We start from the raw sequence: 112,878 nt of genomic DNA, 5'->3' as shown, positions 1-112,878 counted from the left end.
AGCATGCGTCCGTCCTCGTCGACCAGGCACACGCTGTGGAGCCCGAACCCGCCCAGCCGGTACACGCCGTCCGGCCGTCCTTCGGCCAGGTCCGCCATCTGGCGGCCCATGCGGCGGATACGTCACAAGAACTCGCAGGCGTCCTCCGGCTGCGGGCAGGGCGAACGCCTGCCGGGCGGTGTCCTGTTGGGCGGCTGTGAGGGCGCTGCGGATGGCGGGGGTCGGGGGCCCGTAGGGTATGTGGGGCGGAGCCGTAGCGCAGTGGTCGTCGCGCGCGGTCTCCAAAACCGCGAGGACGCCGGTTCGAATCCGGCCGGTTCCGTCTCTCCTGTGATGTCCGCGTGCTCGTCTGTGTACAGCCTTGGCCTGGATCCTCGCCTCGGACGAGTCGTTCGCCGAAGGGCACATGGTTCCCGCTGGCTTGCCTCAAGGGCGTGCCCATCAAGGTGGCAGCGGGTGCCCAGCTGCCGTCGATGTCCCCGTACTGGTTCAACGGACCGCTTGGAAGCCCGAGTTCACGCCGAGTTACCTTCGGAAATGCTGAACGCATGGCCCTCCGCCTGGTATCAGTGGACGCGCAGCGGGCGCTGGAGGTGCCGGTCCTGCTGCTCGTGGCCGCGAACAGCAGGACCCTCCCGCAAGCCCTCGGCTTCGCTCGAGCAGGGGACCCCCATCCCGGACGAAGTGGCGGCGAGGGCCGCTGAGACGCTGCCGCGCGTCGAGACCGCCGTACTGCCCGGCGTCTCCCATCACGGGCTCCCACCGTCCAAACCGCCGGACCTCGCCGGTCGCCTCACCGTGTTCCTGTCCGGCGCCTGATGCTCCCGGGCCTCACCCCACCTTCTCGATCAGTGCATGGCGGATGAGGAACTTGCCCGGTTCCCGGACCTGTTCGAAGGCCGCGTTGTCGAGCAGGACGCAACTGCCGGAGACCGAGGTGACCTTCACCGTCGTGGACTTCTTGTTGTCCAGGTTGGTGACCTTCAGGGCCGTCCCCGCCGGGAACTGGTCGCTGGACGCGGCCGGGGCACCGCCCTCGCCGGAGAGCGTAACGGTGGAGCCGTTGCAGACCTGCTGACCGGATGCGGCGGCACCACCGGCGCTACCGCCTCCGCCGGCGGCGGACTGCGAGGGCTGTGCGCTCACCTGGGCGCCACCGGCCTGCTGCTGCCCCGTCTGGGAGCCCTGAGCCGACTCCCCAACGGTGCAACCGGCCACCTTCTGCTGGACCTTGATCTGCGCGACGACCGCCTGCCTGTTGGCGATCCGGGCCGCCGACTGGGCGTCCGGATTCGCCTGCTGCCCGGCGATGAACCGCTCGTTGTTGCCGAGAGCGGTGGCGAGCCCCTGGCAGACGGTCGAGTCCCCGGCCGACAGCGTCTTCGCGTGCTGCACGGGCTGGGCGGCGTTGGACGTGCTGGCGAGCGCGAAGGCCCCGCCACCCGCCACCGCCGCGGCACCGACGAGCAGCGCGATCGTCTTCTTCGGACCGAGAGTTCTCCTGTGCGACATGCGTGCCTCCTGAAGAGGTAGGGGAACGTATGTCGCAACGTACGAGATACCGAACGAGGTCACTCAGCGACTGCTGGAATCGCTGCTCTCTCCGCAAACCCCGGTGGCAGCAGCATCCAGTGTGCTAAGGGATCGCAGAGAATCAACGTGTTGCTTCCGGTCCGGTATGCGCGCCTCTAAGTTGATCCTCGCCCACAGGGCGAACATGAGTGCACATGCGACTGAGGCGCTCACGTCACCGTGATCACGTCCCTGCGGCCATCGAGACTCGCTCCCTTTGCGACCAGACGAAGCCGCCGGTTGACCTTGCCCCTACGAGAACCCACAGCCTCAGTTAGCCAACCGAAGTGTCCGACAGGAGGAGGAGCGAGCATGGGCATCGAGATCCATCGGCTGCGTTATAGGGAGCTGCTTCGCGCAGCCGACCACTACCGCCTCGCGCCCGAAGCCATGAAGAGCAAATCGGCTCCCCAAGCCGCCACGACCAGGATGCGTCGACCGCGTCGATTCCGCCTGCCGGCCCGGACCTAGAGAGCGCCCTCGAATGCGCATGATGGCACCCCCTTCCGCGGGGTGAATCAATGATCCTGGTCGTGGTGGCGCGGTCCGGTGGCCGTGCCCGCTCTGCAACAAGACGTTCGACGTCAGCTTCGCTCTCGTCGCTCCTGGCCGAGGTCGGGAGGGCCGAACGGACCAGCGTGCGTGAGCCGAGTGGGCAACGTTCACGTCTACGCTGTGGACTCTCCGTGGCCGGGGAATCACTCGACGGTGACACATGCTCCCGTGACCTGCGGGAACCGCTAGACGAGCTCGCGGCCATCTCGCGACCGAGGCCCCGAACTCCTACAGCAGCCGCTTGAAGGCACGCCGCAGCCGGAAGACGAGCAAGCGAGGTACGCATACGCCATAGGCATGTGCCATCGCATCACCAACAAGAGACGAACCACGCCTGCCGCTCCTGACCCTGTGCGAGGCACGCGCCACGGTGGAGCTGCGCCAGCTGCTGGCCGCGGGACAGGCGAAGGCGCGTTCGCGGCGCGGCACCTCGCAGGGAATCTGGCACGGCGGCTACCGGCCGACGGCTGAGCGCGACGTAGGCTCGCCAGGAGTCGGGGCGGAGCCTTCCCCGCAGACTGCGTTCCCGTCCGGATCCCCCGGGCGGCGTAACCCGCCCGCTCCGTCGGCGCGTTCCACTTTGACAATTCCCAGGTGCTGATTGCTTGACCTTCATGGGGCAAAGTGGACCGTCCTGGCACCAGAGTGCGGGTAAGCGCCGTCGTTCCCCGGCAACGCGTCAGGTATGGCGATCGTGGGTCCTGGCTGGCGTCACAGCGCTTGTGGGCAGTGTGGTCGCTGCCCTCTTCAGCCTTTTCGGCGCTACGTCGCATCAGCCGTCCGTGCCGCCCCCCGCTACCGCCAGCGCGAACCCTGCGTCTCCCACCGTGCAGCCGTCGGAGAGTTCCTCTGGGTCGAGCCCCGCATCTCCGTCGGCGCTGCCGTCGGCAAGTCCCCCTGCGACGAGTTCACCGGTCCCGACGATGCACCCGTCGGCGAGCGTTCCGGTGAACACTCCCAGCGGGCAACCCATCGCGATTACGGTGAACCTCTCGCAGCCTGGCGGAGGCAGGTCCAACGTGACTACCTGGATCACATCGGTGGGGTCGGTACTGACCCCGATCGGGGTCGCGATCATCACTTTCTTCCTCGGCCACCGGTCCGGCCAAGCTCTCGCAGCAGAGTCGATCGAGCCGTTCAAACAGAGGGTCGTGGGCGTTCCAGTGAGAGTCCGTCGGCCCAGGGGGAAGAGCACTCCGAGGCGTTGACGGCACCTGGCGGGCAACCCGGCCCGGCGACTGCCGGCCGCAGATCGAGCGTGACGAAGGCTCGCAGGCCGAGGCGGCACCTTGAGTCGGGGTTGCCCAAGTGGCACCGGCGCAGCATCGGAGTGACCTGGCCGCCAGCTGGAGGAGGCTCGGGTGGCGGGGGAACGGACGGCGAATGATCCTGCCGACAAGTCGCCTTGACCAGTGGAGGTCCCCCGTGAAGCACCTGACCGTTCTCGCTACAGCAGTAGCCGCCTCAGCACTGATCGTCCTTGGAGCCGGCCCCGCCAACGCCGACGACCACTACAAGCCCACTGTCGTAACTGCCCAGCTCGGAACTGTCCGGATCACCGACGGCCTTCACAGCGTCGGCTCCTGGCTTCTCGGCGACTGAGCTCCTCCCAGCGAGCGTTCATCGGGTCGGGCTGGTCGTCTCCAGATCGAAGCCGGCCACCCGCCTGCAGTGGCTAGACGCTGTACTTGGCCATGTTGGATCGGAAATCGTCGTCGTCGTCGACGCGGGTCTGGAGTGCGGCGTCGAGGACGGCCTTGCGTGCGGTCTCTTCCGGGGTTCCGTCGGTGCCGGTAGCCAGGTAGTCGGGTGCCTGCCGCAGGTGGGTGTCGAGGGCGACGGTGATGGTGGGAGTCTGCTGGCGTGCCATGGTTTTCTCCTTGGTTTCGCTGGGTTGCAGTGGGCGTTGGTCAGTTGGCGTTGTCGTCGCGGGCTTGGGCACGTGCGGCGGCGAGGACTTCGCTCCCGCGGCCGGCCGAGATGGCGCTGAGCGGTTGTCGTCGCCGAGGTGGGGGTTCTTGCCGGCGAGCCACGCGCGGGCGATGTAAGGGCCCTCAGCGGCAGCCAGCAGGGCGAACACCCTCCGGGCGGTGTTCTGTTGAGCGGGGGTGGTGAGTGGCGGGACGTTGTATCGACGCTGGGTGTTGGGACCGAGGTGAGGCCGAAAACAGATCACCGGTTCGAGGGGTTTGACGCAGTGTGTGTCCCATGGGTGACCGGCCCTGATACGTCTTGCCCTATGACATTTGCATCCAGTGCTCGACGCACTGCCGTCATAGCCGCCGCCCTCGTCGCCGTCACCGCTGCCCCCGCCTCCGCGGCCGGTCCCGGCCGCGTCCACGCTGTTCCCAATCCGGCTCCGCACCTCGCTCCGGCGCTGATCGACTGTCTGCGCCACGACCAGGTCGAGCCACGGGAGTACATGCTGGCCTGCGCGGATGGCAACAACGACCTGCGCGGGCTGCGCTGGGCCGACTGGACCGCCCGCACCGCGCACGGCGTGGGCCGCCAAGTGGCCAACGACTGCCTCCCGGACTGCGCCGAGGGCCACTTCCACACTTTCTGGGTGGGCGTGGAGGCGTACCGACCGGTCGCGCGCCCGGATGGCAAGGCGCCGCATTTCTCCCGGCTGAAGGTCGTCTACCTCGACAACCGCCCGCCGGGCTCCGGCCCCTCGCAGACCTACCTGCTCAGTTGACCGGCCGTCGAGCCCTGTCCAGCGGGTGCAGCCGGCGCCGGTGCGCACCAGGTACTCGAAGTCACCGTGCAGGTCCGGGCCCTCAACGGCCACGATGACGCCGGTTCCGCCGGGCAAAGTGCGCGCCCAGATCTTGACACCGTGGAAGACACGGGTACCGGGTTCGAGACGGATGGTCACAGTTCCCTCCAGCTGCCGACGCCGGCCGCAGGTCATAGGGCGGGGTCGGCGCATCGTCCGCGTCGTGGAAGGTGACGGTCATGGCGTCGGGTCCTGCCGCGAACTGGCCGTCTTCTTCCCGCGCCTTGGCGTGCACCGGGTCGCGTCGCCCGGCGACTCCGAAGCCGGTGGCTCTCCCCTCATTGCGCCGGTGCGCCACCAGGCCGGAGGCCGAACGCCGTGGCGACCCGCTCGGCGAGATCGCCCTCGGTCATGGTGGTGTCGACCTCGATGGTGCGCAGTCGAAGCCGCTCGGCCTCCCACTGGAGTCGGTTGGTGAACATGCGATCGCGTTCGTCCAGGTTGCTGTCGGCCTTCTCCGGATCGCTCGTCCTCGCGGTGAACCCTCCCCCGCGCACGGCCCGGCTCCGGATGGCTGCCTGGCGGAACCGGGGCGTGGGCAGGAGCCAGACGGCCTGGCCGGGGACGGTGAGCAGAGGTTCCACGAGATGCGGCAGGAGCCGGAAGCCCTCGACGACGACGCAGGGCTCCTGCGGTAGTCGGAGGAGGTCTTCCAGGATCAGGGCGAAGCCCTCGCCCCGGAACCAATGGAAGGTTTCCAGCATGGTCTCGGGAGATCGGTTCACCCATCGCTCGTCCATGTCCATGGCGATGAACTCGTGCAGGAACGGGGCCTCTTCGGGGGTGGTCCGGCGTGCGTGATCCCCCATCACGTCGTCGGTCGCGTAGAGATGCCAGCCGTACCGATCCGCAAGTCGGCGGGCCGTCGTCGACTTGCCCGCACCGCTGCCGCCACCGATCCAGTAGACATGCCGCAGCCGCTGGGCCGGCCGCCCCGCGCCCCCGTGGCCGCCGTCACTGTCGTTCACCGCGCGACTCCCTCCGCTGTCGACCGCGCCAAAAGAACCACGTTCCGTATCATTCCCGGAACATTGTTTCGTTCTGCCTGGATGCCGGGTCAGGCTCGGCAAGCAGCCGGCCGGCGCCCGGCGGGCCGGACGTGCCGAGCCCGCCGCGGGTGCCGCCTGCCATGTCCACACCGCGATCCTGGCGGAGATCTCCGCGGCCGTCGACCTTGTCTCCGGCGGTCGGCTCGACTTCACGTCGGCCCGGACCGGCGGTGCGGACCCACCCGTGATGCCGTTGTCGCTGTCGTCGTCGCCGGACGCCCCCTGCCGCGCGCTCACGACTGGCAGTCGTGATCCGGCCCGAGGATGCTTGAGGTGTGGTACAGCGCGACAGAGCGGGAGCGGGGACGTGAGGGCGCTGGGCGCGGTGCGCACCACCGTCGGACGATGGTGTCTGCGCCACCTTCAGCTGCTCCCCGTCCTCCTGCTGGCCGGAGGTGCCCTGGTCGACTACGTCACCCCTCCGCATGTCAGTGCGGAAGCCTTCTACACTGCCGCGCCGATGACCGCTGCCGCGCTGCTGTCACTGCGCGCGACCGTCCTGGCGGGCATCGGAGCCTGTGCCACCGACATGGCGCTGCTCGCCCACTTCGGCTTCCTGCGGCAATCCGGTGGGCTGAGCGAGCTGGCGGCGGTCGTGACCGTCTCAAGCCTGGCCGTCGTCGTCAACCGCCTCATGTACTACAGCTACGTACGGCTGCAATCCGCACGCAGGATCGCGCTGGCCGCGCAGCGCGCCGTGTTGCCACAGCCGCCATCCTCGATCGGGCCACTGCGGATCGCGGTGCGCTACCAGGCGGCCGTGAAGGACGCCCAGATCGGTGGGGACTTCTACAGCGCGCAGGACACCCCGTACGGCGTGCGCTGTCTGGTCGGCGACGTACGGGGCAAGGGGCTGGACGCGGTCAAGGTGGTGGCGGTGGCCATGGGGGTGTTCCGGGAGGCCGCCGAGGAGGAACCCACGCTCGTCGGGGTCGCGGCCCGCCTGGAGCGGGCACTGCTGCGGGAGAGAGAGCGGCGGACGGGGCCCGAGCGGACCGAGGGGTTCGTCACCGGCGTGCTGGTCGAGATCCGGCCCTGCGACGACGAACTGCGGCTGGTCAACCGCGGCCACCCCGCGCCACTGCTGCTGCATGCCGGCCGGGTGCACAGCGCGGAACCGTCCGAGCCGGCGCTTCCCCTGGGGCTGGCGGAGCTGGCAGCCGGCCAGGACCGGGCCGACACGGTGCCCTTCCCCTCAGGGGCCACCCTCCTGCTGTACACCGACGGCCTGAACGAGGCGCGCAACCGCGCCGGAGACTTCTACGACCCGGCGACCGGGCTGGCCGGCGGCGAGTTCGCCGGGCCGGATGCGCTGCTCGACGCCCTGCTCTCCGCCGTGAACCACCACACCGGTGGCCGCAGCAGCGACGACATGGCGCTGCTCGCGGTCACCCGTGCACCGGCCGCGCCGGGCGACGAGACTGGTTGATGGACCGTGAACGGTGCGACGTGACGCCGTAAGCCTGCTGCGTCAGCCCTCCTTCGTCAGCCCTGCGCGGGGTGCTCCCTTTGTCTGCCCTCCGCTACAGGCGGAAGGTCTGCGTATGGGACAGTGACGGGTCGCCGGGGCGTACGTGCAGTTCGCCGCGGTCGGGGAACATCACGACGGCCGCCACGGTGCGCTCGGCGCGGATGTCGCCGCGGTCGGGGACGCAGATCGGCGGCTGCGCCATGAGGGCGAAGTGCTCCTCCGCGCCCGCGTCGGACGGCAGTTCGTCCAGTCCGGCGGTGGCCGCCTTCAGCCTGCGTACCGAGGAGTTGCGGGCGAAGACGTTGATCTCGTCGCCCGGCGCGAAGTCGGGGTGCAGGAAGTGGTTGGTGTGGACGGCGTGGGGTCGGGCCGGGTCGTCGGGCTCGATGACCCGGAGGTCGTCGTCGAGGATCTCGACGCACAGCGCTCGCCGCCGGTCGCACAGCACGATGGTCCGGGAGCTGGCGAGCGGGAGGGTACGCAGGATCTCCAGGGCTTCGGTGACGTCCCGTGCGGTGTCCAGCAGGTGGCGGATGGCGAGGTAGGGCGGTACGCCGGGGTGCCAGTCACCGCCCAGGACCAGGTTGAGCCCCACGGCGAGGCCGTCGCTGTTCAGGCCGAGGTAGCCGAGCAGGCCGCCGAAGCTGAGCACCAGCGAGCGGCGGGGTGAGGCGGTGCGGGCGATCTCCAGGACGCCGAGGTAGTCGTCCAGGTTGCCGTTGAGGTCGACGGTTTGGGAGAGGACCGGGACGGTGTGCCCGGTGCGGGCGTAGGTCGTGCAGTCGCCGGCGGTCGGGATCCGGTGGTAGCCCATGATCTCGCGGCGCAGTTGCAGCAGCCATGCCTCGTCCTGGGTGATCCCGGCGCCCGCCGCGAGCCCCGCGATCTCCGCTGCCTGGTCCGGCAGGGCCGCCGCGACCGCCGCCCGGTAGGCGGCGATCGACGGCAGCAGCCCCTCCCAGGTGACCGGCTCCTGCAGGACCTTGTTCAGGCGGCAGAGCGAGTCGTCGAGGAAGGTGCGCAGCGGACCGGCGAGGGCCTCGCCGTGGGCGCGGCCGACGGCGAAGGGGTCGCCGGACGCGCGGACGAGAGGGATGCCCCCGCCCCCGGTCATCCGACGGCGTCCAGCTGGGTGACCTTCGGCTTGGTGGCCAGCTCCTGCTTCACCCGCGGCCATTCGGCGCGCAGGACGCTGTAGAAGATGGCGTCGCGGCGGCGTCCGCCGGGCATGAAGTTGAAGCTGCGCAGGGTGCCTTCCTCGACGGCTCCGATGTTGCGCAGGCCGCGTCGGGCCTGGGTGTTGAGGATGTCGGTCTTGAACTCGACGCGTTCCGCGTGCAGTTCCTCGAAGGCGTGCTGCAGCAGGAGGTACTTCGCCCAGCGGTTGATGCCCTGGCCGCGGAAGTCGCGGCCCAGCCACGACCAGCCGATCTCCAGCCGGGCGTCGGCCTCGGCCATGTTGCCGTAGCTCATGCTGCCCGCGACCCGGCCGCCGGCCTTGTCGATGATGACGAAGACGACGCGCCGGCCGGCCGCCTGGTCGGCGAGGCAGGCGTCGAAGAACTTCTCGAAGTCGGCGTCGGTCTCCACCGCGGAGACGAAGTAGCGCCAGATGTCGGGGTCCATGGCGACCGCCCGGACGGGCTCGCGGTCCGCTTCGGTGACCGGTCGCACCAGGAGGTGTTCGTTCTCCAGGACCGCTGCTGCGTGCTGTGCCCAGGCCATGGTCAAGCCGCCTTGTTGGTGTGTCGGGTCAGGGACTCGGCGACGCTGCGCAGGGTGCGCATCTCGGCGAGGTCGTGCTCGGTGAAGTGCGCGAGATCGGTGTCGGTAGCCTCGCACACCTCGGTCAGGAAGAGGACCTTGTTGAGCGAGGTCAGGCCGTAGATGCCGGCCATGTCGGCGTCGAGGTCGAGTGCGTCGGGGGCGACGGGCGGGTTGAGCACCGCGGAGAGGTGTTCCCTGGTGGCGTTCTCGATGTCAGACCGCATGGATGCCTTCCTTGTTGTCGTGGATCCCGGCCCGGTGGGCGGCGAGGATCTGCTGGCGCCTGGGCTTGTACTGCGAGGTGAGCAGGCCGTTGTCGATGCTGAACGGGGTGGTGGCGACGACGACCCGGCTGATCCGCTGGTCGGCGGTCAACGAGGTGTTGGTGAGGGCGAGTTGGGTGGCGATGGCGTCCCGGTCGGCGGGCACCGAGGACGGTGAGACGACGGCGACCAGCTCGGTCTGCGCGGGGCAGTAGAGCACGCACTCGGCGATGGCCGGGCTGGTGCGCATGCTCTCCTCGATCGGCCGGACGATGATCTTCTTGCCGTTGTCGAGGACGATGACGTCGTCGGCGCGTCCGCGGACGAAGAGGAAGCCGTCCGCGTCGAGATGGCCGAGGTCGCCGGTGCGCACGGTGCCGTCGGGGCCGAAGATCCGCTCGGAGTCGCCGGGGGCCGCGTACGCGTAGTGGTCGTTGACGGGGTGGTCGCTGCGGACGGTGATGACGCCGTCCTTGTCCAGCAGCACCTGCTTGCCGGGCAGGACCTGTCCCACGCTGCCCTCCCGGTTGGCGCCGGGATGGTTCTTGGTGACGATGCAGGTCTCGTTGAGCCCGTAGCCCTCGTAGATCGGCAGGCCGGCCTCGGTGAAGAACCGCAGCATGGTGGTGTCGGCGGGCGCGGATCCGGTCCACAGGTAGCGGATGCGGTCGCCGAACAGGCGGCGTGCCGCCTCCGGGAGGGTCTGGGTGCCGTCCGCGCGGCGTACCCGTGCCTCGATCTGCCGTTTGGCGGTCTCGAAGAAGGCGGGGACGCCCATGACGACGGTCGGCCGGGTGCGGCGCAGTGCGGCGAACGCGGCCTCGTAGGTGCTGATGGTGACGTCGTGGCCGTGGAGGAGCGCCGAGTAGACCCAGTAGCGCTGCTGGAGCAGGGACAGCGGCAGGAAGACGAACAGGTCGTCCCCCGGCCTGTGTTCGAAGATCTCCTGGACCGCGGCGAGCGAGCCGTCGATGCTGCCGACGGTGGCGCCGAGGCCCTTGGGGGTGCCGGTGCTGCCGGAGGTGAACTTGACGGTGGTGACCTCGCGCGGCGCCCAGTGGATGGAGGGCAGCGGCTCGGTGCCGGGGTCCTCCGGCTCTTCGGCGAGGGCGCGGACCTCGCCGATCGGCACGGCCCTGGGGTCGTCGGCGGGCCGGTCGGTGAAGAGGACGGTGACGTCGTAGCGGCTGATGAGCCCGTCGTCGGGATCGAACTTGCCGGGTTCGAAGCCGGCGGTCTCGGCCTTCAGTCGCAGCGCGGCGAGGTCGAGCAGCACCCACTCCAGGCAGTTGGCGGCCAGGATGCCGATCCGGTCGCCGGGGCCGATGCCGCGGGCGCGCAGCCGCCGGGCGAGGCGGCCGGCGCGCTCGTACAGCTCCGGGAGCCCGAGGGTTTCGGTGCCGTCGAGGCGGGCGAAGGAGATCTGCCCACCGGGCGGTGCGGTGGATACGAGGTGGTTGATCGCGGAGTGGTCGCTCACGGTGTCTCCTCGTCCGTGGTCAGGGCCGCGGCCATGGCCCGGACGGTGTCCATGTCCGCGAAGACGTCGAGCGGGATGGTGACCCCGAAGCGCTTGCGGACGGCGGTCAGGATGCGGGCGGCGGCGATGGAGTCGCCGCCGAGGGCGCCCAGGCTGTCGTCGAGGCCGACCCGGGTGCCGCGCAGCACCCCGGACCAGATGTCGACGAGGGCCTTCTCGGTGTCGGTGGTGGGTTCGCCGCCGCTGGGCGCGCCGGTTGCGGGGGCGGCCTCCTCGACGGCGACGTCGGCGAGTTGTGCCCGGTCGACCTTGCCGTTCTTCGTCAGCGGCAGGCGCTCGTGCCAGACCACGGCGGTGGGCACCATGTAGTCGGGCAGGTCCCGGCGAAGGGCGTCGCGCAGTTCGGCCACCGCGGGCCGTGCCTCGCCGGCCGGCACCAGGTGGGCCACCAGCCGGTCGCCGCGGGCCCCGGGGCGACCGGCGACCACGGCCTTGGCGACCGCGTCGAGGGCGACCAGCCGGGTCTCGACCTCGCCGGCCTCGATGCGGTAGCCGTTGACCTTGATCTGGAAGTCGCTGCGGCCGAGGATCGCGATGTCGCCGCTGGGCAGGTAGCGGCCCAGATCGCCGGTGCGGTAGAGGCGTTCACCGCGCCGGACGTCGTGGCCGAAGCGTTCGGCGGTGCGGCGGGTGTCGCCCCAGTAGCCGCGGGCCAGGCCGGTGCCGGCCGCGCAGATCTCGCCGGTGACCCAGTCGGGACAGTCCAGGCCGTCCCGGTCGAGGACATAGGCGCGGTTGTTGGCGTTGGGGCGGCCGTAGGGGATGGATTCGCCGCCGTCCTCCTCGGGCGCCACCGGGTGCAGGATGTTCCAGATCGTCGTCTCGGTGGGGCCGCCCAGCGAGACGACGTCCAGGTCGGGCTTGAGGCGGCGCAGGGCGTCCGGCAGGGCCGGCGGGATGCGGTCGCCGCTCATCATGACCAGGCGCAGCGCCGGCGGGGCGGTGGCGTCGGCGACGGCCTGGTCGTGCATCAGGGACACGATGGCGGGCACCGAGTTCCACACCGTCACCCCGGCGCTGCGGCACAGATCCAGCCAGTGGGCGGGGTCGACGGCCTTGTCGCGGTCGGGCATCACCAGGGCCGCGCCGACCGACAGGGCACCGAAGACGTCCCAGACGGACAGGTCGAAGTTGAAGGCGCTGATGGCGAAGAACCGGTCCCTGGGGGCGATGCCGAACCGTTTGTGACAGTCGGCGACGACGTTGGCGACGCTGCGGTGGCTGACCATGACGCCCTTGGGCTCGCCCGTGGTGCCGGAGGTGTAAAGGACGTAGGCGAGGTCGTCGGGGGCGGAGCCTGGCAGCCGTTGCGGGAGGTCCGCGGCGGTGTCGGCGGGTGCGGTGACGTCCAGGCGCAGCACCTCGCGTGCGCCGTCGGGGTCCTGCCAGTCGGTGTTGGTGAGGACCCGGCGCACCCGGCCGTCGCGCAGCATGTACTTCTGCCGCTCGGCGGGCAGGGACGCGTCGACGGGCAGGTAGGCGCCGCCGGCCAGCACGGTGGCGAGGATGCCGACGATCTGCTCCGGGCCGCGGTGCATCACCAGGCCGACCAGTTCGTCCCGGCCGACGCCGCCCGCGCGCAGCCAGCGGGCGGCCGCGGCGGCGCGGCGCAGGAGTTCGCCGTAGCCGATCCGCCGGTCCGCGGTGATCAGGGCGGGCGCGTCGGGGGTGCACGCGGCCTGCGCGGCGAACGCGTCGCCGAGCATCTCCTCCGGCAGGGGGGTGGCGGTGTCGTTGGCTTCGCGGCGCCGCTCGCGCTGGGCGGCGGGCAGCAGGTCGAAGGTGTTGCGCTGCCAGGCGGCCTCGTCGACGAGGATGCCGAGAAGGGTGCGGTAGCCGTGGGCGAGGTCGTCGAGCAGCCCTTCGGGGAACAGCTCGTCCACGCCGTCGAGTTGGACGACGAGGCCGCCGTGCTGCTCCATCGCGAAGGCGTTGAGCCACACCTGCGGGGTCTGGCTGACGGTGAAGACCTCCGGTCCGAACAGTTCCAGCGCGGAGCCGTCGGCCTCGCCGCCGGCGAGGCCGAGGGCGCTGTTGAACGTGAACGGCATCCGGGCGCCCGCCACTCCCCCGCGCCGCCGGGCCAGTTCCTGCATGACGTCGCTGCCGGAGAAGTGCCGGTGGTCCAGGTCGCGGCGCAGCCGGGTCTGCAGGGCGCGGGCGCGCTCCTCGAAGCTGCGGCTGCGGTCGACCTCGGCCTCGACGAGCAGGGTGTCGGAGAAGTTGCCGATGGCCTGGAAGATCCGCGGGTGGAGGGGCGGGCGGTTGGCGACGGTGGTGTTGATGGTGAACCGCGGCCCGGCCCCCCAGGTGGCGAGCGTCTCGGCGTAGGCGGCGAGCAGCAGCGCGGAGGGGGTGAGCCCGGCGAAGGAGGCGCGTTCCTTGAGGGCGGTCCACTCCTGCTCCCCCAGGCGCACCGCGCGCTGCGAGAAACGGGTGCGGGTGAGCGCCGCCGGGCTGGTGCGCAGCGGCAGGTCGGGGTGCGGGGGGAGGTCGTCGATGCGGGAGAGCCAGTAGTCGCGCGAGCGGCGGGCCGGGGCCCGGTCGCGGCCCGCCGCCAGGGCGGCGACGTACTCCTCGTACGACAGCTCCTCGGGTCCCTCCTCGCCGGCGCCCTCGCGGTAGCGGCGCCACCATTCCCGGAAGAACAGGAACATGCTGATCCCGTCCATGACCAGTCCGTCGTGGCTGACGTGGAGCACCATCCGGTCGTCGGCGAGGAGGGTGACCTCGGCGGCGAGCAGCGGCATGTGGTCGGCGGCGAGCACCCGGTGGGAGCGTTCCGCGCGCAGGTCGCGGCGGATCCGCTGCTGCTCCTCGGGGGTCTCGCCCCGCAGGTCGAGACGGGGGATGCGGGGCCGGTACTGGCGGAGCTCGGTGACCTGGCGGTCGTCGCCGACGAAGCGGGAGCGCAGCGCGCTGTGCGCGTCCACGACGGCTTCCAGCGCGGACTCCAGCCGGTCGACGTCCCATGCGCCTTCGATCTCGTGGTAGACGTGGCTGGCCACGTCACCGATCTCGAAGATGCCGCTGCGGCCCAGCAGATAGGCGCGCTGCAGGGGGGTGAGGGGGAAGCCCGGGCCGTGCCGCTCCTCCTCGGCGAGGTGCGCGATCAGCTCCTGCTTCACGTGCTTGATACGGGCGATGAACTGGGGGTCCATGCGCTCGCGGCCCCCCTGGAGCCGCAGGTCGTTTCCGGACAGCGAGACGGACAGACCGCGGCTCTCTATCTCACGCAGTACTTCGCGGTAGCTCATCGGTCCTCCACTTCGGCGAGGGCGGCCAGCGCGGCGTCCTCGGCGCGCTCCTCGATCGTCGAGGCGAGCGTGGCGACGTCCTGGCTGCCGAGGAGTTCCTCGACGCTGATGTCCACGTCGAGGGCGTCGAGGATCTGGTACTGGAGGGTGACGGCCTGAAGCGAACTGGTGCCCAGCTGGGTGAGGTTGCGGTCGTGGACCGCTTCGTCGTCGGAGAGCTGGAGCACGGCGCGCACCAGGCCGCTCAGCCACGGCACGAGCTGCGGGCCGGCGTGGACGGGGCGCGGCGCGGGCGCCGCGGTCGGCCGGAAGAACACCGCGTCGGCGAGGCCGATCCGGCTGCCGGGGGCGACGAGTTCGACGGTCCGCGGCCAGACGGACGGCTCGGGCAGGCCGAGGGCTTCGGCGAGCCGGGCGGCGAAGCGGGGCATGACGGGGGCGGCGGCGTGCGCGAGGAGGCGCGCCGCGGCCAGTTCCAGGGCGATCGCGGTACGGGCCTCGTTCTGCCAGCCGGGGGTCTCGGCCACCAGGGCTTCCTGGCGGGTGAAGCGGAGGGTGTCGGTGACGATGCCGTCGAGTTCGGCGGCGGCCTGGTTGAGGGAGAAGGCGTCGGAGCTGAGGGCGCCGGTGACCGCGGCGAGCCGGGCGCCGAGCCGGCCCAGGAAGGCGGAGTGCTCCGGGGTCCAGTTCCCGGCGTCGGGGGCGGTGCCGTCGTGGCGCTTGGCGACGCGGGCACCGAGGTCGTTCAGCCAGTCCTGCCACGTTCCGATCAGGGTGTCGTTGAGAGTGGTCTCGTAGACGGCGCGCTGGAAGTTGGTGCGGGTGCCTTCGGGGCGGGTGGCGGCCAGGAAGTAGCGCACCGCGTCGACGGAGTCGGGGCCGAGGATCTCCTTGCCCCAGATGGCGTGGCGCCGGCTGGTGGAGAACTTGCTGCCTTCGAGGAGGTAGAACTCGTTGACGTGGTAGTCGATGTCGGGGGTCCAGTGGGGGAACGCCAGTCGGTACAGGGCCGGGTAGAGCACCGCGTGGTAGAAGCTGTTGTCGTAGCCGAAGAAGTGGACGATCTTCCAGTCCTGGTCGGGTGCGGCGGCCCGCCAGTCCTCGCCCAGGCGGGCGCCGAGTGACTGGATGCCGTGCAGGAAGCCGTAGGACATCTCCGGCCACACCCAGATGACCTGGCCGTCGACGTCCGTCTCGGCCGGCGGGACGCCCCAGTCGGAGGGGTGGCTGACGGGGATGTCCAGGGCCGGGCGGCTGAACAGGCGGTCGGCGAGTTCCCGCAGCCGGGCCGGGACGCGGCCGAGGTGGTGGTGGGCGGCGATGTCGTCGCGGAGGGTGTGCAGGGGCAGTGTCCAGCGGGCCAGGGGGGCGCGGCGGGGCGCGGCCGCCGAGTGGGCGGAGACCGGTTCGGCGAGGTCGGTGACGGTGTTGGGCTCGCCGCACTCCTCGCAGATGTTGCCGCTGGTGCCCGATCCGCAGCCGGGGCAGCCGCCCCTGACGTCCACCTCGTACAGGTACTGGCCGCTCTCCGCGTCGAAGAGGGCGTCCGCCTCGGTGGCCCGTACGGTGCCGGAGGCGACCACGCGGGAGAAGTAGTCCTGTAGGCCGAGGCGGTAGGCCGGGTCGTGGTGGGTGGCGGTGTACTGGTCGGGGGTGATGTCCATCAGCGCGAGCGTCGCGGCGATCTCGGCGCTGTAGTGGGCGGCGGTCTCGGCGGGTTCGCGGCCCTCGGCCGCGGCGGCGGCCGGGACGTAGCTCTGGTAGTCGTCGCTACCGGTCAGGTGCCAGGCGGCGGTGCCGTTCATCCGCTGGTGGCGGACGAAGGCGTCGGCGCCGAGGTAGGGGCCGGAGAGGTGGCCGAGGTGCAGGTCGCCGTTGGGGGTGGGCGGGGTGGAGAAGACGAAGACCGGGCGGTTGCCGAAGGTCTTGCGCCCGGTGTTCCGTGCGGAGACCAGGGCGCGTCCGGCGTCGCGCCAGTACTGGGTGAGGAAGACCAGGTCCTGGTCGCCGGTGTTCTCCAGGACGTGGGACTCGAAGGGCTCGAAGAGCGCCACGGTGCCGGGGGCGGCCGGGTGGCGGTGTCCGTCGACGAGGAACTCGCCGCGGCCGGCGACGATCACGAACATCTCGGTCTCGTCGTGCTGGTGGCTGTCGGAGGCCCGGCCCGGGGCCACCCGGCCCCAGCCGGCGCCGGTGCCCAGGCCCTCGATGCTGCTCATGTCGATGCCGAACGCCTCGGAGAGGGCCGTGCTGTCGTAGCTGTTGATGATCACGCCGCGTCCTTTCGCTGGGACGGAAGGGGGAGGAGATCCGCGGCCGCCGCCGCGATGGCCGGGGCGAGCCGGTAGCCGGAACCGTTGGCGGCACCGGCGAAGACCACCCGCCGGTCCTCGGTGACCGCGCTGACAACGGGTTCGTGGTCGGGTGCGTACGCGTCGCAGAAGACCCGGCCGGAGGCGCAGTGCTCGACCAGTTGGGGCGCGTAGCGGCGGAGGGTGGCGAGCGCCGCGTCCCGGTCGGCGGGGGTGAGAGCGGCGGGAACGGTGTCGGGGTCGACGTCCCACTCCTGGCAGGTGTAGCTGAACAGCCAGTGGCCGCGCTCGTGGTACGGCAGCAGGAAGGCGTCCTCTTCCTGGAAGACGACGGCGCGGTCGTCGGGGCCGGGCGGCACTTCGATGTGCAGGGCCACCACCTTCTTCACCCGGGCACCGAGCGGGGCGAGGAGGTCCCGCCAGGCCGGGGCGGCGAGCCAGGGGCCGGGGGCGAGGACCGTGTGCCCGGCGAGGAGGGTGTCGCCGGTGCCGAGGGCCAGGCGGACGCCGTCCGCCTCGGGGGTCACCGCGGTGACCTCGACCGCTTCGCGGAACTCCGCGGTGCGGCGCAGGTCGCGGGCCAGGAGCTGGGTCAGCGCGTGGACGTCCGCGTACTGGCAGCCGTCGCCTTCCCAGGCACCCATGCCCTCGGGCAACTTCCGGACGGCCGTGGGCAGTTCGGTGACGGGCCGCAGTCTGGCCTCGGGCAGATAGGCGCGCAGCAGCCGTAACCCGTCCGGTTCGGGGGCGATGACCGTCATCGGCAGGCGGTGGATGGGGACTTCGGGGCGGGCCGCCCGGAGGTCGGCGTACCACTGCTGGCTGTACGCCGCCATGCGGCGGACCCGCGGTGAGGCGCCGCGCGGGAAGTGCAGGCCGGCCGAGCGCCGGGTGGCGCCGCTGCCGATCGCGTCCCGCTCGACCAGGACCACGTCGGCCTCCGGGGCGCGGGCCAGGATCTCCCGGGCGATCTGGCAGCCGAGCACGCCGGCCCCGATCACCGCGTAGTCGGTGCGCCGGGTGGCCATCACGCCCCCCACGGAACGTTGACGCGGGTCTTGGTCCCCCACTCGATGAAGGACGCGAGCTGGTCGACGGTGCGGGCGCCGCGGAGCCGGTCGGCGATGCGCTGGCTGCGCCAGGCGTTCAGGCTGAGGTTGGGGTCGGCGAGGCCGCGCTGGGCGCGGGCGGCGTTCTGCACGAAGATGCTGCGGTCGGCCGGGCCGTCCCAGCGCACCGCGAAGTCCTCGTCGATGCGCAGCTCGTCGCCGTCGCGCTCCAGGCGTTCCGCGATCGGGGCGAGGAAGTCCATGGCGGCGGGCCGGAAGCCGGTGGCCCAGACGATGACGTCGGTGTCGAAGTGCTCCTCCGCGTCGGGCTCGTCGTTGTGGCGGACGCTGAGCTCCCAGCCACCGGCCGATCCGGCCTCGACCCCGGTCACCTCGCGGTTGGCGTACAGCTCGACGAGGTCGGGGTTGCCGTCCACGAAGCGGTGGAGGTAGATCCGCTGGTAGATCTCACGCAGGGTGGACTCGGAGATGCCGTCGCTGCTGAGGACGTGGTGGGCGTTGAACGCGGCCCGCGCCTGGGGGCTCAATTGGTAGAAGTAGTCGGAGTGGCAGGGCATGTAGAAGTCGTTGGTGAACGGCGAGTCGTCGATCGGGAAGAAGTTGCGGCGCCGGGATATCCACGAGACGCGGCGCGGCAGTTCGGCTCCCGGGCGTGAGATCAGGTCCGAGAACGCCTCGGCGCCGGACTGTCCGCCGCCCACCACGACGACGCGTTTGCCGCCGAGGTCCTTGGCGGCGTGCACGAAGTCGTTGACGTGGAACTGGGTGGCACCGAGGTGGTCGCGGCCCTGCGGCGGGACCCAGGACTGGTTGCCGACGCCGATGACGACGTTGTCGGCGGTGACGGTGCGTTGGTCGGTGCGGACGGTGAAGACGTCGTCGAAGCCGATCTCCTGGACCGTCTCCCCGAAGACGATGTTCTTGTTGCGGCGGCTGGCCCAGGCAAGGTAGTTGCGGAACTCCAGCCGCGGTACGTCGTCGAACTGGGCGTTGAGGAAGTGGTACACCCGGCCCTGGTCGTGGAGATAGGCCAGGAACGAGAACGGGGACGTGGGGTCGGAGAGACTGACCAGGTCCTTGAACATGGAGACCTGGAGGGTGGTTCCGGGTATCTGCTGGCCGTCGTGCCAGCCGAAGGACTCCTTGCGGTCGATGAAGAGGTTGTCCACCTCCGGGTAGCCGTGCAGCAGTGACGCCAGACTCAGGTTCGCCGGTCCCACGCCGACTCCCACGCAGCGGTAATGCGCGGTGCCGGGACTGGTGTGCTCGTGCCCCATTGTTCGGACCTCTCCTTCGGGCGGGTGCCGGCGGTTGCCGGCTCGGGTCGTGCCGGATAGGGGATGCGCAGGGGAAAGTGCGGAGGTGCGGAGGTGCGGTGGGCCGACCGTTGAACGGGCGGCCGGGCGGGATCGCCGCCGGCCGTCGCACGAGCCGGCCGCCGGTTGCCCGCAGCGGGCGGCCGGCTCGGGGTCGCGGCGGCCGTGCCGGTGGTCACCGGGGAGCCGGCACGGCGTCGTGATCGGTGCGGTGGCCGGGTCCTGTCCGGTGGGTCATGGCCGGGTCCGACCCACCGGAGCGGGGCTAGAGCACCGGGATGCGGGCGTTGGCGAGCGGGCGGTAGGCCGGCTGGGCGGGGAGCTTCGCCAAGTCGGCGCCGGCGGTGAGCAGTTCGGTCAGGACGGCGGCTGCCACGGCGACGGCCAGGGACTCCCCCGGGCAGCGGTGGGCGGCGGCGCCGAACGTGAAGACGGCGGGGGCCTGGCGGCCGGGCCGGAAGGCGTGCGGGTCGGGGTTGACCGCCGGGTCGCGGTTGGCGGCGGCGAGCACCACCAGCACCTGCTCGCCCGGGGCGATCTCGACGCCATCGTGGCAGAAGGGTTCGGCCGCGAAGCGGCGGGTGTTCTGGACCGGCGCGTCGTGCCGTGCGACCTCCCGGACGAGCGCTTCGGCAGCGGCGCGGGTGGCCGGTGGCTCGGCACCGCGGGCCAGCGCCAGCAGGGAGTTGCCGATGAGTCCGGCCGTGGCGTCGAACGTCTGGGACAGGAAGCCGACCGCGTTGGCCAGCAGGGCCGCCGTACGGGGCCAGGAGGCGCGCTGTGCGGCCCGCACCAGCTCGGCGAGGAGCCCGGTGCCGTCCTCGCCCTTCTCGATGCCCGGGCCGAGCAGTTCCCGGAGCCGGGCGGCGGCCCGGGATGCCGTTCGGTACTGTTCGGGGCCGGCCGAGGCGGGGATGCACTGGACGAAGTCGCCCGTCAGCCGGGCGGCTTCGGCACCCAGTCCCCGGTCCAGCCCGCACAGCGCCGCCACGACGCGGGCCGGGACGGCGAACATCAGCTCCTCGTAGGGTGGATGGCCGCCGGCCGCCAGGCACTCACGGGTGCGTTCGGCCGCGAGGCGGGCGGTGTGTGCCGGGTCGACGTGGCCCAGCGCCTCGACGACCACGGACTTCAGGCGCTGTTGGAGCGGGCCGTCGGTCATCCGCACCAGGTCGCCGAAGACGTCGCCTGCAGGGGTGCCGACGATCCCGCCCGGCACCGGTTCCGCCGCCGGGCGCACCCGCAGGCAGTCGGCGGCCAGCACGGCCCGCACCACCGCCGCGTCGCACGCCACCCAGGCGCCCAGGCCGGTGTCGAAGGCCAGGGGACGCTCGGCCACGAGCGTCGCGTAGTAGGGGTACGGGTCCGGCAGCCGGACCGCTTCGATCACTGTGGTCACCCGGGGGCTCCTTGCTCGGTGGAACGGTCGAACGGTGAGACGTGGAACGGTGGTCATATGGGGGGAAGTGCCGTGGCGGTCCCTCAGACGTCGTGGCGGGCGCGGTCCGCGCGCCGCATGTCGAGGGTGCCGGCGATGGTCAGCCGCATGACCTCCGACGTCCCCTCGTAGATGCGCAGCGAGCGGATCTGCCGGTACAGCCGCTCGGTGACGCTGTCCTTGACGATGCCCGACGCGCCGAGGAGTTGGACGGCGGTGTCGACGATGCGCTGGGCCTCTTCGGTGGCGTAGAGCTTGGCGATGTTGGAGTGGCGGGCGAAGCGCGGGGCGCCGCGGTCGGCCTCCCAGGCGGCCCGCGCCACCAGCAGGGCGGCGGCGTTCAGTTGGACGTCCATATCGGCCAGGGTGACCTTCGTCAGCTGCTGGTCGATGAGGGGGCCGCCGCCGATCCGCCGCGTGCGGGCCCGCGCCAGGGCGGTGTCGGCGGCGCGGCGGGCGAATCCGAGTGCCGCGGCGCCGACGGTCATCCGGAAGCGTTCGAGCAGGTCCATGGCGATGACGAAGCCCTTGCCCGGCTTGCCCAATACGGCTTCCCGGGGCACCCGGCAGTCCTCGAAGGCGAGATGGGCGAACGAGCGGGGCGCCACCGCGCCCAGCCGGTCCCGGACCCGCACCCCGGGGGTGTCGGCGGGCACGAGGAAGGCCGTCAGCCCGAGCGGGCCGGGGCCTTCACCGGTGCGGGCGATGACGACGTACACGTCGGCGACGGTGCCGTTGGCGATCCATGCCTTGTGCCCGTTCAGAACGTAGTAGCCGTCGTCGGTGCGGTCGGCCCGAAGTCCGACGGCCGCGATGTCCGACCCCGCCTCCTCCTCGGAGACCGCGAAGGCGCCGACCAGCGAGCCGGTGGCCATCCGCGGCAGGTAGTGCCGCCGCTGTTCGTCGCTGCCGAAGCGGAGGAGCGGGGTCGCCGCCAGCGCCTGGATGGAGAAGGCGAAGTCGGCCAGGTCCTCGGCGTAGGCGAGCGCTTCGCGCATCAGGCACAGGGAGCGGAGGTCGCCGGGGACCGGGCCGGGCTCGGCTGACGGGTCCAGGAAGGAGAGCCAGCCGTCCGCGCCCAACTGCCGTACCAGGCACCGTCCGACCTTGTCCGGGTCGTCGTCGCGGATCTCCGCCCACTGCGCGGTCCGCCGGTCGCACCAGGCGCCGAAGGTGTCGGCGAGGCGGCGGTGCGCGTCGTCGTAGAAGGGGAGGTCGAGGATGTCGCGGTCGAAGCTCGTGAGGGGTTCCAAGGCGGGTCTCCGTGCGGGCGGGAGGGGCGGGTGGCGGCGGGGCGGGGTCAGATGACGAGGTCGACGTCGTCGGACCGGTCGGCCGGGAGCGGCGGGGGCGTGGGCCGCTCGCGGGCCGCCCTCACGAGCTGGTGCTCGACGAAGTAGGCGAAGGAGGCGTAGCCGCGCCAGATGCGGCGCCACTCGCGCTGGACGGCCTCCTCACCGGAGTTGCGGCGTACGTCGTCGAGGTAGGAGACGATGATGTCGGCCGACTGCCGGGCGTGGCCTGCCGAGAAGTTGTCGATCGACAGGTGCGCCTCTTCGTAGGACACGTCGAAGTGGTGCCGGCGCAGCTTCTGGATCTCGTGCAGCCGCATCTCCCCCAGGCCGAACATCTCGATGCCCAGGTTGTAGCCGAGGATCTCGTTGTAGAGGGTGTCGGGGAACAGGGACAGGCACACCTGGTGGATGGAGAAGCCGTAGAGCCCGTCGGGGAGGTCGCCCTGGTCGCGGAATTCGTCCTGGCGGATGTGCGGCAGGAGGATGTCCATGCTGGCGAGTACGTGGTGGATGAGCGTGATGTGGTTCTTGGCGATGTCGCCGCGGCCCATCTCGTCGGCGTAGATGGCGAAGAGCATGGCGTCGCTCTGCCGGTGGTTGCGGCCGAGGTTGCCGATGCGGTGGGCCCAGCTGCCGTCGATGAGGCTTCCGAGCGCGTAGGTGGACTGCTGGAAGACGACCTCGTCGCGGTCGGGGATCTCGGTGAGCGGCTGGTAGGGGTCGACGAGCTTGTCCCAGTAGATCCGGTCGACGCGCTCCCTGAGCGCCTCGGGGGTGTAGTCGAAGTACTCGGCGTCGGTGAGTCTGCCGCCGGCGCCGTGGGTGAAGAGGAGTTCCGCCTCGGCGAGGCCGGCCTCGGCCCGGTCCCTGGCCGCCGCCAGGATGTGCGGGAAGCGCTCGACGTTGACGATGCGGTGGAAGAACTCGCGGTCGTCCAGTGCGCTGTCCGCGGCGCGCAGCACCACGTCGTCCGGTGCGGTGGTCCGCAGTGCGCGGGCCCAGTGCTCGGCGTTCCGGTCACCGGCGGTGTCGGGGGCGAAGTCGAGGTCCGCCGGCTCGCCGGCCGCGATCGCCTCGGCCCACGCCGTGAACGTGGCCGCCTCGCGCTCGTCGAAGATGCCGAACATGGGACCGCCGAATTTGATGGACCGCAGGAATCGGCAGCTGCCGTCCCCGCGCACCTTCAGCTGCCGGGACTCGCGCAGCGCGGCGACGAAGGCGGCCAGGTCGGGGGTGTCCCCGTCGAGCCAGTCCGACAGCCGCCGGTCTCCCATGCGGACGCTGCGGTGCTGCCGGCCGGCGAACGGCGCGTGCCGGGCGACGATCTGCGCGACCTTGGCGTCGAGGGTCAGGCCGTCGTGCCAGGCGGCCAACTCGCCGAGCATGCCGACGTGTTCGGACTCCAGGCGCAGCATCAGCGCGATGGCGGCGAGCAGCCGGCGCCGGTCCTCGGGGCCGGTCGGCGAGTCCTCGGTGAAGGCGAGGTACTCCGCGAGGACGGCACGCGCCTCGGTTTCCGGCAGCAGCGGCTCGGTGCCGAGGAGGAGGTCGTCGACGCCCAGCGCGAACACGGCGTAGTGCACGCCGATCAGCTCCGGCAGGAAGGACGCGGGGAGCCGGGAGAGCGCGAGCGGGAAGGCGGCGTGCAGGGCGGTCAGCGGCCGGGCCCCGGCACGGCCGAGGAAGTCCGCGGCCTCGATCTCGGGCAGGTGGACGCCGAGTTCCACCAGGGCCCGCCGGCGCCTGGCGAGCAGGCCGCGCTGCGGGATGCCCTCGCCCTGAAGCCGGAAGTGCTGCCCGAAGAGGCGGTTGACGATGACGGAGGGCTGGGTGGCGGCCTGCGAGACGGTGTCCAGCCAGCAGCCGGCGAGCAGCGCGAGGGGCGCACGCTGGCGCAGGACGAGGTCGCGGGTCTCGGTGCCGGCGGCGCGCAGCGCGGTGACGGCCGGTTCGAGGGCGCGGCGGGTCTCGCGGACTTGGGCGGCGATCGCCTCGGCGTCCGTGCCCGGCTGCGGCTCGGCGGTGGCGAGGAACGCCGCCAGGACCCGGCGGGCTATGAGGAACGTGGTCTCGCTCTCCTGGTCGGCGAGGAGTCGCCGGAAGAGGTCGGCGGGCTCTCCTTCGAGGACCGCCGTTGCCTCCTCGGCGGCGTACGGGCTGAAGTGGAAGGGGGCGCGGGGCAGGGAGGTGGTCCGGTCCGGCAGGGGGAAGGCGGTGCGGGGGTTCATCAGGGCTCCCGGGTTGCGGTGGCCGCGGGCGCGGCGGGCGGAACGGCGGGCAGCTTGCGCAGCAGGATCCCGACCCGTACTCCCGGGACGCTGGCCGCCAGGAGGTAGTGGCCGCCGTCCCGCAGCCCGCCGGAAGCGGCGCGGTCGGCGAGGTTGATGAGCGGATCGGCGGCGAAGCAGTGGCCGAAGCGCGTGATGTTGTCAAGGAACAACTGTTGTGCGGTGAAGCCGGCCTGACGCTCTTTCAGAACAACGACGGGCCGGTAGAGGTTGAGGTGGAGCACACCGTCGATGTCGCCGATCTTCATGTCCGCGGACCCGAGGATCCGTTCGTTGACCTCGCGGGCGAGGTCCACGCTGATCTCGTGCGTCCACTCCAGGGACCGCGTTTCCTGGGCGGACGCCCCGGCGACGATCTCGTAGGCGTCCGGCCCCTGGGGCGCGGCACTCACCAGGGCGGCGGCGGCCCCGTCGCTGAACAGGGCGAAGCTCTCCATCCGCGTGGCTTCGTCGGTGATCCGGTCGGTGGTGACGACCAGCACCGTGCGGTGGTGTCCGGCGGCCACCAGCGCCTGTGCGGTGCGCAGGCCGACCAGGAGGTTGGTGCAGCGGTTGAGCGAGACGCCGGTGAAGGCGGCGTTCGCCAGGCCGATCCCGTCCAGCACGGTCTGCACGAATCCGCCGTGGGTGCGCGGCCCGCCGGGGAAGCGGGTGGAGCACAGCACCAGGCAGTCCACGGACGACGGGGCGGTCCCGGCGGCGTCGAGCGCCGCCCGGCCGCTGCGCACGGCCAGGGTCTCCAGGCTCTCGGCCGTGCGCCGGACGCTGCCCCAGCCCCACAGGGATGCCTGGGGCGGCATGCCGAACTCGCGGGCTTTGCGGGGCAGGTCCTCGATGGAGGTGTGGTCGGCCTCGGACTCGCCGAGGACATAGCGGGGGGCCGACAGGTATACCGGGGTCGCGTTCACGGTGCGGGTTCACTCTCCGGGTCGGCTGGGTGGGCCGGCGCCAGCAGGGCGTTGGCCTCGGGGTACGGAAGGGCGTCCGCGCCGAAGCCGAAGGTGCCGTGCTCGCGGATCTCCGTCGCCGCGCGGACGACGGCGCCGAGCGCGGCGCGGGACAGTGCCGAGCCGACGCTGATCCGGCGTACGCCCAGGGCGCCGAGTTCGGCCACGGACAGCCGCAGCGCGGGCGAGCCCATCAGGACGTTGACCGGGCGGGTGACGGCGGAGCACACCGCGCGGATCGCGTCGGCGTCGGGGAGGGCGGGCGCGTAGAGCACGTCGGCGCCGGCCGCCTCGTACGCCTGCAGTCGCCGGATGGTGTCCGGCAGGTCGGGCCGCCCCTGGAAGAAGTTCTCGGCGCGGGCGGTGACCGTGAAGGGGAAGTCGAGTTCCCTGGCGGCGGCGACGGCCGCGGCCACCCGCTCCACCGCCTCCTCCAGGGGCCGTACGGGGTCCTCGTCCCGGCCGGTGGAGTCCTCCACCGACCCGCCGACCAGGCCCGCCGCGGCGGCGTGCCGGATGGTCTCGGCGACGTCCTCCGGCGTGTCGCCGAATCCGCTCTCCAGGTCGGCGGTGACCGGCAGCGGGGTCGCGGCGACGATCGTCTCGGCGTTGGCGAGGAGTTCCGCGCGGCTGACGAGGTTCGCCCCGTCGGACCGGCCGAGGGCGTAGGAGAGGCCCGCCCCCGTGGTGGCGAGCGCGCGGAAGCCGTGCTGGGTCAGGATCCGGGCGGTGCCCGCGTCCCAGGGGTTGGCGACGACGAACGGCTCGGGCCCCTCGTGCAGTGTGCGGAAGGTGACGGCGCGTCGGTACTGGTCGGTGGCGGCGGTGCGCATGGTGGTGTTTCCCCTCTGCGGTGCTCTTGAGGTCGGCGTCGGTACTGCTCAGATAACCTCAATGTGGGTGCTCGCAAGAGGATTTGCGCCATGTTCCGCACGGACGAGCGGGCGCAGCAGGCCGGTGACGGCGCCGGGCCTGCCGTCGAAGTAGAAGTGGCCGCCCTCGGCCCAGTGCCGGACCGGTTCGCCGGCGCATTCGCGCGCCCACGGTTCGAGGCCGGCTTCCTTGACGTGGGGGTCGTCGACGCCGTTGACGAGGGTGACGGGGACGTTCAGCGGGGCGGCGGGCCGGTAGGTGTACCCGGCGACCATGCTGAAGTCCGCCTTCAGGTGCGGGAGCAGCAGTTCCTGCAGCGCCTCGTCGGCGACGACTTCGGGCGGCAGCCCGCCGAAGAAGCCGACGGCCTCGGTGAACGCGCGCCCCTCCAGCCGGGCGGCCTCCACCACGCGCCGGGTGGGCAGCAGGGAGGGGGCGGAGCAGCCGGAGGCGACGAGGTGGCGGAAGTCCGGGTGGGCGCCGATGCGGCGGGCGACCTCGAAGGCCAGGACCGCACCGAAGCTGTGCCCGAAGAGGATGAAGGGACGGTCGGCGGTCTCGGCGATCGCCACCGCGGCCCGCTCGGCGAGTTCCGGCACGTCGGCCGCGGCGGTTTCCTTGTAGCGGGGGCCGCGGCCCGGGGGGCAGACCGCGACGATCTCCGCGTCGTCCCCCATGTCGCGCTGCCAGCTCAGGAAGGAACGGGGGTTGCCGCCCGCGTGGGGGAAGCAATAGACGCGGGCCGCACGCTCGGGGCCTGCCGCGTCGCGGAGGAACCAGGGGGAAGAAGTCACTGGGAATTCACCGATCTCTCTGGCCTCCGGCTGATCAGGCAGCTGATCGGGAAGGGGCTGCATTCCAGCCGACATCGGCCAGCGTGACGGTTCCGGACGGCGCCTGGGAGGCGGTGTGCGAGAGTGCACCGACACCCGGCACACTCATCAGAACACTCGCGGCCACGGCGAATCCGATGGGAAGTACGGAGGAGGGACGTCCGGACACCCTGAAGCGTAAGGAATTCTTCCGCATTTTGGCATGCCTCTCGTATCAAGTGTGTGTCTGCGACTGGGGAAACGGGTCCCGTGACGGGGCGGAGTAGCCGCCCCGCACTGCCCGGTAAGGCGAGTGAGGATCGCGTTCTCGCCTGCCCCCTCAATCTCCCTTGCCTCCGGCCCAGATTGAAGATCTAAGATGGTTCAGGTTTCCGCACTGCGAGAAACCGAAGGCACTATGCCGGTATAAATCGCCTTATAGCGGATACTCGGAGGCGGGATCATGGATTCGACCGACCGTGTAAATGGCGAGAAATCAGGACAGAAGCCCGCAGGGGTGGCAGAACGCCTGGAGGGGCTGGAGACCGAACTCCGCGTCATGGCCGAGCAGTTGAATACGCTCTCCCGGCTTGCCGTGGAATGCCTGGTCGACGTCGACCAGGCCGAGGAAGGAACCATTCCGGAAGAACCCCGGCTCTGCTACCTCCACGGGCTGGATGCCATCAACACCGCGATCGAGGAGGCACTCGGCGGCGCACGCAGAGAAATCCTGACGGCGCAACCCGACGGACCGCGCCCCGGACCGGTTCTGGATCAGGCGCTGAATTCCGTTCGCCGGCACATCGAGGCCGGAGTTTCCATGCGCACGCTGTATCAGCACACCACGCGCTTCGATGCGGCCACCAAAAAATACGTGCGGGCGGTCACCGAATACGGAGTTCGGGTGCGCACACTGGCGGAATTCTTCGACCGCCTCATCATCGTCGACGACACCGTGGCATTCATATCCGCCAACGAGAGCCGCACCGATGGCTTGGCCATAAGAGAGCCGGCGATCGTGCAGTTCCTCAAGGACACGTTCGAGCGGTCCTGGGACCGCGCGAAGTCCTTCCCGTTCGTCCCCTTACATGCCGCGAAGGCGGCGGACGACGTCATACCGTCGCTACGCGAATCGATCAGCAGGCTGCTCGTCGCCGGCTACTCGGACAAGCGGATCGCGCGCCGGCTCGGCATCAGCGAACGGTCGCTGCAGGCGCATATCGCCGCGATGAAGCAGGAGTTGGGGGCGAACACCCGGGCCCAGCTCGGCTACCTGCTGGGCCGCAACGAGACCACCCTCGTGCTGTAGCCCTCCCTGCCACGAGCCCCGCCCGGACGGCACGGTCCGCGGGGCCGGAGGCACCCGCGGCGGGGTCGGAGCGGTGCGCCCGGCACTCCCCGGCCCCCGCCGCTGCGACGGCGCCGCGCCTCAGCCGGTGGTCTCCGTCGAGGGCACCGGCGCGTCGCCCGCCGCCGGACGGTCCGCGTCGGACGCCGTCGGCTGCGGAGCGGGCCTGCCGCGCAGTCGGGAGACCGCGACCCCGCCCAGGCAGATCAGACCCCCGAGCAGCGTGACCCACCCGGGCACCTCGTCCAGGGCGGCCCAGGAAATGACGATGACGACCGCGGGCACCGCGTAGGTGGTCGCCCCCATCTTCCCTGCGGTGGTCCGCGAGAGCGCGTAGGCCCAGGTGCTGAAGGCGAGGGCGGTCGGGAACAGGCCGAGGTAGAGGACGTTGAGCGTCGCCGAGAGCGGAGCCTGGGACAGCTGCGAGACCAACTGCCCGCTGAAGGGCAGGCAGGCGACGGCGCCGATGAGGCAACCGAAGGTGGTCACCTGGATCGGCGTCGCATGCCGCAGCGCCGGCTTCTGCGACACGACCCCGGCCCCGTACGTCACGGCCGCCAGCAGGCACAGGAGCACGCCGAGGACCGAGGACGAGCCGCCGCTGGACGTCGAGAGCCCGACCACGCCCGCGCCGACGAACGACACGGCCATGCCCACCAGCAGCAGACGCGGGAATCCCTCCTTGAGCAGCCAGCCACCCAGCAGCGCGATCACGATCGGTCCGATGTTGACGACCATGGCGGCGGTGCCGGCATCGACCTTCTGCTCACCCCAGTTCAACGCCACCATGTAGCACCCGAACCAGAGCACCCCGGAGCAGATGATTCCGGGCCATGCCTGGCGCGGCGGTAAACCGCCCCGCCGCACCACGAGCACGACCAGCAGCGCGACGGCACCGGTCAAAAGCCGGCCCAACGCCAGGGCGCCGGGCCCGAAATGACTCGCCGACGCACGAATGGCGACAAAGGCCGAAGCCCAGAGCAAGACCGTGACCGAGGCGGCAATAAGGGCGGGAAGGTCAATACGGGAATGTTCCGTCGAACGATTCATGCTGCCAATCCAATCACTCGCAAGTGCGCTGCGTCTTCTGGACGTTGTGGCAGGTGCCCCGGTTTGGGCACCATATTTCGGGGCAACCAGGCGACCCGACAACCCGCCTTCCGGGCGAGCAGCGCTCCACTTTCCCGCCCCAGCCCTCCCCAATTCCCTTGCTCGCGGCCCGTCGCACGATCCGACCGGGAATCGGCGCGGGCGACGGCGGGCTTCGGCCTGCACCCCCTTCCCCCGGGGCGCCACCAGCGCAGGCACGCGTCGCCCCGTGTTGCCGCGTCGCGAGGTCGTCTTAGGATTCCTAGCAAAATGAGGTTTTCAGGCGTCGCCAGCAGATGATGCTGCAGCCGAGGATGAGGAAAGCTTCGTGGAGGTCTTCCCTGATCTCCCAGCGGATGCGCAGGCGCCGGAACCAGTGCAGGAGGGCGAAGGCTGCTTCGGCGACCCATCGGTGGATGCCCAGACCGGAGCCGTGCTGGGTGCCGCGGCGGGCGATGAGGGGGCGGATGCCCACCTCGCGCAGTTCGCGGCGGTAGGTGTCGGAGTCGTAGGCGCGGTCGGCGAACAGAGCGCCGGGGCGCTTTCGGGGGCGCCCCCGCTTGCCTTTGACGGCCGGTATGGCGTGGACCAGCGGCATGAGCTGGGTGACGTCGTGGCGGTTTCCGCCTGTGAGCGTGGCCGCCAGCGGGATGCCGTGCGCTTCGGTGATCACGTGGTGCTTGCTGCCTGCCTTTCCCCGATCCACCGGTGAGGGCCCGGTCTTCGCGCCGCCCTTCATCGCCCGCAGATGGGAGCCGTCGACCGCGGCCCGGGAGAAGTCCAGCAGCCCGGCCGCACGTAGCTCGGCCAGCAGCAGCTCATGAAGAGCCTGCCACACCCCGGCCTGATGCCAGTCGCGCAGCCTGCGCCAGCACGTGCTGCCCGAGCCATATCCCAGCTCCTGGGGCAGGAACTCCCAAGGGATGCCGGTGTACAGCACGAACAGGATCCCGCTCAGCACCCGCCGGTCATCGAGCCGTTTGCGACCCGGATACCTCACGCGGCGCTCAATCACCGGCAGCAGCCCGGCAATCCGCTCCCACAACCCGTCCTCGACTTCCCACGGCCTCCGCTGCACCATGCCCAACGCCCCCACCACAACACCAGACAGAGGCACAACACCGGCTGACGGCCTGTCATTCCAAGGCAGTACAGCTCATTTTGCTAGGAGTCCTTAGGACACGGCCCGGCAAGGGTGCGGGGCCGCTCCCCCGCACGCTGCCGTACCGCCCCGCTGCGCTCGCCACGCACGGGACGCCGATACCTTGCCACACCCCGGCAATCCACCGGAAGGGTGATCACGGCCAGTTCCGGCGGACGACGGCGGACGACGGCGAAGTGGGCGGCACGTGAGTCCGTGCCGCCCACCGGCCAGGCCGCAAGTCACCTGCCTCCCGGGGCGGTTCGGCGTCGGTCCGCTGCGGCCGGGCCCGTCCGGCGCGGACGCTCAGCAGCCGTGCCGGTCCTCCGTCAGTTCGCCCTGGGCCGTGGCCAGCGTCCGGTCGTAGCAGGAACCCGGGCCGTGGAGGCGGTAGCGCTCGCGCGAGACGCCGGTGGCGTGCCGCTGTTCGCGGGGCACGTTCTGGTTGTACGCGGCGTCGCCCGTGTAGGTGTCGTCCAGCCGCGACCAGTCGGTGTGCCGTCCGCCCCGCAGCGTGGCGATGTCCGCGCGGTCGCCCATGGCCATGGTCGTCCGCAGCCGGTTGCCGGAGTCCACGGTCGTCGCACCGTCCATGGTGTAGGTGCGCTGGGTGCGGGTCGTGGTCGCGGGTCCCCGGCCGCGAACGGTCACCGCCTCGTCGTCGTTCCAGCGCGCTCGGAGCGCGTCGGTGGATTCGTCCGCGTTCCAGCGGTGCACGGAACCACCGGCGAGCCTGCGGGTGACCGTCGTCGTGACCCGGCCGTGCGAGGTGTCGACGTATCCCGACACCGTGAGGGAGTGCCCGCCCTCGGACGTCAACCGGCGCTCGGCGCCCGGCTGGTACGCCGTCTTGTCGACGAGGTCGCCCGGCTGGCTGGTGACGAGTGCACCGGTCACCTGCGCCGCCCCGGCGTCCTGCCAGACGAGGATGTTGGTGGGGGTGCTCCAGCCGCTCTGCCCTGCGGGCAGCCCGGTGACCGACACCGCGATCCGGTGCGGGCGCCCGTCGTTCAGCTGCCCGGCGAAGGGAGTGAGGTCGTACTGCACCGGCCGAACGTCGAAGGCGCGCGGGCCCGGGATCACGTACCACAGGAAGGGGTTGGACCAGCCGCCCGTCCACACGGTCGGGAACGGGGCCGCGATACCGGCGAGCCTGCCGTCCACCGTCACCTGCACCTCGCGGTACGGGCCGTCCTCGGCCTTGCACGAGTACGGTGCCGCAGCCGGCACCGTCAGGTACCAGAACTCCTCGCAGCCGCCGCCCGATCCGGTGGCGTACACCTCGGCGACGATCCGTTCGCTGTTGCGCGGTGTGGTCAACTGCCCCTCGTAGCTCGGGCCGTTGCTGTGGGCGCCCTGGAGGGTGAGGACCTTGTCAGGGGTGCGGGCCTCCTTCACCGGTCCTCGTGCCGCGTAGAAGGTCAGCGTCGCCCTGACCTTGATGACGCCGGTGTACGTCCCGTCCACGGTGTTGCCGATGAGCATCTCGACGGGCTGCCGCTCGCGGAGCGTGGCGGCGTACCGGGTGACGTCCTTCTCCACCTTCCAGGTGATGCCCTGGGGCGACGGTTCCGGGGTCGACGTGCGCAGGACCTCCACGCCGCCGATGTGGAGATACCCGAGGCGGTCGAACTGCCGCCCGGCCACGGATCCTTGGAGTTTCAGGACGACCTTGTTCCAGCGGTGCCCGCACGGTCCGGTCCTTGCGGGCGGTATGTAGGTGCCCTTGTAGGGCGTGTAGTCGCGGAATGCGGTGTCGGCGACCGTCACTCGGCACGAGGGGGTGTCCGGGACGGACACCGGCGGACCGGCGGTGACCGGGTCGTGCCAGTGGGTACCGAATTCGGTGGGCGGCTCCGCGGCGACGGCCGGGCTCGCGCCCAGTACCAGGCCGGCGACAGCGGCGCACACGGTGAGAAGCACTCGTCTCATGGGTCAGGAGTGAAGCGCTTCGTACTGCCGTGCACCAGTGCCCGGTTGGCCTGATCCACCGCCCGGCGCGGGAATCCGGTCGACTTCGCCGGCCGGTGACGCGGCGCGGCACAACCTTCGCCCCCTCCCCTCCTCCCCCGATGACGGGCGGGGCGGGCGGAGCCTGCGCAGCGGTGCACTCCCGGACAGCCACTGGCACACTCGGATGGATCGTGATCACCAACCGCCGACGGAGGACGAGTTGAGCAGTGACACCCCGCGCGAACGCGACCGTCTGGAAGCCATCCAGCGCAACGTCGACGCGTTCACCACCGGCATCCTTGACGGCCTCCCCCTCCAGACGTCCTGGCACTGCCTGGAACTGGGCGCGGGCGCCGGCTCCATCGCGTACTGGCTCGCCGAACGCTGCCCGGACGGCCGGGTGGTCGCCGTCGACCTCGACACCCGCCACCTCGACGCCGGCCGGGCCCCGAACCTGGAGATCCAGGAAGCCGACATCACGCATGACGACTACGCGCCCGGCGGATTCGACCTCATCCACGCCCGTTACCTCTACTGCCATCTGCCGGCCCGCGACGCGATGGTGGAACGGGCCGCCCGCTGGCTCGCCCCCGGCGGCTGGCTGGTCGTCGAAGAGCCGTACCACCTCCCCGCGGAGACCTCCCCCTTCCCCGCGGTGCAGCGACTCCTGGCCGGGTATCAGCGCAGGTACCGCGATCACGGGGCCGATATGACCTGGGCGCGCGGCCTGCCCGCCCACCTCGCCCGAAGCGGACTGAGCGAGGTGTCCTTCACCGGGAACCTCGGCTGTATGGGAGGACTCGACAAGGACCGCTGGCGGCCCCTCATCGCCCAGGCAGCCCCCGCGCTGCTCGCCGAGGGCCTCGTCACCGAGGCCGACCTGAACGAGTTCGACGATCTGCTGGACGATCCCGCGTTCATCGACATCCCGCAGGTCACCGTCTCCGCGTGGGGGCGCCGCCCGTCACAGCTCGCGGAGGCGAATGCGCCGCGCGATCGGGCATAGCCAACTCCCTTCGTCCTGAGGGCCGGTGGCCACGGCTGGCCACCGGCCGTCAGGGCATGCGGGAGGCCGTCAGTCCTCGCCCTTGCGGTGGGTGTTCAGGCACAGCGCCCAGCCGTCGGTGTAGCTGTTCGGCGCGGGCGATCCCCCGGCGTGGGCGGCGGCTGTCCAGTAGGCCGGCCCGGCGGCACCGTCGCGAACCGGGTTGCCCGCGGAGTCGCTGGGGAAGCTGCCGTTGAGGTGGGGGCCTCCCGAGCCCGTCTTCGTGAAGTCGGTCGTCGTCACCCCGCCTCCGCTGATGGCCGCTCCCCCACTGATCAGGCTGCCGTCTTCGCGGCGGCAGCCGACGGTCACGGTCTGCCCCGTGGCGGCCCCGTCGGGCCCGCCCACCTCGCGGAAGTGGACCGTCGTGACCGCGCGGCGGACGTTGTCGTGCCCGGCGGTGCAGATCGCGTAGGCATAGGTGGTGTTGTCCATGTCGCGGCCGCCGCCGATCCCGCCGACGGCCGTCCAGGAGTCGGGGTTGGTCTCACCATCCGCCGCCGCCTTCTTGCCGAAGTCGTGCGCGGCGTTGTCGAAGGTCGGGAAGCTCGCGATCGGCTTGAGGCTGCCCACGCTCGCCGGGGTGGTGCGGGCGCCGCCGCCGAGCAGGACGGTGCCGTTCGGGCAGGTCGCCGTGACCAGCCGGTCCGACAGGCCGGTCGAGGGACCGGCGATCTTGTTCATGACCACCTGGGTGTGCCTGATCCGGTGGCCCTGGACGCATATCGCGTAAGGGGTGGTGGAGAAGGAGGGGCTGCTGTGGCTCCCGCTGCCGCCGAACGCAAGCCAGTGGGTCACGTCGTGACCGACGACGCCAGGTGTGCCGGTGTACTCGGTCGTGCCGTCGGGACTGGGGGCGATGCCCATCACGTGGTTGCCGTTGGAGTCCGGGCCGGTGCCGATGGCCTGGTCGACGCCACCGCCGGTGATCAGGCCGTGGGCGCAGTCCGCGTGGGACGCGACCCCGGTGAAGGCGGTCGCCGGGCCGACGGTGGCCCCGGGAGTCCGCACGGTGACGCCGGCGGATTCGGCGTCCGCGGTTCCCGGCACCGTGACGACCAGCGCGGCGCCCAGGACCGCCGCCGCCCGCGCGGCGGAGCGCAGCGAGTTGTTGTTCCTCATGGGTTGTTCCTCATGGGTTGTTCCTCTCCGAAGTCAGCTGTGAAGTCAGCTGTCAGACACCGTCGTTGGCGCACAGCGCCCAGGCGTCGGTGTGGGTTCCGGCCGATGCCATGCCGCCGGTGTGCCCGAAGGCGGTCCAGTACGCCGCCGTGGTGGTCCCGTCCGAGACCGCGTTGCCCGCGGAGTCGCTGGGGAAGCTGCCGTTGAGGTGGTCGCCGCCGGAACCCGGTCCGGTGAAGTCGGTGGTCGTCACGTTGCCGCCGCTGATGGCGGCACCGCCGCTGACCATGTTCCCGTCGGTGCCGCAGCCGACGGTCGCCGTCTGGCCGGTGCTTGCCGTGGTCGGGCCGGCCACCTCGGTGTTGTGGACCTTCACCGTGACGCCGCTGACGTTGATGCCCGTACCGCTGCACATGGCGTATGCGTACGTCTCGTTGGAGGTGTTGCCGCTGCCGGCGTCCCACCCGACGGCGGTCCAGGAGTCGGGGTTGGTCTCACCGTCCGCCGCGGCTTTCTTTCCGAAGTCGTGCGCGGCGTTGTTGAAGGTGGGGAAGCTCGCGATCGCCTTGAAGTTCCCGACACTGGCCGGGGTGGTCCGGACACCGCCGCCGAGCAGGACCGTGTTGGCCGGACAGGTCGCCGTGACGAGGCCGACCGTCGAGGCGGTGGTGGGCGCGTTGACCTTGTTCATCACCACCTGGGTGTGATTGATCAGGTTGCTGCTGAAACACATGGCGTAGGGGGTTGTGGAGTACGCGGGGTCGAGCCTGCCCCCTGTTCCCCCGATGCCGAGCCAGTGCGCCGCGTCGGTGCCGACGACGCCGGGTGTGCCGGTGTACTCGGTGGTGCCGTCGGAGCTGGGCGCGCTGCCCATCACGTGGTTGCCGTCCGCGCTGCCGTTTGCCTGGTCGATCCCACCACCGGAGGCGAGGCCGCTGGCGCAGTCCGCGTGCGTCGATATCTCGGAGTCGATGGCGGTGGGTCCGCTGGTGGCTCCGGGCGTCTTCACGGTCACGGCAACGGTGTTGGCGTACGCGGTTCCTGACACCGTCACGGTCAGCAGGGCCCCCAGGACCAGTGCCTTCCCCATGGCGGAGCGCAGCCGGACTCTCGTGCTCATCGGAGTCTCCCTCCTTCGTCGCCGACCTGGCGAACGAGCGCACACTCTGCCGCAGATGTGAGGAGAAAGTCTCCTGTCACATGGCACAAGCGAGGGGGTTGCCGTCTGTGCGAGGGCACATCAGGCAGCGCTCCGCCTCCTGGGGCGCCGTGCGCGCCCGCACAGCGCAACCACCGGCGAAGGAGGCGAAGGGCGATCTTGTTCCCCGCTACCGACGACGATGCGCGGAAGGTGGCCGCGCCCCTCCGCGAGGACACTGGCCCCATGACGACGAACCGAGCCCTGTCCTTCGACACCGCGCCCCGGCGGCGCACTCGCGCTGTGGTGGAACTGCGCCGACCACGCCGTCGGCCGGATCGCCTCCGCCTTCATGGTCCGCGGCACGGTCAGCGCCGGCCCCTTCCTCATCGAGGAGCGCGCCCGCCTCTCCGCCCTCTCCCCCGAGGGCACGGTCGAGGAGAGCCACGTGGTGCGCCTGGCCGTCGCGGTCTTGTGTACACCATTCTGAACACCCTTGGATTGAAAGGCGGTTGAGGGAAACTGCGGCAGACCGTGGCCGTGGTAGACGCGGCGCGTACGCGAACGGGGCCCTGCCGGGCAGGGTCGGTGCGAGGGACGGCTGGGCTGCGAGGTCACGCGCAGGACCACAATGACGGCGTTCTGTCACATCCGGGCAGGGACAACCGCCTTGAACCTCACGTGGCGTCAGGCGGCACCCTTGGCACATGGCCTTCGAACAGACATGGAAGGTCGGGGCGCTCGCCACGGCGAGTGGACTGACCGTTCGTACCTTGCACCACTGGGACCGGATCGGGCTGCTCAACCCGTCGCGCCGTACGGTCTCCGGGCATCGCGAGTACACCGAGCACGATGTGATCCGCCTCTTCCAGGTACTCGCCCTGCGACGCCTGGGGTTGGGACTGGAGTCCATCGCCACCTGCCTGGACGCGGGTGTCGACCCGGTGCGGCTGGTGGGCCAGCACCTGTCCGACGTGGAGGCGGCTATCGCCTCCCTGGATGCCCTGCGGCAGCGGTTGTCCCACATCCACCGTGAACTGAGCCACGCCCGCGAGCCGGGGACTTCCGCACTGATCAACGTGCTCCAGGCCATGCGCGGTACCGGCTCGGCGGCCGACCAGGCACTGCGGCGCCACGTCGACGACGACCAACTCCAGGCGCTTCAGGACCGGGCCGGCGCGCTCGGCCAGGCAGCCCACTACCTCTTGGAGATCGAGTGGCCGGAGCTGTACCGCCGGGCCGAGGCCCTCCGCCTGGCGGGGACGGATCCGGCCGCTCCCGAGGTGCAGAAGATCGTGGCCCGCATGGACGAACTCAGCGCGATGTTCGCCGGGGGCGACGGCACCCTCACAGCGGCGGTGCGCTCCGCCTGGCAGCACGAGCCGGCCGCGATGTCCGGAGACCCGACCGCGCCGGCCGATGCCTGGCAGGACCTGACCGCCTACCTCGACCGCGCCCGCTCGGCCTCATAACCCCATCCCCGCACCGTTCCGTCCCTTCTCCGAGGAGCAGCCATGCCCCGCACCGTCCGCCTCCGCATTTCCCTGTACGCCGCGCTGCCCGCCCTCCTGCCGGCCCTGGTCATCCTCTCCGCCATGGCGGTTGCCGGTCTGGTCCCCTGGACGGTCCCCCCGTCCGTGGCCCTGGCCCTGACCGTCCAGTCACTGATCACGTTCATCCGCCTCGGGCGCATCCCCGACACCACTGCCGGCGCGAGTCGCCGGGCGTGACGCACAACTCCACGGCGGCTCACCGCCGGGCCCACGGGAAGCCGCCGTCCTGATCGGCTCTGCTCAACCCTTTACCCGGCAGCCGATGGTTCCGCTTGAGGCGTCGAACTGGTGGGCCTTGGGGTGCCTGTGTACGGGAAAAAAGGAAGTTCTTGCACACGTTCCAGAGAGAGGAGTGCTGTTCGTGCCTGGCGCGGCGGCCCGGACGCCGGTGTCGCTGATCGAGCCCGCGCGCCCCGGGCCGAGGCGTCGGCCACCCCGAGCCGCCGTTCAGGGCCCCTTCGGGGTGCGTACGGCCGCCAGCCTGCACCACGCTCAACTTCCGGAAGTCCCAACGATGTTGAGGACTACGACACCAACCGCTCGCACACCGCCGGGACGCACACCGAGCGGCACCAAGGCAGCGCGGCGCAGCCCGTCGCGCCGCACGAATTGCCCCACCGGAACGGGCAGGGATTGCACCGCTCACAGGGTCTTTTCGCTCCTAGAGTCGTACTCACGACGACAGCGACATCGGACCGAGAGGACCCACACCATGAGCAGCGACAACATCACGAACGCAGCCAACGCCGGCTTCGACGCCGTTCTCACGCGCGGGGCGGACGCCGAAACCGCCAGCGACCCCAGCAGCGTCATGACGCTGCTGGCGGATTCCGACACCACCGGCGGGCTGCTGACCAGCTACCGCTCCACCTTCGCCAAGGGTGCGGTCGGCGCGCCCGCTCACTTCCACACCCGCGCCGCCGAACTCTTCTACGTCATCGACGGCGCCCTGCGAGTGCTGGTGGACGAGGAGATCACCGTGCTGAACGCCGGGGACTTTCTTCTCGTGCCCCCGAACACCCCGCACGCCTTCGCCGCCGCTCCCGGGCACGAGGCCGACGTCCTGTTCGCCTTCACGCCCGGCCTGGCGCGCTTCGACTACCTCCGGCTGCTGGGCCGGGTCATGCGCGGTGAGGCCAGCCCCCAGGAAATCAAGGACTCCTCCGAGCGGTTCGACAACCACTATGTCGAGAGCCCGGTCTGGCACAACGCACTGAAGGCCGCGCACTGATCCACCGTGCGGAAGCCAAAACCGAAGCCAAAGCCAAAGCCACAAACCGAAGCCAGAACCGAAGCCGCGGCCCCCGGGCGGGATATCCCACAGGCCCTAGTCCAGCGGCTTCCGCCCCCAGGCGGAGATCAACGGCGCCGTCGCGGTGTCGAGGCGCCCGGACCCGATGTTCGCCAGATGCTCCTCGATCTCCTCGCCGGTCGCCAGTCCGCTCTCGATCAGCCGGTCGCGGATCTGCCGCACGGTCGCGGCCTCCAGCACGCTCCCGGCCGGAGACGTGATCGGGAAGTACGCGTCCGCCTCGACATCGGCCAGGCCCGCCGCACGCAGCAGCCTGGGGAGCGTGCGCCCGAAGGCGAGTTGCGCGCCCCGGTCCGCGAGCAGCGTTCGAAAGCCGCGCCGGATCCGGTTGGCGAGCTCCTGCTCGGGGCCGTACTCATCGGGGCAGGCCAGCGGCTGCAGCGCCGGGTCGGCATCCTCCACCAGCAGCCACCCACCGGGCCGCAGAGCCCGCACCATGGCTCGCAGCGCGGCCTCGCGCTGCGGCACGTGCACCAGGACGAGCCGCGCGTGCACGAGGTCGAACGGCCCCTGCGGCGGCTCGTCGGCGGCCACGTCGTGCCGTACCACCTCGTACGGCGCCCCGGCCCGCGGCATCCACGAGGTATCGAGATCGGTGGCCAGCACCCGGCCCTGCTCCCCGACCCGCTCGGCCAGCCACCCGGGGATGCTCGGGCCGCCCGCCCCGACCTCCCAGCAGCTCCACCCGTCCGCGATCCCCAACGCCCGCAGCCGTCGGAACGTCCCCGGATCGAACAACTCCGCCAACGCCGCGAACCGCTCCCCGGCCTCGGCTTGTTGGTTGTCGAGCAGATACCCCTTGCCGTGCACCTCGGCCGCTTCATAGTCCGTCACCGCCCGAACGTAACAGGGCGATCCACGGACCGCGGAGAGGGGACCGGCGCACCGCCCGGCGTCACCCACGGCCCCGGCCCGAGTTGCGGATGCACGAGCCGAAGGGTTTTGCCATTTTTGCCATCTCGGCAATTTTGCCATCTGCGCAATCTTGCCAGCTCGGCAAGATTCGCTCTAGGCTGCGCGCATGGCACCTGAAGACGAGGCCCGCGCGACCGAGCAGCCCGGACTCCGCGAGCGCAAGAAACGGGAGACCCGGGTCGCACTGAGCCAGGCGGCGATCCGGCTCTGCGTCCTGCGCGGCTGGGCCGATGTGACGGTTGATCAGATCGCCGCCGAGGCCAACGTCTCCGTCCGCACGTTCCGCAACTACTTCGGCGGCAAGGCCGAGGCGATCGCCGCCAGTCACCTGGAGCGGATGCTCCGGGTCGCCGACGACCTGCTCACCCGCCCGGCCGGCGAACCGCTCTGGGACGCGCTGCTGCACGCCCTTCTGGGCCAGTTCGCACCCTCGGGCAACTCCATGCCACAGAACGACCGTTGGCGCGAGGGGGTGCGGCTGATGCTGGCCGAACCCGCGCTGGCCGGTGAGATCGTCAAGGCCAACGCCGCCGCCCAGCAGGAGTTGGCCAAGGCCATCGCGCGACGCACCGGCACCGACGCCGAACGCGACGTCTACCCGAAGCTGGTCGCGGCCGTGGTCGCGGCCGGCAGCGGGGTGGCCGTCGAACACAGCCTGCGCGCCGACGAAACCGCGCCGCTCGGCGCGGTCCTGGCCCAGGTCTTCGAGCAGCTCGCCGCCGGACTGCCCGTCCCGTAGCGCCTGTCCGGCAGGTCGGGCCCAGGCGAAGAACGGCGACCGGCTCGCTTCGGTGCCGCCCTTTCCCGTTCGCACCAAGGAGACATGACCGTGACATCCGACGTGATCATCGTGGGCGGCGGCCCGAACGGGCTGATGCTGGCCTGCGAACTGAGCCTGGCCGGCATCCGCCCGATCGTGCTGGAGCAGCTACCGCAGCCCAGTACCGAGCCCAAGGCCAACGGCCTGCTCGGCCAGGTGGTGCGGCTGGCCGACCACCGCGGCCTGCACGAGCCACTCAGCGGCAGCCCGGAGCCGCCGCAGCCGAACTCCGCCTACTTCATGTTCGCGGCCATGGGTCTCAACCTCGGCCTGCTGGATGCCAGTCCGGTCTTCGCCCTGGCCGCCCCGCAGCACCGGATCGTCGAGGTCCTGGAGGAGCGTGCCCGCGCACTCGGCGTCGACCTGCGGCGTGGGCACCGGGTCGGCGCCGTCGCCCAGGACGCGGACGCCGTCACCCTGGACGTCACCGGCCCCGACGGAGCGCGGCGGCTCCGCGCCCGGTACGTGATCGGAGCGGACGGCGCGCACAGCGTGATCCGCAAGCTCTGCGGGATCGGGTTCCCCGGTGTCAGCTACGACCGCCGCACCAACCGCACCGCCCATGCCACCGTCCCGGCCGACTGGGTCGACCCCGCCAGCGGCGCCCTCACCCTTCCCGGCCACGGGCCGGTCCTGCCCTTCCTGCCCCACCGCACCGAGCAGGGCGGCTTCTCCTACGCGCCATTCCCCGGCCGACCGCCGCTGGTCAGCACCACCGAGTGGGACCAGCCCGCGACGGACGAGCCGATGACCCTGGCCGAAATGGAGTCAAGTGTCCGCCGAGTAATGGGTGTTGACCTGCCGCTCGGACCGCCGGACGGAACGGGCCCGCATGTGCTGCGACGGCTGGCCGGCGGCAACACCCGGGTCGCCGACCGGTTCCGCGACCGCCGGGTCTTCCTGGTCGGCGACGCCGCCCACGTCTACGCCTCCGGCGGCGGCCCCGGGCTGAACCTCGGCCTGCAGGACGCCGCCAACCTGGGATGGAAGCTCGCCGCCGCGCTGCACGACACCGCTCCGCCCGGCCTGCTCGACAGCTACGACACCGAGCGCCGCCAGGCCGCCCGCCGCATGGTCCTCAACGCCGAGGCCCAGTCCGCGCTCACCGCACCGGGGACCGACACCACCGCCCTGCGTGAACTCTTCGGTGAGCTGCTGACCCGCAAGGAGGTCGTCCAGCACCTCGCCGACCTCACCGCGGGCACCGATGTGCGCCATGAGATGGGTATCGCCGATCCCCACCCCGCAGTCGGCTATTTCGCACCGGAGTTGGAGCTGGTCACGGAGACGGGGAAGGTCCGGTTGGCTGAACTCTCCCGTAATGCCCGGCCGTTGCTGGTCGATCTGACCGAGGATCAGTCGCTGTCAGAAGCCCTGACGGCACGTCAGGACGCCATCGACCTCGTCACCGCACACGGCGGCCCGGCCGACATCACCGGCCTGCTGATCCGCCCCGACGGCTACGTGGCCTGGGCCTGCGGCTCACCCCGCCCGGACCAGGCCGAGTTGACCGACCTGCGGGCGGCCGTCCAGCGCTGGTTCACGGCCTGAACCGCAACCGCTCCGCGTCGCCGACCCTGGAATCCCGGCGACGCGGGCGCGGACCCGGTCGGCCCGGGCGGCCGGGTCCGGGACGGGCAAGGCCGGCGCGCGAGCCTCCCGCCACCTCGATCCCTTCCCCTCTCCGTACTAGTGCACCTGACTGCCTGACCGCTTGCCTGCCCCGTCTCACGCCGCCACAGCGCGCCACAGGTCCACGGTGCGCCCATCGCACGCTCCCCACACCAGGGCACTAGTGCACCACCTGAGCAAATCCCCTGCACAGCAGCGGATTTGCGCTTGCCTAGTACGCGTTTACGCCGTACATTCTCTGCCCATGGGGAACACCGACATACTCATCTCCGGTGCCGGCATCGCCGGCACCGCGCTGGCGTACTGGCTGCGCAGGGCCGGCTTCACCGTCACGGTCGTAGAGCGCGCACCGGAACCACGGCCGGGTGGCCAGACCGTGGATCTGCGGGGCGCCGGCCGCACCGTGGTCACGCGCATGGGGCTGATGGACCAGGCGCGGGCGCTGAGCGTCGACCAGCGCGGCCTGGCATGCGTCGACGCGTCCGGCCGCATCACCGCCCGGTTGCCGGCGGACAGCTTCGGCGGCGAGGGAATCGTTTCCGAGATCGAGATCCTGCGCGGCGACCTCGGCCGCCTGCTCTATGACGCCACGGTGCCGGAGACCGAGTACGTCTTCGATGACACCATCACCGGTCTCGACCAGGACGACGACGGGGTCACCGTCACCTTCGAGAAGACCGGCCCACGCCGGTTCGGGCTGGTCGTCGGTGCGGACGGGCTGCACTCGGTCGTACGGTCCCTGGCCTTCGGGCCGGAGTCGGACCATGTCCGCCCGTTGGGCGTCTACACGGCGTGGTTCACCGCCGTCGAGGAGCTGGAGCTCGACGGCTGGTACCAGATGTACAACGTGCCCGGTGGGCTCGTCGCCTCGGCGCGGCCCGGCCGTCGAGCCGGCGAGATCAAGGCCGGCCTCAGCTTCCGGTCGGCACCGATCACCTACGACCGCCGCGACATCGCGGCGCAACAGGACATGCTGGCCCGGCGCTTCGCCGGGGCCGGCTGGGAAGTGCCGCGGCTGCTGCGGGCGATGCGCTCCGCGTCGGACTTCTTCTTCGACTCCATGGGCCAGGTGCACCTCGACAGCTGGGCCCGCGGCCGGGTGGTGCTGCTCGGCGACGCCGGCTACTGCCCCACGCCGCTCACCGGCCTCGGTACCAGCCTGGCCCTGGTCGGCGCGTACGTGCTGGCGGGTGAACTGGCCTCGGCCGACGGCGATCACCGCATCGCCTTGCGAAACTACGACGAGACCATGCGCCCCTATGTCGACCAGGCCCAGCAGTTGCCGCCCGGCGGCGCCGCGGGATACGCGCCCTCCAGCGCACTCGCCATCCGGTTGCGGGGCCTGTCGATGCGCTCGATGACGCGCTGGCCGATGCGGAATCTGCTCGCCGCGCAGTTCGCCAAGGCCGGGGACATCGCTCTGCCGGACTACGGCCTTCCTGCAGTCGGCGAACAGCCGGCGTCCTCTACCGGGGCGGGGCGCTGAAACACAACGTTCCGCCTGAGCCGCCTGCTTGACGGTCGGTCCGGTCAGCCACCACCGCGTTCGGCCATGTCGTCCTCCAGGGCGTCCAGCCGGTTGATCACCTCGACCACACCGTCGACGCTCTCGCACAGGCGCACCGCGACGGGGACCAGGCTCCTGCGCTCCAGGGCGCCGCTGAGCGTCACCGTGCCCTCGGCGACGTCGACCGTGACGGCGGAGGGGGCGACGCCCAGTGTGCGGGTCAGTACGTCCTCCAGGATCTCTTCCTGGATCGCGCGGTCCCGCCGCAGGAAGAGCTGGACGAGGTCGCGGCGGCTGATCACGCCGATGAGCCGGCCGGATTCGTCGACCACCGGCAGCCGCTTGACCCGCTTCTCCTCCATCGTCCTGGCTGCCCGCACGGCGCTCCACTCGGGCCGCGCCACCACGGCAGGGCTCGTCATGATCGCACCGGCGGTGGTGCGTCCCCGCTCCTCGGACGGCCGGCGCAGCAGATCGGCCTCGGAGACGACTCCCACCGGCCGCTCGTCCTCGTCGATGACCGGAACCGCGCTGATGTCGTACTCATGGAGCAGACGCGCGATCTCCCGGAACGGGGTGCCCCGCTGGGCGACGACGGCGTTGGGGGTCATCAGATCGGCGACGCTGCGATGCCGCATGCGGTCCAGTCCCTTCTCGACGGTTCAGTGCGTACGAGCCTGTCGCGTCCGGTTGCCCGCAGGTAGGGCCGGGCGGCCCTCGGCGGAGCCGTTGGTGGTCCCGGTATGCCGGCGGTCCCGGTCGGCCGTCGGGTCGTTTCCGGCCCGTCGACTGCTCGGTCGCGGGAAGGACGCACGTCTGCGCTTCGTCCGCACCGTCATGATATGTGCGGTATCGGAAGGGTGGCAGCGGGCCCGGGGGGAGTGCGGAGGGCCGGGGCGATACCGCGGGTCAGCGGGCCTGGGAACCGAACGGGACCCGGGGGAAGGTCACGGTGAATTCGGTGTGCCCGGGGCGGCTGTTCATCGCGACCCGTCCGCCGTGCGCGGTGACCACCGCGTCGACGATGGCCAGCCCCAGACCGGTGCCGCCCGCCGCCCGTGAGCGGCTGTGGTCGACCCGCACGAAGCGGCCGAAGACTTCGTGCTGGACCTCGTCGGGCACGCCGAGGCCGTCGTCGGCCACCGTCAGCCGGGTCCCCTGGTGGTCGGCGTCCAGCCGCACCGTCACGGCGGTCCCCGGCGGGGTGTGCATACGGGCGTTGGCGAGAAGGTTGCCGACGACCTGGTGCAGGCGGTGGTCGTCGCCCTCGACCGTCACCGCCGTCTCGGGGAGGTCGAGCAGCCACCGGTGCCGTGGGCCGGCCGCCCGCGCGTCGTCGGCCGCGTCGATCACCAGCCGCGTCAGATCCACCGGCTTGCGCTCCAGGGCGCGGCCGGCGTCGAGACGGGCGAGCAGCAGCAGATCGTCCACCAGGCGGCTCATCCGCTCCGACTCCGACTGGATCCGCTCCAGGGAACGCCGGACCTCGCCGGGCACCGGCCCCTTGTGACGGAGGGCGAGTTCCGCATGGCCGCGGACGTTGGCCACCGGGGTCCGCAGCTCATGGCTGGCGTCGGCGGCGAAGTGCCGCAGCCGTTCCTCGCTCGCCTGGCGACGTTCCAGGGCGTTCCCCACGTGACCGAGCATGCGATTGAGGGAGGTGCCGACCTGCCCGACCTCGGTGTGCGGTTCGGCCACCGGCACGGGCTCCGGCATCGCGACCTCGCCACTGGCCAGCGGCAGTTCGGCCACGCTCGCGGCCGTGGTCGTCACGCGGCGCAGCGGACGCAGCGACAGCCGTACCCACAGGGCGCCCAGGACTCCGGTCACCACGAGGGCGCCGCCGAAGACCGCCGCCTCGACCGCCTCCAGCTGGTGCACCGTCTCCTCGACGGGGCGCAGGGGCAGGCCCGTGATCAGGACGTCGCCGTCGTCGCCCAGGACCGCGTTGACGCGGTACCGCCCCAGTGCGGACAGCCGGATGCTGTGTCCGGAACCGTCGGCCGGGAGGGCGGCCAGCGCCCGGCGGTCGCCGGCGGCCAGCGGCACCGCGGCATCCGTCCGGTCTCGTACGACGGCCGCCTGGGTCGGGGTGTCGCGCAGCAGCCGGGCGCCGAAAGTGCCCTCGGACTGGCCGCGGGTGTCCGGCTGGTTGTCGGCGTCCGGTTCGGCCTCGTGTTCCAGGCTGGCCGCGAACCGGCCGGCGGAGGCGGAGAGCTGCTGGTCCAGGCGGCTCACCAGGAACCGTTCGAGCGCGACGACCGTGGTGACGCCGACCGCCAGGCAGGCCAGTGCCAGGAGCGTGACCAGGCCGGCGGTGAGCTGGCTGCGCAGGGTGCGGGGGACGAGCCGGATCACGCGGGCTCCGGCTTGAGGACGTATCCGACGCCGCGGACCGTGTGGATCATCGGGGTCCGGCCGGCGTCGATCTTCTTGCGCAGATAGCTGATGTACAGCTCGACGACGTGTGCCCGGCCGCCGAAGTCGTAGGACCAGACCCGGTCGAGGATCTGCGCCTTGGACAGCACCCGCCGGGGGTTGCGCATCAGGAACCGGAGCAGCTCGAACTCGGTGCGGGACAGCTCGATCAGTTCACCGCCCCGGACGACCTCCCTGGCCTCCTCGTCCATGACGAGGTCCCCGACGACCAGCTGGTCGCCGTGCGGCTCGTGTGCCATCCCGGCCCGGCGCAGCAGACCGCGCAGCCGTGCCAGCACTTCCTCCAGGCTGAACGGCTTGGTCACATAGTCGTCGCCGCCCGCGGTGATGCCGGCGATCCGGTCCTCGACGGCGTCACGCGCGGTGAGGAAAAGGACACAGACCGTCTTCAACTCCTTGCGCAGCAGGTGCAGTACCTGGAGGCCGTCGATGTCGGGCAGCATCCAGTCCAGGACGACGGCGTGCGGGTGGAAGGTCCTGGCCACCGTGAGCGCGGAGGCGCCGTCGGCGGCGCTGCGGACCTCCCAGCCCTCGCCCGCCAGGGCGCCGGAGAGCACCTCGGTGACGTCCGGCTCGTCGTCGATCACCAGGACGCGCAGCGGCGAGCCGTCGGCGCTGTGCAGCGGGGCAGGGGTGCGGTGCAAGTGCATGGTGCCTCCAGCATCCCCTGTCCAGGGGGGTGCGCGGGTATGAGCCGGCTCTCAGTTTCCTGTGAATCCCGTGGTGGGGGCGCCGCTCAGAGGATCTTCAGAAGTTGCGCTGCGACGCTGGCGCGGACCACGGAAGGGAGGTCCCATGAGCACCATCTCGCACACCCGCAGCGATGCCCCCGGCAGCGCCCCGCCCCGCCGGCTGCCGCCCCTGGCTCCGCTGCTGGCCCAGGGCGCCGTCTGGGCCGGTGCCGTCGGTGTCCTGGCCCTGTGGTGGACGGGCACGGCGTCCGTGGTGGGTCCGGCGGGCTGGCTCACCGGCGCCGGCCGGATCACCGGACTGCTGGCCGGCTACGCCTGCGCGGTGCTCGTCGCGCTGATGGCCCGCGTTCCGCTGCTCGACCACACCCTGGGCACCGACCGCCTCGCGCGCTGGCACGCCATGGCCGGGCGCTACACCATCTCGCTGGTGCTGGCCCACGCCCTGCTGATCACCTGGGGCTACACCCTCACCGCGCGGGGCGGTGTTCTGCACGAGACGGCCACCCTCGTCTTCGACTACCCGGACATGCTCAAGGCCACCGCGGGCTTCCTGCTGCTGATCGTCACCGGTGTCGTCTCGGCGCGCGCCGCCCGCCGACGGATGAGCTACGAAACCTGGCACTACCTCCACTTCGCCACCTACCTGGCCATCTTCCTCGCCTTCGGCCACCAGCTCTCCAACGGCGCCGACTTCGTGGGCCGGCGGCCCGCCCAGCTCGGCTGGTACGCCCTGTACGGGGCGGTGGCGGCGCTGATCGTCTGGTATCGCTTCGTGGTACCGGTACGACGGGCCCGGCGCCACCGGCTCCGGGTGACCGAGGTCCGCCCGGAGGCTCCGGGCGTGGTGTCGATACTCCTCACCGGGGAGCGACTGGCCGAACTCGGCGCCCGGCCGGGCCAGTTCTTCCGCTGGCGGTTCCTGGCACCGGGCCTGTGGTGGACCGCCAACCCCTACTCGCTCTCCGCACCGCCGCTCCCCCACCAGCTGCGCATCACGGTCAAGGAGGCCGGCGGGCACAGCGCGGCCCTGGCCCGGCTGCGGCCCGGCACCCGGGTGTGGGCCGAAGGCCCCTACGGCGCGTTCACCGAGGCGCGGCGCCGGTCGGCGAAGGTGCTGCTGCTCGGCGGCGGCGTGGGCATCACCCCGCTGCGTACGCTCTTCGAAACCCTCCCCGGCGAGGTCACGCTCATCTACCGGGCACGGCGCCCGGAAGACCTCGCCCTGCGTGCCGAGCTCGATGCGATCGCCGCCGCTCGCGGCACGGCCGTCCACTACTTCGTCGACGAACCGGTCGCGTACTCCGCGCCGCTCACCGCCCGCGCACTCAAGTCCGTGATCCCCGACCTGGCCGCACACGAGGTGTACCTGTGCGGTCCGCCCGGCATGACCAGCGCTGCCCGACGGGCCCTGCGCGGGGCCGGTGTGCCCCAACACCGCATCCACCACGAGTCGTTCGCGTTCTGAAGGAGCCACTGTGCGCCGAGCCGTTCTGACCGCAGCGTCGACCAGCGCACTGGTCGTCCTGCTGCTCTCCCTCAAGCCGCACCAGCCCGCCGGCCTGACCGGCGACCTGGCCCAGGGGGGCAGCGCGCCGTCCCCGGCGCCCACCGGCCGTCCGACACAGAGCAGCCACCCGGCCGGCGGCAAGCACCCGGCCAGCGGCACCTTCACCGGCGCCCCGGTCGACACCCGCTACGGCACCGTGCAGGTCGCCGCCACCGTCAACGTGGGCCGGCTGACCGCCGTCAAGGTGCTGCAGGCCCCGTCCGACAACGGCCGTGACCAGGAGATCGCCGCCTACGCCCTGCCGCGCCTGACGCAGGAGGCGCTGAGCGCACACGGTGCCGCCATCGACGCGGTGTCCGGAGCCAGTTACACCAGCGCCGGCTACATCCGGTCGCTGCAGAGCGCCCTGGACAAGGCCGGTGCCTGAACCCCGGCACGGGCTGCGCCACGTCGAGCAGGCCATGGGCACCGTCTTCTCGTTCGACGTCCGCGACACCCGCACCCCCGCCATCGAGACCGCCCTGGGCGACGCCGTCGCCTGGCTGCACCACGTCGACGAGGTCTTCTCGACCTACCGGGCCGACAGCCCCGTCAGCCGGCTCGCGCGCGGCGAGATCGGACTCGACGAGTGCCCCGCGGAGGTCCGCGAGGTCCTCGACCTCTGTGACCGGGTGGAGCGGACCACCGGCGGCTGGTTCAGCACCACCGCGAACGGCAGCCTCGACCCGACCGGGCTGGTCAAAGGGTGGGCGGTCGATCGCGCCGCGCAGATCCTTCGGGCCGCCGGTGCCCGGCACAGCTGCGTGAACGGCGGCGGCGACCTCCGGCTCAGCGGAGAGGCGGCCCCTGGTGTGCCCTGGCGCATCGGGATCGCCCACCCGCACCGGCCGGGCGAGCTGTGCACCGTCGTCACCGGACGCGACCTGGCCGTCGCCACCTCGGGCACCGCCGAACGCGGGGCCCACATCCTCGATCCGCACACCGGCACCCCCGCGACCCGTCTCGCCTCGGTCACCGTCGTCGGCCCCGACCTCACCACGACCGACGCCTACGCCACGGCGGCCTTCGCCATGGGCCCCGCCGCCCGGGACTGGTTGGAAGGGCTCGACGGTCACGAGGGGTTCGCGGTCGCGCCGGACGGCGGGACCTGGCACACCCGCGGATTCCCCGGCACGCCGGGCGCGGGCCGGTAGCCGCCACCGTCACAGCGAGCACCACCATGGGCTCCCGGATCAGCGCCGCCGCCCGTCCCCGGCCGGACCGGGCCGGTCCCCAGCACAGCCTCGTCTCCCGCCGACGGGCGGCCGGAACGCGTCAAGTGAGGGCGGAGACGGGCGGTTTCGTGCTCGCGGCGATCAGCGCGTCCTGGGGCGGGGGGAGTATCCGGCGCGGTCGGACATGATGGCGAGGACGAGCGGGGAGGTGTGCGGCGGCCGGACGACGGCGATGTCGTCGGCCCTGCCGTAGTCGCCCGTGCCGGTCTTGTCGGCCACCCGCCACCCTCGGGGCAGCCCGGCCCGGACGGGCCCCGGTACCTGCCTTCGAGCGCAGCGGACCGCGCACTGTCCGGTGACGCCGACGGGCGTCGGCCGGGCGCCGGGGACGAGGGACGGCGGGAGGGGCGGGGCCTTACTCGCCCGGGGCGAGGGTGTCCGCGACGATGCGCGCCGCGGCGGCGATCGGCGCGTTGTCCACCGGAGCGTTCCGGGTGGCCTTCGTCGACAGCACGGCCAGCACGATCGGCGTCTTCCGGGTCGTCCAGGCGACGCCGATGTCGTGGGCGCTCGCGTAGTCGCCGGTGCCCGTCTTGTCCGCGACGACCCAGTCCCGCGGCAGCCCGGCGCGAAACCGTTCCTCGCTGGTGGTGTTGCCCTTCATCCAGGTGACCAGGTGCTCGCGATCGGCGTCGGCCAGTGCCCGCCCCACCGTCAGCCGCTCGCAACTGCCGCCGATCGCCTCGGGGGTGGTGGTGTCGCGCAGGTCGCCGGGGAGGGCGGAGTTGAGGTCGGGCTCCCAGCGGTCCAGACGGCTGACCCGGTCGCCGATCGAACGGAAGAAACGCGTGAGACCGGCCGGGCCCCCGATCTGGCGCAGCAGGAGGTTCCCCGCCGCGTTGTCGCTGTACTGGATCGCCGCCGCGCACAGGTCGCCCACCGCCATGCCGGTGTCCACGTGCTGTGCGGTCTTCGGGGAGTTCGGCAGGATGTCCGCGGGCGGGTAGTGGATCACCTTGTCCAGCGGCGCGCAGCGTGCCTGGTCCCGCAGGACCGCGGCGGCGGCGAACGCCTTGAAGGTCGAGCACATCGCGAACCGCTCCCGCGCACGGTAGGCGACGACCTCCCCGGTGCGGACATTGCGGGCGTACACGCCGAGGCGCATCGCGTACCGCCGCTCCAGCTCACGCAACTCCCGCTCAGCACCCCTCTGTTGGGGGGCGGAGGCGGCCGCGGCCGCCGACGACGTCGCGGCGGTGGTGAGCAGGGCGGTGGACACCGCGAGGCCGGTCTTCAGCAGGCCGCGCCGCGGCAGAGGGGTGGCACTGGTCATGTGCGGAGGTCTCCCGTACTCGTCGTCGGTTCCCCGAAGCTCCGGCTCCGCGGAGCTTCGACGGGGACAGCGAAACAGCCGGACTCCACCCATGTCCAAGAGTGAACTTTGAAGGACTCATAACTTCTTGATATGACTGCTGTGTGGACCTGCTCGCGCACCTGGAGGCGTACGTCGCGGCCGTCGACGAGGCGAGCTTCTCGCGCGCGGCCGAGCGGCTCGGGATCGCCCAGCCGCTCCTCAGCCGGCGCATCAAGATGTTGGAGGAGCACTTCGGCGGCCAGCTCTTCGACCGCTCGCGGCGGCAGGTCGAGACCACCGAGCTGGGCCATCTCCTCCTGCCCTACGCCCAGGACGTGCTGGACCGGGCCCAGCGGCTGGGGCACGTCGCCCGGTCGGCGCGGCAGTCGGCGGTGCACGCCGTCGGCGTGCCCGCGGACTGCGGGCCGGCCGCACTGGCGCGGATCATCCGTGCCGGAGCCGAGCGCGACGTCACGTTCGCCGTGCGGGAGCTGCCTCCGGACGAGCGCGTCGCGGGTCTGGCCGACACCTCGCTCGCGTATGCGCTGGTACGCGTCGCCCCGGAGAACGCCGCGCTGCGCGTGCCGCTCGGCCTGGCGTCCGCCCCGCCGCAGTCACCGGACGGTGCCGCTGCCGCCCCGTCCGAGGCTCACCGGCGGACTCGTCGGCGGGCGATCCATCTGGAGGATCTGCGGCCCCGGCGCGGCGTCGGTGCGCCGCGCGAGCGGCGGGCCGCCGTGCCGATCCTCGCCATGGCCGAGGATCAACTTCCGACCGCACAGGACCGGTTGCGTCGCGCGGTCGCGCGGGCCGGGCTGCCGGAAGGCACGGTCCGTCCGGCCGGACCGACGGCGACCGCCCTCGCCGAGACGCTCGCGGGACAGGTGACGCTGCTGTGCACCGAGCCGTTCGCGCGGCGGCACGGCGCGAACTGGGCGCCGTTGGACAATGCCTCGCTGCACCGCGGATACGACGCCGGCGCGGCACGTCGCCCCGGGAACGCGGCGCACGTACCGGACTGGCTGGTCCCCCTGCTCGCCGCCGCGGTCGGCGCCGCCGCAACCGTCCCCACCACGGCATCCGTGGCCGCGGGCGAGGACGCCCCGTCCCGACTGGCGGCGCGCGGATGAGCGCCGCCCCCGCGCACCGCCCCGCCTACGTCGCCGACGACGTGGACCTCCTCGGTGTCGCCGAGACGATCGCCGACGACTGGGCCGCCCTCGGCGTCCGCGGATCGTTCCTCGCCCGCCACATCGACACCGGCGAGCAACTAGGCTTCGCCGTCGACGAACCGGTACCGCTCGCCTCGGTGGTCAAGGTCCCGCTCGCCCTCGTCGTACTGGACCGGATCGCGACCGGGGAGCTGGACGCGGCGCGGCCCGTGACCGTCGACCCGTCCACGAGCAGTGTCGGACCCACCGGGCTGGCGGCGTTCCGCCACCCGGCCACCGTGGCCGTCGGCGACCTCCTCCATCTGATGCTCTCGGTGAGCGACAACGCCGCCGCCGACGCGTTGCTGGACCTCGTCCCGGTGGCGGACGTCGACGCCCACCTGCGCGCCTGGGGGTGCTCCGGCATCCGGATGCGGCACCGGCTCAACCGCATGTACGAATGCGCCGCCGGCGCCGTGGGCAACGACTTCTCGCTCGCCCTGGAGTTGGCCATCCGCGACGACCTCTCGGGGCGGCACACCATCGAGACGCTGGACCCCGCGCACGCCAACCTCGGCACCGCCGCGACCCTGGTCGACCTCCTGCGGCGGGTGTGGCAGGACGGCATCGCCCACCCCGAAGCAACCGCGGAACTACGCCGGTTGATGGGACGTCAGGTCTTCACGCAGCGGCTGGCGAGTGAACTGCGCGCGGACACGCTCCGGTGGCACGGCAAGACGGGCACCTTCCTCCACCTGCGGCACGAGATCGGCGTGGTGGAGGCCGCCGGCGGCGACCGGGTCGCGATGGCGGCGCTCACCCGCTCCGACCGCCGGGCCAACCTGGCACCCGACATCGACCTCGCCATCGGCACGAGCGCACGGCACGCCTTCGAGGCCCTGCGCCACTGACCGCCGCGGCAACCGACCGCCCCTGTAGGGGCATCCGGCCAAGCCGCACAGCGCGCCACCCACACCACCCATCATGGCAAAGTGGCCCGTATGTCCCTGACCACCACTCGCACCCGAAGACACCTCGGCGCCCTGCTCCTCCTCAGCACCGTCATACCCCTGACCGCCTGCGGTCAGCAGCGCGTGGCCGCCCGTACCCCCAACACACCCCACAGCTCCAGCCCCTCCGCTTCCGGCGCTTCCGCTTCAGGCGCCTCCCCCTACGTGGAACCCGGAGCCCACGACGGGGCCCCGCACTACCGCGAGAACAACGCCGGCCGCCAGCCCCGCGACATGTCCCCCGGCAGCAGAACCGACGCCCAGCGGGAAGCGGACCGCATCGCCCCCGTACTCAGAAGTCTCTGGAAACAGGGGAAGTGGGACCCCGACAGCGTCCGCTCGGCGCTCCTTGCACTCGGGTACAAGGAGCAGCGCACCGGCCCCAAGGGCGAGCAGCTCGGCGGGCAGCTGGACGTGCGGAGCATGGAACCGCGCTTCAAGGACGACCACTACGCCACGCCCCCAGGCGCCCGCATCGGCCTCCGCGTCCACCAGGACGCCTGCGTCACCGCATTCGTGCAGAAGACCAACTACCAGGTCCGGGTCAACGGGCCGTACCTGGAATCCGGCTGCTTCGAACCACCCTTCGCGCACTGACGACGACACCCGGCGCGGTAGGCGGCGACAGGCAGGCCGGGGGCCGTCAGCGCCCCGCGCCGAGGCGGGCGATTCCGGTAGTTCCCGGCTGCCGTCGGGGCCCCGGCTACCGCTCGCTCAAGCCGTCGTACGCCAGCGCGCTCGATGCGGCGTCGAGGAAGCGCACGAGGGCGCTGTTCGCGACGAGATGAGCATCGTCCACATCACGCTCGTGCTCTTCAGTGGCGGTGCCACTCGCCAAGAGCCGGATCCATCTGTGCAAGGTCCCCCGGTCTGCGAGAAGTTCCTCCCCCGCCCGAAGCACAGCCTGGGTGACGTCCGGCGGGCCTTCCACGGTCACGGCGGACTGCAAGCGCTGCATGTCTCCGTGGAAGCGGTCGCCCGCCTGCCGGTACGCGCCTTCGGCCTCCCGGAGGTGTTCCTCCCGCTGCGGGCCTTCGGTCTCGGCGGCGGCCGCGGCGAACCGGCTCGCGGTCGCGTGACGGGTGAGTATCCGCTGGAAGCACTCGGCAAAGGCGACATACGCGGCCCTCCGCGGCTCCCGCAACACGCGGACATGCTCGGCCCTGAGCTGCATCCGGGCCTGCGCGCGGCCAAGGATGCCCGTGACGATGGCTCCCCCACCGGTCCCCAGGGCGCCCACTCCGGCACCCAGAACCGCTGCGAGTCCTGCGTCCATACGAAGAAGACTGGCGGATCACACCGCTCGCTGTCAGGTGATCCACACACTCCCGGCCGAGCCCCCAGCCGAACTCCCAGCCGAACTGACCTGTGATCTCATCGAGTTCGCCGACGTCCGGGCCCCACGCACTCTGCGGCACGCCGTCCATCCCGACCGTCCCGGCCATCCCGACCGTCCGGCCGTGGCCCCGCGGTCATCGCCCCGGGCGGCGTTCCAGGGCGACGGCCTTACGGGCGAAACGGCCGGGGGGGATGCCCACATGCCGTTTGAAGTGGCGGGTGAGGTGCGACTGGTCGTGGAAGCCGACGGTGGTCGCCACCTCCGCGGGCGGTCGGCCGTCGAGGAGCAGCCGTCGGGCCCGGTCGATCCGGCGGGCCATCACGTACTGATGGGGAGCGATACCGAACGCGCCGCTGAAAGTCCTTACGAGGTGCGCAGGATGGGCGTGGACCAGCTTCGCCGCCTCCTCCAGCGTGATGCCGTGGAGCAGCCGTTCGTCGAGGAGATCCCGCAGGCTGTGGGCCAGTCCGCGGCCGGTCCCGGGTGGACGGGTGACGAGCCGGGGCCGCAGATGGCCGCGCAGCCGTTCTCCGATCAGGGCCAGGCGGCTCTCCGCTTCCAGCTCGTCGCCCGAGTGCGCCAGGGCCGTGTGCAGCTGTCCGACGCGCCGGCGCAGGAGGGGGTCTGCCAGGTCGGGGCCGTCCACTGCCGGGCCGATGAAGCTCTCGTCCAGCTGGGTCAGGTCCAGGTAGAGCACCCTCTTGCGGAAGCCCTGCGAAGTGGCGGGTGAGCCGTTGTGCGGCACCTGCGGCGGAAGCAGGGAGACCGTGTCGTGCGGGGTGCCGCGCTCGCGGTGGTTCAGGTCGTAGCGCACCGCGCCGTCGTCGACGATCAGCAAGGTCCACACGTCGTGCACGTGCATCGGGTACGCGTGATCGGTGAAGTGGGCGTGGAAGACCTCCACGACACCCGGCACCCGCGGGCGCCACGCGGAGATCTCCTGCCGACTGTCCATGCAAGGAACGTACAAGACGGTCCGGCGGCGCGATCGGCAGGCTCGGGGGTATGACGACAAAGATCAGTCCCGTACGTTTCGACACCAAGATCGCCGTTCTGCTGCGCGAGGACCTGGCGCCCTGGCAACGGCTGAACGTGACCGCGTTCCTGGTCAGCGGGCTCGGCACGGAGCTTCCCGAAGTGCTCGGCGAACCGTATGCCGACGCCGACGGCACCGCGTACCTGCCGATGTTCCGCCAGCCGGTCCTGGCCTTCGAGGGGACGAAGGAGACCCTGACCGCCGCACACGGCCGCGCCCTGTCCCGCGCGCTTCCCCGGTCGGTGTTCACCTCCGACCTCTTCGCCACCGGCAACGACCGTGACAACCGCGCGGCCGTACGGGCCGTGCCGAAGGACCAGTTGGACCTGGTCGGGCTTGCCGTGTACGGATCGCGCAACGCGGTCGACAAGGTGCTCAAGGGCGCCCGTATGCACCCTTGAGCACTATCGGCCCGCGCCGCAGCACGCCCGCCGAACCCGAACCCGAACCGAGCCCGGACCCGATCCCGATCAACCCCCGTGGAGCCAGGGGCGGTCAACCAACGATCCGGACACGCTCGGCGCGCAGATCGTCCTCGTCCTCTCCGACCACTACGTAGGTGACCCTGAGCCCCTCCGTAAGGAAGGTGCCGTCCTCCAGGTCCTCGCTCCTGACCCGCGCTTCCCGGCCGTCGTCACCTGTGGTGTAGCCGTACCCCATGGCCTGGTTGAACCACCTGACCGTACCGCTGACCCGAACGCTCATGCCCGTTGCCTCCTTCGGCGCCATCCACCGCGGGCACGGGGACCTCCGTGAAGCCGCACGTCCCGCACCGCGGTCAAGACAGCTCTACCCCCTACCCGTTCATACGAGCCATGGCGGCACCTGCATCGACCGATCCCGATCCCCCTGGCGCGCACGGCTCCCACCCGCCCCGACGGAATCGTCAGGCACAGGCACAGGCACAGGCACAGGCACAGGCGCAGGCACAGAAACAGCTACAGGCGCAGGTACCGATATGGCTGTTGGGCTGGGAGGAGGATCGGCCGTCGCCCCTCCCAGGATGCGTAGCGCGGACCGTGCCGGTCGCGGGGCTCCCGGCACGGCTCAGCTCCGTATCCGATTGGCGAGCAGCGTGCCCCCCGTGGCCATGACCAACCCGCCGAGCGTGAGCGGGCCCAGCCGCTGGTGGAGCAGAAGGGCCGCGAGAGCCGCGGTGACCATGGGTACCAGATAGAAGAGACTGCTGACCTGACTGGTGCCGTGCCGTTGCAACAATGTGTACAACAGTCCCACTCCGACAATGGAGTTGATGATCGCGGCCCACATCAGCGCCGGCCAGTAGTCGGCCGTGAAGGTCACGCCGAAGCCCTCGGCGAGCAGCGCGGGAAGCAGCGTCGCGACCGCGGCGGCCAGCAGCTGCACGGCATTGCCGGACACCGGCTCCATCCCGCGGCAGAACCGCTTCTGGTAGACGGTGCCGGCGGAGATGCCCGCCAGGGCGAGCACGAGAAGGCCGAGCCCGGCCATATGGCCGCCGTCGAGATGGAGGTTCTCGCTCACCGCGAGTGCCACCCCGCCCAGTCCGAGCACCAGCCCCACATACTGACCGCGGCTGACGCGCTCGTGGAGGACCGGCACGGCCAACAGGGAGGCGGTGAGCGGGTAGAGCGCGATGATCAGGGCCGCCAGCCCGGACGGCACACCGAGGTCCATGCCCACATAGATGCTGGAGAACTGCACGGCCTGGACCAGGACTCCGGCGACCGCGAGGTGGCCCAGTCGGCGCCATCCCGGCCAGGCGCTGCGGCGCACCAGCGCGATGGCCAGCAGCACACCCCCAGCGATCGCGAATCGCAGTGTCGCGAACGTATAGGGCGCGGAATGACGCAGACCGAGCTTCCCGGAGATGAATCCGGAGCTCCACACCATCACCAGCACGGCACGCAGCAGAAGATCGCGAGCCCGGTGGCCGAGCCCTGTGCCGCCTCCCGGATCGTGGCCGGCTCCGCGGGCGGTTCCGGCTCCCCCGGTCTGCACGGTCGCATTCGCCTGCATGGCACTTCCCCGTTCCGTTGAGCGTTCCGTCGAGACTCAGCGCGTGTTCAATAAACAGCACGTGAGTGCAAAATACCGCACACACTGACCGTCGCCAGCCTACTTACACGAAGTCGCAGGACTCCCGGGTCCAGCGACCAGCCCGACCCATCAGCGCGGAAGGCGCGGAAGGCGCGGAAGGCGCGGGAGACGCAGTTCAGGAAAGGCCCGCGGCGGGCGAGCCCCGCAGGTCAGTACAGGCTGTTGAACAGCATCGCGACCATGCGCGCGGGTTCGTCGGTGTCATTGCGGAAGGTGTGCGAATGCCCTGCGGACCACCGGACGCAGTCCCCCCTCCGCAGGGTGTGATCCAGCCCGTTGTACCGGGCTACCAGCGTCCCCTGGGTCACGATGATCAGGTCCGTGCCCTCGTGCCGAAGATCCTCGCCCAGCGCCGAGTGCGGCGCGAAGTCGCCCTGGACCACCTGGTAACCCAGTTCGGGCGCGCGCAGCACGCGGTAGGTGACGCCTGGCGCCCTCTCGATGACCGCCTGGTCCCGGAACGGGAACACCGACGGCGCGGCCCGGCCCTGCGAGAACCCCAGGAACGAGCCGACGTCATGGCCGAAGACCCTCGCCAACCGCGCCAGTCGCTCCAGCGCGATGTCCGTCTCACCCCGCTCCAGCGCCGCCAGGAACGAGACCGAGAGCCCGCACTCGGCCGCCACCTGACGCAGCGACATGCCCCGTTGCGTACGCAGCCTGTGCAGCACTTCGCCCGGGGAGGGAAAGCCCAGTTCCGGATCCCGGCGAGCCGCTGCGGGACGTGTCGAGGGGGCCGGGTCGGTCATGTTCGGCATTCTAGTTCGCCCGGCCTGAGCACCATGGCCGACGAGCGCTGGCCGCGGGGGGGCGGGCCGGCTCCGGACACCCTGACCCGGCACACAGGGAGGGCACCGCGAGTGCGGCTACCCGCACACGCCCTCCACCTCACAACCATCAGAACCATCAGTGGGACGCCACAGGAAGACTGTGTCCACTCCTCGACGTTCACTCCTCGACGAGGGTGGCGAAGGCCGTGCACAGCAGGCGGACGCTTCGCCGGAACTTCTCGTCCTGGCTCAGCCGGGGCATCCGGTCGATGACCAGCGGGAATCGCGCGCGCAGGTCGGCATAGACCTCGGCGGTGACGTCCGGGACCGGGGAGTCGCCGCCTTCCTGGAGTACGAAGCCGGTGACATGGCTGAGCAGGGCGTCGGCCGCGATGCCGCACTGCGCGGTGGGTACACCGGCGTCGAGGAGGGTCTGCAGAAGGCGCTCCATCAGGGACAGCGCGCCCGGACTCAGCGTCCTGGGACTCTCGGCCAACAACAAGGCGCCGCCCGGGTGCTGTTGGATGCTGCGGCGCAGCGCCCCGGCCTGGGCTTCGATTTCGTCCTGCCAGGTCGCCTGGGCCGGCAGCGCGTCCAAGGCACTGCTACCGGCGTCGTATGCCTGCCGGCAGACGCGGTCGGCCATCAACGCCAGCAACTCGTCCTTGCCCCGCACGTGGTAGTAGAGGCTGCCCGCGTGCGTGCCGAGTCGATCGGCCACCTGGCGCATGGACAGGCCGTGGTAGCCGACCTTGACGAAGGTGGCCATGCCGGCATCGACGATCCGCTCCTTGGTCAGCTTCATGCCCACCACCGTACAACGATATTCCAACACCGTTCAAAACCTGTGCTAACCTCGCCTCATCGGTTTTGAACAGTGTTGGAAATGGGGGACGGACATGGGGGAATTGCTGTTCAACGCGACCACGGCCGCGCTGATGGTGATGATGGTCAACAGCGGCCTGGGGGCGGTCGGGCGCGACTCGCTGCGCGGGCGCCCGGTCCCGTGGGTCGCGGTCGCGCTGACCGTGCTGGCGATCGGCGGCGTGGCGCTCCAGCTGACCTGGTCGGGCGCGATGGCCGCACTCGACAACGATCCCGCCAAGTCCGGCTGGTGGCGGGTGTTCACCTCGGTCTTCATGCAGAACGGCGGCGTCGCCGGCGCGGCCTGGAACATCGCCACCCTCGCCGCGGTGGCCGCGCTCGCGCAGTGGCTCTGGGGTGGCCCGCTGACGGCGGCCTTCTTCCTGGCCGGCATCCTCCTGCCGGAGCGAATCGACACGCTGCTCGGCCTGGGTGACGGCCCCAGTACCGACCCCCGGAATTTCGCGGGCAGTTCCGGCGCCACCTACTTCCTCGGCGCCACCCTGGCACTGGCCCTCCTGGGACACACCCGAACCACGAAGGAGCGGATCCTCGCGCTCGGCGTCCCGGCTCTCGGCCTGGTGATGTGGATTCTCCAGGAGAACGGCCACGGGCTGGTTGCCGTGTACGGATTCGCACTCGGCGCTTTGGCCTGGGCCGCACGCCGCCGGGTGTCACGCCCGGCCACCGACACAGCACAGTAATCCGCTGCACGGCGACCAGCGACCAGCGACCGAGTATCGCAGCCCAGTTGGGGCCATCGACGCGATGACCGTCAGCCAGGCGGATGCCACGATACGCGGGCCCCAAGCCCCTCACGGCCCCCGTACCCGAAGGTCCGCCCGCGCACCGGTATCCGTGCGCGCTGTGACTGGGTGCAGTCGGCTCACACATGCACCCAGGAGTCGGGACACCTGAGAGACAGCGTCGGGACGACGACCTTCCTACGACGTCAAGCCTGACGAGGCGGCATCGGTGCGCGTCCGCCCCAGGAAGAGGCTCGTGACCACCCGCACGTGCGCGCATCCGCCGTGTTCGTCCACGATGCGGGTCATCGCGTCGAAGACCTGATTCCGAGGTTGGGACGGCAGCGCCCGGTAGCCGCTGTAGGAGGCGAGCAGGCCGATGAGTGTGGACGTGGACCGTTCGTGCACGGAGGTGTAGAGGCGGTGGTCCGGGTCGACGAAGCCGGTCGCCGTCATCTCGCGCCACTGGCGGGACTCGGGGCCCCGCCGCGCGGGACGCGGGCGGGGATCGAGAAGGGTGTCCTGCGGTATCTCGATACCGAGCCGGGTGTGGGCGGCGGTCAGCCGGTCCGCCAGTTCGCCGCACTGGAGAGTCCAGTGGTTCCAGAAGAGGGCGATCGCTCCCCCGGGAGAGAGCGCGGCCTGTGCTCTGGCCCAGCGCACTGCCGGGTCGACCCAGTGCCATGCCTGTGCGCAGTACAGCAACCCGTAACGTCGCACCGGATGCCACGTTTCGAAGTCGGCGACCTCGATACTCACGCTGCCGTCGGGCAGTTCCGCGCAGCGACGGCTCAGCACCCGGGCCATCCGGGCATCCGGTTCGACGCATGTCACCGGTACGCCGGACCGTGCGAAGGCGAGCGTCGCCTTGCCGGTTCCGGCACCCACCTCCAGCGCCTGCATACGTGCGCTGAGGGCCGCGAAGTCCAGGACATCGCCGACGAGTTGATGGGGATAGCCGGGCCTGGCCGCGTCGTACTGCTCGGCATCGTCGCCGAAAATCTGGCGGCGCGACGACGCCGGCGCCGGGTCGTTACTGGGAGTCCCGTACGGCATGGCCGACACCGTAGGCGATGCGGCCGTTGGCCGGGAGGGCGCCTGCCGCGAGTCGGCCATTCTCCGCCTTCGGCACTGGCCGGCTTTGATGGGTTTTCATCCCGGTATGCGGCATTTCATGGGTCTCCACGTGCGTGGTGACCGATGCCTGTTGCAGCGCGCCACGCTCACGCAAGCGGAACAGCGTTCCACTACGACGCCACGGATCGCCGTTCCGGTCCGCAGAGGGTGCGCACCGCGACCGATAGCCCGACGGACATCCATGGCTCGTCGGACCGCGAACGCACCTGCCAGCGCACCCGCCGGCGCATGCGCGCCGCCGCGCGGCGCGGCATCGACACCCTGCCCAGCGCGGCGGCGGAGGTGTTCACGAAAGGGCGCAAGCGTGGGACCAGCTCAGGGCCAGGCAGCGGTAAATCGTTCCCTCGCCACCCACAAGAAGGACATGTGGCGTATCGGCGAACAAGCGGGGAAAGTTGCCGCCTGGAATGCCAACTGCCTTACCTCAGGGAGTAGTTAGTGCGCCCAAGCCGAATCACCGCCGTCATCCTCGGAACCTTCGCGTTCTTCGGGATCCTCGCTACACCAGCCCAGGCGTCAACCGAACCTGTCGTCGATCGAGCCTTCGGCCTCGTCGGCGCGATCTGGGGCGGCACCATGCCGAAGAGCACCACAGACAGTGCCGTGACCGGCGCTCTTCAAGCCAACGGATCGTCGCAAGGGTCCCAGTCGCTGAACAACGGCTGACGCAATGGCCCGCGCAGGGTGTTCGCCGTTCCGGTCCGCCGCATAGCCGGCGATCAGGCCACCAACCCATCAGCGGGCTGCCCGGAACCCCGGCCGCCGTCACGAAGACCGGCGGCCGGGGTGCGGACGGCGCCCCGGGGAGGGGGCAGGGGCCTGAACACCAGCCACCGCCGAAAAGTCAGTGACGGCACGGAAGATGTCCGGCGTCACACATAACAGAACCCGTGAGCCATTACTTCTTGACGTTCAGGTAAGGGAAGTAACCTGCAGGTTCGTCGCAGCCTGCGCAATGCCCTGAGTGGAGATGGCGACCACGGCACCAGCCACACCGACACCCCCAGCAGCGCTGATCTTCTTCATCTTCATGACGAACTCCGTTGCCAACGCATTCCGGTCGGGACAACTTCCCCGTGAAGGGCGTCACCCTCGGACGAACGAGGAGTCAGGACCGCAAGAGAGAGTTCCGGCAACTGCAGTGGGGGCGAACGAACCAGACCATCCCGGTACCGCTCCCCCACCGCACAGCACCTTGAGGCCCCGCTACTCCGAGCCCGCCCCATCGCCCGTGGCGCGGCTGGCCAGTCGTTCGTATCGCTGCCTGGCGGCTTGCGGGGTGCCGAGTCCGAGTCCGAACGCGATCTCCTGCCAGGTCATGCCACGGCCCCGCGCCATCTGGAGGAGTCCGGTCTCCAGTTCGTCCAACTCCCCCCGAACCAGCGGAACAAGGCTCAACGCAGCGGTGACATCGGCCTGATCCACCTCCGGTTCACCGTCATCCACCTGTGCGGCTCCGCTGAGCAGGAACGACACGAGCCGGACGGCCTCGTGCGGCCCGATCACCGAAGGATGAACCTGCCGGCGGCGTTGCTCGTCGGTGGCCGCATGCCGCTCGGCGATGCGCATCAGGGACGCGTAGACACGGTGCGCTCGCGCCTGCTCCGGCTGCGGGGGCGTGAAGGGGTCGGTGTGCTGCTCAGAAGTCGACGGCATGAGACCAGGATGCGGGAGCACACAAGTCGATGTCAACTTACCGTGTTGAACAACCTGTTCACTCGTCGCCGTTTCATTGGCGCAGTACGGTCTTGCGCCGGGCCGGCGAAAGCGGCTCCCGCCAGGACGCCCCCCGATGCCCTGATTGCGCACGGGCGCCACCGCGCGCATGAGGTTGGCGCCCAACGGCAGCCGGACGGCGGGAAATTGGGCCAAGCGCAGCGGCAAGCAAGCGGGAAGATCTTCGTCGGCCGCCGACCGCGTTCACGCACACCCTGACCAGTCGGGACGCATGCTCGTCCGCCCGTGCGATGGCACCACCATGCAGGCATCCACCATCCCCGCCCCGCCACCCCGGCGGACGGCATTCTGCAACCCCGTCCCGCGCACTGCGGCCGATACCAATGAGGCCATCAGGAGTGCGGGTTATCCGATAAGCGTGGTGTATCCAGGCCGCGGCAGTCGTGAAACTCAGCGTGTCACTGAGGAGTTGGGACATATTCCGCATTAGTTTTCATAGACGTACGAAGTCGATCAATCTCTGATCGCTTCCGATCGATCTACCGGAGATGAAATGCGCAAGCTTCGTAAGGCCGCTGTTGTGATCGCCGTACTGGGCAGCGTTGGCCTCCTCGGCGCCGGCCCCGCAATCGCCCATGGCGGAAGCCAGGGCGGAAACTCCTCCTTCTCCAGTGACGGTGAGGACGGCAGGAAGGGAGGCGGGAAGGATGGCCTCTTCGACGTCTCCCAGGGCACTCAGTGCCGCTCGCACGACCTGAACATCGACGTCCTCGGTGCGGTCGGCGTCCTCGACGGCGCACTGGGCAACGCCCTCAACGGTGAGGGCGCCTCGGGTGCGCAGCAGACCAGACTGGGCTCCACCATGGGCTGCAACAACAGCGCCTTCCAGAAGTAAGGGCAGAGGGTTCCGGTGCCTGGCTCCCGGCCAGGCACCGGGACTCACACCGAAGCCCGCCCGTATGCGCGTTGGCGTACGCCCGTAAGCGAGATGCCGGTTCGGCTTCATCGGCGTTGAACGGAGCGGATGGAACCCCACCGCGTGACCGACGAGCGACTGTGCCGCGTGCTGGATGACCTGATCCGCCGAGAACCGCTGTTCCACCGCCCCGAGTTCGGAACGACCAGGGCTGATTTTGCGGCCATGACAGCACCGGACTTCTGGGAGACGGGGGCATCGGGGCAGCGCTACGACCGTGCGTACGTACTCGATGCCCTGGAAGAACGTCATCGGGATCCGCCGGTTGAGGAGTGGGAGACCTCCGAGTTCTCCTGCCGTGAACTGGCGGCGGATGTCTATCTGTTGACCTATACGTTGGTCCTCGACGGTCGGATGTCTCGGCGGGCGACGATCTGGCAGCAGGATCCGGACGGCTGGAAGGTCGTTTACCACCAGGGGACTGTCGTCCAGGGATCGTGAGCCGGCGCCGTGCGGAGCCGATCAGGTCGTGGTCGGCGGTGGTGGGTGGGGACGGGTGCGTGGGCGTTGGGTCGGGGCCGTGCCGTGGCGCGCCGATCTGCGCTCCCCGCCGGCAGCGGGGAACCCCATCCGGTCCCCGTCCCTCCTATTCGTCGTCGAGAGGCTCGCCCAGCTTCTCGGCGAGTTGGAAGAGGGCGGGCAGGGCGCCCAGGATCGCGGCGCGCTCGGTGTCGTCGAGCGCGGAGAGTGCGGCATCCATGCGGCGTTCATGGGCAGCGGTCCAGGCAGCGAGCTGGTCACGCCCCGCGTCGGTGAGGGTGACGGCGGAGGCGCGGCGATCAGCGAGGTCGACGTCCCGGGCGACCAGTCCCGCGGTGATCATCTGGCCGATCAGCCCGCTCACGGTGCTGGGGGCCAGGCGCTGGCGGGCGGCGAGGTCGCTGATCCGGGCGGGCGAGTGCTCACCCAGTACCTGCAACAGCTCCACCTGGGCCATGGGCAGCGCTTCCCACGGGTAGTCGGTGCGGATCGAGGCGCGCAGCGCGCGGCGCAGACGTGTGATGGCCTCGGTGAGCAGACGTGCGTCCGGCGCCTCGCCGGTGGGCCGGGGCGGCGGGACCTCGGAGCGGGGCTGCGCTGACATGCGGCAAGCGTAGCCGGACCAGGGCGCGGTCCTGCCTGCGGTGTCCTGCGCCTGGTTGCGATCACGCGGGACGCCCGCACCGCAAAAGGTTCGGTGTCCGATGTATCGTCGTACGGGTCCTCCCCGGCCCCGCGCCGGGTCCCGTGCGCGCAAGAACGGTCGTGACCATGAACCTGGCGTACCTGCCCAGCCCGTCCCAGGGGGTGTGGCATATCGGGCCGGTGCCGATCCGCGCGTATGCGCTGTGCATCCTGGCCGGCATCTTCGTTGCCGTCTGGCTCACCGGGCGCCGTTGGGAGGCCCGGGGCGGTCATCGGGATGACATCGCCGACATCGCGGTCTGGGCGGTGCCCTTCGGGGTCCTCGGCGGCCGTCTGTATCACGTGGTCACCGACCCGGAGCTGTACTTCGCCGCCGGCCGTCAGCCGATCCACGCCCTGTACATCTGGGACGGCGGTCTGGGCATTCCCGGTGCGGTGGCGCTCGGCGCGGTGGGTGCCTGGCTGGGTTGCCGGCGTCGGGGCATCCGGCTGGCCGACTTCGCCGACGCCGCGGCCCCCGGTCTGGTGCTGGCCCAGGCGATCGGCCGCTGGGGCAACTACTTCAACCAGGAGCTGTACGGCCGCCCCACCCACCTTCCGTGGGCGCTGTACATCGACCCGGCGCACCGCCCGGCCGACAGCCCCACGGTCGCCCTCTACCACCCGACCTTTCTGTACGAGTCCCTGTGGGACCTGGGCGTGATGGCGCTGCTGCTGTGGCTCTCGGCCCGCTACCACCATCGGCTCCGGCGCGGCCGGCTGTTCGCCTGCTACGTGCTCGCCTACACCACGGGACGTGCCTGGATCGAGGCGCTGCGCATCGATCACGCCAACCACTTCCTGGGCCTGCGCCTGAACGACTACGTATCCCTCGCGCTGTTCCTCGGCGCCCTGGTCTACCTCATCGCCACCCGCCGTCCGAAGCCGGGCGACGACGCCTCGCTGCCATATGCCGTGGATGTGAAGGAAGAAGCCGTGCCGGTGGCCACCCCTGGGCCCGACAGGGAAGGCTCGTAGCACGAGCGACGGGGCGCGCCGGACGCCGGCGCGCCCCGGCCGCATCGGACCGGCCACACATCGCACGACCCACCTGATCAGGTCGGGCTCCGGCCTACCGGCGTTGCCGTGTGGGCGGGGAACGGAGCTGAAGCGCATGCGCCCCGCGGGCGGGGCGTGCTCCCGTGGGTCACCGCGCGCGTTGTGCCGCGGCAGGGTCGGAGTCCGGTCCCAGCCACGCCGAGGCGACGGCGACGGCCGACACTCCCACGAGGATCAGCGCGGACCACCGTGCTCCGGCTGCGGTCCCGCCGCCGGCCGCCAGATGCAGGGCGAGGGTGACCAGCGCGACACCCAGCGCGGTGCCCAGGCCGCGGGTCATGTTGACCAGGCCGCCTCCCGTACCGGAGGAGTGCGCGGGTATGGCCTCCATGATCATGGTGTTGTTGGCCGGGGTGAAGGTGCCCAGCCCCAGTCCGGCCAGTGCCAGTACCGGTACCAGTGCGGCGGTGGTCAGCGGGGCCACCGCGAGCGCGGCCATCGCGAGGCTGAACACGCCGGCCCCCACCAGGCAGCGTTTCGCGTCCGTGAGGGAGTGCGGCAGCAGCCGGTCGCCGCCGGTGGCAGCCAGCGCGAACCCGGCCGGCAGCGCCGTGAGAACCGCTCCCGCGGCCAGGTCCGAGGAGCCCTGTGCCGTCATGACGACCGGCACGAGCACCAGCGGCCCGAACAGCACCAGGTAGCCGCTCAGCGCCCCGGCCAGCCCGAACGCCACGGCCGGCACCCGCAGCAGATCAAGGTTCAGCAGCGGCGCGGCGGCCAGTCGCTGACGGCGGACGAAGCCCCAGCCCGCCCCGGCGGCCACGGCGAACAGCAGCGCCACCGCCCAGGCCGGTACGGGGAGTCCGGAGGCCGCCGACACTCCCAGCAGTGCGCTGGTGGTCGCCACCGCCAGCAGCCCCAGACCGGCCCAGTCGAAGCGCGCGACGCGGGTGCGGGCCCGGGTCCGGGGCAGCAGGTAGTGCCCGCCCAACAGGGCGATCAAACCGATCGGCACGTTCACCCCGAACACCCAGCGCCAGCCCAGCGTGGACACCAGCGCGCCTCCCACGGTCGGCCCCAGCGCCAACCCCAGCGCCTGCGCCGCGGCCTGGACGCCGAGCGCGCGACGCATCCGCGCACGTGGCGCGCTGGTCGCCACCAGCGCCACGCTGTTGGCCTGCATCATGGCCGCCCCGGCCGCCTGCACGACGCGGCAGACGACCAGCACGACCAGGGACGGGGCCACCCCGCACGCCGCGGATGCCAGCGTGAACACGGCGAACCCGTACAGGTACATCAGCTTGCGGCCGTGCGCGTCCGCCAGCCGTCCGGCCGGCACCAGCAAGGCCACCAAGGTCAGCAGATACGCCAGCGAAACCCACTCCACCGCCGCCAGCGACGCATGGAACTCGGCGCGCAGGCTTCCGTAGGTCAGCGTGACGATGCTGGCGTCCAGCTGTCCCATGAACGCCCCGAAGCACACCGCGGCCACCGCGAACCGCCACGCGTTCGGTCGCCTACGTATGCCGTCCGGGCGGGCGCGCTCGGTCGTGAGCACGGCCGACCACCGCCTCCTGAAGGGGCGCGGAGTCACACGAGTGGCCATGAACCCAGATTACATCGGATACCGAAATGTTTTGCCACCGTCCCATATCAGCGGGAGCGCCCGCGGACAGCCGTCCTCGGTCAGGGAGCTCGGCGACGATGCCCCGACCTGGTTCAGCCCTGCGGTTCGCGGTCAAGCCGCGTCAGCTCCGCCTCGCTCAGCGTGAGCTTCGCGGCCTGGGCCGAGTCGGTGATGGAGGCCGGGCGACTGGCTCCGGGCACCGGGATCACGGCTGGCGAGCGGGTGAGCAGCCAGGCCAGGGCGATCTGCTGCGGGCTGACGCCGCGCTCGGCCGCGACGCGGTGGAAAGCGGTGCCCGTGGAGGTCGGGCCGGAGGGTCCGTCGAGGGAACTGCGGGAGATGCCACCGAGGGGGCTCCAGGGGAGGAACGCCAGGCCCAGCTCGGTGCTCAGCCGCAGCTGGGGTTCGCTGTCGCGGACGGCGGACGAGTACTGGTTCTGAACGGAGACGAGTCCGCCGCCGAGGATTGCGTGCGCCTGGCGGATCTGGGCGGTGGTGACGTTGGAGATGCCGGCGGCGCGGATCGTGCCGGCGTCGAGGAGTTCGCGCAGGGCGCCGACGGACTCCGCCCAGGGCACGGCCGGGTCCGGCTTGTGCAGCTGGTACAGGCCGATCGCGTCGACGCCCAGCCGCCTGGCGGAGGTTTCGGCAGCGTGCTTGAGATGTTCGGGGGCGCCGGTGACGGTCCAGCTGCCGTCGCCGGGCCGGCCGCGGCCGCCCTTGGTGGCGATCAGGACGCCGGAGGTGTCGCCGCCGTAGCGGGCCAGGGCACGGGCGATCAGCAGCTCATTGTGGCCCACCTCGTCGGCGTGCCAGTGGTAGCTGTCGGCGGTGTCGAGGAGCGTGACGCCGGCGTCGAGGGCGGCGTGGACGGTGGCGATGGCCCGCCGCTCGTCCGGACGGTTCTCGATGGACAGCGGCATGGCGCCCAGCCCGATGGCACTGACGGTGGTGTCTCCGATGGTGCGGAACTGCATGGCGGTTCGTGCTCCTCAGGCGGCGGGGGTGGCGGATGTGGTGAGGGCCTCGGCGACGGCGCCGGGCAGCCAGTCGATGGTGCGGGAGAAGGCCCAACCCAGTTTCTTCGCACGGGTGTTGCTCATGGCGTAGTGGCGGTCGAAGGAGAACGGCGAAGCCGTCTCGCCCGCGGCGACCACCCGGTGGACGGGCTCCCGGCCGGCCTGTGCGGCGACGATCGCGGCGAGGTCGCATACGTCGAGCGGGCCGTCGGAGCAGGCGTTGACCGGTCCGGTGAACTCGGTGGCGGTGGCCGCCCACAGCAGCAGGTCCGCCAACTCCTCGTAGTGGATGAACACCGTCGGCAGCGCCTTCTCGTGCACAGTGACCTCTTCGCCCTGGCGGATGCGCTCGACGTAGTGCGCCAGCCGGCCGGTGAACTCCTGCGCGCCGCCGAGCACGTGCGCGCTGCGCACGGAGGCGAACGCGAAGCCGCCGGCGCGGGTGAGGACGGCCTCCGCCTGGCGCTTGCCCTCGGCGTAGTGGGCCTCCAGGTATGCCTCGTCGTGCCAGGGCAGGTCCATGGCCACCAGCCAGGTGGCCGGGTCCACGCTGTCCTCGGGCACGGGGGTACCCGCCGGCACAGCCGGCAGCGCGGCGGTCGCCGGGTCGTAGACCTCGATCGTGGAGGTCATGACGTAGCGCCGGGTGCGACCGGCGAAGGCGCGGGCGGCGATCGCGGCCTGCACGGGGGTGTAGCAGACCTGATCGACAACCACGTCGAAGGTGCGAGAGCCGAGCGCGGCAAGGAGAGTTGGCTCATCGTTGCGGTCGACAACGAGCTGCTCGACACCGGCGGGCGGCCGGGTGGAGCCGCGGTTGATCACAGTGACCTGGTGACCGGTGGCCTGCAGGCGCTCGACGAGGAGCTTTCCGAAGTACCGGCTTCCGCCGATGACGCAGATCCTTTGCATGCCCCCACCCTGGATCCCTATCGTCATCAGCAGAAGTGGCGGCTTACTGGAAACGCTTTAAGGAATACTGTTGATCGATGTGCAGCGGCTCCGCGTCCTGCGGGCGGTGGCGGACCACGGCAGCTTCAGCAGGGCGGCCGCGGCTCTCCGCCTCACCCCCTCCGCCGTCTCCCAGCACGTAGCGGTGTTGGAACGCAGCCTCGGTGCCCGGGTCGTGGCACGCAGCACGCGCGGGGTCACCCTGACGCAGGCCGGCCAGATCATGGTCGGGGCCGCGGAGTCCGTCGCCGCCGAGCTCGAACAGGCGAAGCAGCAGGTCGATCGGCTCAGCACGGGCCGCGTACAACTCACCGTTGCCACCTTCACCAGCGGCGGCAGGCACCTGGTGCCCGGCGCTCTCCGCCGGTTCACGGCAACCCATCCCCGCACCCTGCTCCACGTCAGGGAGGGCGAGCCCGAGGACACCTTGCCCCTTGTTCGCCAAGGCGCTGTCGACCTCGCTCTGGCCTACCACTTCGACGGCCCGCTCCCCCTGGGGCCGGGCCCGAGTTCCCGCCTGCAGTGGACCGCGCTCCTGGAAGATCCGTTGTACGTCGTCATGCCGGAGGGGCATCGGCTCGCCGACCGCGAGTCGCTCGACATGGCCGAGCTGGCAGCCGAGCCCTGGGTGCTCGGATGCCTCAAGACCGAGGCATACCTGCGCCGTTACGCCGAGCGCGCAGGCTTCGCACCGGAAGTACGCGGCACCACCACCGACTACTTCTTCGCCCGCTCGCTCGTCGCCGCGGGAATGGGAATCTCCCTGGTCCCCGGCATCGCGCTCGTCCCGACGGTGCCGGGTCTGCACGCCGTCCCGATCGAGCCGCCGACTCCGACCCGGCACATCGGCGTTGCCACGATCGGCCGCCGTCGCGACCGCCCGCACATCACGACGTTCGTCCAAGCCCTCCGGGAGCAGGCGACGGGTCGTCAGACGCATCGCTAGTGCTGTGACTTGGAAGGTTCGCCGAGTTTGCGGCCGTGGTGGCCTGATGGGTGGTGGCTTCCAGGCCGGAAGGGCGGCGTAAGCCTCGCTGACCCAGGCGGCGGGCGCTGCGGCAGTGGGCCGCGCACCATTCGTCGCTCAGCCCGCCCGTTCTTCGCGGGCCTTTACGGTGGTCGGCGGCTGGGTTGATTCGACCGCCGTCGCTGGGTTCCTGGCGGGTCGCGACGCGGAGGTGTCGGCCTGCCAGGAACACGGGCTGGTCGGTTTACCGGGAGCGTACGACGGCCTCCAAGACCTCGTGGACGGTCTTCGCGGGGTGGCCGATGGTGGCTTCCAGGGTGGGGTCGGTGCTGTCGAACTCACCGTTGCGGGATGCGGCGAACATCGTCAAGGTGAACTCCGCAGCCGGCCGCGGCATCCCGCCGACGACTGCCGTGGATGTCCACTCGTCGTCGTCCATGACGACTCGGGTGATGGTCCGGCCGGTGATGCGGCTGAGGATGTCGGCAACGTCGGCGAAGTCCAGCGTGTGAGGGGCTGTCAGCGGCGGCGTGATCCCTTCGAGTGCTCCGTCTTCGGTCAGAGCGCAGGCCGCGGCTTGTGCCAGGTCCTCGTGGGCCGTCCAGGACACCGGGCCGTCCTGCGGCACGGCGAGCGTGCCGGTCTCCAGCGCCGCGCCGATGTAGGAGCCCAAGGTGGAGGCATAGAACCCGTTGCGGAGGGCGGTGTAGGGGACTCCTTGCTGCTTGAGGTGCTCCTCGGTGGCCGCATGGACCTTCTGCGGAGGGAAGAGCGACGCGGGAGAGGCAGCCTGGTGGCTGGTGTACACGATGCGTTGGGCGCCCGCTTCCCGTGCTGCGTCGATGGCCGCACTGTTGGCGGTCAGTGCGCCGCCGCCTCGGATGGCCGCGGAGACGACCAGGACGCGCTCGGCGCTCTCGAAGGCGTGCTTCAGGCTGCCGGGTTCGGTGAAGTCTCCCGCTCGGACTCGGACGCCGTGCTCGGCGAGGTCGGCGGCTTTGCCCACGTCGCGCACACTGATGCCGATCCTGTCGGCCGGCACCCGCTCTAGTAGGTGGTTGACGATGAGGGACCCGAGGTGGCCGGTGGCTCCCGTGACGATCAGCATTCGTGGCTCCCATCTGGATGATGTTTCCAACGGAACCAATATAAGGGTAACGTCGATAATTCCACTGGATGCAAACTTGTGCATCCATCCGGATGAGGACCGACGCTGACGGCAGCTTCAGGCAGGCCCCACGGTGAAGGGTGGCGATATCAGCGATAACATCGCCTGTCACGCAGGGGCGATACCATCGTCTCCATGGCACCGAAGTCGCAGCGGCGAGACCTCACCCGGGACCGCATCGTGAAGGCTGCGGCCGGCCTGCTGCGCGACCAGGGGCCGACCGCGGTGACCACGCGCCGCGTGGCTCAGGAGGCCGGGCTGCAGCCCCCTGCTCTTTACCGCCTCTTCCAGGACAAGGACGACCTGCTGGATGCCGCCGCGGAGCATGTCTTTGCCGAGCATGTGGCGAGCAAGCAGACCACCGCGCCCTCGGACGACCCGGTAGAAGACCTCCGCGCGGGATGGAACACACAGATCAGCTTCGGCCTGGACAACCCGTACGTCTACGGCCTGCTGCTGGACCCGGCCCGCGCACGCGACACCCCGGCACAGGTCAAGGGCGTGCAGATCCTTGCCGAGCGGGTGCACAGAATCGCCGCCGCCGGGCGGCTTCGGGTGAACGAGGAACGCGCCGTCAACCTCATCCGCGCGGCGGGGATCGGAACCGTCCACACCCTGCTGAGCCTGCCGCCAGAGCACAGCGACCCGCACTTGGCCGACGCCGCATTCGACGCGATCGCTCGCGCCATCCTCGTAGATGAACCCGCAGTCCCGACCCGGGACCCGGCGGCCGTCGTCGCGGCCTTCCGCACCCTCCTGCCCGAACTGCCCGGCCTCAGCAAAGCTGAGGCCGGGCTTCTCGACGAGTGGCTGCAACGCTGATCCAGCACCGCGCTACGGCCCTGGCCAGGATGGCAAAGGTTCGACCACCACTTCCGGAAACCAGACCGCGGCACACACTGCCCCGTACGTGGCTGGGGTGGTGGGAGTTGGCAACGGTGAACTACCGCAGTGGCCCGAAGTGGGCCTCGATGGGGTTGGCCCGGGACGCGCAGGTCGGGGTGAAGCACAGCTCGACCCGAATCTTCTTCGCTCAGCGGCGGATCGGCTCGTCTTTGTGGGCGGACAGGTTGTCCCGGATGACGTAGATCGGGGCGCCATCCGGACGGGGCGCCATCCGGGCGGGCGGCCCGGATCGACTTCAGGGCGGTCAGGGTGTTCGCGGTGCGCTTCTTGCGGCGGTTGACGCCCCACAGGGTGTCGTCGCCGACCGAGTAGGAGCCGTGGATGTAGGGGATGCCGTGGACGCGGTGGAAGGCGAGGGGATACCGCTCCGGGTGCTCTTGCTCGGCCCGGCAGGGCCCGGCGGTGGGACGGATGCCGAGCGGCCCGAACTCGTCGAACGCGAAGGCCCGGTCGGGGAAGCGTTCCAGGACCTGCTCGATGCGGTCGAGCTTGGCGTCGCGGTCGCGATCGGGGGACTCCTTCCACGTCTTGGTGCGCCGGAAGGTGATGCAGCGGCCCGGTTCCCGCCGGCCGAGGCCAGCAGCATCATCGCGCGCCGGTACCGCACCGAACTGGTGCTGCCCCGGCGAACATTCACCAGTGCCTGGGAGCGGGCGCCGGAGCTCACTTGCGGCCGTCCCGAAGTGGCTCCCGGAGGGAGGATGGAGGCAATTGCTTTCAGAAGCCCATGAGTTGGGCGAACCGTCGGCTGTCGATGTTGCCTCCTGAGGCGATGAGGCCGATCCTGCGCGGTGGGTTGGGGACACGTCCGGCGATGAGGGCGGCCAGGGCCGTGGCACCGCTGGGTTCGAGGACGATCTTCAGGCGTTCGAAGGCGAACCGCATGGCGTCGCGGATGTCGTCATCGCTGACCAGGGCGATGTCGTCGACCAGGAGCTGGTTGACGACGAAGGTGATCTCGCCGGGGGTGGAGACGGCCTGCCCGTCGGCGATGGTGCGGGGCACGGGGATCTCGATGCGTTCGCCCGCTTCGAGGGAGCGTTTGGTGTCGTCGGCGTCCATCGGCTCCACGCCGACGACCCGGATGCCGGGGTGCAGCGTCTTGGCGGTGGTGGCGCTGCCGGCGATGAGACCGCCGCCGCCGACGGGCACGAGCAGGGCATCGAGTTCGCCCGTCTCCTCGAAGAGTTCGAGGGCCGCGGTGCCCTGGCCGGCGATGACATGCGGGTGGTCGTAGGGAGGGATCAGGGCCAGGCCGCGGTCTTCGGCCAGGGCCTGCCCGAGTGCCGTACGGTCTTGGTTGTAGCGGTCGTAGGTGACAACCTCCGCGCCGTATCCGGCTGTTGCCTCCCTCTTGGACCGGGGGGCGTCCTCGGGCATCAGTACGACGACACGGGTACCCAGTTCCCGGGCGGCCAAGGCGGTGGCCTGGGCGTGGTTGCCGGAGGAGTAGGCGGCGATGCCCTTGGCCAACTGCTCGGGGGGCAGCTGGGCCACGGCGTTGTAGGCGCCGCGGAACTTGAAGGCACCGGCGCGCTGGAAGTTCTCGCACTTGATGAACACCTCGGCTTCCACCAGGGAGTTGAGGGTGCGTGAGGTGAGCACGGGGGTGCGGTGGGCGATGCCCTTCAGGCGCGTTGCGGCCTCACGGACGTCGTCGAAGGTCACGGGCAGGTCGGCAGGCACGGTGCGTCCTCGCGTTCGGGGTATGGGGGGCGGGGTCGGACGGCGGTCCGGCAGGTGGGCACGCTCCTTCACCTGGTGTAGTTGTAGACGGTCGCCCGGGACACACCGAGCAGGTCCGCGATGGTCTGTGCGGCGTCGCGTGAGTCGAAGTAGCCGTCCCGGTGCAGCTGTTGCACAAGCGCCTTCTTGTCCGCCCGGCTCAGCGACCTGGGGGGCGCGGCGCGCTCCGCGGAGAGGGCCTCGACCGCCTCGCGCAGCTCGCGTGCGTTGCGGTCCCGCAGCGTCTCCAGGGGCTGTTCGCGGTGTGGGGTCTCCGTGGCCACGAGGTTCGCCAGCGCGAGCGTCACCGGTGACAATACGGACACGTCGAGGTTCAGGCAGAGTGCCGCGATGTACTCGCCCGCGGCGTTCTTGATGCCGATCGAGGTGCTCTTCGCGGGGCGTCCGTCGGGGAACCGGTTGGGGTAGTTCTGAACGACGCTCGGGTACTGCGGATCGTGGATGCGCAGCAGGCCCAACTCCGTTACCGAGTCGCCTATCTGACGTCCGGACAGGTTGTTCTCGATCGCCCTGACGGCATGCTCGGGGCTGCGCAGGTCGTGCAGGACCACCTCGCACAGCCCGGGAAACATCCGCCCCAGAGCGACAGCGATCTTCTCGGCTTCCCGGATGAGATGCTCGTCGGCGTCTGCGGCGGCACCGGCCACAGCGTCGTGCATGGGGGCGGAAGCGGCATCGGATGCGGCGCCGAAGCTCTCGTTGCGCCCCTCGCTTCCTGCGACGTGGCCCACGCGGTTCCTCCTGTCGCTTCCCTGCGGCGAAATCCGCGGCGCGCGGAGACGCGCCACCTCCACGGAGCTTGGACTATCTGTCCATGTCTAGACAGCGAGGCTAATCACGTGAACGGTCGTTGTCCAGGACGGCGGGCCACAATCCGGTGATCGCCGTCCGGTCGCACGAACCCGACTGTTGTGTGGTCGAGTTCAGCCCAACCGTCTGTCGGAGGGGGCGAGGGCGGGGCAGCATGCCGTCCGTTTTCGGCGGCCGGCCTGCGACGTCGGCTCGATGCGAGGGCGACCTCACATGCCGCGGAACCCCCGAGTCGAGTCCGCGGCACGCCGGTCCGTCACGGTGCTCCTGTGCGCCGGGCGGCTGCTGGGCCGTTGGGGTGGTACCGCGGTGCGATCCACGTCATCCGGGTTTCCGCGATCACGTCGGACGATATCGCTCCCCATGGAAACACCCCCTACAGGAAGGCATCTCATGCGTATCCGCACCGCTGTGGCCGCCGCCGCCATGGCCGCCATCGCCGTTCTCGGCACGGCAGGTACTGCCGCTGCCGACGGCGAACCGGGCGACATCTCCGGCACCGTGGGAATGGGCGACGACACCGCCACGGGGGCGGGCAACCCGCCGGCCATGGGGTCGGAAAACTTCACGGCCAGCAATCCCCGCTCGTTGTTCGGCCTGGGCTCTGACCAGCAGAAGCACCGCTGACCTGGTCAACAGCGACCTGGGGCCCGGCACCTGAGCCGACTCGTGGGATCCGCCCCGGTCGGCCCGCGTCACCCAGGGTCCGGCGAGGCACCGATGCCGCCGGGCCCTGGCCGAAGACTTTGGGCGGTGCAGGTCCTGCGGCCGAGTTCGTGGCGAGCCGGCGAGACCGGCCGCCCTCGATGTGTGAGCCCTAATCGAGAGTCAGCGGGCGGACGGTGAGGATCTGCCCGGCGTGACCGACGGGGCCGTTGATGTCGTGCAGGACGCTGCTGGTGAGCCCCTGTCCGGAAGGGCCGAAGGTGACGGTGGTGTCCAGTCCGGTCCACGGGCCTGCGGGTTGGCGGTGCAGGTGGATCGTCAGGTCGAGGTTGGGGAACATCCACTCGGTGGGGTCTTGCTGGACGGCGATGCCGTTGGCGGTGTCCACGAGGGCGATGTACGAGGCGAGTGCGCTGCTGGCTTCGCCGGCGACCAGGTCGAGCGGGGTGGAAATCCAGACTGTCGCGCGGCCCTTGCGGGACGGTGCCGTCCGTCGGACGTCGATGGATGAGACATAGCCGCCGCTCCACACGTCGTTCATCGTCCACGGTTCGAGGGTTTCGGGGGCGGGAAGGCGTTCGTGGGGACTGTCGGCCACGGCCGAGGTGTCGAGGGAGGCAAGGAGCCAGGCGCGGGCGCGGACTACCGGTCGGTCGTCGATGAGCAGGACGGCTTCGAGGAGTTCGATGGTCCGGCCGGGGCGGATCGTTGCGATCCTGACCTCGCACTCGTCCAGGGCGATACGCCCCAGGATGTCGAAGCTGATCCGCGCCGGCGTCAGGCTGTTGCCGGGGCGCTGGGCGAGATGCCGGTCGATTGCGTGGACGATGAGGCCGGCGACCGGACCGAAGTGCTGCTCGTCCGCGTTCCATACGCCCCCCACATGAGCCGTGGGCTTGTAGCGGTGCTCACCCGTGCGCTCGTAGTAGCTGTCGCGCGCGGCGGTGCCGGTAGTCACGGGACGTTCTCCTCCGACGGAACAGGCGGTTGACTGGGACGGGTGGGGCGGCTGCGTCCCTGCCCGTGATCCGGATCGTAGGCGGCTGAACGATCCGCGGACGACAGCCGTGATGGATCCCACAACGGGTCACCGCATGGCGGGTCGGGACAACTCCCTCACATACCCGTACGGCTCGTCAGTGCCTGGGGACGCGGAGCCGGCGAAAAGGCCCGTCCTGCTGCGGGGCGAGGGAGATGATGGGGCCATGACGAGTGCGGACATAGCCGTGGTGACGGGTGCCAACCAGGGGATCGGGCGGGAGGTGGCCCGCCAACTCGCCGCTGCGGGAGCGGTGGTGTACCTCGGAGCGCGGGATCCGGAACGGGGCCGTGACGTCGCGCGCGAGCTGTCCGCCGGTGCGGGCGACGTGCGGTTCGCGCCCCTCGACGTGACGGACCAGTCCCAGGTCGACGCACTGGCCCGGCGGGTCGAGGCCGAGTGCGGCAGGCTCGATGTGCTGGTCAACAACGCAGGTATCGGCGGCACCCGCCCCGCGGTGGAGGAGACCACCGCCGACGACTTCGCCGGCGTCATGGATGTCAATCTCCTCGGCGCGGTCCGAACCACCCACGCCCTGCTGCCGCTTCTGCACAAGTCGCAGCACCCGCGCATCGTCAACGTGACGAGCGGCCGGGGATCGTTCACCGTCAACGACGACCCCGAGCGCATGGAGTCCCAACTGCACGGACTGGTCTACCCGGTCTCGAAGACGGCCCTCAACATGCTCACCTACCAATACGCCCGTGCGCTGCCGCGCTTTCTGGTCAACGCGGTCGATCCCGGCTTCACGGCGACGGCGCTCAACAACCACACCGGCACCAGTACGCCCGCGCAGAGCGCCGCGACGATCGTGCGACTCGCCCTGGCGGACGACGGGCCCAGCGGACGGCTCTTCGACGCGAGCGGCGAGGTGGGCTGGTAGGACCGGGGCGTTCCCCAGTCGACCGGCACCCACGGTTCACGGTTCCGTGTCACAGTCCGGCGCCTCGAAGGCCGCCGGACTGTGACGATCGGTTGTGGCAATCGGCGACGATGTGACGACTTACCGCGTCACCGACTGTTCACGACATCTGACGGCATCTCACGGCATCCTGCGCCGCGGCACGCCCTCTCACTGCGTGAAGGCGGCGGTGCCGTTCGGGGTGCCGAGGCCGGTCGGGCCGTCGTATCCGGTGCCCGCGGTGCAGAGGTACGAGGGCGAGCAGGTGCCGTTGGCGCCGGACGTGACGTCGTTCAGGGCCGACGCGTGGGAGTACGGGTACGAGGCCGGCATGTCGGACGAGCCCGGGGTACCCGCGAGGGCGTAGACGCCGGCGATGAACGGGGACGACGCGCTGGTGCCGCCGTAGACGTTCCAGCCGCTGGCCTGGTAGGTGTCGTAGACCGCGAGGCCGGTGGCCGGGTCGGCGACGGAGGCGACGTCCGCGACGGTGCGGTTGCTGCAGCCGGTGTCCTGCTGCCAGGACGGCTTGGCGTCGTACTGGGAGCAGCCGGAGCCGGCGCCGTTACCACCCGCGCTGGAGCCCCAGACGGTCTCGGTCCAGCCGCGGGCGCTGCTGTCCTGCTGGAGTGAGGTGCCGCCGACGGCGGTGACGTACTGCGAGGCCGCCGGGTACTCGACGCCGTAGCCGCTGTCACCGGAGCTGACGGTGATGGCGACGCCCGGGTGGTTGAAGTACTTCTCGTCGGACGTGGGGTCGGTCGAGTCCTCGGAGCCGCCGTAGCTGTTGGAGACGAACTTGGCGCCCATGGTGACCGCGCGGTTCACCGCAGTCCCCAGGTCGTCCATGCTGGCGCTGTTCGCCTCGACCAGCAGGATGTGGCACGACGGGCAGGCCGCGCTCACCATGTCCACATCGAGGGATATCTCGCCGGCCCAACCCGCGTCCGGGGCCGGGTAGTTGCTGCCGCCGTCCTGGTCGACCTTCTGGAAACACCCGTTGGCGGTGCTGCACTCGGGCAGCCCGTACTGGGCGCGGTAGGCCGCCAGGTCCTGTTCGGCGTTGGGGTCGTCGTTGGCGTCGACGATCGCCACGGTCTGGCCGCTGCCGCCCGACTGGGGCAGGTTGTACGCGCTCTGCAGGTCGCTGGGGCCGTAGCCGGCGGGGGCGGCGTCCGGCCCCAGGGACAGCGGCTGTTTGACGTCTGTGCGGGCCACCGCGTTGCAGGCCATGTAGCCGGGCTGCGACGGGTGCGCGCACAACTGACGGATATGGACCTTGGCGTGGGCCGCGGAGACGGTGGGGGACGCGTGGGTTGCCGGCGCCACCGCGGCGCTGGACGGGCTGGCGGCGATCACGCCGCCGATCACGAGGGTTGTCGCCGACAGCAGGACCGGGACGGCGCGGTGCGCCAGTCCTCTCGTGCGGTCGGATCTGCCCTTTCGCAGAGAACGCATGGGAACGACCTCCGTAGGGGGAAGGGCCGGCAGCCGGCACTCCGGGGACGTCTGCGAGGTCACGTTCTCGGGAACTGTCAAGAACATGACATATCAGCGGCACACGGATGTGACGTTCTATCAGGGATGCGCCAAGCCGCCGGTGATGAGTTGCGCACGTGCACTGAGCGATGCCACCCCTGTCAGTGGTGGCTTTATTGAAAAGTAGTGAACCCTGCGTCAAGGAGAAACCGGGCTACGGCAAAGGATTTCCCTGGGTCCGCGGAACGGCTTCGCCGTGAAGGCCGCGCTGATCACGAGCGTCAACTGCCCATCGGGTAGCGGCGATCAGCACCCTTGCCCGCCGCGGAATCGTCACGTACCGCCGGACGGAATCCGCCCGTCCGCCCACCTCATCGCCCCGCGCCACCTCGCGGACGCGGACGGATCAGGGTGCGGACGCGGACGGATCGGAGCGCGAACGCGGACGGATCGGAGCCGTGTGGAGATCCGCCGGACCCGCCGCCTGCCCGCAGGCCACAGGCCGACCGCAGGTATAACGCAGACATGCGATCAAAGCCCGGTCTGTCGCTGACCGCCCTCGGTCTGCTCCTCGCGGCAGGCATACTCACCCTGGCGACCTGGCTGACGTCCTTCGCCTGGAGTTCGTTCACCTATCACGCGGCCCTGGCCGGCACCCCGGGCACCCTCACCGCCGCGCACTGCTTCACCGCCGGCAGCGGCAAGAGCACCCATCGCGAGTGCACCGGCACCTTCATCGCGCGGAGCGGCAGGTACACCGACACCTCGGCGCACGTCTACGAAGTCCGGCGCATCGGCGGCAGTCCGACAAGGCTGCAGCTCCGCTCCGACGGCGGGTACACCCAACCCGATCCGCCGAGGGCCGCGATCGTTCTCGCGGTCGCCCTCGGCATCGTGAGCGGCACGGCCCTGCTGCTGCTCTTCCTGTGCGCGATGCCCCGGCGGGTCTCGGTCGAGAAGGGCGTACCGCTACGGGCCAACCCCCAACCGTGGGGCGTGCTGCTGCTGGTCCTCAGCAGGCTGTCCGCGGGCGCGGCCATCGCGGCGGTCGCCTCCTTCGCCCTGTTCTTCGTGCTGCTGATCGCCGGGCTGCTCTTCTGAGGCGTCGGCGCACCTCATCCGCGGCGCCCCAACTCCCGTACGGCGACCGTGCGGAAGTCGTGCGGCGGCCGGCCGGTGGGGCGTGGGGTTGAGCGTCTCCGCCGGGCAGCAACTCGCCACCGTGCGCCCGCTCTGGTTCGTCCTGGCGGGTCTGTGGGGTGTGGGGACTCCCTGCCTGGTCGGCGCCTCGCCGGCATGGCTACTCGCCCGGTCACGTCCGCGCGGGGTGGCGCGGCGGATCTTGAAGTGGCTGGGCTGGGGGTCAGCCTCGTCCTGCTGGCCAGGGGCGTCGCTGTTGAGTTCCTGCTGCTGACAGACGTGACGCACCTGGACGGCAGTGTGAGTGCGGGGCAACGGTTCTGGACCCTGGTGCTGTGGAACCCCTGGTTCATCGTAGGTGGGCCGGCCTTCGGTATGGCGGCACTCAACGCCGACCGCCGCGACCCCTGCCCATCGCCTCAGACCGATCCACGCCAGGACGCGTCCGATGGGTCGTCCCTGTCGGGATGCGCAGGACGGGGCCTCGCCGCCGAGCCCCGCATCGGGTCTGCTATGCGACATCTTCCATGGTTTCCGCGCAGAACCAGGCAGATCCCACGCTTCCGGCACAGGCTGCAGCAAACTCTCAACGACCGGTGAGGGTAGGGGTGGAACCTGCAGGATCCACTCCCCCATGCCGTCCGCAGACCACCGGCCGTGACGATCATGAGGCGTCTTCCCCTCACCGAACCCGGCGGGCGGATCCCGACTCGGAGTGCCGGTCCGCAGCCGGAAGGGAGCGCCGTTGACGGCGGTGCGGTGATCACTGAACCGCCCGCCCGCCCCAGGCGCTTCGGTAGGTGCGACTCCGAACAAACCCACTCATCAGCGGACATATCGCCCCGCTCCACGGCGAACCGATTGATCCACTGAAGGGCCAGTCACCTCACCCGTCGGACACACCCTGGACGTGGTGCCGGGATGACCCCTTTGAGCTGCGATCGCGAGACAATGGGAGCCATTAGTTTCACCAATGTTTACCTGCCGTACACCATAGTTGGGCCTACTGAGCCCAGCTTGTTCAGCTACAACATCGGACAGGTGCTCACCCCCCACGTGCATCCCCTGTGTGGCCCCGCATGAAACCCCTCAAATCTCTGTGCGTACCCCTGGAGAGACCGTGACCGTGCCCCTGCCGAGAACCGCCGCCCTCACCGGCGTCCTCGCCACCGCCGCCGCATTCGCCCTCAGCGCCTGTAGCGCGAGTTCCGACGCATCGACCACCACCGACGGACAGAGCGCGGCCACCGCGACCACGGCCGTGGCGTTCGGCGGCATGGACGCCCTGGCCAAGGCGGCCCAGAAGGAGGGCACGCTGCATGCGATCGCGCTGCCCCGCGACTGGGCCAACTACGGCGCCGTGATCGACGGCTTCGAGAAGAAGTACGGCATCAAGGTCGAGGTCGAGAACCCGAAGGGCGCCAGCCAGGACGAGATCAGTGCGGTCACCTCGCGCAAGGGCCAGAGCACCGCGCCCGACGTACTCGACCTCGGCAACTCCTTCGCGCAGAGCGCCGCACAGCAAGGGCTGCTGGCGCCGTACATGGTCGCCGGTTTCAATGACATCCCTGATGACCAGAAGGACTCGATCGGCCGCTGGTCGAACGACTACGGCGGCTACATATCCTTCGGCTGCGATGCCAAGCGTGTGCAGACCTGCCCGACCAGTTTCAAGGATCTGCTCAAGCCGCAGTACAAGGGGCAGGTCGCGCTCAACGGCATCCCCGGCAAGTCGGGTTCGGCCTTCGGCGCCGTGTACGCGGCCTCCCTCGCCAGCGGTGGCTCCTTCGAAGACATCCAGCCCGGCATAGACTTCTTCGGCAAGCTGAAGAAGAACGGCAACTTCACGTCCGTCGCGTCGACCGAGGCCACCATCGAGAAGGGCCAGACGCCGATCAGCATCGACTGGGACTACCTCAACACCGGGTACACCGACCAGCTCAAGGCCAAGGGCCTCGACTGGACGGTCACGGTCCCTTCGGACGGCCAGTTCTCCCAGTACTACGCGCAGGCCATCAACAAGGATGCGCCGCACCCCGCGGCCGCGCGCCTGTGGCAGGAGTACCTCTACAGCGCCGAGGGCCAGAACCTCAGGCTCAAGGGATACGCCCGCCCGGCTCTGATGGCCGCCATGGAGAAGGCCGGCACGCTCGACAAGGCCGCGGCGGCGAAGCTGCCGAAGGTCTCCGGCACGCCGACCTTCCCGACCGAGTCCCAGCAGAACAGTGCCGAGTTCGCCATCTCCCAGGGCTGGAGCCAGGCCGTCTCCGGATGACCGCGACGCGCGTCAGGGCCGACGTGGTGCCGGCCGCCTCCTCCCAGCGGCGGCACCGCGCGGCCGGCCGGCTCGCCCGCGACACCCCGCACGACGTCGACCGCCCGTACCGCGAGAGTCACTGAACTCCCGGACGACGAAGCCCCCGCCTCCGGGCGAACCGATGCCGCGGGCGCGATCGACCAGGACATCGCAGCCGACTCCACCCTGTGATCGTCACCGGCGGACAGCGGGCGAACCGCACCCGGTTGAGGGCCGTTGCGGACGGGATCCAGCGCTCACCTGGTGCGGGTGCGGAGCCCGGGTCGCTCAGCGGAAGGGACCGTCGTCCGCGAAGGCGTGGGCGGCGAACCGCTTGCCCATCCGGCGGTATGCGGCGGCGTTGGGGTGCAGGCCGTCGGCCAGGTCGTCCACCTCGTCCGGGCCCAGCAACTCGCGTCCGTCCAGATAGTGCAGATGGGGATCGTGTGCCTGTCGGACCGCCACGATCCGGGCCAGCTCGGCACGGACCACCGTCAGCGACAACGCCCCGGCGGCCGTATCGGCCGGGTCGCCCAGAGCTGTGAACCTGCCGTCCGGGCCCATCCCCGCCGGCCCGGGAGTGTGCTCGAACGCCGGGCAGCTCACCGGGGACATCAGCAGCAGCGGGGTGTCCGGATGCCCGTCCCGGATCGTGTCCAGGAACCCGTGCACCGCCGGGCCGAACGTCCGCAGCCGGAAAGCGGCCAGGCTCACGACGTTGACGCCTGGCTTGAGGCTGATCAGATCGGCGGGCATATCTCGGATCGTCCGGGCGACGTAGGGGTCCAGCACCGCACCGCCCGCCTCGCTGAGGTTGATCACCTCCACTCCCCCGAGCGACGCCGCCACCACCGGCCAGGTGCCGGTCGGGCCGTCGGCGTCGATGCAGTGGCTGATGGAACTGCCGTGGTGCACCCAGCGGCGCCGGCCGTCCGGCAACGGCGCCAGCACCTCGCCGTCCGCCCGCAACGCCACCAGTTCCGTGGGGGTTTGCTGCGGCAGCCACAGCTCGACGGTCTTCATCCCGGCCGGCAGCCCGGCGAACCGTACGGTCCCCGGCTCGCCCGGGATCAGCCGCTGCGCGGCCCCGGGCCCCGCCATCCGCAGCACGTTGCCCACCGGCGCCTGCTGCCGCCCGGCCGGGGCGCCGTCCACGAGCAGTTCCACCATCCCCGTCGGGCGGGGCTGCGGGTCGCTGTCCAGCTGCCCCGTGGAGGTGAGTACGTCGCACTCCACCTCACGCGCATCGGTGCGGAACACCAAGCGGACGCCCGAAGGCATCACGGTGACCCCGTACACCGACGGGTCCTGGTACTGCTCCTTGGTCCACGCGGGCAGCCGGCGCGGCATCACCCCCGCCTGCGTGGTCTCCAGGTCCAGTGCACCCCGTAATTCCACCGGCCCGCCCACCAGCGGAACCTCTCGCATGGCCACCGTCACCACTCCTGCCCCTTCGTGGACTTGATAGGACGTCAGACGACACCACGTCCCTGGAGGAGCGAGCACGCCGACCCGCGTCGGAACGTCTCAAGCACGCCCCCAGGAGCAGCCTAGAGGTTGTCCCGTGACGGATCGCGGGGGGATCTCTGTGGTGGTGTCGGCCTGGTGTCGCCGTACCGGCGCCTCTGCGCGAGTGCCCCGTATGTGCCCCTGAAGCCGGCCGTCCGCGACGGTCTCCGTACGGACGGCGGTGGTGCGACGGCCTGTGGCGCGCGACGTCACTGAGCTGCGGTGTGAGTAGCGGTGTGCGTGGCGGTGTGCGTGGCGGTGTGCGTGGCGGTGTGCGTGTTGAGCAGACGGCCTGAGCTTGCGACGAACGGGGCCCCGTTGTGGGGAGGGCGGCGTGAAAGGCTCTTGCATCGGGACGCCGCGCTGTAGTCCGCTGCTCGTCATGAGGAGCATGAGGAAGCGGAGCCTTGCCACGCTGATCGGCGCCCTTGTCGCGGGCTCCCTCTGCGCGGGCGCACCGAATCCACGCGCGGCTGCGGCCGAACCCGGTGTCGGCGGTCCGCCGCAGACCGGTGTGCAGCCGGGTCCGGGAATCGATCTCGACACGGTGACGATCCCGGAATTACAGGCTCGCATGGCGAACGGTTCACTGACCTCGACGGCGCTGACCGCTGCCTACCTGCGGCGGATCAAGGACATCAACCCGAAGATCAACGCGGTGATGCACACCGACCCGACAGCGCTGGACCAGGCGTCCGCCAGCGACGCCAGGCATCGTCGCGGTGACATCCGCGGCCCGCTCGACGGCATCCCGGTCCTGCTCAAGGACAACGTGGAGACCCGCGATCTGCCCACGACGGCCGGGTCGCTGGCGCTGGCCGGCAGCCCGCCGGAGCGCGACGCCGCCCTGGTGACCCGTCTGCGGGAGGCGGGGGCGGTGATCCTCGGCAAGACCAATCTGTCCGAGTGGGCGAACTTCCGTGCGGCGAAACCGACATCAGGATGGTCGGCGGTGGGCGGGCAGACCCACAATCCCTACGTACTCGACCGGAACCCCTGCGGGTCCTCGGCCGGGTCGGCCGCCGCGCTGGCCGCGTCCTTGGCGCAGGTGGCGATCGGTACCGAGACGGACGGCTCCATCGTGTGCCCGGCCGGGATGAACGGGGTGGTCGGGCACAAGCCCAGCCTGGGCCTTGTCAGCCGAGCGGGGGTGGTTCCGATCTCCGCCGAGCAGGACACCGCGGGCCCCATGGCCCGCAACGTGGTCGACACCGCGCTCACCCTTGCGGTGCTCAGTGGCGACGACACCGCATCTGCCGGTCAACGCCCCGCATTTCTTGGGCAGTTGACGAACCCCAGGAGTCTGCACGGCAAGCGGATCGGCCTGTGGCGGCTGCCCTCGCTGGGACCGGAGGTGGATGCCGTGATGACCCGTACCGCGCAGCAGTTGCGTCGCGCGGGCGCCGAGGTGGTCGAGGTGACTCCCCCGTACCAGAAGCGTCTGGCCGCACTCGAATTCCCCGCGCTGCTCAGCGAGTTCCACCGGGACATCGACGCCTACCTCGCCACGCGCCACGGGCCGCGGAACCTCGCCGAGCTGATCGCCTTCAACCGCGGCCACGCGGCGGAGAGGACCTGCTTCGCCGGCCAGGAGCTGTTCGAGAAGGCCCTCGCCGCACCACCCACCACCGATCCCCAATACCGGGCAGAGCGTGCCCAGTTGAAGGACCTCGCCCGGCGTTCCATCGACGAGACCATGGCCGCCCACCGGCTGGACGCCATCGCCGCACCGACGAACCCGCCCGCCTGGACGACCGACTGCGCGCGGGGCGACGACGACATCGTCCCGTCCTCGACCCCGGCGGCCGTGGCCGGATACCCGTCGCTGTCGGTGCCCGCCGGATCCGTGAACGAGCTGCCTGTGGGACTGCTGCTGATGGCCGGTGACCACCAGGACGGCGAACTCCTGTCACTGGGAGCCGCGGTGGAGCACCGGCTTCATGCCTGGCGAGCACCGCGCTACCTGCCGTCGGTGGGGCGCGACGGCACCCGGTAGGGCCCGCGATGGGACCGGAGGCGGTCAGCTGGCCCGCCCGCCTCCGGCGGTTCCCACGGCGTCCGAAGACCCTGTACGCGCGCCACCGGGAATGATCCAATAAGGGATGACATCGTTCTGGGTAGGAAAGCGTGTCCGGCTGCGCGGAATCGAGCCCGGCGACGCGTTGGCGTTCCAGCGTCTCGCCGAAGATGAGGAGCGTCTGGGAGATCTGTTGAACCCACCCCGATCCGGCGAGAGTTATCGGATCTGGGCGGAGAAGCAGGCATCCGCCCATCCGGACAGCGACCGCTTCCAGCTGGCGGTCGAAGCCGTCGATACGGGGGACGTCGTCGGCGGCGTCGGCTCCCATCACGCCGACCCGCGTTCGGGCTGGTTCGAGTACGGCGTCACCATCGGCGCCAAGCATCGCCGCAGGGGCTATGCGGCGGAAGCCGCTGTGCTGCTGCTCCGGTACATGTTCGCCGAGCACCGCTACCACAAGTGCCAGGTGCGGATCTTCGCGCACAACGAGGCGTCGCTCGCCCTCCATCGGCGGCTCGGATTCGTCGACGAGGGGCGTCTGCGTGAGCACGCGTTCCTCGCCGGCCGCCACCGTGATGTCGTCATGATGGGCATGCTCGCCGACGAGTTCGCCCAGCTGCACTCGATGACGACCTGATGGTTCGTGGCCGCTGACCGCCTGGCCACCGGCCACCCGCGGCCCGGGGGCGGCACCGCGATGCCGCCCCCGGCCGTGTGTCAGCTGACGCGCAGGGTGAGCGCGGCGGTGTGGAGCTTGCCGCCGGTCTGGAACTGGAGGAACAGCCGCCAGTTGCCGGACTTGGGCAGCATGGTCTGGAACGACAGCTCCGGCCCGCCCCTGTCTCCGTTGACCTTGGTCTGCGGGTGCAGGTGGGCGAACGCCCCGTCGCCCTCGTGGAAGGCGGTCAGGTGCGCGTACGTCTCAAGGTAGGGCTGGAGGTCGGTGACCGGTTTGCCGTCCTTGCTGATGGCCACCGTCATCGGGTGGGTCATACCGGCCATCAGGTCCCCCTTGACCGTGGCGGTGTAGCCGTCCGCCTCGGCGCTGGTGGCGGCCCCGGGGAGCGGCGTCGGCTTGGCGTCGCCGGGGACGGTGACGGTACGGCTGAGCACGAAGTCCTTGCCCTTGCCCGGTCCGTTGTCGGGGGTGAAGGAGGCGAACATCCGCCAGGTGCCGGGGCGCAGGGCAGCGAGGTCTGCGGTCCAGGTGCCGTCGGCGGCCATGGCCGGGTGGACGTGCTGGAAGCCGGTCAGATCCGAGCGGATCGCGTAGAAGTGCATCCGCTTGGTCTGGTCCACGGCGAATCCGGTGACGGGCTTGCCGTCCGGAGCCGTGATCGTGAACCGGTATGCGGAGTCCTTGCCTGCGGGCAGTTCGCCCGTGCCGGACGACAGCTTGTAGCCGTCCTTGGCGTCGGCCAGGCCGTCGCCCATGCCGCCGTGGTCCATACCGGGCATCGAGCCGTGGTCCATACCGCCAGTGGTCGCGGAGGACGAGGCCGATGCCTTCGCACCGTGGTCCTTGGCCGCCGTGGACGAGCCGGACGAGTCCTTCGACGAGCCGCAGGCGGCCAGGGTCAGCGCGAGCACGGTCGCGGTGGCGGCCACCGCGAAACCGCGGCGGCGCAGGGTGGGACGAGAGGTGAACGACATCACGGAAAACCTTCGGGAAGTGCGCGCCGCACCGGCGCGCGGAGGATCAGGGCGCGTTGCCCGCGGCCCGTACGACGGGCTCGGGCGAGGTCCTGTCACGTCCGCGCCGTACACACCCGAAGGAGCAGGGCCCGGCCGCCGGTCGGCGGACCGCGCCGTCCCACAGCCCCGGCCGACGGACACCGCCGCGTCAGCGCCCACCCGAAGAGGACCGTCAGGCCCCCGACTGCCAGGAGCCACACGGTCGGCAGCACGCTCCGGTCTCGGGCAGGGGTCGCGACGCAGAAGGAACCGGGGTCGCTGAGCATGGAGGTCAGACCGGGATGCACCACAGGCAAGGATGACGACGCGGAGGGCATCGCCGGAGCCATCTCGGCTGCCGGGGATTGCCCGGCCCGAGCGGTCTGGGCGTGGTGCATGGGTGCGGGCGCCGTCACGGGTGCATGGCACCCCGCGGCGGCGGTCGGGGAACCGTGCATGAGGAACAGCCCGAACAGCACCGCGCACACCGCCGACAGCCGGGCCGAAGCCCACCTGGGCGACCGCGCAGTGTTCACCGCTGCCCCATTCCCTCGCCGATCGACCCGGCACACAGCCGGACGGGGTCCTCGCGGCATCCGGAGACCCTCGACGGGAGCATACCCCTACCTGGTATCCGTGGTCGGTGGCGGGGGCCACCACACGATGTTCGTCACCGCCTGCCGGTACCGCCCCTGGCCTCTGCCCCCGTCGCGCCGTTCCTGACGTACCCGCACCCGAAGACCGGGGCGCCGCGGTCCTGCCGCCGAGTCTCCTCGGCCGTAGGAGGGGAGGGAAGGAGCGCAGTCGAGCGGCCCGGCACACCGCGCCCGCCCCATCCGCAACCCCCGTCTACGGCAGCTCAGTCGGAGAAGTCATGGGTGAGCCAGACATTGCCGTCGGGGGTCCGGTGGACGGCGATGCCGACGTGGGTGAAGGTGCTGCTGAGGATGTTCTGGCGATGACCGTCGTTCGGCGGCTTCTCGGCGAGCATGGCCTGGGTGAGGTTGACGGCGGCGGTGGCGATCTGCTGGGCGTCCAGTCCGGCCGTCGCCTGGCCTATGTTCTCGCCGGCGGCGCCCCAGTGCACGCCCGCCGCGGTCTCCCGGTCTCCCAACGCGGCTTCGCCCGGGCACTGGTGGGACATGCCGCACCCGTTGCCCATCGTCGTGTTGTGCCCGGTGGCACTGCGGGTGAGAGCGGTGGTGAGCGTGTAGGGCGGCAGGCCGTGGGCGGCTCGTGCGGTGTTCATCACGGCGAGAACCTGTGCGACCGCGTCGGAGGCGGGGGCCGGGTGTGGGGCCGGTGTGCTGGTCCGGGTCGGTGCGGGGTGCGACGGGGTGGGGGAGGCTGTCCGGGGCTTGGCGGCCGGTGTCCGGCTCGGGTGTGCGGTGGGGTGGGGGGTGGCCGAGGGCGAGGGGGTGAGAAGTGGCGCGTCGGCAAGCGGTGCCGACTGCACCGTTACCGGCTGGGAGGCGGCGGCGGTCGTCCGCGGCGCGCTGTTCGGGGAGCCGATCGCCACGGATATGACGGTGGCCGCAGCCGTCGCCGCGGCGCCCCCGGCGAGGAGATGGGCCCCTCTCGGGCGCATCGGTGGGCGGCGGTGACTGCCGTGCCGCCTGCCACCGCGGCCGGTGGGACGGTGCGCCGCGGTCGGCGCCGTGGTGCCGCTGTCGCCGCCGGGAACGACCGCCTGGGCCACCGGGGCGAACGCCGCAGTACTGTGGCCCGCTTGGGCCGCCCACCAGGCGAGCGCGGCGGTCGGCGGTACCAGCCCGCAGCCCACCAGGAGGCTCTGCGCGGGTATCAGGTCACTTCGGTGGCCCGAACAGGCCGCGCAGTCGCGGGTATGCCGCGCGATGCGCTTGCGCCACAGGGCGGTGGGGACTCCGTCCCAACGGGCGAGCAGGGGATGGAGCTGCGGACAGCGGGGCTCCGTCAGCAGGGCGCGGACTACCACCCGGGCGGCTTCCAACTGCGCCTTCATCCGCTGCACCCGCACGGCGACGAACGGCGCCGGCAATTCCAGGGCGGCGGCGACCTCCGCGCGGGTCAGCTCACCGGCCGCCTCCAGCCACCACAGTGACAGCAGGGCGCGGTCGTCCTCGTCCAGCCACCGAGTCGCCTCGGCCGCCTCCCGGCGCTGCCCGGAAAGTCCCAGCCGGATGATGGTCAGGTCGACGAAGTCCGCACCGGGATCGACCAGGCCGGCCATCTCGTCGACCCCGGTATCGCAGGCCGACGCCTGTTTGCTGCGCCAGTGCCGGCGTATCTGGTTCATCGTGACGGCGACCAGCCATGACCGGAACCGGTGCGGGTCCCGCAGATCGGCCAGGTTGCCCAGGACACGCAGCAGGGTCTCCTGCACCACGTCGTCGACGTCGGCGTGACCGTGCAGCGCCCGTCCCACGATGTTGTACACGAGCGGCAGATACCCGGCGATCAGTTCGTCCCGCGCCCTCTGGTCCCCCGCCTGCGCGGCCGTGATGACCGCGGCCTCCCGTTCGGGTGTCATGTCCGTCCTCTTTCTCTGCGGCTACGGGTCTCCATGCCTTCGATACCTGGGAGACCCTGTCAGGACGGCCCGGATAACAGAAACCCGGAGAGTTTTTCCGGGGTTCGATCGGAGCCCACGTCGATTCTCGCTATTCCGGCACATCAGCGCCACATTGCCGCCGTTGTCCGAATATTCAGGACATCCGTCAGGATTGCCGTACGCGGGCGGCAAGGAACCGGCCGGCGAGGTCCGCGCTCACGAGGCCGACCCCCAGCGAGAAGCCCTCGCACCCCGCCGCAGCTCCTCCCCTTACGCGGCCTTTCGGAGCACGGGACACCAACCCGTCGGTGACCAAGGCCACTTGGACTTGCCCGCGGCTCCCGGCTCCGCTGACTTCCTCTGCTCATTGGACACGCCTTCGATAGCGTCCAGTTCACAAGCGTCGCGGAAGCCCTGAATTCCTCCCACTAGGCCCCGGATATCCCTCCCCCACACGCATTTCGGGATTCCCGGCCACCCCCGCCGGCCGACCGCAGGCATACCCACACCTGCCCAGGCCCTCGGCCGGCAGCGGGTCCCGTCTCTTCACGCCACCGGCACCGGGACACCGTCCCGGCCTGCCCAGGCAAACGCCACCGGCGCCCGCCGCCGACATCCGGCAACCACACACCACAGGAGGACATCAATGCGTCGCGCTTCCCACAAATGGAAGTCCCTCAGCGGTACCTCGCGCGTCACCCTCGCGCTGGCCAAAGCCGGCGCGATCGCGGCCGTGACCGTCGGGGTCTCCTCTGCGAGCACGGTCGGGCCGGGCCACGACGGGGCCTCCGCCCCGAAGCCACGGGACGCGAGAGGAAAGACCCATCCGTTCGGCCTCGGCGCCCTGCCGTCCGACTCGACGTGGCGCACGACCGCGCTGAACCGGACCGTGGAGCCGAATCTGTCGGCCATGGCTCCCCGCCCGAAGGCCGACCCGACCGAGTCCGGCAGGAAGCGGCAGGCCCTCCCCGCCCGTGTCGATCTCACCAAGTACGCGGCCACGCCCGGCAATCAGGGCCAGGTCGGGTCCTGTGTCGCCTGGGCCATCGACTACTCGGCCTACAGCATCCTCGAACACGAACAGGGCATCACCGGCAGCCCCCAGGCACCCATGTACACCTACTCCCAGATAGTCAAGGGGCAGAACGTCGGCACCTCCCCGCAGCAGCACTTCCGCATCGCCACCTCACAGGGCGTCGACTCCAAGTCCCATTACTGGCAGGGCGACTTCGACTACACCGCCCAGCCGACGGACGGCGAGAAGCTCAACGCGTCGAAGTGGAAGCTGTCCGGCTACACCCCGCTCCACACGGGCAGCCGGATCAGGGTCGAGGTGCGGGCGGCCCTCGCCCAGGGGGAGCCGGTGGTCATCTCGATCCCGGTGTACAACAGCTTCTTCTCCCTCACCGCGCGTGAAGCCGCCTCCTACACGTACTCCCCGACCGCCGGTGAGCCGTTCGCCGGTGGCCACGAGGTCACCATCGTCGGCTACGGCAGCCAGGGTGTCCGGGTGGAGAACTCCTGGGGCACCAACTGGGGTGACCGGGGATACGTCAACCTTTCCTGGGACTTCCTGGCCAGGCAGGTACGGGAGGCCAACGCCGTCGGCAGGCTCGTCAAGAAGTAGGAGGAGCGGCCGGGCCGCGGCGAGGCGGTCCGTCAGGCGGCGAGACGGGGGAAGAGGGCTTCGGCGTTGCCGTGGTTGATGGCGGCGCGCCGGCGGTCGTCGAGGGTAGGCGTCGAGATGCCGGGTGAAGTAGGCGGAGATTTCGGGGGTGGCGTAGGGGAAGTCGCTGCCGAAGGTGAGGTGGGTGGGGTCGGCGAAGGCGAAGAGGGCGGGGAGGGCGTCGGGGTTGGCGGTCAGGGCTGTGTCGAAGTAAAAGCGACGCAGCTCGGCGAGGGCCGTTTCGTGGTGCATGACCGGCTCGACGCCGGTGTTCCGCTGGTGGCCGGGGAGGGTGAGGCTGATGCGGTGGGCGGCGTAGGGGAGGAAGCCGCCGCCGTGGGAGAGGACGAACCTGATGGCTAATGTTTAGCAAGCTAACTCTTAGCTTGCCGCTACCGTAGCCCCATGACCTCACGACAGCCAAGCGGTTCCACCCCGGCAGATCGGGCCGCCGACCGGCTGCCGCAGGCGGATGACCCGCAGTTCCAGGCGTTCACCCGGGCCGTACACGACCTGCTCGGTGCGGTACGACGCACCCGCGGCCGACTGGCCGGTCAGGGGCGGCCCGCCCTGTCGCTCTCCCAGATCCAGCTGCTGGAGGCGCTCGCCGACCACGGTGGCCTCGGCGTCGGCGAACTGGCCGAGCGCGCGGGCGTCACCGCGCCCACCGCGACCCGCATGCTCAAACAGCTCGAACGCGACGGCATCGTCACCCGCACCCGCGCCGCCGGCGACGAACGCCGCGTCCAGGTCGCGCTCACCGACACCGGCGCCGCCCTTCTCTCCGAACACCGCACCCGCCTGCGCGAACGCCAGCTCCGCGCCTTCCGCGAACTCAGCCCGGACCAGCGCGCAGCGATCACGGAACTCACCCACCGCCTCACCCAGCTCGTCGACGACTTGTGATCTCGCCGACCACGCGGTACGACGGCACTCCGACGTTCGCAGCCGACGTTCCAAGGTGGACGTGCGAAAACGGACGTTCAAAGGCGCACGACGACGAGGGCGATGTCGTCGCGGGCTCCCCCGGCCACTCCGAGCCTCGCGAGCAGAGCGTCTGCCAGACGCTGGGGGCTGAGCCGGCTCATGGGAGCCAGCGCCTCGGTGAGCCGGACCAGCCCGGTGTCGATGTCCTCTTCTCGGCGCTCGATCAGGCCGTCGGTATACAGGACGAGGGTGTCGCCGGCGTGGTAGGCGGTGCCCGCCTGCGGGCGGGGCACATGCTCCGGCCGCGCACCCAGAGGCGGGTCGGTGGCCTGGTCCAGCAGCCGGCAGCCTCCCCGCGCGCGCAGCAGGACGGGAGGCGGGTGGCCGGCGCTGGAATAGACGATCAGCTTCAAGCGGGTGTCGATCAAAGCGGTGACCGCGGTGGCCGCCAGGGCCCCGTCCACCGAGCGGGCGTACAGGCCCAGCACCTCCAGCGCCTGCGCGGGCCCGGTCACCGCCCGGCTGGCTGCCGACAGCGCGCTGCGCAGCATGCCCATGACGGTGGCGGCCTCCAGACCATGGCCGACCACATCGCCGACGGCGACCGTGAACCGCCCGTCAACCAGGTCGACGGTGTCGTACCAGTCACCGCACACGTTCAGTGAGCCGACCGCCGGCAGATAGCGCACCGCGACATCCTGGTGCCGGGCGAGATCCGGGGAGTGCAGCATCGCCTCCTGCAAGGTGACGGCGACCTGCCGCTCCCTGGCATGCGCGGACCGCAGCTCGTCGTTGAGACGCTGCAGCTCGCGGGCCCGCAGATACAGCTCGGCCTCCATGCTCTGCGCGCGCTCGGCCAAGTGGTCACCCGGGTGAAACCGCCGCGCGTGGACGAACGCGGTGACGTCCTCGACCCGGTGGATGATGTACGCCACCCGCCCGTCCGATCCGCGGACGGGTGTGTTGACCGGGGACCACCAGCGTTCCTCGAACACCCCGGGCCGGTCGGGCACCGGGATGTCGTAGCGCTGCATCGCCATGGTGTCCGGCTCCCCGGTAGCCAGCACCCGTTCCAGGGAGGCGCCGAGGTTGCGCACCCCGTCCGCCATGGGGTCCGCCGGGTTGTCCGGGAACGCGGTGAACAGGTGCAGCCCGACCAGTTCCTCACGAGAGCGGCCGGTGGCCCGGCAGTACGCGTCGTTCACGTCCACGACCACCAGATCCGTACCCATCACCAGGTACGGACTCGGCGTCGCGGCGAACACCGCTCTGTAGTCGAGCTCCGGCCTCACGTGCCAGCCTCCTCGGCCGGGGAAGCCCCCTCCGTTCCCACGCTACGCACCGCGGGCTCGCCCTGCGCGCTGCGGCACCCGCCGCGCCGGCGCCCCGCCCGGCCCGCACCCCTGCGCAACCAGCCGTCACACAGCGCGCACACGCCCGGACCCGCCCCTTCACCCCGCGAGCAGCCCGGCAATCACCACGTACGAGGGCCGTGGCTCGGCCGGCGGAACCGAAGTCGGTCCCCCACCTGCCCTTGACCTGCGGCACGTGCGGTGACGTGACAAACGAAAAGGTCCCTGCTCGCGAAGAACAGGGACCTCGTCTGGAGCGCCCGGCCGGCCTTGCACCTGCATCTCCCACCGGTTGGTGGACGTCTTTCCTTGGACCACAGACGCGTGACTCCCGTCCGCGGGAACGTAGTTCACCCGCGGAACCGAAGTTACGCCATGATCATATCCCACCGGCAGGGCAGCTTCTTCCCGCACCTTCCGGAACCGCGGGCGAGACGACCGACACACTCAACCACGTCCCGATCGACGCCCCTTGGAGGCCGCTCACGGGCAGCACGACGGGAGTGTCGTTGGAGTCATGGCGGTGGTCGCGGCACGAGCCCAGCAACACCGGGGCCCGGCAACGCTCTTCTCCTGCCCGGCCCAGCCGCCCGCAGTAGACCGGGGCAGTCCCTGCGCAGCGAACTCACCGACGCGCGCCCGCAGATCGCAGCGGAGCGCCCCAGCGAAGTCCGTCGTACGGTCGTCACCCGGAGAGAAGGCGTCGATGCGTGGAAAGGCCCCGCCCTTCCTTCGGCAGGAACGCCGGGGGAAGGGCGAGGCGGTGTCGGTTTCCCTTACTTGCCGTGGCTCCCGCCACCGCCCTTGCCCTTGGCGTGGTCCCCGCCGTCGTGGTCGCCGCCGGCGTGCTCGCTGCCGCCCTCATCCCCGCCGCTTCTGAAGACCCAGGAGTCGGAGTCCTGGGCCACCTGGTCGTGCATGTGCTGGTTGCCGACACCCATCAGGTCGCCCGAGTGATCGCCGTCATCGGCGGCGGCGATGCCGGCGGACCCCATCAGGGCGGCCGAACACAGGACTGCAGCGGCGAGAGCGGTACGCATGCGCATTTTTAGCTCCGATTATCGGTTCAGACGATGGACGTGGGAATTCATGCCACCGATCCCCGTGGGTCAGTCCACGATTCACCCGCTCGGAGGTTCGGCCCGCTCCGCGTTCCGCATTCGCCTCGACAGCCCATAGGGGGCCGTCGAAGCCACCGACCGGCCGTGCCCTGGTTGGCTGACACACCGTCTGCCGGTTATCTTGCCTGGCGCATTGACGGAATCCGCCGGAATTGCACTCAGGCGAGTCCGCTGTATCCAGCGAGTCCGTCGAGTTTGGTGTAGTCGGCGCGTCAGGGGCGCCAGCGATAGGCGTAACCGTCCCGCAGCGGTCCGCCGACCAGGTCCAGAACGTGCTCGGCGGCTGCCGAAAGCGGGGCGGCGTCGGCGCGTTCGGCCACGGCCTGATGGCCGTCCAGAAGGGCTTTCCCCAACGCCGGGTCCGCGTGCAGGAGGCGGCGGGGCAGCCATTTGCCGATGCCTGTCCAGGAATTGTGGTGGGCCGTGAGCAGGTGCGCCGCCTCACGCAAGGTGAAATCGGCGAGTGAGAGCTGTTCGTACCGACGGGCCGCGGGGGTATCCGCCAAGTCGTCGATGTAGCAGGTGAGTACGTAGCGCGATCGCTCCCGTTCCGCCGGGGTGAGGGGAGGCGGGCCGGACGCGAGCACGGCTCGGGCTCTTTCGCACGTACGGGACACGTGGCCGTGGGGGTCCGTCAAAGGCAGCCCCTGGCCGTAGATGAACAGGACCGTTCCCCGGCGGCGGGCTCTGTCCCAGGCGAAGAATTCCGGCACGTCCGCAAGGGTGTTGAGGAACAGCTCGGCCAGGCGGCCCTCGTGGCGTATCACCTCGCGACGACTGGTGTCCGAGTCCGGCAAGAGGATGGCCACGTCCAGATCGCTTGCCTCGGTGGCACGCCCTTCGGCGGCCGAGCCGCCGAGCACGGCGCCGAGAGCGTGCGGGAAGCGCGTGGAGACCAGGCGCAGAGCTTGAGTAGCGGGATTGGCGTGATCATTCATGGATGCTCATCGTGCCAGCCGGGGTGTGCGCGTTCCAGTGGTGCAGCGAGCGCGATCGCCGAAGCTGCGAACGTCGCCCCGGAGGCGCGCACACGGCTTTCGCCAGCGCCGCACACGCCGGGAAGAATGGGGGCAACTCCTTTTCCTGGGTGTGGTGTTGGCGACTCGCCGGGAGGCGAAGGGGGTGGTGGATCGGGGCGTCTTCTTTACGCGACGGTCCCCTCGGTCGGCCCGCTCTCCTCCTCAGGCAGTCAGTTTCGTTTGGGCTGCGGCCGTGGTGACGGGTTCGTGTCGGATGTACCACTCGGTGGAAAGGAGTCGCTGCCGGGCCTTGGCGGGAAGAGCGGCGATCAGGCCGGGGAGGGCTCCGCGCGTCACCTCGGTGCGGTGGGCCAAGATGGCGGCGAGCTTGCGTTCCAGCCAGGGGCCGACGTCCACGGTGGCGGTGACCAGCTCGTCCGGGACGGTGTACATCGGCTTGCCGGTGCGGGCCAGGTCGCTCAACGCCGGTACGGCCGAGTGCGGGTGCGTGGCCAGATAGACGGCGCTCGGCTGCCAGGGGGCGCCGGTATCGGGGTAGAGGCGCTCCAGCCCGGACGCCTGGACCGCGAGCAGGGTGACCCGGTGGGTGTGCACATGGTCGAGGTGGCCGGTCAGTCCACCGTAGGCGTCATGGGTGACGACGATCTCCGGGCGGAATTCCCGGAGATGCGCCACCAGCCGTCGGACCGCCTCGTCGAGCGGCGCTTCACAGAGCCGGGTGCGGCCGGGGGCGGACTGTGGTGCGCGGGCGTCGGCGTAGCCCAGCATGCGTGGGGTGCCGGCACCGAGGATGCGCAGCGCCTCGGCCAGTTCGGCGGCTCGGGGCGTGTCCGCGGCCCAGGTTGCCGTGACCACTGCGGTGCGGGCGCCCGAGGCGGCGTGCCGGGCGAGCACGCCGCCCGCCGCCAGGGACTCGTCGTCCGGGTGGGCGAACACCGCGAGCAGGCTCGGTGTATCTCCGGCGGATGTGGCGTCGTCCGCTGTCACGTTGTCTGCCTCCCGGCTGACTGCGGCCACGTTGGCTTGTGGCATGGCGAGGTCATTCCGACTGACGACGCGTGTTCGTCGCGGCGTGGTTCCGTGAGGACGCTCACACTGTTTTCTTCTGGCTGATGTCGACCGAGAACCCGCTGCCGGGCGTATGCCCGGTGAAGCGAGAGATCCGGGAGTGACTGTTGACCGTCGAGGAGTTCGAAGAGTTCTACGCCCAGACGGTCGCGCGGCTCACGGGGCAGTTGTACGTGATGCTCGGCGACCTCCACGAGGCGCAGGACGTGGTGCAGGAGGCGTTCGTCAGGGGGTGGAGCCGGCGTCGGCAGCTCGACCGGGACGGCCGGCCCGAGGCGTGGATCCGCACCGTTGCCTGGCGGCTGGCGGTCAGCCGGTGGCGGTTCCGGCGCCGGTCGGCCGATGCCTGGAAGCGCAGTGGTGCCCCGCCGCATGTCGAGGGGCCGGGACCGGAGCAGGTGGCGCTCGTGGAGTCGTTGCGGGAGCTGCCGGCGCAGCAGCGGCGGATCCTGACCCTGCACTACCTGTGCGATCTGACGGTTGATCAGGTCGCTGGTGAGACGGGGCTTTCGGCGAGCACCGTCAAGACGCATCTGAGTCGCGGGCGGTCGGCACTCGCCCACCGCCTGCAGGACCCGCGTATCGAGGAGGCCACCGGTGACTGAGCACCAGGACCCGTTGCGGTCCCTGTTCCGGCAAGCGGCCCGGGTGGGGCAGGCTCACAGCGCCGCGGCGCCGGTCGCGTACATCGCCGAGCGGGCCAGGCGAGGCCGGCGGCGGCAGATCGCCGGCCTGGCCGTGGCGGCGTGCCTGGTCCTGGGTGGCGGGGTGGCGACCGCGGTCGCGCTGCTGCCCCACCGGCCGGCGCCGCATGTTCCGGCGACCAGCCCGTCGCCGAGCCGGCCGATGCCGGCACCCACGTCCCGGGCTCCGGTGGTGCCGCTCCCCGGGCGGGAGACGACGGGGGCCACACCGAACACGGGGCCGTCCGGCGGTTCCTCCGCTCCGGCCGGGCAGTCCCCGGCGCGTACGGCGACGCCTTCCGCGCGGAGCACGGAGCCCGGGTCCACCACCGCACCGCCCTGATCAGGCGCACGCACCCGTGACCCGGCGGGTGGCCGCCGGGCGATGGCGCCTGCCCCACACACACACCGAGGAGTCCCTGTGTCCGCTGTGCCGCCCGGTCTGCGGGAGCGCATACCCACCGCCCCACCGCCCCGGGTGCCACCGCGGCCGCGTCCCGTGCGCCGGCGCGCGACCGGGGTGGCGCTGCGGGTACGCCGGGATCTCCTGGGGCGGTCGGCCCCGCGCCTGAGCCAGGCCGACCGGGAGGCGCTGTGGCTGTACCTGCTGACCCGAACGAGTATCTGGATCACGGCGTACTGCGTCCGCTGGCTGTTCCCGTCGGACCCGGGCACCCGCGACCCGGGCCCGGTGCTGGCCTCCTTCGCACGCTGGGACTGGGACCACCTCCGCCACATCGCGAGCGAGGGCTACTTCCCCGGGCAGGCAGGTCCGTGGCAGGCGGACTGGGACAACCGGGAGGCGTTCTTCCCCGGCTTTCCACTGCTGCTGCGCGCGGTCCATGTCGCCGTACCGGGCTGGACGACAGCAGGGCTGCTGATCTCCCTGGGTGCCGGAGCGGTCGCCGTGGTGGCCCTGGCCCGTATCACCCGGCTTCATCTGCCGGATGCGGGGGCGGGCCGGCGGGCCGTGCTGTTCTTCCTGGTGTCCCCGTGCGCGGTCTTCCTGGCCGTCGGCTATACGGAGTCCCTGTTCCTCGCCTTCGCGCTGCCTGCCTGGCTCGCGGCCCGGCGCGGCGGTTGGCCCCTGGCGACCTCACTGGCCGCGCTGGCGACGGCGGTGCGGGTCAGCGGTCTGTTCCTCGCCGCCGCGCTCGCGTGGGAGTTCTTCCTTTCCGCCCGTGGCCGGCGGGAGTTGCGGGCCCTGCCGTGGCTCGCCCTGCCCGCGCTGCCGGCCTTCGTCTACGGCTGGTACCTGCACGCCCGCACCGGTGACTGGTGGGCGTGGAAGCACGCCGAGGAGAGGGGCTGGTACCGGACCTTCCACACTCCGTGGGATGCCTGGGGCCACACCTGGCACAACGCGTTCGACCATGTCCAGACGACCGGGTACGCGTTCATGTTCCGGGCCGAACTCGCCGCGATGGTCGTCGGCTTGCTGCTGGTCGGTCTGCTGGTCCGGCAACGCCGTTGGCCCGAAGCCCTGTACGTCGGCCTCAGCCTCTGCGCGCTGGGAACCTCGTACTGGTACATGTCCATCCCGCGCGCCACCCTGCTGTGGTGGCCGCTGTGGATCGCGCTGGCGGCCCGGAGCCTGCGCAGGCCGCGGTTCCGCGCCGTCTACCTCTGCCTGGTCACGCCGCTGACCGCGGTCTTCGCAGTGACGTTCCTGTCGGGACGCTGGGCCGGGTGAGGGGTCGGCGGGGGCGGCATCGGGGAAGTACTGCGAGGGCTGGGGCCTGTCCGCTGGGTGGCCCGCGCGGGACCTCGTTGGCCGGGGCCGCCGGGTGGAGCGATATAACAGCGGCATGGTGCGACAAGCGAAGAACGAGGGCGATCCGGTTCCGGCGGACCGGCTGGCGGAGGACCTGCACGAGACCGTTGACGAGGTCACCGCCGCCGTCATGACGGCGTCCCGTCTGTTCGTCGCGCTCTCCGCGCGGGCGCTCGCCGAGAGCGAGCCGGCGCTGACGCTGCCGCAACTGCGCACCCTGGTGGTCCTGCACGGTGAGGGCCCGGTGAAGCTCGCCGCGCTGGCTGCCGCGCTGGACGTGAACCCCTCCACGGCGATGCGCATGGTCGACAAGCTGGAGGCCGCCGGACTCATGGACCGTCAGATCAACCCCGGTAACCGCCGTGAGGTCGTCCTGCGGCTGCGGCCGGCCGGCCGGCGGCTGGTCGAGAAGGTCATGGCCCACCGGCACCAGGAGATCCAGGCCATCGTCGGCCGCCTTCCCGCCGGCCGGCGGGCCGAGCTGGTGCGGGGGCTGCGCGCGCTGACCGAGGCCGCCGGGGAGCAGGCCGTGGATTCGCTGACCGAATCGCCGTAGGGCCGGTTCGGCCCTGACCCATCGGGCAGACCCTGGGCGCGCGGACGGCGCCCCCGCCCGGCCGGTTGCCGGGTGGGGGCGCCGGTGCGGCTCATGCCGGGACGGTGTCCGGGCTGCGGCGGCGCTGGCCCGGGATGAGGCGCTGCCGGTGGTGCTCCTCGGTCAGGTCGTGGCGCCGTGCGTGCAGCAGGTGGTGCAGGGCGATGGTCCCCACCACCTGGGCGTCGGGTCCGTGGCTGACGACCGGGGCTTCGGTGACGCCGTGTTCGGCGAAGAGGTAGGCGGCTCGGCGCAGGGTGTCGTCGGGCCGCAGGATCACCGGGGACGGTTCGCAGACGTCCGCGAGCGTGGTCCGGCCGTGCGCGGCGGCGTCCTCGGACGTCGCCTCCAGGAGCCGGTCGCGGGTGACGACCATGCCCGGCACCCCGTCGTCGGTGAGGACGGGGACGAGCCGCTGCCCGCCGCCGGCGGTGTCCGCCGCGTCCTTGGTGAGCCTGAGCGCCGCCTCCAGGCTTTCCCGGCCCGCGAGGAGGAGCGGCCGGCGTTCCATGACCTCTTCGACGAAGAACGTCTCCAGGGGGTCGGTGGAGTACTCCCTGGTCAGGTGCAGTCCGCGGCGGGCGATCTTCTCGGTGAGCACCGAGCGCTTCAGCAGCAGGGCCGACAGGGCGTAGGCGGCGGTGGAGGAGATCAGCAGCGGCAGCACCGCGCCCCAGGCATGGGTGAGTTCAAGGGTGAAGACCACTCCGGTCAGCGGTGACCGCATCACGCCGCCCACCACGGCTGCCAGCCCCATCATCGCCCAGAATCCGGGGATGACGTGCGGGAAGAGCAGTCCCTCGGCCGCTCCGACCGCCCCGCCGATCATGAACACCGGGGCGAGCACACCGCCGGAGGTGCCGGAGCCGAGCGAGAGCGACCAGATCAGGGTCTTGACGACCAGGATGCCGACGATCAGCGACACCGTGGCGCGCCCGGTCAGCAGCTGTTCGATGACGTCGTAGCCGACACCGAGGGCGCGCGGCTCGACCAGTCCGCCCAGGCCGATGACCGCCCCGCCGATGGCGGGCCACCACATCCAGTGGAAGGGCAGCCGGGCGAAGCCGTCCTCGGCGCGGTAGACCAGCCAGGTCGCGGCCACCGCCAGTGCGCCACCGAGGAGGCCGGCGACCGCGCAGAGCGCGTCGACGGTGGGGGCGACGTGCAGACCGGAGGCGGAGACGGGGAAGATCGGGGCGGTGCCCAGGAGGAAGCCGCGCACCACGGTGCTGACGCCGACCGCCGCGACGACCGGGACGAAGCTGCGCGGGCGCCACTCGAACAACAGCAGTTCCACGGCGAGCAGCACGGCGGCCAGCGGCGAGTTGAAGGTCGCCGCCATGCCGGCCGCCGCGCCGGAGACCAGCAGGGTCTTGCGCTCGTCGGCGCTCAGCCGCAGGCCCTGCGCCAGGATCGATCCGATCGCGCCACCGGTCATGATGATCGGCCCTTCGGCGCCGAACGGGCCGCCGGTGCCGATGCTGATCGCCGCCGACACCGGCTTGAGCACGGCCACCCGCGGCGCGACCCGGCTGCCGCCGGTCAGGATCGCCTCGATCGCCTCCGGCATGCCGTGGCCGCGGATCTTCTCGGACCCGTAGCGCGCCATGAGGCCGACCACCAGCCCGCCGGCCATCGGCGCGCCCAGTACCAGCCACCAAGGCCGGTGCTCCAGACCCGGCGCGACCAGCGAGGTGGACCATCGCTGGTAGAAGACGATGTTGGTGACCAGGCCGATCAGCCGCAGCAGCGCCAGTGCCGCGACCGCCCCGGCCCCGCCGACGAGCAGCGCCCAGCCGCAGATCAGCAGCATCCTCGGCTGGACCGTGAAATCACCGAGGTGGGCACCTCGGTGCGTCCTCTTCGTCTTGCGCACCCCGTTCACCGCAGCCCTCCGCCGGCTCGCGGGGCATCTGTCAGACCTGCTCGGCCGCCCGGCCACGGGCATGTCCGTATGTTTTCCATAGTGAAAGTATTGCAGTACGCAATAGTCCGGGCGAGGCGGCGTCCGGCACGCGGACGGATCGCCGGATGGCTCCGGAGGGCGGACGGCGCGTACCGGAGCGCGCCGGCACGCGCCCCGCCGGGTGCATGGCCGGAATCTGACACCCCCTCACCGACCCGAAGTGCATGCCCATGGCAAGTATTGCAAAGAGCAAGAAAAACTACGTACAACGTTCATCAACTCTGCCGTGACGGTGCGCTCTTGACGGCACGGCGTGGTGAAGCTGGTCGCAGTGGAACGCGACCGCCACGGCACGGGGGCCCGTGCGGTCGGCGCCGCTACCCGCATACCGTGAAAGGAGCAACGGTGGTGGTAGGACGCGGTGCCCGTAAGGAAGCGGAACGTGTCGCGGCGGTGGCCGCGGAGCAGCTGCTGCGGGCCGGAACGACACTGCGGCGGTCGGTGACGACCCCCGACCTGCGGGCCGTGTACCGCACCGATCAGAGCGTCAACGACGCCCCCTACCGCGAGCGCTGGGCGCACGACCGCGTCGTGCGCTCCACGCACGGGGTGAACTGCACCGGTTCCTGCTCGTGGAAGGTGTACGTCAAGGACGGCGTGATCACCTGGGAGACGCAGGAGACGGACTACCCGTCGGTGGGCCCGGACCGGCCGGAATACGAGCCGCGCGGCTGCCCGCGGGGCGCCTCGTTCTCCTGGTACACCTACTCGCCGACCCGGGTGCGCTACCCGCATGTGCGCGGGGTCCTCCTGGAGCTCTACCGCGAGGCGCGCGACCGGCTGGGCGACCCGGTGGCCGCCTGGGCCGAGATCACCGGCGACCCCGCCAAGCGGCGCCGCTACCAGTCGGCCCGCGGCAAGGGCGGCCTGGTGCGGATCGGCTGGGAGGAGGCGCTGGAGGTCGCCGCCGCCGCCCATGTCCACACCATCGCGGCGTACGGCCCGGACCGGGTCGCCGGCTTCTCCCCGATCCCCGCCATGTCGATGGCCTCGCACGCCGTCGGAGCGCGCTTCATGTCGCTGATCGGCGCGCCGATGCTCTCCTTCTACGACTGGTACGCGGACCTGCCCATCGCCTCACCGCAGGTCTTCGGCGACCAGACGGACGTACCGGAGTCCGGCGACTGGTGGGACGCGGCCTACCTGATGCTGTGGGGGTCGAACGTTCCGGTGACCCGCACCCCGGACGCGCACTGGATGGCCGAGGCCCGCTACCGGGGCCAGAAGGTGGTGGTGGTCTCCCCGGACTACGCGGACGCGACCAAGTTCGCGGACGAGTGGCTGCATCCGCACCCCGGCACCGACGGTGCGCTGGCGATGGCCATGGGGCAGGTGATCCTCACCGAGTGCTTCGTGCGGCGCCAGGTCCCGTACTTCACCGAGTACGTCAAGCAGTTCACCGATCTGCCGTTCCTGGTCGAACTCACCGAGCAGGACGGGGAGTTGGTACCGGGGAAGTTCCTGACCGCGGCGGATCTGGGACTGGATCCGGACGACGGGGCGGCGGCGTCCTGGAAGCCGGTGCTGCTCGACGCCGCCTCCGAACGGCCCGTCGTGCCCAACGGCACCCTCGGCGACCGCTGGTCCAAGGGCGGGCTGGGCCGCTGGAACCTGGACCTGAACGGGGTGGAGCCCGCCCTGACCTTTCTCCGGGAGGGCGGGGACTGCGCCCGCGTACTGCTGCCGCGCTTCGACGACACCGGCGCCCTGCTACGCGGGGTCCCGGTGCGGGAGATCGGCGGGCGCCGGGTGACCACCGTCTTCGACCTGCTCCTGGCCCAGTACGGCGTCCGCCGCCCCGGGCTGCCGGGCGACTGGCCCGAGGGCTACGACGACGCGGCGCATCCGTACACCCCTGCCTGGCAGGAGACGATCACCTCGGTTCCCACGGGCGCGGTGGTGCGCGCGGCGCGGGAGTTCGCGCACACGGCGGAGAAGACCCGCGGGCGCTGCATGATCGTCATGGGGGCGGGGACCAACCACTGGTTCCACTCCGACACCATCTACCGTTCCTTCCTGACCCTGCTCCTGCTCACCGGCTGCCAGGGCGTCAACGGCGGCGGCTGGGCCCACTACGTAGGCCAGGAGAAGGTCCGCCCGTACGCCGGCTGGCAGCAGTTGCAGTCCGCCGCGGACTGGGTGCGCCCGTCACGGCAGGTGGCCGGCACCCCCTACTGGTATCTGCACACCGACCAGTGGCGGTACGACGCGCAGGATGCCGGCACACTGGCCGCGCCGACCGCCCGCGGCGCGCTCACCGGCCGGCACACCGCCGACCTCGTCGCCCAGTCGATGCGGCTGGGGTGGATGCCGTCCGCCCCCACGTTCACCGCCAACCCGCTCGACCTCGGCCGGCGGGTGCACGCGTCGGGGCACGAGCCCGGCGAGTGGGTGGCCGCCGAACTCACCGCGGGACGACTGGCGTTCGCCTTCGAGGACCCCGACGCCCCGGCCAACTGGCCGCGGGTGCTCACCGTGTGGCGGGCCAACCTGATCGGCTCCTCGGCGAAGGGCAACGAGTTCTTCCTGCGCCATCTGCTGGGGGCGAGCGACAACGCGCGTGCGCAGGAGGCGCCGGACGGGAGCCGGCCGCACGATCTCACCTGGCACGACGAGGCGCCGCGCGGCAAGCTGGACCTGCTGCTGGCCCTGGACTTCCGGATGACCTCGACCACACTGATGGCCGACCTCGTGCTGCCCGCCGCCACCTGGTACGAGAAGCACGACCTGTCCAGCACGGACATGCACCCCTATGTGCACGCCTTCTCCCCCGCGATCAGCCCGCCCTGGCAGTCGCGCACCGACTTCGAGATCTTCCACGGACTCGCGGAGAAATTCAGCGAGTTGGCGGCGGACCGGCTGGAGACCACATACGACCTGGTGGCCGCGCCGCCGCAGCACGACACCCCGGGGGAGACCGCGCAGCCCGGCGGCACCGTCCGGGACTGGCGGGACGGCGCGCCCCCGGAGCCGGGCGGCAACCTTCCCCACTTCGCCGTCGTCAAGCGGGACTACACCGCCGTCGCCGAGAAGCTGGCGGCGTTCGGCCCGCTCGCCGAGGAACACGGCATGACGGTCAAGGGCATCACCGTCCACCCCGTGCCGGAGGCCCGCTGGCTCGCCGAGCGCTGCGGCACCGTCGCGACCGGGCCCGCCCACGGCCGGCCGCTCCTGGACACCGATGTGAAACTGTGCGAGGCCATCCTGGCGCTGTCCGGCACCACCAACGGGCGCCTGGCGGCCGAGGGGTTCGACCGGCTCGCCGAGCGCTGCGGGCCCGGCGCCGGCTTCGCCGCGCTCGCCGAATCGGTCCGCGAGCGCCGGGTGGTCTTCTCCGACACCCAGGACCGGCCCGTACAGGTCGGCACCAGCTTCGAATGGTCCGGCAAGGAGGCCCCGGACCGCCGCTACGCCCCCTTCACCGTCAACACCGAGCACCGCAAGCCCTGGCACACCCTCACCGGGCGCCAGCACTTCTATCTCGACCACGACTGGATGGCCGAACTCGGCGAACAACTCCCGGTCTACCGGCCTCCGTTGGACATGACGGCGGTACAGGGCGCCACCCCGGCCGACGACGGCGCCCGTTCGGTGACCGTCCGCTATCTCACGCCGCACTCGAAGTGGTCGATCCACTCCGAGTACCAGGAGAACCTCCTCATGCAGACCCTGGCCCGCGGCGGGCCGGTCATCTGGATGAGCGTGGCCGACGCCGAGGCCATCGGGGCCGCGGACAACGACTGGATCGAGGCGGTCAACCCCAACGGCGTGGTGACCGCACGAGCCGTGGTCTCGCACCGTATGCCGCCCGGCACGGTGTTCATGTACCACGTCCAGGAACGCCTGGTGAACGTCCCGCGCACCCAGGCGACCGGCCGCCGGGGCGGGGTGCACAACGCCCTGACCCGCCTGCTGATCAAGCCCACCCACCTCATCGGCGGCTACGGACAGCTGTCCTTCGCCCCCAACTACTACGGGCCCACCGGCAATCAGCGGGACGCCGTCACCGTGATCCGCCGGCGCACCCAGCACGTGGAGTACTGACATGCCCCGTCGCACCACCACCATCGGGCGCTGCATGGCGCAGATCGCGATGGTCATGAACCTCGACAAGTGCATCGGCTGCCACACCTGCTCGGTCACCTGCAAACAGACCTGGACCAACCGGCAGGGCACCGAGTACGCGTGGTTCAACAACGTCGAGACCCGCCCCGGCCAGGGCTACCCCCGCGGCCACGAGGACCAGGACAAGTGGCGGGGCGGCTGGCGCCTCGACGGCCGGGGCCGCCTCGTCCCACGCACCGGTGGCCGGGCCCGCCGCCTGGCCCGGCTCTTCGCCAACCCCGAACTCCCCTCGCTCGACGACTACTACGAGCCCTGGACCTACGACTACGAGACGCTGATCTCCGCGCCACTGGGCGACGACCTGCCGACCGCCCGCCCCCGCTCGCTGATCGACGGCCGGCCCACCGCGGTGACCTGGGGCCCCAACTGGGACGACGACCTCGGCGGCGGCCCCGAGCACCTGGCCGGCGACCCCGTGCTGCGCCGCCTGAACGACCAGGTCAAGCTGGAGTACGAGCAGGCGTTCATGTTCTACCTGCCGCGGATCTGCGAGCACTGCCTGAACCCGGCCTGTGTCGCGGTCTGCCCGTCCGGCGCCCTCTACAAGCGCATCGAGGACGGCATCGTCCTGGTCGACCAGGACCGCTGCCGCGGCTGGCGGATGTGCGTCAGCGGCTGCCCGTACAAGAAGGTGTACTTCAACCACAGCACCGGCAAGGCCGAGAAGTGCACCCTGTGCTACCCGCGCATCGAGGCGGGCGAGCCCACCGTCTGCTCGGAGACCTGCGTCGGCCGGCTGCGCTACCTCGGCGTCATCCTCTACGACGCCGACAGGGCCGGCGAGGCCGCCGCGGTCCCCGACGAGCGGGACCTCTACGAGGCCCAGCTCGGCTGCTTCCTCGACCCCGACGACCCCGAAGTCGTCCGCGCCGCCGAGGAGTCGGGCATCCCGCACGACTGGATCACCGCCGCCCGCCACTCCCCCGTGCGCGACCTCATCACCCGCTACCGGGTCGCACTGCCCCTCCATCCCGAGTACCGCACCCTGCCCATGGTCTGGTACGTCCCCCCGCTCTCCCCCGTGGTCGACGCACTGACCCGCAGCGGCCACGACGGCGAGGACCCGGCCAACCTCTTCGGCGCCATCGACACACTGCGCATCCCCCTCGACTACCTGGCCGGGCTCTTCACCGCCGGGGACCGCGGACCGGTCGAGGCCGCGCTGTGCCGGCTGGCTGCGATGCGCGCGCACATGCGCCGCATCAACCTCGGCGAAGAACGAGACCCGGCCATCGCCCGCGGTGTCGGGATGGACGACCACTCCATCGAGGCCATGTACCGGCTGCTGGCACTCGCCAAGTACGAGGAGCGGTACGTCATTCCCACCGGCTACACCACCGAAGCGGGCCCGGACGACGCCGGCGGCGGGTGCAGCCTCGACGGGCACGGCGGTCCGGGCATGTACGACCCGGACGCCTTCCACGCCGTGCCGGCACGGGCCACCGAGGCGCCCGCGAGCCGGCTGCGCGGCCGGGTCAACCTGCTGAACTGGAACGGCCGCGGGCGCCCGAGCGGGCTCTTCCCGCCCCACGGCACAGCGGACGGCACCCGGTGATCCGCCATCGGGCCCTGCACCAGGCCGCGGCCCTGCTCCTCTCGTACCCCGGCCCGGCCTGGCCGCGACATGCCGCCGAGGTCACCGCCGCGCTGACCCGACTCAACTGCCCGGAAGGCGAGTTGCTGCTCGACTTCTGCCGCGCGACGGCGCCGGTCCCGCCCCTGGAACTGGCGGCGCGCTATGTCACCACCTTCGACCGCAGCCGACGCCGCACCCTCCATCTCACGCACTACACCGACGGCGACACCCGCCGCCGCGGCGCCTCCCTGGCCGCGCTCAAGGCGCACTACCGGGCGGCCGGCTGGGAGCCCGACGCCGGCGAACTGCCCGACTTCCTCCCCGCTCTGCTCGAATTCGCCGCCCGCTGCCCCCGGGCAGGCACCCCCCTGCTCCACCAGTACCGCGGCGCCCTGGGCCTCCTCGCCCAGGCGCTCGACGACTACCGCAGCCCCTACGTCCATGTCCTGCGCGCCGTCCAGCGCACACTGCCCGCCGCCCCGCCGCCCGCGCCCGTACCGGACGCCCCCGCCCCCGTTCCCTTCCCGATGCACCACGCCCTGGGCGACGAAGGAGTCCGCCGGTGACCACGCACGTACAGATCGCCCTGTGGGGCGTCCTGCCCTACCTGACCCTGACCGTCCTCGTCGCCGGCACCCTGTGGCGCTACCGCTACGACCGCTTCGGCTTCACCACCCGCTCCAGCCAGCTGCACGAGTCCCGGCTGCTGCGCATCGGCGGACCGCTCTTCCACTACTCCCTGCTCTTCGTCGTCGGCGGCCACGTCATGGGCCTCCTCGTGCCCGAATGGATCACCCAGCGCCTCCGCGTCAGCGAGACGACGTACCACGCCGCCGCCCTCACCATGGGCGGTACGGCCGGTGTCGCGGCCGTCGGCGGACTCGGCGTCCTCCTCTGGCGCCGGCTGCGGGTGGCGGCGGTCCGCCAGGCGACCAGCCGCAGCGACCGCGTGGTCTATCCGCTGCTGACGGTGGTCCTCCTGGCCGGGCTCACCGCCACCGCCTCCTCGGTGGCCAACCCCTACGACTACCGGCTCGGCGTCTCCGTGTGGTTCCGCAGCCTGTTCGAACTGGACCCCGACGTCCCGGCGATGGCGCATGCCCCGCTCGTCTACCAGCTCCACGCCCTGCTCGCCATGGCCCTCTTCGCCCTGTGGCCCTTCAGCCGGCTCGTGCACGCCTTCACCGCGCCCGTCGGCTACCTGGTCCGGCCGTACATCGTCTACCGCTCACACGCCCGGGCCACGCCGTACAGGCACCCGGCCACCGCCCGCCCGTACCCGAAGCAGCCCGCCGAACGGCACCGGCGCGCCGGCCTGCCACGCTGACCCGGCAGCCCGCTTCACCGTCCCACCCCTTCTCCCTGCAGAGGGTGCCCCACCCGCCCTACGCGAGCGGGTCCTCGACCAGAGCGCCTATCCGCCGCACCTCGTCGAACGGGTCCACGGCCAGCTCCCCCGCCGCGTGCGTCAGGGCCCGCAACGCCGGGACGAGAACCGCCCGTTGCGCGGCGGGCAGCCGGCAGACCAGCGCGCGGATCCGGCCCCGCCGGTGTGCGAGGACCCGCTCCACCAGGGCCCGTCCCTCTCCCGTGAGTCGCAGCACCACCTCGCGGCGGTTGTCGGGGTTCGGCCGCCGATCCACCAGCCCGGCGGCCTCCAACCGCACCACCATCCGCATCGCGGTGGACGGATTGACGCCCAACGTGGCCGCCATGGCGGCGAGTTTGAGCGGTTCGCAGCTCTCCAGCACCACCAGGGCGCGTAGTTGCGGCAGCGTCATCGAGTCGTCGATCGACGCGAGGGAGCGCGCCGAGACGGCGACCAGAAGACGCGATGCCGCCATGACGGCAACGGTCACCTCCTCGGCCTCCTGATCGAGATCGGTCAGCTCGGCGGCCTGGTGAGCGGCGTCCCGCGGTGCGGTTTCGTCATGCGGCATGGGGACCGTTATACCTGCCGTCCGCCGAGGTGCCCCGCCCCGCGGCGGAATCGGCGGACGAGATCCACCGGACCCCAACCCGCCTCGGCGCCGACCACGTTCCGACATGCAGTGCGATGCAGTCCGTTGTCACTGCGGTTCAGTGCCGTTGTCGGTCCGGCTGCCTGGATTCAGGGCTCCAGGGACGCAGGAAGCGCCGGACACGCCAACGGGCCTCCGAGGTGGCTCAGGCCCGCGACGCCGCCGGGGTCCGTATGCCGAAGAGGGGGATGCCGCGGCCGGATGGGAAGGCGCGGCTACGGCGGACGGTGAGGGCAGCCACCACGCCGAGGATCGCGAAGGACTGGAACCTGCCGATCACCGGGACCAGATCGACGGGCAGGGTGAGTGCCTCCAGGGTGCTCAGCACGGCGTCGAGCAGTTGGGAGCCGCCCCAGAGCAGTGTCAGCCCGCGCAGCGCGGCCCGGAAGTCCGGCAGGTCGTCCCAGGCGCGCTCCGCCTCCTCCTGGCCGGCCGGATCGCGCAGTCGGCGCGCGAACTGGAAGGGGAAGGGCCGCGCGGCGAACAGCGAGCCCAGGATCCAGAGTCCCAGGGCGGCGGGGATGCCCGCATCCTTCAGCAGAAGTACGCGCGGACTGCCGCTGATCAGAGATGTCGCCGCCGATACCGCGAGCAGCACGACCATCACGAGGTCGAACACCTCGACGCGGCGGCGGACCACGGCGGTGCCCAGAGCGTGCGCGGCCGGGATCACACTGCTCAGCAGCAGTGCCTTCCACTGGGCGATGTCCTGGGCCCGCAGCGCGTAGTACATCGCGAGTGGCAGCAGGATGTTGATGCCGAGTGGGACGAACAGCACGCGCCACCTGTTCGTCGAACCAGGCACCATGGCGGCTTTCATGAGGACCCCCGGGTGTAGGTGGCCGGGCATTCCGGCGCTTCGTCGACCTGCATCGACGTTAGAAGTCGAGCGGGTGGAGAGGCATCGGCTCCTGGGCCGGTCCTGAGGGGCCGTTCTCCACCTCGTCTCCACCGTCGGGTTGACGTCCCACGGGTTGAGCCGGTGGGCGCGTGCGCGGCCGGAGCGGGCGTGTGTCCGCCCCGGCCGCGCACGCCGCGGCGCCGGTCCCGTCAGGAACCGGGTGCCCCGCGGCCGTCGGTGGAGCCGGTGCTCCGGCGGAATACCGCCGTGACGGCGAGCGTCAGCAGCCGGCGGCAGCGGAGGGCTCTGCCGGGAGCGGGTGTGGCCGGGGGCGCGGGCTGCACCGCGGCGGACGGGGGCCGGGGAGGCGTCTCCGGCATGGCGGAGGAGGGCGGCGTCTGCGCGGGTACGGAGGCGGTCGGTCGCTGCGGCGCGGGTGCGTCGGGTCGAGGGGCGTTGCGGGTGGCCTCGACGCGTACGAGTGCGCCGAGGGCGCCGAGGGCGGCGAAGATGTCGATGGGCATGCCGGAAGGGGTGGCTTGGGAGCCGCCGACGATCAGTGCCGTGCACACCATCGCCGGCAGTGCCAGGAGCAGCAGCATGCGACGCCCGCCGGTGGCCGTGGAACGGCCGGTGCTGGCGGTGTCGCACCTGCGGGTCTCCCAACGCTCTTCCAGGAAGGGATCCCCTGGAAGAGATCGGGGCATTCGGGAGACATGGGAAAGTCGTGGCGATTCCGCTCGATCCGGCTATGAGCCGTGTGCAAGCCGTGAGTCGGAACCGCCGGCGGAACCGTCGTTCTCAGTTGTCCGCGGTGGCACGGCGGTAGTGGTGCGAGAACCGCTCCAGGGGCTCGCCTTCGATGTTCCACGGCCAGGGCGTCCCCACGCCTCCGGTGGCGCGCAGCGTGTTCGCGGCGTCGGCGGGCCGGGCGGCCTTGATCAGGGCGTAGGCGAGCAGGTTCAGGTCGGCGAGTGCCTGGGCGTGGCGGAGGTATCCCGGGCCCGGCCAGTATTGCGCCGCGTGGTCGAGCACCCGGACGGCATCGTGGCGGCGCCAGAATTCGCCCGCGCCGAGGGCCGTCACCCCGCCGGGAGCCATGGCGCGGTGGTGGCTGCGGACGAGCGCGGCGAGTTCCAGGCCCGCCGCGGGGGCGTTCGGGGGCATGGCGGAGCGGACGCTGTCGAGCAGATCCAGCACCTGGCCGCTGGAACCGCACTCGTCCGGCGAGAGGTAGCCCAGCGCCTGGAGGTGGGCCTCCCGGTTCCACGGGTCGCGTGCCTTGATCTCGCGCCAGATCGGCGACAGTTCGCCGGCGGGGCGCCGCTCCAGGCGGAGGGTCGCCATGTGCAGGATCCAGGGCGTGGGGTCCTCGGGCAGCAGCTCGGCCGCGAACCGGCAGCTCTCCCGGGTGGCATCCAGGTCGATGGTGGAGCCCTGCTCCACGGCCAGCAGCAGATCCGACCAGGCGTGGAGCAGCAGAGCGCCCTGGTCGCGGGGGCTGTGCTGGTGCCAGATGCCGGGCAGGGACCGGCCGGCGGACCCGGCGAGCACCCGGAGGCGGTGGGCCTTGCGGTCCCAGTCCTCGCCGGCGTCGTCGATCACGTCTTTCATCAGCGCCATGACAGCCGTGTCGAGCGATCCACGGTCCCAGCAGGTCTCGACGCGCCGCCGGACCTTTCCCAGGGCGGCGTCGTCGAGCTCGGGGAGTAGTTGGGGACGGCTGCCTTTGCGGCGTCTGAAGACTGGCATTCCGCGATGGCCTTCCAGATGAGGTGGGGACGGAACGGAGTGCAGGCATGGTACGGGTGCCGGTGTGCGTGCTACCGCACCGCCCGTACTACGAGATGCCGCGGCGGGCGGGCCGCGGTCGCCGCGGCGTTCCGACCGTCGTGCCGGGTCGGCCGGAGCGCCGCGGAGGCCGGCGCCCGCCCGTCTTGCCTCCACGGTCCGTACACAGCCGGCGCAGATCCACAACGGGTCGCACTCCCCATACCGCATCCTGGCACCCGCCTCCGACAACGCCCGTGCGGACGGCGGCCGTTGGCGTCCCGGCAGGCTGGAAGCGTCGTCCGCGATCGGGGCGCCGGCCCCTGCGGCGCGCTGCGGGCCGCGCCGCAGCTACGCGGTGACGGCCCTGCCCCGGCGGACGACACGCACGGTCTGCGCGAGGGTGCCCGCGGTGGCCAGGGTGAGGACGAGGGCGGCGAGCCAGGCGATCCAGCTGCCCGGTGCGGCCACGGTCGTCGGCGCGCCCGCGCTGCCGGCGAGCGCGGGGTTGAACACCTTCGCCTGCCAGAACAGCCAGCCGAGCGGGAGTGTGCCGGCGGCGGTGAGCACGACGCGGGCGATGGCGGTGAACGGATGGCCGATGCGCAGCCGCAGGGCGGCCGCGTCGA

103 protein-coding genes, 1 tRNA gene and 4 pseudogenes (2 of these 108 cut by a window edge) are annotated in these 112,878 nt (G+C 71.0%); 44 read left to right on the top strand and 64 right to left on the bottom strand.

The window, feature by feature from the left end:
* On the bottom strand, positions 1-110 hold the 5' portion of the coding sequence (locus GR130_RS16875; RefSeq protein ID WP_159505509.1) for a hypothetical protein. 37 nt of this gene lie to the left of the window's left edge; 110 of the gene's 147 nt are visible here — the first part of the coding sequence; it begins with the start codon at positions 108-110; its stop codon lies off the left edge, out of view.
* A 137-nt stretch (positions 111-247) separates the two neighbouring features.
* Between GR130_RS16875 and GR130_RS16870 the strand changes: the two genes are divergently transcribed.
* Positions 248-322 (top strand) — tRNA-Trp (locus tag GR130_RS16870).
* A gap of 509 nt (positions 323-831) precedes the next feature.
* On the opposite strand, the gene GR130_RS16865 is transcribed toward GR130_RS16870, so the two are convergent.
* Complete coding sequence (locus GR130_RS16865) at positions 832-1,512, bottom strand: hypothetical protein (protein WP_159505508.1); 681 nt, start codon at positions 1,510-1,512, stop codon at positions 832-834.
* 372 nt (positions 1,513-1,884) lie between these two features.
* On the opposite strand from GR130_RS16865, the gene GR130_RS16860 reads away from it, so the two are divergent.
* Positions 1,885-2,043 carry a hypothetical protein gene (locus tag GR130_RS16860; RefSeq protein ID WP_159505507.1) on the top strand — a complete coding sequence of 53 codons (159 nt, stop codon included), beginning with the start codon at positions 1,885-1,887 and terminating at the stop codon, positions 2,041-2,043.
* Positions 2,044-2,899: 856 nt separating this feature from the next.
* On the opposite strand, the gene GR130_RS16855 is transcribed toward GR130_RS16860, so the two are convergent.
* Complete coding sequence (locus tag GR130_RS16855; protein WP_159505506.1) at positions 2,900-3,205, bottom strand: hypothetical protein; 306 nt, start codon at positions 3,203-3,205, stop codon at positions 2,900-2,902.
* Between the two features lie 347 nt (positions 3,206-3,552).
* Here GR130_RS16855 and GR130_RS16850 point away from each other — a divergent pair, with 347 nt between their 5' ends.
* Positions 3,553-3,729: a hypothetical protein gene (locus tag GR130_RS16850; protein ID WP_159505505.1), complete on the top strand. Its 177-nt coding sequence runs from the start codon at positions 3,553-3,555 to the stop codon at positions 3,727-3,729.
* A 73-nt stretch (positions 3,730-3,802) separates the two neighbouring features.
* On the opposite strand, the gene GR130_RS16845 is transcribed toward GR130_RS16850, so the two are convergent.
* Complete coding sequence (locus GR130_RS16845; protein ID WP_159505504.1) at positions 3,803-3,997, bottom strand: hypothetical protein; 195 nt, start codon at positions 3,995-3,997, stop codon at positions 3,803-3,805.
* A gap of 369 nt (positions 3,998-4,366) precedes the next feature.
* Between GR130_RS16845 and GR130_RS16840 the strand changes: the two genes are divergently transcribed.
* Entirely contained in the window at positions 4,367-4,825 is a 459-nt protein-coding gene (locus tag GR130_RS16840) for a hypothetical protein (protein ID WP_159505503.1), read from the top strand.
* A gap of 359 nt (positions 4,826-5,184) precedes the next feature.
* Here GR130_RS16840 and GR130_RS16835 read toward each other — a convergent pair whose 3' ends face one another.
* Entirely contained in the window at positions 5,185-5,874 is a 690-nt protein-coding gene (locus GR130_RS16835; protein ID WP_201304909.1) for a hypothetical protein, read from the bottom strand.
* 388 nt (positions 5,875-6,262) lie between these two features.
* On the opposite strand from GR130_RS16835, the gene GR130_RS16830 reads away from it, so the two are divergent.
* Entirely contained in the window at positions 6,263-7,384 is a 1,122-nt protein-coding gene (locus GR130_RS16830) for a PP2C family protein-serine/threonine phosphatase (RefSeq protein WP_236573071.1), read from the top strand.
* A gap of 94 nt (positions 7,385-7,478) precedes the next feature.
* Here GR130_RS16830 and GR130_RS16825 read toward each other — a convergent pair whose 3' ends face one another.
* The 14 genes from GR130_RS16825 to GR130_RS16760 form a co-directional block, all read right to left on the bottom strand.
* A complete protein-coding gene (locus GR130_RS16825) occupies positions 7,479-8,540 on the bottom strand; it encodes a C45 family autoproteolytic acyltransferase/hydolase (RefSeq protein ID WP_159505501.1) in 1,062 nt (353 codons plus the stop codon).
* The gene (locus GR130_RS16820; protein WP_159505500.1) at positions 8,537-9,151 is read right to left on the bottom strand and encodes a GNAT family N-acetyltransferase; all 615 of its coding nucleotides are present in this window, start codon (positions 9,149-9,151) and stop codon (positions 8,537-8,539) included. Before GR130_RS16820 ends, GR130_RS16825 begins: the two co-directional genes overlap by 4 nt.
* A gap of 2 nt (positions 9,152-9,153) precedes the next feature.
* Positions 9,154-9,417, bottom strand: a complete 264-nt coding sequence (locus GR130_RS16815) for an acyl carrier protein (RefSeq protein WP_159505499.1) — start codon at positions 9,415-9,417, stop codon at positions 9,154-9,156.
* Positions 9,407-10,936 carry an AMP-binding protein gene (locus GR130_RS16810; RefSeq protein ID WP_201304908.1) on the bottom strand — a complete coding sequence of 510 codons (1,530 nt, stop codon included), beginning with the start codon at positions 10,934-10,936 and terminating at the stop codon, positions 9,407-9,409. The genes GR130_RS16815 and GR130_RS16810 overlap by 11 nt, the downstream gene beginning before the upstream one ends.
* Complete coding sequence (locus GR130_RS16805) at positions 10,933-14,253, bottom strand: non-ribosomal peptide synthetase (RefSeq protein ID WP_159505498.1); 3,321 nt, start codon at positions 14,251-14,253, stop codon at positions 10,933-10,935. The genes GR130_RS16810 and GR130_RS16805 overlap by 4 nt, the downstream gene beginning before the upstream one ends.
* Entirely contained in the window at positions 14,250-16,526 is a 2,277-nt protein-coding gene (locus GR130_RS16800; protein ID WP_201304907.1) for a class I tRNA ligase family protein, read from the bottom strand. Before GR130_RS16800 ends, GR130_RS16805 begins: the two co-directional genes overlap by 4 nt.
* The gene (locus tag GR130_RS16795; protein ID WP_159505497.1) at positions 16,523-17,593 is read right to left on the bottom strand and encodes an NAD(P)/FAD-dependent oxidoreductase; all 1,071 of its coding nucleotides are present in this window, start codon (positions 17,591-17,593) and stop codon (positions 16,523-16,525) included. The genes GR130_RS16800 and GR130_RS16795 overlap by 4 nt, the downstream gene beginning before the upstream one ends.
* Positions 17,593-18,912, bottom strand: coding sequence for a lysine N(6)-hydroxylase/L-ornithine N(5)-oxygenase family protein (locus tag GR130_RS16790; protein WP_159505496.1), 1,320 nt, complete (start codon positions 18,910-18,912; stop codon positions 17,593-17,595). The genes GR130_RS16795 and GR130_RS16790 overlap by 1 nt, the downstream gene beginning before the upstream one ends.
* A 304-nt stretch (positions 18,913-19,216) precedes the next feature.
* A complete protein-coding gene (locus GR130_RS16785) occupies positions 19,217-20,350 on the bottom strand; it encodes a cytochrome P450 (RefSeq protein ID WP_201304906.1) in 1,134 nt (377 codons plus the stop codon).
* A gap of 83 nt (positions 20,351-20,433) precedes the next feature.
* The gene (locus GR130_RS16780; RefSeq protein WP_159505494.1) at positions 20,434-21,642 is read right to left on the bottom strand and encodes an acyl-CoA dehydrogenase family protein; all 1,209 of its coding nucleotides are present in this window, start codon (positions 21,640-21,642) and stop codon (positions 20,434-20,436) included.
* 47 nt (positions 21,643-21,689) lie between these two features.
* Complete coding sequence (locus GR130_RS16775; protein WP_159505493.1) at positions 21,690-23,912, bottom strand: iron-containing redox enzyme family protein; 2,223 nt, start codon at positions 23,910-23,912, stop codon at positions 21,690-21,692.
* A complete protein-coding gene (locus GR130_RS16770; protein ID WP_159505492.1) occupies positions 23,912-24,880 on the bottom strand; it encodes a 3-oxoacyl-ACP synthase in 969 nt (322 codons plus the stop codon). The genes GR130_RS16775 and GR130_RS16770 overlap by 1 nt, the downstream gene beginning before the upstream one ends.
* Positions 24,877-25,752, bottom strand: a complete 876-nt coding sequence (locus GR130_RS16765; RefSeq protein ID WP_159505491.1) for an isocitrate lyase/PEP mutase family protein — start codon at positions 25,750-25,752, stop codon at positions 24,877-24,879. The genes GR130_RS16770 and GR130_RS16765 overlap by 4 nt, the downstream gene beginning before the upstream one ends.
* Positions 25,753-25,800: 48 nt before the next feature.
* Positions 25,801-26,586: a thioesterase II family protein gene (locus GR130_RS16760; RefSeq protein ID WP_236573070.1), complete on the bottom strand. Its 786-nt coding sequence runs from the start codon at positions 26,584-26,586 to the stop codon at positions 25,801-25,803.
* A 481-nt stretch (positions 26,587-27,067) separates the two neighbouring features.
* Here GR130_RS16760 and GR130_RS16755 point away from each other — a divergent pair, with 481 nt between their 5' ends.
* Positions 27,068-27,913: a LuxR C-terminal-related transcriptional regulator gene (locus GR130_RS16755; protein WP_159505489.1), complete on the top strand. Its 846-nt coding sequence runs from the start codon at positions 27,068-27,070 to the stop codon at positions 27,911-27,913.
* A gap of 120 nt (positions 27,914-28,033) precedes the next feature.
* Here the strand turns inward: GR130_RS16755 and GR130_RS16750 are convergent, their stop codons facing one another.
* The 3 genes from GR130_RS16750 to GR130_RS16740 form a co-directional block, all read right to left on the bottom strand.
* Complete coding sequence (locus tag GR130_RS16750) at positions 28,034-29,002, bottom strand: DMT family transporter (protein WP_159505488.1); 969 nt, start codon at positions 29,000-29,002, stop codon at positions 28,034-28,036.
* 301 nt (positions 29,003-29,303) lie between these two features.
* Entirely contained in the window at positions 29,304-30,122 is an 819-nt protein-coding gene (locus GR130_RS16745; RefSeq protein WP_159504155.1) for an IS5 family transposase, read from the bottom strand.
* A gap of 366 nt (positions 30,123-30,488) precedes the next feature.
* A complete protein-coding gene (locus GR130_RS16740) occupies positions 30,489-32,114 on the bottom strand; it encodes a peptide-N4-asparagine amidase (protein ID WP_159505487.1) in 1,626 nt (541 codons plus the stop codon).
* Positions 32,115-32,355: 241 nt separating this feature from the next.
* Between GR130_RS16740 and GR130_RS16735 the strand changes: the two genes are divergently transcribed.
* Positions 32,356-33,141, top strand: a complete 786-nt coding sequence (locus tag GR130_RS16735) for a class I SAM-dependent methyltransferase (protein ID WP_236573069.1) — start codon at positions 32,356-32,358, stop codon at positions 33,139-33,141.
* A 69-nt stretch (positions 33,142-33,210) separates the two neighbouring features.
* Here GR130_RS16735 and GR130_RS16730 read toward each other — a convergent pair whose 3' ends face one another.
* Positions 33,211-34,302 (bottom strand): hypothetical protein, encoded by a 1,092-nt coding sequence (locus GR130_RS16730; RefSeq protein WP_159505485.1) that lies wholly within the window; start codon positions 34,300-34,302, stop codon positions 33,211-33,213.
* A gap of 52 nt (positions 34,303-34,354) precedes the next feature.
* Positions 34,355-35,422 carry a hypothetical protein gene (locus tag GR130_RS16725; RefSeq protein ID WP_159505484.1) on the bottom strand — a complete coding sequence of 356 codons (1,068 nt, stop codon included), beginning with the start codon at positions 35,420-35,422 and terminating at the stop codon, positions 34,355-34,357.
* 370 nt (positions 35,423-35,792) lie between these two features.
* Here GR130_RS16725 and GR130_RS16720 point away from each other — a divergent pair, with 370 nt between their 5' ends.
* From GR130_RS16720 to GR130_RS16705, 4 genes are all read left to right on the top strand, one after another.
* On the top strand, positions 35,793-35,930 hold the full coding sequence (locus tag GR130_RS16720; RefSeq protein ID WP_159505483.1) for a hypothetical protein: 138 nt from the start codon (positions 35,793-35,795) through the stop codon (positions 35,928-35,930).
* A 217-nt stretch (positions 35,931-36,147) separates the two neighbouring features.
* Positions 36,148-36,912 (top strand): MerR family transcriptional regulator, encoded by a 765-nt coding sequence (locus GR130_RS16715; protein WP_159505482.1) that lies wholly within the window; start codon positions 36,148-36,150, stop codon positions 36,910-36,912.
* Positions 36,913-36,954: 42 nt separating this feature from the next.
* Entirely contained in the window at positions 36,955-37,170 is a 216-nt protein-coding gene (locus GR130_RS16710) for a hypothetical protein (RefSeq protein ID WP_159505481.1), read from the top strand.
* A gap of 535 nt (positions 37,171-37,705) precedes the next feature.
* Entirely contained in the window at positions 37,706-38,224 is a 519-nt protein-coding gene (locus GR130_RS16705) for a cupin domain-containing protein (protein WP_159505480.1), read from the top strand.
* 96 nt (positions 38,225-38,320) lie between these two features.
* On the opposite strand, the gene GR130_RS16700 is transcribed toward GR130_RS16705, so the two are convergent.
* Positions 38,321-39,139 (bottom strand): class I SAM-dependent methyltransferase, encoded by an 819-nt coding sequence (locus GR130_RS16700; protein ID WP_159505479.1) that lies wholly within the window; start codon positions 39,137-39,139, stop codon positions 38,321-38,323.
* Positions 39,140-39,326: 187 nt separating this feature from the next.
* Between GR130_RS16700 and GR130_RS16695 the strand changes: the two genes are divergently transcribed.
* From GR130_RS16695 to GR130_RS16685, 3 genes are all read left to right on the top strand, one after another.
* Entirely contained in the window at positions 39,327-39,959 is a 633-nt protein-coding gene (locus tag GR130_RS16695) for an acyl-CoA-like ligand-binding transcription factor (RefSeq protein ID WP_159505478.1), read from the top strand.
* An 84-nt stretch (positions 39,960-40,043) separates the two neighbouring features.
* Positions 40,044-41,591: an FAD-dependent monooxygenase gene (locus tag GR130_RS16690; protein WP_236573068.1), complete on the top strand. Its 1,548-nt coding sequence runs from the start codon at positions 40,044-40,046 to the stop codon at positions 41,589-41,591.
* A gap of 325 nt (positions 41,592-41,916) precedes the next feature.
* Positions 41,917-43,158 (top strand): FAD-dependent oxidoreductase, encoded by a 1,242-nt coding sequence (locus GR130_RS16685; RefSeq protein WP_159505477.1) that lies wholly within the window; start codon positions 41,917-41,919, stop codon positions 43,156-43,158.
* Positions 43,159-43,202: 44 nt separating this feature from the next.
* Here the strand turns inward: GR130_RS16685 and GR130_RS16680 are convergent, their stop codons facing one another.
* From GR130_RS16680 to GR130_RS16670, 3 genes are all read right to left on the bottom strand, one after another.
* Positions 43,203-43,817: a CBS domain-containing protein gene (locus GR130_RS16680; RefSeq protein WP_159505476.1), complete on the bottom strand. Its 615-nt coding sequence runs from the start codon at positions 43,815-43,817 to the stop codon at positions 43,203-43,205.
* 271 nt (positions 43,818-44,088) lie between these two features.
* A complete protein-coding gene (locus GR130_RS16675) occupies positions 44,089-45,537 on the bottom strand; it encodes an ATP-binding protein (protein ID WP_159505475.1) in 1,449 nt (482 codons plus the stop codon).
* Positions 45,534-46,268, bottom strand: a complete 735-nt coding sequence (locus GR130_RS16670; protein WP_159505474.1) for a response regulator transcription factor — start codon at positions 46,266-46,268, stop codon at positions 45,534-45,536. The genes GR130_RS16675 and GR130_RS16670 overlap by 4 nt, the downstream gene beginning before the upstream one ends.
* Positions 46,269-46,413: 145 nt before the next feature.
* On the opposite strand from GR130_RS16670, the gene GR130_RS16665 reads away from it, so the two are divergent.
* The 3 genes from GR130_RS16665 to GR130_RS16655 are packed head-to-tail and all read left to right on the top strand — an operon-like array spanning position 46,414 to position 49,010.
* A complete protein-coding gene (locus tag GR130_RS16665; RefSeq protein ID WP_159505473.1) occupies positions 46,414-47,775 on the top strand; it encodes a ferredoxin reductase family protein in 1,362 nt (453 codons plus the stop codon).
* Positions 47,776-47,785: 10 nt separating this feature from the next.
* Positions 47,786-48,244, top strand: coding sequence for an FMN-binding protein (locus tag GR130_RS16660; RefSeq protein ID WP_159505472.1), 459 nt, complete (start codon positions 47,786-47,788; stop codon positions 48,242-48,244).
* A 34-nt stretch (positions 48,245-48,278) separates the two neighbouring features.
* Positions 48,279-49,010: an FAD:protein FMN transferase gene (locus GR130_RS16655; RefSeq protein ID WP_159510023.1), complete on the top strand. Its 732-nt coding sequence runs from the start codon at positions 48,279-48,281 to the stop codon at positions 49,008-49,010.
* 162 nt (positions 49,011-49,172) lie between these two features.
* On the opposite strand, the pseudogene GR130_RS16650 reads toward GR130_RS16655, so the two are convergent.
* Both GR130_RS16650 and bla read right to left on the bottom strand, forming a co-directional pair.
* A pseudogene (locus GR130_RS16650) lies at positions 49,173-49,340 on the bottom strand (serine hydrolase); the annotation flags it as partial.
* Positions 49,341-49,446: 106 nt separating this feature from the next.
* A complete protein-coding gene (gene bla / locus GR130_RS16645) occupies positions 49,447-50,364 on the bottom strand; it encodes a class A beta-lactamase (protein WP_159505471.1) in 918 nt (305 codons plus the stop codon).
* Between the two features lie 143 nt (positions 50,365-50,507).
* Here bla and GR130_RS16640 point away from each other — a divergent pair, with 143 nt between their 5' ends.
* The 3 genes from GR130_RS16640 to GR130_RS16630 all read left to right on the top strand — a co-directional run bounded on the left by GR130_RS16640 (position 50,508) and on the right by GR130_RS16630 (position 53,143).
* Entirely contained in the window at positions 50,508-51,515 is a 1,008-nt protein-coding gene (locus tag GR130_RS16640; protein ID WP_159505470.1) for a LysR family transcriptional regulator, read from the top strand.
* Positions 51,512-52,447, top strand: a complete 936-nt coding sequence (locus GR130_RS16635; RefSeq protein ID WP_159505469.1) for a serine hydrolase — start codon at positions 51,512-51,514, stop codon at positions 52,445-52,447. Before GR130_RS16640 ends, GR130_RS16635 begins: the two co-directional genes overlap by 4 nt.
* A 264-nt stretch (positions 52,448-52,711) precedes the next feature.
* A complete protein-coding gene (locus GR130_RS16630) occupies positions 52,712-53,143 on the top strand; it encodes a hypothetical protein (RefSeq protein WP_236573066.1) in 432 nt (143 codons plus the stop codon).
* Positions 53,144-53,249: 106 nt separating this feature from the next.
* On the opposite strand, the gene GR130_RS16625 is transcribed toward GR130_RS16630, so the two are convergent.
* Together GR130_RS16625 and GR130_RS16620 are read right to left on the bottom strand one after the other, a co-directional pair.
* Entirely contained in the window at positions 53,250-53,822 is a 573-nt protein-coding gene (locus tag GR130_RS16625) for a hypothetical protein (protein ID WP_159505467.1), read from the bottom strand.
* Between the two features lie 196 nt (positions 53,823-54,018).
* Complete coding sequence (locus tag GR130_RS16620; RefSeq protein ID WP_159505466.1) at positions 54,019-54,840, bottom strand: helix-turn-helix transcriptional regulator; 822 nt, start codon at positions 54,838-54,840, stop codon at positions 54,019-54,021.
* Positions 54,841-54,890: 50 nt separating this feature from the next.
* Between GR130_RS16620 and GR130_RS16615 the strand changes: the two genes are divergently transcribed.
* Positions 54,891-55,322 (top strand): DUF2000 domain-containing protein, encoded by a 432-nt coding sequence (locus GR130_RS16615; RefSeq protein ID WP_159505465.1) that lies wholly within the window; start codon positions 54,891-54,893, stop codon positions 55,320-55,322.
* A 94-nt stretch (positions 55,323-55,416) separates the two neighbouring features.
* On the opposite strand, the gene GR130_RS16610 is transcribed toward GR130_RS16615, so the two are convergent.
* The 4 genes from GR130_RS16610 to GR130_RS16590 form a co-directional block, all read right to left on the bottom strand.
* The gene (locus GR130_RS16610) at positions 55,417-55,626 is read right to left on the bottom strand and encodes a cold-shock protein (RefSeq protein WP_159505464.1); all 210 of its coding nucleotides are present in this window, start codon (positions 55,624-55,626) and stop codon (positions 55,417-55,419) included.
* A 342-nt stretch (positions 55,627-55,968) separates the two neighbouring features.
* The gene (locus GR130_RS16600) at positions 55,969-56,919 is read right to left on the bottom strand and encodes a DMT family transporter (RefSeq protein ID WP_159505462.1); all 951 of its coding nucleotides are present in this window, start codon (positions 56,917-56,919) and stop codon (positions 55,969-55,971) included.
* A gap of 230 nt (positions 56,920-57,149) precedes the next feature.
* On the bottom strand, positions 57,150-57,749 hold the full coding sequence (locus tag GR130_RS16595) for a cupin domain-containing protein (RefSeq protein ID WP_201304905.1): 600 nt from the start codon (positions 57,747-57,749) through the stop codon (positions 57,150-57,152).
* A 199-nt stretch (positions 57,750-57,948) separates the two neighbouring features.
* The gene (locus tag GR130_RS16590; RefSeq protein WP_159505460.1) at positions 57,949-58,575 is read right to left on the bottom strand and encodes a TetR/AcrR family transcriptional regulator; all 627 of its coding nucleotides are present in this window, start codon (positions 58,573-58,575) and stop codon (positions 57,949-57,951) included.
* 94 nt (positions 58,576-58,669) lie between these two features.
* On the opposite strand from GR130_RS16590, the gene GR130_RS16585 reads away from it, so the two are divergent.
* Positions 58,670-59,338 (top strand): hypothetical protein, encoded by a 669-nt coding sequence (locus GR130_RS16585; RefSeq protein ID WP_201304904.1) that lies wholly within the window; start codon positions 58,670-58,672, stop codon positions 59,336-59,338.
* A gap of 240 nt (positions 59,339-59,578) precedes the next feature.
* Here GR130_RS16585 and GR130_RS16580 read toward each other — a convergent pair whose 3' ends face one another.
* Entirely contained in the window at positions 59,579-60,436 is an 858-nt protein-coding gene (locus tag GR130_RS16580; RefSeq protein WP_159505459.1) for a class I SAM-dependent methyltransferase, read from the bottom strand.
* Between the two features lie 519 nt (positions 60,437-60,955).
* Here GR130_RS16580 and GR130_RS16575 point away from each other — a divergent pair.
* Entirely contained in the window at positions 60,956-61,183 is a 228-nt protein-coding gene (locus tag GR130_RS16575; protein WP_159505458.1) for a hypothetical protein, read from the top strand.
* Between the two features lie 540 nt (positions 61,184-61,723).
* Here GR130_RS16575 and GR130_RS16570 read toward each other — a convergent pair.
* The gene (locus GR130_RS16570) at positions 61,724-62,173 is read right to left on the bottom strand and encodes a DNA-binding protein (RefSeq protein ID WP_159505457.1); all 450 of its coding nucleotides are present in this window, start codon (positions 62,171-62,173) and stop codon (positions 61,724-61,726) included.
* 574 nt (positions 62,174-62,747) lie between these two features.
* Between GR130_RS16570 and GR130_RS16565 the strand changes: the two genes are divergently transcribed.
* On the top strand, positions 62,748-63,089 hold the full coding sequence (locus GR130_RS16565; protein ID WP_159505456.1) for a hypothetical protein: 342 nt from the start codon (positions 62,748-62,750) through the stop codon (positions 63,087-63,089).
* Positions 63,090-63,233: 144 nt separating this feature from the next.
* Complete coding sequence (locus tag GR130_RS16560) at positions 63,234-63,611, top strand: nuclear transport factor 2 family protein (protein ID WP_201304903.1); 378 nt, start codon at positions 63,234-63,236, stop codon at positions 63,609-63,611.
* 145 nt (positions 63,612-63,756) lie between these two features.
* Here the strand turns inward: GR130_RS16560 and GR130_RS16555 are convergent, their stop codons facing one another.
* Positions 63,757-64,254 (bottom strand): MarR family winged helix-turn-helix transcriptional regulator, encoded by a 498-nt coding sequence (locus GR130_RS16555; RefSeq protein WP_159505454.1) that lies wholly within the window; start codon positions 64,252-64,254, stop codon positions 63,757-63,759.
* A gap of 167 nt (positions 64,255-64,421) precedes the next feature.
* On the opposite strand from GR130_RS16555, the gene lgt reads away from it, so the two are divergent.
* Positions 64,422-65,312 (top strand): prolipoprotein diacylglyceryl transferase, encoded by an 891-nt coding sequence (gene lgt / locus GR130_RS16550; RefSeq protein ID WP_236573065.1) that lies wholly within the window; start codon positions 64,422-64,424, stop codon positions 65,310-65,312.
* 169 nt (positions 65,313-65,481) lie between these two features.
* Here the strand turns inward: lgt and GR130_RS16545 are convergent, their stop codons facing one another.
* The 3 genes from GR130_RS16545 to GR130_RS16535 all read right to left on the bottom strand — a co-directional run bounded on the left by GR130_RS16545 (position 65,482) and on the right by GR130_RS16535 (position 68,891).
* Positions 65,482-66,891, bottom strand: a complete 1,410-nt coding sequence (locus tag GR130_RS16545) for an MFS transporter (protein WP_159505453.1) — start codon at positions 66,889-66,891, stop codon at positions 65,482-65,484.
* 161 nt (positions 66,892-67,052) lie between these two features.
* Positions 67,053-67,937: an aldo/keto reductase gene (locus tag GR130_RS16540; RefSeq protein ID WP_159505452.1), complete on the bottom strand. Its 885-nt coding sequence runs from the start codon at positions 67,935-67,937 to the stop codon at positions 67,053-67,055.
* 15 nt (positions 67,938-67,952) lie between these two features.
* Positions 67,953-68,891 carry an NAD-dependent epimerase/dehydratase family protein gene (locus GR130_RS16535; RefSeq protein ID WP_159505451.1) on the bottom strand — a complete coding sequence of 313 codons (939 nt, stop codon included), beginning with the start codon at positions 68,889-68,891 and terminating at the stop codon, positions 67,953-67,955.
* Between the two features lie 70 nt (positions 68,892-68,961).
* Between GR130_RS16535 and GR130_RS16530 the strand changes: the two genes are divergently transcribed.
* The gene (locus GR130_RS16530) at positions 68,962-69,876 is read left to right on the top strand and encodes a LysR family transcriptional regulator (protein ID WP_159505450.1); all 915 of its coding nucleotides are present in this window, start codon (positions 68,962-68,964) and stop codon (positions 69,874-69,876) included.
* Between the two features lie 265 nt (positions 69,877-70,141).
* Here the strand turns inward: GR130_RS16530 and GR130_RS16525 are convergent, their stop codons facing one another.
* Positions 70,142-71,005 carry an SDR family oxidoreductase gene (locus tag GR130_RS16525; RefSeq protein ID WP_159505449.1) on the bottom strand — a complete coding sequence of 288 codons (864 nt, stop codon included), beginning with the start codon at positions 71,003-71,005 and terminating at the stop codon, positions 70,142-70,144.
* Between the two features lie 195 nt (positions 71,006-71,200).
* On the opposite strand from GR130_RS16525, the gene GR130_RS16520 reads away from it, so the two are divergent.
* On the top strand, positions 71,201-71,887 hold the full coding sequence (locus GR130_RS16520) for a TetR/AcrR family transcriptional regulator (RefSeq protein ID WP_159505448.1): 687 nt from the start codon (positions 71,201-71,203) through the stop codon (positions 71,885-71,887).
* 124 nt (positions 71,888-72,011) lie between these two features.
* On the opposite strand, the pseudogene GR130_RS40515 reads toward GR130_RS16520, so the two are convergent.
* The 3 genes and pseudogenes from GR130_RS40515 to GR130_RS16505 all read right to left on the bottom strand — a co-directional run.
* A pseudogene (locus tag GR130_RS40515) lies at positions 72,012-72,525 on the bottom strand (transposase); the annotation flags it as partial.
* A 163-nt stretch (positions 72,526-72,688) separates the two neighbouring features.
* On the bottom strand, positions 72,689-73,657 hold the full coding sequence (locus GR130_RS16510) for a threo-3-hydroxy-L-aspartate ammonia-lyase (RefSeq protein ID WP_159505447.1): 969 nt from the start codon (positions 73,655-73,657) through the stop codon (positions 72,689-72,691).
* A gap of 68 nt (positions 73,658-73,725) precedes the next feature.
* Positions 73,726-74,376, bottom strand: coding sequence for a helix-turn-helix transcriptional regulator (locus GR130_RS16505; protein ID WP_159510022.1), 651 nt, complete (start codon positions 74,374-74,376; stop codon positions 73,726-73,728).
* 544 nt (positions 74,377-74,920) lie between these two features.
* Here GR130_RS16505 and GR130_RS39815 point away from each other — a divergent pair.
* The gene (locus GR130_RS39815) at positions 74,921-75,154 is read left to right on the top strand and encodes a hypothetical protein (RefSeq protein ID WP_201304900.1); all 234 of its coding nucleotides are present in this window, start codon (positions 74,921-74,923) and stop codon (positions 75,152-75,154) included.
* A 190-nt stretch (positions 75,155-75,344) separates the two neighbouring features.
* Here the strand turns inward: GR130_RS39815 and GR130_RS16495 are convergent, their stop codons facing one another.
* Positions 75,345-76,151 carry a thioesterase family protein gene (locus tag GR130_RS16495; protein WP_159505446.1) on the bottom strand — a complete coding sequence of 269 codons (807 nt, stop codon included), beginning with the start codon at positions 76,149-76,151 and terminating at the stop codon, positions 75,345-75,347.
* A gap of 247 nt (positions 76,152-76,398) precedes the next feature.
* Between GR130_RS16495 and GR130_RS16490 the strand changes: the two genes are divergently transcribed.
* Positions 76,399-77,115 (top strand): SDR family NAD(P)-dependent oxidoreductase, encoded by a 717-nt coding sequence (locus GR130_RS16490; protein ID WP_159505445.1) that lies wholly within the window; start codon positions 76,399-76,401, stop codon positions 77,113-77,115.
* Positions 77,116-77,304: 189 nt separating this feature from the next.
* On the opposite strand, the gene GR130_RS16485 is transcribed toward GR130_RS16490, so the two are convergent.
* Positions 77,305-78,591: a S53 family peptidase gene (locus GR130_RS16485; protein WP_236573064.1), complete on the bottom strand. Its 1,287-nt coding sequence runs from the start codon at positions 78,589-78,591 to the stop codon at positions 77,305-77,307.
* Positions 78,592-79,137: 546 nt separating this feature from the next.
* Between GR130_RS16485 and GR130_RS16480 the strand changes: the two genes are divergently transcribed.
* A complete protein-coding gene (locus tag GR130_RS16480) occupies positions 79,138-79,713 on the top strand; it encodes a hypothetical protein (RefSeq protein ID WP_159505444.1) in 576 nt (191 codons plus the stop codon).
* A 681-nt stretch (positions 79,714-80,394) separates the two neighbouring features.
* Here GR130_RS16480 and GR130_RS41830 read toward each other — a convergent pair.
* A pseudogene (locus GR130_RS41830) lies at positions 80,395-80,574 on the bottom strand (transposase); the annotation flags it as partial.
* A 298-nt stretch (positions 80,575-80,872) separates the two neighbouring features.
* On the opposite strand from GR130_RS41830, the gene GR130_RS16470 reads away from it, so the two are divergent.
* Both GR130_RS16470 and GR130_RS41345 read left to right on the top strand, forming a co-directional pair.
* Positions 80,873-82,027, top strand: a complete 1,155-nt coding sequence (locus GR130_RS16470; RefSeq protein ID WP_159505443.1) for an ABC transporter substrate-binding protein — start codon at positions 80,873-80,875, stop codon at positions 82,025-82,027.
* Complete coding sequence (locus tag GR130_RS41345) at positions 82,024-82,152, top strand: hypothetical protein (protein ID WP_268977895.1); 129 nt, start codon at positions 82,024-82,026, stop codon at positions 82,150-82,152. Before GR130_RS16470 ends, GR130_RS41345 begins: the two co-directional genes overlap by 4 nt.
* Before the next feature lie 184 nt (positions 82,153-82,336).
* Here the strand turns inward: GR130_RS41345 and GR130_RS16465 are convergent, their stop codons facing one another.
* The gene (locus GR130_RS16465) at positions 82,337-83,476 is read right to left on the bottom strand and encodes a GDSL-type esterase/lipase family protein (RefSeq protein ID WP_159510020.1); all 1,140 of its coding nucleotides are present in this window, start codon (positions 83,474-83,476) and stop codon (positions 82,337-82,339) included.
* A gap of 472 nt (positions 83,477-83,948) precedes the next feature.
* Between GR130_RS16465 and GR130_RS16460 the strand changes: the two genes are divergently transcribed.
* A complete protein-coding gene (locus GR130_RS16460; protein WP_159505442.1) occupies positions 83,949-85,553 on the top strand; it encodes an amidase in 1,605 nt (534 codons plus the stop codon).
* 106 nt (positions 85,554-85,659) lie between these two features.
* Positions 85,660-86,214, top strand: a complete 555-nt coding sequence (locus GR130_RS16455; RefSeq protein WP_159505441.1) for a GNAT family N-acetyltransferase — start codon at positions 85,660-85,662, stop codon at positions 86,212-86,214.
* An 80-nt stretch (positions 86,215-86,294) separates the two neighbouring features.
* Here GR130_RS16455 and GR130_RS16450 read toward each other — a convergent pair whose 3' ends face one another.
* On the bottom strand, positions 86,295-87,230 hold the full coding sequence (locus GR130_RS16450; protein WP_159505440.1) for a hypothetical protein: 936 nt from the start codon (positions 87,228-87,230) through the stop codon (positions 86,295-86,297).
* Positions 87,231-88,110: 880 nt separating this feature from the next.
* A complete protein-coding gene (locus GR130_RS16445; RefSeq protein ID WP_159505439.1) occupies positions 88,111-89,763 on the bottom strand; it encodes a sigma-70 family RNA polymerase sigma factor in 1,653 nt (550 codons plus the stop codon).
* Positions 89,764-90,430: 667 nt separating this feature from the next.
* Here GR130_RS16445 and GR130_RS16440 point away from each other — a divergent pair.
* The gene (locus tag GR130_RS16440; RefSeq protein ID WP_159505438.1) at positions 90,431-91,411 is read left to right on the top strand and encodes a C1 family peptidase; all 981 of its coding nucleotides are present in this window, start codon (positions 90,431-90,433) and stop codon (positions 91,409-91,411) included.
* A gap of 162 nt (positions 91,412-91,573) precedes the next feature.
* Here GR130_RS16440 and GR130_RS41825 read toward each other — a convergent pair.
* Positions 91,574-91,753, bottom strand: a pseudogene (locus GR130_RS41825) (hypothetical protein); the annotation flags it as partial.
* Between the two features lie 102 nt (positions 91,754-91,855).
* Between GR130_RS41825 and GR130_RS16430 the strand changes: the two are divergent.
* Positions 91,856-92,356, top strand: a complete 501-nt coding sequence (locus GR130_RS16430) for a MarR family winged helix-turn-helix transcriptional regulator (RefSeq protein ID WP_159505437.1) — start codon at positions 91,856-91,858, stop codon at positions 92,354-92,356.
* 77 nt (positions 92,357-92,433) lie between these two features.
* On the opposite strand, the gene GR130_RS16425 is transcribed toward GR130_RS16430, so the two are convergent.
* The 4 genes from GR130_RS16425 to GR130_RS16410 form a co-directional block, all read right to left on the bottom strand.
* Positions 92,434-93,669: a SpoIIE family protein phosphatase gene (locus GR130_RS16425; RefSeq protein ID WP_159505436.1), complete on the bottom strand. Its 1,236-nt coding sequence runs from the start codon at positions 93,667-93,669 to the stop codon at positions 92,434-92,436.
* Positions 93,670-94,505: 836 nt separating this feature from the next.
* The gene (locus tag GR130_RS16420) at positions 94,506-94,775 is read right to left on the bottom strand and encodes a hypothetical protein (protein ID WP_159505435.1); all 270 of its coding nucleotides are present in this window, start codon (positions 94,773-94,775) and stop codon (positions 94,506-94,508) included.
* A 287-nt stretch (positions 94,776-95,062) separates the two neighbouring features.
* Positions 95,063-95,788, bottom strand: coding sequence for a nucleotidyltransferase domain-containing protein (locus GR130_RS16415; RefSeq protein ID WP_159505434.1), 726 nt, complete (start codon positions 95,786-95,788; stop codon positions 95,063-95,065).
* Positions 95,789-96,031: 243 nt separating this feature from the next.
* Positions 96,032-96,817 carry a PIG-L deacetylase family protein gene (locus tag GR130_RS16410; protein WP_236573062.1) on the bottom strand — a complete coding sequence of 262 codons (786 nt, stop codon included), beginning with the start codon at positions 96,815-96,817 and terminating at the stop codon, positions 96,032-96,034.
* A gap of 188 nt (positions 96,818-97,005) precedes the next feature.
* On the opposite strand from GR130_RS16410, the gene GR130_RS16405 reads away from it, so the two are divergent.
* Positions 97,006-97,503: a SigE family RNA polymerase sigma factor gene (locus GR130_RS16405; protein ID WP_159505432.1), complete on the top strand. Its 498-nt coding sequence runs from the start codon at positions 97,006-97,008 to the stop codon at positions 97,501-97,503.
* A gap of 54 nt (positions 97,504-97,557) precedes the next feature.
* Here GR130_RS16405 and GR130_RS16400 read toward each other — a convergent pair whose 3' ends face one another.
* Positions 97,558-97,938 (bottom strand): hypothetical protein, encoded by a 381-nt coding sequence (locus GR130_RS16400; protein ID WP_236573061.1) that lies wholly within the window; start codon positions 97,936-97,938, stop codon positions 97,558-97,560.
* Positions 97,939-98,002: 64 nt separating this feature from the next.
* On the opposite strand from GR130_RS16400, the gene GR130_RS16395 reads away from it, so the two are divergent.
* Together GR130_RS16395 and GR130_RS16390 are read left to right on the top strand one after the other, a co-directional pair.
* Positions 98,003-99,274 (top strand): mannosyltransferase family protein, encoded by a 1,272-nt coding sequence (locus GR130_RS16395; RefSeq protein WP_443043610.1) that lies wholly within the window; start codon positions 98,003-98,005, stop codon positions 99,272-99,274.
* 115 nt (positions 99,275-99,389) lie between these two features.
* On the top strand, positions 99,390-99,911 hold the full coding sequence (locus GR130_RS16390; RefSeq protein WP_159505429.1) for a MarR family winged helix-turn-helix transcriptional regulator: 522 nt from the start codon (positions 99,390-99,392) through the stop codon (positions 99,909-99,911).
* A gap of 91 nt (positions 99,912-100,002) precedes the next feature.
* On the opposite strand, the gene GR130_RS16385 is transcribed toward GR130_RS16390, so the two are convergent.
* On the bottom strand, positions 100,003-101,826 hold the full coding sequence (locus tag GR130_RS16385; protein WP_443043609.1) for a chloride channel protein: 1,824 nt from the start codon (positions 101,824-101,826) through the stop codon (positions 100,003-100,005).
* Between the two features lie 438 nt (positions 101,827-102,264).
* On the opposite strand from GR130_RS16385, the gene GR130_RS16380 reads away from it, so the two are divergent.
* Genes GR130_RS16380 through narI form a run of 4 tightly spaced genes read left to right on the top strand, consistent with a single transcriptional unit; the run spans position 102,265 to position 108,944 of the window.
* The gene (locus tag GR130_RS16380; protein WP_443043764.1) at positions 102,265-105,960 is read left to right on the top strand and encodes a nitrate reductase subunit alpha; all 3,696 of its coding nucleotides are present in this window, start codon (positions 102,265-102,267) and stop codon (positions 105,958-105,960) included.
* A gap of 1 nt (position 105,961) precedes the next feature.
* Entirely contained in the window at positions 105,962-107,596 is a 1,635-nt protein-coding gene (narH, locus tag GR130_RS16375; protein WP_201304898.1) for a nitrate reductase subunit beta, read from the top strand.
* Positions 107,593-108,183 carry a nitrate reductase molybdenum cofactor assembly chaperone gene (gene narJ / locus GR130_RS16370; protein WP_159505428.1) on the top strand — a complete coding sequence of 197 codons (591 nt, stop codon included), beginning with the start codon at positions 107,593-107,595 and terminating at the stop codon, positions 108,181-108,183. The genes narH and narJ overlap by 4 nt, the downstream gene beginning before the upstream one ends.
* Positions 108,180-108,944, top strand: coding sequence for a respiratory nitrate reductase subunit gamma (gene narI, locus GR130_RS16365; RefSeq protein WP_159505427.1), 765 nt, complete (start codon positions 108,180-108,182; stop codon positions 108,942-108,944). Before narJ ends, narI begins: the two co-directional genes overlap by 4 nt.
* 58 nt (positions 108,945-109,002) lie before the next feature.
* Here narI and GR130_RS16360 read toward each other — a convergent pair whose 3' ends face one another.
* From GR130_RS16360 to GR130_RS16340, 5 genes are all read right to left on the bottom strand, one after another.
* A complete protein-coding gene (locus GR130_RS16360) occupies positions 109,003-109,557 on the bottom strand; it encodes a MarR family winged helix-turn-helix transcriptional regulator (protein ID WP_159505426.1) in 555 nt (184 codons plus the stop codon).
* A gap of 226 nt (positions 109,558-109,783) precedes the next feature.
* Positions 109,784-110,416: a VC0807 family protein gene (locus GR130_RS16355; RefSeq protein ID WP_236573060.1), complete on the bottom strand. Its 633-nt coding sequence runs from the start codon at positions 110,414-110,416 to the stop codon at positions 109,784-109,786.
* 272 nt (positions 110,417-110,688) lie between these two features.
* Positions 110,689-111,081 carry a hypothetical protein gene (locus tag GR130_RS16350; protein WP_236573059.1) on the bottom strand — a complete coding sequence of 131 codons (393 nt, stop codon included), beginning with the start codon at positions 111,079-111,081 and terminating at the stop codon, positions 110,689-110,691.
* Positions 111,082-111,280: 199 nt separating this feature from the next.
* On the bottom strand, positions 111,281-112,231 hold the full coding sequence (locus GR130_RS16345) for a hypothetical protein (RefSeq protein WP_159505423.1): 951 nt from the start codon (positions 112,229-112,231) through the stop codon (positions 111,281-111,283).
* A 369-nt stretch (positions 112,232-112,600) separates the two neighbouring features.
* Positions 112,601-112,878, bottom strand: partial view of a permease prefix domain 1-containing protein gene (locus tag GR130_RS16340; RefSeq protein ID WP_159505422.1) — the 3' end only. It continues 703 nt past the right edge of the window; only the last 278 of its 981 coding nucleotides appear in the window; its start codon lies off the right edge, out of view; its stop codon occupies positions 112,601-112,603.

Source organism: Streptomyces sp. GS7 (genome assembly GCF_009834125.1).
Taxonomy (GTDB): domain Bacteria; phylum Actinomycetota; class Actinomycetes; order Streptomycetales; family Streptomycetaceae; genus Streptomyces.
Note: the sequence above shows the minus strand (reverse complement) of the source record. Positions and strands in the feature narration are given on the sequence as shown.

Bases quoted from the DNA above. Each gene is read 5' to 3' on its own strand.
- GR130_RS16865 (WP_159505508.1), bottom strand. From the start codon at position 1,512: ATGTCGCACAGGAGAACTCTCGGTCCGAAGAAGACGATCGCGCTGCTC.
- GR130_RS16860 (WP_159505507.1), top strand. From the start codon at position 1,885: ATGGGCATCGAGATCCATCGGCTGCGTTATAGGGAGCTGCTTCGCGCA.
- GR130_RS16855 (WP_159505506.1), bottom strand. From the start codon at position 3,205: ATGATCGCGACCCCGATCGGGGTCAGTACCGACCCCACCGATGTGATC.
- GR130_RS16845 (WP_159505504.1), bottom strand. From the start codon at position 3,997: ATGGCACGCCAGCAGACTCCCACCATCACCGTCGCCCTCGACACCCAC.
- GR130_RS16840 (WP_159505503.1), top strand. From the start codon at position 4,367: ATGACATTTGCATCCAGTGCTCGACGCACTGCCGTCATAGCCGCCGCC.
- GR130_RS16825 (WP_159505501.1), bottom strand. From the start codon at position 8,540: ATGACCGGGGGCGGGGGCATCCCTCTCGTCCGCGCGTCCGGCGACCCC.
- GR130_RS16820 (WP_159505500.1), bottom strand. From the start codon at position 9,151: ATGGCCTGGGCACAGCACGCAGCAGCGGTCCTGGAGAACGAACACCTC.
- GR130_RS16815 (WP_159505499.1), bottom strand. From the start codon at position 9,417: ATGCGGTCTGACATCGAGAACGCCACCAGGGAACACCTCTCCGCGGTG.
- GR130_RS16805 (WP_159505498.1), bottom strand. From the start codon at position 14,253: ATGAGCTACCGCGAAGTACTGCGTGAGATAGAGAGCCGCGGTCTGTCC.
- GR130_RS16795 (WP_159505497.1), bottom strand. From the start codon at position 17,593: ATGGCCACCCGGCGCACCGACTACGCGGTGATCGGGGCCGGCGTGCTC.
- GR130_RS16790 (WP_159505496.1), bottom strand. From the start codon at position 18,912: ATGGGGCACGAGCACACCAGTCCCGGCACCGCGCATTACCGCTGCGTG.
- GR130_RS16775 (WP_159505493.1), bottom strand. From the start codon at position 23,912: ATGAACCCCCGCACCGCCTTCCCCCTGCCGGACCGGACCACCTCCCTG.
- GR130_RS16765 (WP_159505491.1), bottom strand. From the start codon at position 25,752: ATGCGCACCGCCGCCACCGACCAGTACCGACGCGCCGTCACCTTCCGC.
- GR130_RS16755 (WP_159505489.1), top strand. From the start codon at position 27,068: ATGGATTCGACCGACCGTGTAAATGGCGAGAAATCAGGACAGAAGCCC.
- GR130_RS16750 (WP_159505488.1), bottom strand. From the start codon at position 29,002: ATGAATCGTTCGACGGAACATTCCCGTATTGACCTTCCCGCCCTTATT.
- GR130_RS16745 (WP_159504155.1), bottom strand. From the start codon at position 30,122: ATGGTGCAGCGGAGGCCGTGGGAAGTCGAGGACGGGTTGTGGGAGCGG.
- GR130_RS16740 (WP_159505487.1), bottom strand. From the start codon at position 32,114: ATGAGACGAGTGCTTCTCACCGTGTGCGCCGCTGTCGCCGGCCTGGTA.
- GR130_RS16730 (WP_159505485.1), bottom strand. From the start codon at position 34,302: ATGAGGAACAACAACTCGCTGCGCTCCGCCGCGCGGGCGGCGGCGGTC.
- GR130_RS16725 (WP_159505484.1), bottom strand. From the start codon at position 35,422: ATGAGCACGAGAGTCCGGCTGCGCTCCGCCATGGGGAAGGCACTGGTC.
- GR130_RS16720 (WP_159505483.1), top strand. From the start codon at position 35,793: ATGGTCCGCGGCACGGTCAGCGCCGGCCCCTTCCTCATCGAGGAGCGC.
- GR130_RS16715 (WP_159505482.1), top strand. From the start codon at position 36,148: ATGGCCTTCGAACAGACATGGAAGGTCGGGGCGCTCGCCACGGCGAGT.
- GR130_RS16710 (WP_159505481.1), top strand. From the start codon at position 36,955: ATGCCCCGCACCGTCCGCCTCCGCATTTCCCTGTACGCCGCGCTGCCC.
- GR130_RS16705 (WP_159505480.1), top strand. From the start codon at position 37,706: ATGAGCAGCGACAACATCACGAACGCAGCCAACGCCGGCTTCGACGCC.
- GR130_RS16695 (WP_159505478.1), top strand. From the start codon at position 39,327: ATGGCACCTGAAGACGAGGCCCGCGCGACCGAGCAGCCCGGACTCCGC.
- GR130_RS16690 (WP_236573068.1), top strand. From the start codon at position 40,044: ATGACCGTGACATCCGACGTGATCATCGTGGGCGGCGGCCCGAACGGG.
- GR130_RS16685 (WP_159505477.1), top strand. From the start codon at position 41,917: ATGGGGAACACCGACATACTCATCTCCGGTGCCGGCATCGCCGGCACC.
- GR130_RS16680 (WP_159505476.1), bottom strand. From the start codon at position 43,817: ATGCGGCATCGCAGCGTCGCCGATCTGATGACCCCCAACGCCGTCGTC.
- GR130_RS16670 (WP_159505474.1), bottom strand. From the start codon at position 46,268: ATGCACTTGCACCGCACCCCTGCCCCGCTGCACAGCGCCGACGGCTCG.
- GR130_RS16665 (WP_159505473.1), top strand. From the start codon at position 46,414: ATGAGCACCATCTCGCACACCCGCAGCGATGCCCCCGGCAGCGCCCCG.
- GR130_RS16655 (WP_159510023.1), top strand. From the start codon at position 48,279: ATGGGCACCGTCTTCTCGTTCGACGTCCGCGACACCCGCACCCCCGCC.
- bla (WP_159505471.1), bottom strand. From the start codon at position 50,364: ATGACCAGTGCCACCCCTCTGCCGCGGCGCGGCCTGCTGAAGACCGGC.
- GR130_RS16635 (WP_159505469.1), top strand. From the start codon at position 51,512: ATGAGCGCCGCCCCCGCGCACCGCCCCGCCTACGTCGCCGACGACGTG.
- GR130_RS16625 (WP_159505467.1), bottom strand. From the start codon at position 53,822: ATGGACGCAGGACTCGCAGCGGTTCTGGGTGCCGGAGTGGGCGCCCTG.
- GR130_RS16620 (WP_159505466.1), bottom strand. From the start codon at position 54,840: ATGGACAGTCGGCAGGAGATCTCCGCGTGGCGCCCGCGGGTGCCGGGT.
- GR130_RS16615 (WP_159505465.1), top strand. From the start codon at position 54,891: ATGACGACAAAGATCAGTCCCGTACGTTTCGACACCAAGATCGCCGTT.
- GR130_RS16610 (WP_159505464.1), bottom strand. From the start codon at position 55,626: ATGAGCGTTCGGGTCAGCGGTACGGTCAGGTGGTTCAACCAGGCCATG.
- GR130_RS16600 (WP_159505462.1), bottom strand. From the start codon at position 56,919: ATGCAGGCGAATGCGACCGTGCAGACCGGGGGAGCCGGAACCGCCCGC.
- GR130_RS16595 (WP_201304905.1), bottom strand. From the start codon at position 57,749: ATGACCGACCCGGCCCCCTCGACACGTCCCGCAGCGGCTCGCCGGGAT.
- GR130_RS16590 (WP_159505460.1), bottom strand. From the start codon at position 58,575: ATGAAGCTGACCAAGGAGCGGATCGTCGATGCCGGCATGGCCACCTTC.
- GR130_RS16585 (WP_201304904.1), top strand. From the start codon at position 58,670: ATGGGGGAATTGCTGTTCAACGCGACCACGGCCGCGCTGATGGTGATG.
- GR130_RS16580 (WP_159505459.1), bottom strand. From the start codon at position 60,436: ATGCCGTACGGGACTCCCAGTAACGACCCGGCGCCGGCGTCGTCGCGC.
- GR130_RS16570 (WP_159505457.1), bottom strand. From the start codon at position 62,173: ATGCCGTCGACTTCTGAGCAGCACACCGACCCCTTCACGCCCCCGCAG.
- GR130_RS16565 (WP_159505456.1), top strand. From the start codon at position 62,748: ATGCGCAAGCTTCGTAAGGCCGCTGTTGTGATCGCCGTACTGGGCAGC.
- GR130_RS16555 (WP_159505454.1), bottom strand. From the start codon at position 64,254: ATGTCAGCGCAGCCCCGCTCCGAGGTCCCGCCGCCCCGGCCCACCGGC.
- lgt (WP_236573065.1), top strand. From the start codon at position 64,422: ATGAACCTGGCGTACCTGCCCAGCCCGTCCCAGGGGGTGTGGCATATC.
- GR130_RS16540 (WP_159505452.1), bottom strand. From the start codon at position 67,937: ATGCAGTTCCGCACCATCGGAGACACCACCGTCAGTGCCATCGGGCTG.
- GR130_RS16535 (WP_159505451.1), bottom strand. From the start codon at position 68,891: ATGCAAAGGATCTGCGTCATCGGCGGAAGCCGGTACTTCGGAAAGCTC.
- GR130_RS16525 (WP_159505449.1), bottom strand. From the start codon at position 71,005: ATGCTGATCGTCACGGGAGCCACCGGCCACCTCGGGTCCCTCATCGTC.
- GR130_RS16520 (WP_159505448.1), top strand. From the start codon at position 71,201: ATGGCACCGAAGTCGCAGCGGCGAGACCTCACCCGGGACCGCATCGTG.
- GR130_RS16505 (WP_159510022.1), bottom strand. From the start codon at position 74,376: ATGCACGACGCTGTGGCCGGTGCCGCCGCAGACGCCGACGAGCATCTC.
- GR130_RS39815 (WP_201304900.1), top strand. From the start codon at position 74,921: ATGCGTATCCGCACCGCTGTGGCCGCCGCCGCCATGGCCGCCATCGCC.
- GR130_RS16490 (WP_159505445.1), top strand. From the start codon at position 76,399: ATGACGAGTGCGGACATAGCCGTGGTGACGGGTGCCAACCAGGGGATC.
- GR130_RS16485 (WP_236573064.1), bottom strand. From the start codon at position 78,591: ATGCGTTCTCTGCGAAAGGGCAGATCCGACCGCACGAGAGGACTGGCG.
- GR130_RS16480 (WP_159505444.1), top strand. From the start codon at position 79,138: ATGCGATCAAAGCCCGGTCTGTCGCTGACCGCCCTCGGTCTGCTCCTC.
- GR130_RS41345 (WP_268977895.1), top strand. From the start codon at position 82,024: ATGACCGCGACGCGCGTCAGGGCCGACGTGGTGCCGGCCGCCTCCTCC.
- GR130_RS16465 (WP_159510020.1), bottom strand. From the start codon at position 83,476: ATGCGAGAGGTTCCGCTGGTGGGCGGGCCGGTGGAATTACGGGGTGCA.
- GR130_RS16460 (WP_159505442.1), top strand. From the start codon at position 83,949: ATGAGGAAGCGGAGCCTTGCCACGCTGATCGGCGCCCTTGTCGCGGGC.
- GR130_RS16455 (WP_159505441.1), top strand. From the start codon at position 85,660: ATGACATCGTTCTGGGTAGGAAAGCGTGTCCGGCTGCGCGGAATCGAG.
- GR130_RS16450 (WP_159505440.1), bottom strand. From the start codon at position 87,230: ATGTCGTTCACCTCTCGTCCCACCCTGCGCCGCCGCGGTTTCGCGGTG.
- GR130_RS16445 (WP_159505439.1), bottom strand. From the start codon at position 89,763: ATGACACCCGAACGGGAGGCCGCGGTCATCACGGCCGCGCAGGCGGGG.
- GR130_RS16440 (WP_159505438.1), top strand. From the start codon at position 90,431: ATGCGTCGCGCTTCCCACAAATGGAAGTCCCTCAGCGGTACCTCGCGC.
- GR130_RS16430 (WP_159505437.1), top strand. From the start codon at position 91,856: ATGACCTCACGACAGCCAAGCGGTTCCACCCCGGCAGATCGGGCCGCC.
- GR130_RS16420 (WP_159505435.1), bottom strand. From the start codon at position 94,775: ATGCGCATGCGTACCGCTCTCGCCGCTGCAGTCCTGTGTTCGGCCGCC.
- GR130_RS16415 (WP_159505434.1), bottom strand. From the start codon at position 95,788: ATGAATGATCACGCCAATCCCGCTACTCAAGCTCTGCGCCTGGTCTCC.
- GR130_RS16390 (WP_159505429.1), top strand. From the start codon at position 99,390: ATGGTGCGACAAGCGAAGAACGAGGGCGATCCGGTTCCGGCGGACCGG.
- narH (WP_201304898.1), top strand. From the start codon at position 105,962: ATGCCCCGTCGCACCACCACCATCGGGCGCTGCATGGCGCAGATCGCG.
- GR130_RS16360 (WP_159505426.1), bottom strand. From the start codon at position 109,557: ATGCCGCATGACGAAACCGCACCGCGGGACGCCGCTCACCAGGCCGCC.
- GR130_RS16350 (WP_236573059.1), bottom strand. From the start codon at position 111,081: ATGCTGCTGCTCCTGGCACTGCCGGCGATGGTGTGCACGGCACTGATC.
- GR130_RS16345 (WP_159505423.1), bottom strand. From the start codon at position 112,231: ATGCCAGTCTTCAGACGCCGCAAAGGCAGCCGTCCCCAACTACTCCCC.